We start from the raw sequence: 109,711 nt of genomic DNA, 5'->3' as shown, positions 1-109,711 counted from the left end.
TCAGGTGCATATGTCACCCAGTCGTTGTCCTTTGTTGCGCCTTTTGGTGCTTCACTTTAAATGCAAATCAGGAAAATACTATGTCAAAGCAGAATATGGCTACCGGAAGCCTGATTTTTTACACCGGGAAGAACTACGCTGGTACCGCTCAGCAAGTTGCTCATGGCGACAGCGGTGAGCTGGCCTTCCAGACCAATGCCTGGGACTATCAGTCCGTTGCCATGTCCGGCATGCAGACTCTGGTGTTCAGCCGCGTAAATCCCGCCGATTCTACTCAGAATTACCTCGGTCATAGTGAGAACGTAGTGACGGTTCAGCAAGATGACCTGACTCTGCTATACCCTTCATCCACTCAGTTCCCGCTAGAATATCTGGGGCTGGACCCCGCAATTGCGGCAATAGTCTGGCTGCAGATTGACCCCGCTCAGGCCGCTCCGGATGCCGTGGCATCAACTGCTCAGGTGGGCGGCAGTACCACCAACATTTCGACATTGAGCCTGCCAGGAAGAAACGGAGTGCTCGGAATTGTCGCCAGGACAGAGGGAAGCTCGGTCGTTGCAAGCTGTCCTTACGGCGACTATAACACGGCGGATGGCACCGTGAACTGGACCGGAACGGGTAGCGTCGTACTGGAGTACAGCGGTGGGCAAGTCATCGTCGTCGCCACCACCAATTTTCCGGAAGGCTGGACGTTAAGTGAACCTCTGCTTCAGCCAGATGGTTCCTGGATCATCAAACTGGACAGCGGAGAACCCTCATCAAATACCATTAGCCATATTGATGCTAACCCTGACACGATTGCCGATGATGGCTTAAGCAGTTCGATTATTACCGCGACGGTGATTAACGGTAATGCTCAACCGGTCGAGGGGGTAATGGTAGAGTGGGTAACTACCCTTGGCTCGCTAACCTCGCAATCGTCCGTGACCAACGCGAAAGGCGAAGCGGTCACAGCCCTGACGTGCAATGGTTCAACTGGCACAGCAGTGGTTAGCGCTTCCATTCCTGGAAGCGCTGAAGCCGTCAATGTCACCATCACGGCTGAAAACGACCTTTTCATCGCCAACCTGACCAGCGATAAAGATTCGATCTTAAATAACGGTTCGGATGCAGCAACACTCACAGCAACTGTGTGCCATGCCTCGGGTGGTTTAGCTGAGGGGGTCGCCGTCTACTGGACAACCTCTCGCGGAGATATAAACCACAACGAGCAGGACAGCGACGCAGCGGGTGAATCGAATGCTAAATTAACCGACAACGGTGATACCGGCATTGCCGTTGTAACCGCATCACTGGAGAACGGCAACAGCCTTGCTTATAGCGTTGAGCTCACCAGCGATGAGTCTGCGTTTATCGTGCGGGGAAGTCGTAGCAACTATAAAGCTTCGGGACAACTATCCCACGGTCGCCTTGTAGCTTTAGATGCGGTAACGCTGCAACCGGTTAATGTGAACTGGCAGTATGAAAATGGAATAGCAGGGGGGGTTGGAAGCGACTTCCTCGACACACAGCCTCAGGAAACGCTAATCGTCACCCTTCCTGGCAATATTTCCCTGTCCCTTAATCCCGCCAATATTTTGGGTAATGGCGAATGGACTGATATCTCCACCTCTGCGGGGGCGTTTGTCGCAAGGCTCAATGATGAAACCTGCGTCGGATGGGGCGTCAGTAGCTATGGCGGCATGACGCCTGATTTAACATTGAATTTTAATATTGCCTCCTTCTCCGCCACTTTTTATGCATTTACTGCGCTCAGAAAAAATCAATCAATCTTCGCATGGGGACTCCCTACTGAAGGTGGCGAAATCCCAAGTGGCCTGCTTAGCCTGAGCAATGTTAATGAAGTGAGGGGAAGTCGGGGTACCTTTGCATTGCGGTGCTCTTCGTATCCCTACATTCAATCCTGGGGATGGGGTACCGAAGGAGGAGATGAAATAAACATGTCTGTTCCTTCATATATTGCGGCGATGAACAATATCAACAAAATTATCGCCAACGATAATGCTTTTGTGGTTATCAATACTTCAGGTCAGGTTTATGCCTGGGGTGATGCCGACGCAGGCGGTGAAACCAGTCCCACCGTCAGTACGCTATATTCTGTTACAGACTGCTGCGCATCACGTCTGGCATTTTCTGTGATCAGTAATGGCAAAATTTATTCATGGGGTGATGCCGATTACGGCGGGTTGGACGGCACCGTTTCAGGTATTAATGATGCATTGAGAATGGTCTCAACCGAATCAGCATTTGTGGCAATGCGCGCTAATGGCGGTATCGTCTGCTGGGGTAATGAAGAATACGGCAATAGTTTGCCCGCACAATATTTGTCCAGAACTGACATTGTGGATGTGAAAGCCTCCTATGGCGCATTCTGTGCGTTGTGCCGAGATGGATCTGTATTCAGTTGGGGCAACAGTAACTATGGGGGGGACAGCAGTTCGGTCTCCTCACAGTTGAAAAATATCGTTGCATTAAGCGCCACATCCGGGAGTTTCGCAGCCCTGACCGACCGGGGAAATGTGGTTGTCTGGGGCGATGCTTCAACAGGTGGCAATAATACGGCTGTCAGTTCCGAACTCTACGATATATGTGCAATCTACTCCAATAGCCATGCTTTTACTGCATTAAGAGAGGATAACCACGTTGTTTCGTGGGGGGACCCTAACTCAGGCCCCGGAAATATACCATCTATTTTGCAAGGGAATATTTCCTATTTAAAAAAATAAAATTCTGTAGCCCTTAGTAACTCTGCATAATCAGATGTCACCCTGATATTAAATTAATGTTTCAGGGTGATTCTGTGAGCATTATGAAAGGAAGTTACTCGTTCATAGATATTGAGGTTAATTATGAAATTGTTTAAATACGTTATCTTGTTATTTATTTTTTCTGTGCCTGTTTTAGCGTCAGCTCATGACTATTCAATAAATAAACTTTCCTATTTCAAAACTCACACTTCACGGGGTGAAAAAAGGCTCAGTGGCACTCAAACCGCTGCATATTTGAATGAAGATTACAGTAACATACAGGTGGACTGCGGGGAATCGACAACGCCTGCGTTTTTATGTACTGGCGTACTGCTAAGGGGAACAGACAGCTATTCTTCCACTTATCATTCATGGGACCCCAGTCCTTCTTCAGTGACCAGCGGCGGGGTCTCCTTCTCCTATCTGCGGGCAGATTCAAAATACAACAAACTTTCCTATAGTTACAATAACGGTTTTATTTTCTTTCCCTACTTTTATGCTCCAGATGGCGAAGGTATTGATACTAATATAGATATTATGTGTTCATTCCCTATTGATGCAGCCACTGAAAACAGAGATAACAAGGGCTGTGGTGCATCTAATAGCTACCCAACCCAGAGCGTACCCTGTCAGCAGCAAAATATAACAACGGCCAGCGAGTGGTATAATCATTATATTGAGGGTAAAATGGATCACCGCTATCAATGTGGTTTTCTCACCAACGACAACAGTTCTTATAATACTGCGGATGCCTTTTACCAGAGCATTCTTAGTATGAGTACCATCAGTTCTGAATCGTTTAATGAGCAAAACGAACTCCGCCTTGCAACCTGGGCGCAGGGTAAACAGGACTCTCTGCCTATAGAAGCCTTCTTTTATATTGCTGGCAGCAATCAGGGGCTCAATAGCGCTCGTAGCACTCAGCAGGATTTTTATAACTCAACGGTGAATAAAATATGGGTTCCGGTGATTGAACTGATACTGCCGACAACACCAGAACAAAACGCAACCTTCGAATTCAACACCGCAGATCAACTCATCCCTGAACCCGCAACATTGCAAAACTAAAATAGGAAACTGGCTTTATTACTGCTTAAAGCCAGTACATTCCTAACATAAAATATCACTATAAGCTCTTTATGTGCCAGAATATTAAGGAATAGAGATGAATCATTTATTTTTAAGAGTAGTCCTGTTCATTGCATCTTGTCTATTTTATAGCATGGCCTCCCACATGGCTCAGGCTAGCTGTACAAACACAGGATATGATACAATTAAAAAAGAAATCAGTTTTGGCTCTGTTAGTGTCTCATCATCAATGCCTGTCGGACAGGTCTTAGCAGAAATTAAAACTGAAAATACGGGAAAGCAATATGGCCGATGTGATTCGGGTGGAGGAATAATATCTTATGCTATGGATTACAGTCAGGCGACTTCAGGCAATCATATTTATAATACTAATCTGCCAGGTATTGGTATTGACATCCAGGATAACGGCACATTTGGTGGCTACTTTGAATTTCCTGCAATCAATCAACATGCGTCTGCAGGTAATTATTACGATAGTCAACAAACAGTACGGTTAATTAAAACCGCAGATTCTGTAAGCACAGGTACGCTGACATCTGGTAAGATCGCGCATATAGCTATTGGTGAAGGAGATTCTGTCGCTGAAGGTGTACAAATCTCGCTGAATAATTCGTCCATCATTGATTCCGGCGACAGTACTGGTGCGAAAATAGCTCAGGCGCTGACGGCGAATTACAACGAAAAATTGTCTGACTGTGGCTCAACAACAGCTCCTGCTTTTCTCTGTTCGGGTGTACTACTAAGGGGAACAACCGCTGATACAAGTTATCATTCATGGGATCCCAGCCCATCCAATATATCAAGCGGAGGCACTTCTTTTTCGTATCTCCGGGCTGATGCTAAATTCGATCGCCTGGCGATTGGCACGACCAATGGACTTATCTTTTATCCTGTTTATGACCAGCCAGCGGGAACTTATAATGTCCAGATCTTGTGCTCATTTCCTATTGACGGCGATACATGGCAAAGAAGTGCTTCCCGGTGTGGCCCAAATAACATTTACCCAACGGACAGCGATGTTTGCCAGAAGCAATCTATAACGACTGCTGACGCCTGGATGGTGCATTTTAATAAGAATCCAGACGATTATGATTTTCAGTGTGGCTTTGATGTCAGCGATAACAGCCAATATGGCAACACCTCTGCAGCGTTTACTGCGACGTTGCAGGCAATGAACTTGTTGAAAAGCGATCCGAATATTTATCACTATAACGAAGTGGTCGTCGCGACATGGCCTACAGGGATCCCTGCCCAGCTGCCTATTCAGGCTTTCTTCTATATTAAGTTAAATGAGGCAAACACTCCGATTACGGGGGGGCTCCCCTCAGCACAGCACGATCAACAGGATTATTTCGACCAAACGGGCCGTTATGTTCCCATAATTCAGTTGGTGCTACCGGCAAGCGACAATACCGATGCCCAATTCAACTTCATAGCCAGCGATCAAGTCATATCAGAATAAGCTCATGTAATCCTCTTGCTCGCGAATGCGTCTCTGCAGCTCTTATTTAGAGGTGCAGTTGAATGTTTGAAAATAGCGGTAGTCATAATTTTTTTCGTTGGGGTAATAAGACTTGCAAAAAATGTAGCACCAGAGCAGTACAATCGGGAATGGCGTTAGGAACGGCTTGGATTTCGGTGGTGATGGAGGTCGGGCATGAAACGATACACGACCCCAGATCCGAGGATTCCTTACAGAAGTAAGACCCAGCGGCTACGGGGCGCAGTACCGGTTCAGCCTCGATGCGGACGGTCTGGTACGGACATCACATTACCGGACGGGCAGCACCTCATCCATCTTTACTACGGCAGCGGGCACCAGCTTCAGACTCACAACATTGTTATCGCAGTGTGAACTCATCGGCATCCTGCCAGGCGGGAAACTTTTCCCGGTACTCTTTCAGTGTGCTCATTGACAGCTCCGCATCAATGCGTGTGGCCTGATGGGCTTCCGCTGTCGCGATCACTTCGCCCTGAGGATTGATGACCCGGCTGTCACCGCGATAGTGATGCCCGTTCCCATCGGTTCCGACGCGATTACACCCGGCAACCCATACCTGATTTTCAATTGCGCGTGCAGCCAGAAGGGTCTGCCAGTGCAGCGAACGCGGAGCCGGCCAGTTGGCGACGTACAGCGCCAGATCGTAGTCATTCAGGTTACGTGACCACACCGGAAAACGCAGGTCGTAGCACACCAGCGGCAGAATGCGCCAGCCGCGCCATGCCACCACCACGCGATGGTTACCCGCCGCGAAATGCTGATGTTCATCAGCCATACGGAACAGGTGGCGCTTATCATAAAAGTGAACCGTCCCGTTTGGTTCAACCAGAAAAAAGCGGTTCACCGCACCGCGCTCACTTTGAATGGCGGCGCTTCCGGCAATCAGCGCATCGGTCTGGATGGCTTTGCTATGCATCCAGTCGATATGCTCGTCCTGAGAAAGCGAGTGGGTAGCCGCCTCCATCGCAAAGCCCGTCGTGAACATCTCCGGTAATACGATAAGGTCACGTCCGGTAATCTTTTCCAGTTGACGATCAAAATGGCGCAAATTAGCGGGACCATCCATCCAGACCAACGGTTGTTGCAGCAGCGTAATTTTCAAACCTGGCACGGTAGGTTCTCCTCGTCGAACAGCATTCAGACACTGTAGCACGAGCTTTCAGCAAGAGGGGGCAATAAAAAGCCCCGCCGAAGCGGGGCTGACAGGTGGGATACAGATATTATGCGGCTTCCACTTTACGCACTTTCTCTGGCAGCTTTACCGGCTTCGTGGCGAGCTCCTCAGGGTCAAAATCATCCACATTGATGCTGCGCAGACGGCTTTCTTCCGCTTTGATCAGAATGGCCGCTTCATCATTGTCGATTAACCCTTTTGCCAGCGCGTTTTGCGCCAGTTCATCCAGACGGGTAAACGGCAGGTTCTTACCGATTTCTTTGCAAATCCGCTGATGGATTGGGTCTGCCGCCATCACGTCCAGCAGCGCTTCTTCCAGCAAACCAACCGGATTATGCTCGCTCGGCGTCAGGTACTGACCACGTCCGATACGATCGCGTGTCGCGCTGGGCACCTGCAAAATCTTCGCCACTTTATGATCCAGCTTGTCTGACGGTGCCAGATAGTGACGACCTGTCGGGAAGATGACGACATTCAGCAGACCCGCAACCAGGCGGTTCGGGAAGTTTTGCAGCAGATCGTCAATGGCCTGTTCTGCTTTATAAAGCGCATCCTGAACGCCCCAGTGAACCAGCGGCAGGTCAGCTTCATGGCGGCCTTCGTCGTCATAACGTTTCAGGACAGCAGAAGCCAGATAGAGCTGGCTCAACACATCCCCCAGACGGGCGGAGATGCGCTCGCGACGTTTCAGGCTTCCGCCCAGTACTGCCATTGACACATCAGAGAGCAGCGCCAGGTTTGCGCTCAAGCGGTTAAGATGTTGATAGTAACGCCTGGTGGCGTCACTGGTTGGCGACTGGCTGGTTAAGCCGCGTGTCAGACCCAGCCAGAAGCTACGCACCTTGTTGCTACCCACGTGACCAATGTGTTTGAACAACAATTTATCAAACGCATTGACATCGTTATTCTGTGCAGCGGTCATCTCTTCCAGAACATACGGATGGCAACGAATCGCCCCCTGACCGAAGATCATCATGCTGCGGGTCAGGATGTTCGCACCCTCAACGGTGATGGCGATCGGCGCACCCTGGTAAGCACGCGCCAGGAAGTTACCTTCGCCCAGCATAATGCCTTTACCGCCGGTAATATCCATTGCGTCAATGATCGACTGCTGTCCGCGATGCGTGCAGTGATATTTCACAATGGCTGACAGCACCGCCGGTTTTTCACCCAGCATAATCCCGTAGGTGATCAGCGACGCTGCGGCATCCATCACGTAGGCGTTACCGGCAATACGCGCCAGCGGCTCTTCAATCCCTTCCATTTTACCGATAGAGATTTTGAACTGACGACGAATATGCGCATAGGCGCCAGTCGCCATTGCCACAGATTTGACGCCGCCGGTAGAGTTTGACGGCAGGGTAATTCCGCGGCCTACCGACAGACATTCCACCAGCATACGCCAGCCCTGACCGGCCATTTTCGGGCCGCCAATGATGTAATCGATCGGCACAAACACATTGTTACCGCGAGTCGGACCGTTCTGGAACGGGACGTTTAGCGGGAAGTGGCGACGTCCAATTTCAACACCCGGCGTGGATGTCGGAATTAACGCGCAGGTAATCCCCAGATCTTCTTCACCGCCCAGCAGCTTATCCGGGTCAGAGAGTTTAAACGCCAGGCCCAGCACCGTGGCGATGGGTGCGAGGGTGATATAGCGCTTGTTCCAGGTCAAACGCATTCCCAGTACCTGCTGGCCCTGCCACTCGCCCATACAGACGATACCGGTATCCGGAATAGCACCTGCATCGGAGCCCGCTTCCGGACTGGTCAGCGCAAAGCAAGGGATTTCCTGACCACGCGCGAGGCGAGGCAGGTAATGGTCTTTTTGTTCTTGCGTACCGTAATGTTGCAACAGTTCGCCTGGGCCTAAGGAGTTCGGCACGCCCACGGTGATCGCCAGGATCCCGGAAACGCCAGACAGTTTTTGCAGGACGCGAGACTGCGCATACGCCGAAAACTCCAGCCCGCCGTATTCTTTCTTGATGATCATCGCGAAGAAGCGATGTTCTTTCAGGAATGCCCACAGCTCCGGAGGAAGATCCGCCAGCTCGTGGGTGATCTGAAAGTCGTTCGCCATCCGGCATGCTTCTTCTACCGGACCGTCGAGAAAGGCCTGCTCTTCAGCAGTCAGGTGCGGCTGCGGATAGTTGTGCAGTTTTTTCCAGTCTGGTTTGCCCTGGAACAGATCGCCTTCCCACCAGGTTGTACCGGCATCAATGGCTTCCTTCTCGGTGCGTGACATCGGTGGCATAACCTTACGGAAGCCACGGAATACCGGCGCGGAGATCATCGACTTACGCATTGGCGTGACGTTGAACGGCACAAGGAGAATGGCCAGCGGAAGGAGCAGCCAGATATTCCACAATCCGGCCATGCCAAGCGCAGCCGTCCAGGCGAGCAAAATCAGGCTGCTGAGAAATAAGCTCACGCGGTGATAGAACAGAGCGCCGAGCAAAACGATCGTAGCGAGAATACTCAAAATCATCATAACGAAAAGCTCCCTTGCTTGTAGGAGGTCTGACCACTTGTGATGATATGGTTGTAGTGGATGTGAATTCTTTTAGCAATGTGTTTACAAAATAATTACAACAAAGCTCACATTGTTGCCGTTTTCAGCGGCACGAAAAATCAAAAAGGGGGTGGCATTGGCGTGGCTTATGCTTCTCGCTGCCAGTGCTATCCGGTACACTGCTCCTGTCATTTACATTCATGCTGAAGGATATCCTCATGTACCAGGATCTTATTCGTAACGAACTGAACGAAGCGGCGGAAACGCTGGCTAATTTTTTAAAAGATGATGCCAATATTCACGCCATTCAGCGCGCGGCGGTCCTGCTGGCAGACAGTTTTAAAGCGGGGGGTAAGGTGCTTTCCTGCGGTAACGGCGGTTCGCATTGCGACGCCATGCATTTTGCAGAAGAGCTGACAGGACGCTATCGCGAAAACCGTCCGGGCTATCCCGCTATTGCCATCTCTGATGTCAGCCATATCTCCTGCGTCAGCAATGATTTCGGCTACGACTACGTCTTTTCTCGTTACGTTGAAGCAGTAGGTCGCGAAGGTGATGTGCTGTTAGGCATTTCGACCTCCGGCAATTCGGCTAATGTCATCAAAGCTATTGCGGCAGCCCGTGAAAAGGGGATGAAAGTCATCACCCTGACCGGTAAAGACGGCGGCAAAATGGCCGGTAGCGCCGATATTGAAATCCGGGTACCGCATTTCGGCTATGCTGACCGTATTCAGGAAATTCATATTAAAGTGATTCATATCCTGATTCAGCTGATCGAAAAGGAAATGGTTAAGTAAGTCTTCGCCGGGGGCTTGTGCCCCCGCAGTTGTGGAGGTGATGTATGTGCGAACTGCTCGGGATGAGCGCCAATGTGCCTACCGATATCTGCTTTAGTTTCACCGGGCTGGTGCAGCGCGGTGGAGGAACCGGGCCGCATAAAGACGGCTGGGGTATTACCTTCTATGAGGGAAAAGGATGTCGCACGTTCAAAGATCCACAACCCAGCTTTAATTCTCCTATCGCCAAACTGGTGCAGGACTATCCCATCAAATCCTGCTCGGTGATCGCTCATATTCGTCAGGCGAATCGGGGGGAGGTGGCGCTGGAAAATACCCATCCCTTCACGCGTGAACTGTGGGGGCGCAACTGGACCTATGCGCACAATGGCCAGCTTTCAGGATACAAATCGCTGGAAACCGGTAATTTTCGCCCGGTCGGTGAAACCGACAGTGAAAAGGCGTTTTGCTGGTTGCTCCATAAACTCACCCAGCGTTATCCGCGCACGCCAGGCAATATGACGGCGGTATTCAGATATATAGCGACGCTGGCTGGTGTATTGCGTGAGAAAGGGGTCTTTAACATGCTGTTGTCGGATGGACGTTATGTGATGGCGTTCTGCTCGACGAATTTGTTCTGGATCACCCGCCGCGCGCCGTTTGGTGTGGCGACGCTGCTTGATCAGGATGTAGAAATCGACTTCAGCGCAGAGACCACACCCAACGATGTGGTCACCGTCATTGCGACACAACCGCTGACAGGAAATGAAACCTGGCAAAAGATTATGCCAGGCGAGTGGGCGTTATTTTGTCTCGGGGAGCGCGTAGTTTGACGCCAGTTGCGGTTGCGCCACTTCATGGCTCAACGGCTTGCTGACGACATAGCGGCCATCGACAACAGATACCGTCGGTGGCTTGCGGGTCTGCTCAAAGTAATCGTATCCCGGTTTTAACTGTGACCAGAATTCTTTGTAATACGAGTACTTGTGGCGCTGCATATTGGCATCCGTCATACGGAACGGATAGATGCTGACCTGCACGCTCTGTTGCCCAAAGACCAGCGCGCCGGTGACGAACTGGAAAATCTCATCAATACCGCTGTCGGTCATGGCATAACAGCCAACGGAGACGCAGGCACCGTGAATCATCAGGTATTTCCCTTCGTAACCGTGAGCGCGGTCATAGGCGTTCGGGAAACCAATGTTAATGGCTTTATAAAAACGGCTGTCGGGTTTGAGCTGGCTACGCTGGACGTTATAAAAGCCTTCCGGACTTTTAAAATCACCCTGGCGCTGTTTCGGTCCTAAACCGCCTGAATAATTACAAATCTTGTAGCTGTCCAGAAGCTGATATTGCTCGCCCATCTTGACGTAAAGATCAAGCGCGCGCTCTTCTTTGAAGATCTGAATATAGACAGGCGAGCCCATCAATTGCTGCTTATACTCTTTGCTGACAGGGGTTGTAGCGCTGTTGCTACTCAGCAAACCGGCGAATGACACGCACGGGATCAAAAGCATCGCAATAAACAATGCGATTTTACGCATACTGCTTTTTCCTTGATAAAACGATTACCCACGCCAGAACGGCTAAACCAGGACCCAAAATCGGATAAATCTGGGTTAAGAGCGCTCACATTAACACCACGACAGTTTTTCGCAAGTCTCTCGTCGTGAGTTTACACAGCAGACGAAAACGAATTCGGATGATTCTTTTGTTGCCATTCGCCGAATTTTACTTTAATGCGGGTTTACCGACTTCTCATTGCCAAAAAATACTGTATACTTAAACAGTGTTGCGAGGGGTGAGTGATGCGTAAAATCATACATGTGGATATGGACTGCTTTTTTGCCGCGGTTGAGATGCGCGACAACCCGGCGCTGCGCGATATCCCCATTGCCATTGGCGGTAGCCGTGAGCGCAGAGGGGTCATCAGTACCGCGAACTATCCCGCTCGCAAGTTTGGCGTTCGCAGCGCCATGCCAACCGGAATGGCGCTAAAGCTGTGCCCTCATCTCACGTTGTTACCCGGTCGTTACGACGCCTATAAAGAGGCATCCCGCCAGATTCAGGAAATCTTTTCACGCTACACGTCACTGATTGAACCGCTCTCCCTGGACGAAGCCTATCTGGACGTGACTGACAGTACGCACTGTCATGGCTCCGCGACGCTTATCGCGCAGGAGATCCGCCAGACTATCTATAACGAAGTGCAACTTACCGCGTCGGCAGGAGTGGCGCCAGTGAAGTTTTTGGCCAAAATAGCCTCCGATCTGAATAAACCCAACGGGCAATATGTCATTACGCCTGAAGAAGTACCTGCGTTCCTTAAGGCATTGCCGCTGGGCAAAATTCCCGGCGTCGGTAAAGTCTCAGCGGCAAAACTGGAAAGTATGGGGCTGCAAACCTGCGGTGACGTACAGCAGTTCGATTTGGCAACCTTACTTAAGCGCTTTGGCAAATTTGGTCGCGTGTTATGGGAGCGTTGTCAGGGGATTGACGAGCGGGAGGTGAATAACGAACGCCTGCGCAAATCGGTCGGTGTGGAACGCACGATGGCAGAGGATTTACATCAATGGTCGGAATGTGAGGCGGTTATTGAGCAGTTATATCCTGAGCTTGAGCGACGTCTGGCGAAAGTGAAACCCGACTTACTGATTGCCCGTCAGGGAGTGAAGCTTAAATTTAATGATTTTCAGCAAACCACTCAGGAACACGTCTGGCCGAGGCTCAATAAAGACGATCTGATTTCTACTGCGCGTAAAACATGGGATGAGCGGCGGGGGGGACGAGGCGTGCGGCTGGTGGGCCTGCACGTTACGTTACTCGACCCGCAACTGGAACGGCAGTTATTACTGGGGTTATTTTAGTGATATGCCGGATGGCGGCGTGAGCGCCTTATCCGGCCTACAATGACTTTCCTCTGTAGGCCGGATAAGCGCAGCGCCATCCGGCAATGTACGACATGCTTTACTTCGCCGGAATCGCTTTCAGCAGTTCGGTCAGTAACGTCCAGTAATGGCCGACGCTTTCGATATGAACCTGCTCATCCGGGGAGTGTGGACCGGTAATGGTTGGCCCAATAGAAACCATGTCCATCTCCGGGTACGGTTTCTTAAACAGACCGCACTCCAGACCCGCATGGATAATCTGGATATTCGGCGTTTTGTTGAACAGACGCTGATAGGTTTCACGTACCAGATGCATCACCGGGGAATTCGCATCCGGCTGCCAGCCAGGATAACCGCCTTTCGCTTCGGTTTTCGCCCCCGCCAGTTTACCCAGCGAATCCAGCATGCTGACAACATAGTCTTTACCCGTGTCAATCAGCGAGCGGATCAGACAATGAATTTCGACGTTGTCATCGGTCATGGTGACGACACCCACGTTCAGTGAGGTTTCAACCACGCCTTTTGCCACGTCGGAATTGCGAATCACCCCGTTTGGCGTGGCGTTCAGCAGACGGATAAAGCTGTTGCGAGACTGCGCGGTCAGTGCCGCTTTATCGTTCGCTGCGGACTCCAGCAGAACCACCAGATTCTTCTCTTTTTCCGCCAGTTCATTTTTCAGGATGGCCTGATAGGTGTTCACCAGTCCTTTCAGCATCTCGACTTTGTCCGCCGCGACAGCAACGGTTGCAAAGGCTTCACGTGGAATGGCGTTACGCAAGGTGCCGCCGTTGAAATCGATCAGACGCAGATCCAGTTCATCGGCATGACCGGCCAGAAAACGGACCAGTAATTTGTTGGCGTTGCCGAGGCCGACGTGGATTTCACCACCGGAGTGACCGCCTTTCAGCCCTTTCAGCGTCAGCTTAAAGGTCTGAAAACCCGCCGGAACGGTTTCGCGCGTCAATGGCAGGTTCGACGTGAAGTCGATACCACCAGCGCAACCCATGTAGATCTCACCTTCTTCTTCGGAGTCGGTGTTGATCAAAATATCTGCCTGCAGCCAGTTTGCCTGCAAACCAAAGGCACCATCCATGCCCGCTTCTTCGGTCATGGTAAGCAGAACTTCCAGCGGGCCGTGAACGACGTTGTCGTCCGCCAGAACCGCCAGCGCGGAAGCCATCCCGATGCCGTTATCCGCCCCCAGCGTTGTGCCACGCGCTTTAACCCATTCGCCGTCAATATAAGGTTGAATGGGATCTTTAGTGAAGTCGTGGACGGTGTCGTTATTTTTCTGCGGCACCATGTCCAGGTGCGCCTGCAGGACAACCGGTTTACGGTTTTCCATCCCGGCAGTGGCGGGTTTACGAATCAGGATGTTACCGACCTGGTCGCGCTCGACGTGGAAACCTTTCTCTTTAGCCCAGCCGACGATGTGTTCCGCGAGTTGTTCTTCATGATAGGACGGATGAGGAATAGAACAGATTTTTGCAAAGATATCCCACAGCGGTTGCGGCGAGAGTTGAGACAGTTCTGACACGATAAGTCTCCTTTAAATGCACTGCAAACAAGCTTGCAGGTCACAGGGTTAGCAGGTTAGTTATTACCACAAGTCTGGCTTGCGAGATGCGGTTGAGAATACCACTTTCTTTGCCAGGTGCGAGTATAAAGCATGGAAAAAGAGGGGGGATGCCGTGAAACACTGGTTTTTGGTGCCTCAGATCTCTATAATCTCGCGCAATCTGGTTCACCCTCAATTTTTAATAAGCCGTAGATACACAGGCTGGGACACTTCACATGAGCGAAAAATACGTCGTCACCTGGGACATGTTGCAGATTCACGCACGCAAACTGGCAAATCGCCTGATGCCTTCAGAACAGTGGAAAGGCATTATTGCCGTTAGCCGTGGTGGTCTGGTGCCGGGCGCATTACTGGCACGTGAGCTGGGCATTCGTCATGTCGATACCGTGTGCATTTCCAGCTACGATCACGACAACCAGCGTGAGCTGAAAATTCTCAAGCGCGCAGAAGGCGACGGTGAAGGTTTTATCGTCATTGACGATCTGGTGGATACCGGCGGTACTGCCGTGGCTATTCGTGATATGTATCCAAAGGCGCACTTTGTCACTATTTTCGCGAAACCGGCGGGCCGCCCGTTAGTCGATGATTATGTGATTGATATCCCACAGGATACCTGGATTGAGCAGCCGTGGGACATGGGCGTGACCTTCGTTCCGCCGATTTCCGGTCGCTAACCTCTGTACTTTTCAACGCCTGGCACTGCCGGGCGTTGTTTTATTTAGCTTGTGACAGGTTACAATACGCCTCAGTAAGTATTTTTGGAGGCTGCAAGAATGACACAGGCTAACCTCAGCGAAATCCTGTTCAAACCGCGTTTTAAACACCCCGAAACGTCCACGCTTGTCCGCCGTTTTAATGCCGGGACGCAGCCGCCTGTGCAGTCAACGTTGGATGGCAAGACTATCCCTCACTGGTATCGCATGATTAATCGCCTGATGTGGATCTGGCGCGGAGTCGATCCGCGTGAAATCCTTGAGGTTCAGGCACGTATTGTCATGAGTGATGCCGAGCGCACCGACGCGGAATTATACGATACGGTGATTGGCTATCGCGGTGGCAACTGGATCTTTGAATGGTCAAAACAGGCGATGGAATGGCAACAAAAAGCCTGTCAGGAAGCGGATCCTGAGCGCAGTGGTCGCCACTGGCTTCATGCTTCCACGCTATATAACATTGCCGCTTATCCGCATCTCAAAGGCGACGATCTCGCGGAACAGGCGCAGGCGCTGGCCAACCGCGCTTATGAAGAGGCCGCTCAGCGATTGCCGGGTTCGTTGCGCGAAATGGAGTTCACTGTGCCCGGCGGTTCTCCTGTCACTGGTTTTTTACATATGCCGAAAGGTGACGGTCCGTTCCCGACGGTGCTGATGTGTGGCGGTCTGGATGCCATGCAAACTGACTATTACACCCTGTTTGAACGTTATTTTGCGCCACGTGGTATGGCGATGCTCACGCTGGATATGCCTTCGGTCGGTTTTTCTTCAAAGTGGAAACTCACTCAGGATTCCAGCCTGCTGCACCAGCATGTGCTGAAAGCACTGCCAGATGTGCCGTGGGTGGATCATACCCGCGTAGCGGCGTTCGGTTTCCGTTTTGGCGCAAACGTGGCGGTACGCCTGGCCTATCTGGAATCGCCACGACTGAAAGCGGTGGCCTGTCTGGGGCCGGTTGTGCATGCGTTGCTGAACGATCCTTTGCGTCAGGGGGCGGTACCGGAAATGTATCTTGACGTTCTGGCGAGCCGGCTGGGGATGCACGATGCGTCCGATGAAGCCCTACGCGTCGAGCTGAATCGCTATTCGCTGAAGGTGCAGGGGCTGTTAGGCCGACGTTGCCCAACGCCAATGCTTTCGGGCTTCTGGAAGAATGATCCTTTTAGCCCGGAAGAAGAGTCCCGCTTAATCACGTCATCCTCTTCTGACGGCAAACTGCTGGAGATCCCGTTCAACCCGGTGTATCGCAATTTTGACAACGCGTTACAGGAAATCACCCGCTGGATTGAAAAGAGATTGTGTTAATGATTTGATAAATTCTACTGTTTTGGTAAAACAGTTGCTTCACAACAGGAGATCGCAATGACGTTACCGAGTGGACACCCGAAGAGCAGATTGATCAAAAAATTTACCGCGCTAGGCCCCTATATCCGGGAAGGGAAGTGCGAAGATAATCGATTCTTTTTCGATTGCCTGGCAGTTTGCGTCAATGTGAAGCCTGCGCCTGAACTGCGTGAATTCTGGGGCTGGTGGATGGAACTGGAAGCGCAGGAAAAGCGTTTTACCTATAGCTATAAATTTGGTCTGTTCGACAAAGCGGGAGACTGGAAAGAGGTTCCGATCAAAGAAGCTGAAGTGGTTGAGCGGCTGGAATATACCCTGCGAGAGTTTCATGAGAAGCTGCGTGAGTTGTTAAATACGCTGCATTTATCACTGGAACCCGCGGACGATTTCCGGGATGAGCCGGTGAAATTATCGGCGTAATCAAAAATGCCGGATTCATCATCCGGCCTGGAAAGATGGTATAACGTATTGATTCTTTTGTAGGCCGGATAAGGTGTCAGCCGCTATCCGGCATTTTTGTTTTATCAGCTTCAGACAGGCTATGGCGCCAGAGTGTGCTCTCCGGCACATAAACCGCATCAGAACTGATAGGTCATACCCAGCGCGACGATGTCATCGCTGCTGACGCCCAGTTTGTTGTTGTCATCAATCTGGTTGATTTTATAATCCACAAACGCTGACATGTTTTTGTTGAAATAATACGTCGCGCCGACATCGATATATTTCACGATATCTTCGTCACCGATACCTTCAATATCTTTGCCTTTAGACTGTACATAACCAATGGACGGACGCAGCCCAAAATCAAACTGGTATTGCGCGACGGCTTCGAAGTTTTGTGCTTTATTGGCAAAACCACCGGAAATTGGCGCCATGTTGCGCGTTTCAGAATAGATGGTCGCCAGATAGATATCGTTACCGTCATATTTCAGACCGGTTCCCCAGCCTTCCGCATTCTGGCCGTGACCGCGCACCAGCAGGTTCTGATCGTTGGTACGATCAGAGTTAGCGTAGGCGCCGATGATGGCGAAGTCGCTCCCGCCAAAGTCATAGCTCAGTGACGTCCCGAAACCGTCGCCATTCTGTTTCTTCACGTCACGGTTTTCATTTTTGCCCTGATATTGCAGGGTCATGTTCAGGCCATCAATCATCCCGAAGAAGTCGGTGTTGCGATAGGTCGCCAGGCCGCTGGCGCGTTTGGTCATAAAGTTGTCCGTCTGCGCCAGACCGTCACCGCCGAATTCCGGGAACATATCTGTCCAGGCGGCAACGTCATACAGTGCGCCCAGGTTACGACCGTAATCGAAAGAACCAATATCTTTCAGCTTGATACCGGCAAAGGCCAGACGTGTTTTTTGACCGCTTTCGCTCTCGGTTTTGTTGCCTGCAAATTCCGCTTCCCAACGACCATAACCAGTCAGTTGATCATTGATTTGCGTCTCGCCTTTAAAACCAAAACGGACATAAGTCTGGTCGCCATCTTTTGCATCATCATCACTGAAATAGTGCATTGCTTTCACTTTGCCATACACATCCAGTTTATTGCCGTTCTTGTTAAACACTTCCGCTGCCTGCACGGATGCCGATGCCATAATACCCATCACCACTAATGCCAGAGTGCTCTTTTTCATTTTCAGTCCTGATTTAACGTACGCGCTACTATTTATTGGGTGTGATCCCCGTTAAAAGACAGGAGGGTTTTATCGTTCTGTGGTGAAAGTTTTATGACAAAGTAAGAATAATTTTAAAAAGATATGTTTTTTTATTGCGGTAATCAAAACGTCAAAAATTGCCGCTACGCTTGCTGATCCAGCACAATAAAATTCCATGCTTTGTGCGCTGCTTGTTGGCAACCGCGGCCAGTCCTGTTAAAACGTTCGTTTACTATCATTTTCCCTATTTTGAACGGCAGAGAATCATGAGTGACAGCCAGACGCTGGTGGTAAAACTCGGCACCAGCGTGCTAACGGGCGGATCGCGCCGCCTGAACCGTGCCCATATTGTAGAACTCGTTCGTCAGTGCGCGCAGCTTCATGCCGCTGGACATCGTATTGTGATCGTCACTTCCGGCGCGATTGCCGCCGGTCGCGAGCACCTGGGATATCCGGAGCTGCCGGCAACCATCGCCACCAAACAACTGTTAGCGGCGGTAGGGCAAAGCCGACTGATTCAATTGTGGGAACAACTGTTTTCGATTTACGGTATCCACATTGGACAGATGCTGCTAACGCGTGCGGATATGGAAGACAGAGAACGCTTCCTGAATGCGCGCGATACGCTGCGCGCGCTGCTGGACAACAATATCGTGCCAGTAATCAACGAGAATGACGCGGTGGCCACAGCGGAAATTAAAGTGGGGGATAACGACAATCTCTCTGCGCTGGCGGCGATCCTTGCCGGTGCTGACAAACTGCTGCTGCTGACCGATCAGCAAGGGTTGTTTACTGCCGATCCGCGAACCGATCCACAGGCTGAGCTGATTAAAGATGTCTATGGCATTGATGACGCGCTGCGTTCTATTGCCGGTGATAGCGTGTCTGGTCTGGGAACTGGGGGAATGGGCACCAAGCTACAGGCTGCTGACGTCGCCTGTCGCGCTGGTATCGACACCATCATTGCCGCAGGCAGCAAGTCTGGCGTGATTGGCGATGTGATGGAAGGCATTTCCGTTGGCACACGTTTCCACGCTCAGGCCTCTCCGCTTGAAAACCGTAAACGCTGGATCTTCGGCGCGCCGCCTGCCGGAGAGATCACCGTGGATGAAGGGGCGACGGCCGCTATTCTGGAACGCGGTAGCTCGTTGCTTCCGAAAGGGATTAAAAGCGTGACAGGCAACTTCTCTCGTGGTGAAGTTATCCGTATCTGTAATCTGGAAGGGCGCGATATCGCCCACGGAGTGAGCCGCTACAACAGTGATGCGCTGCGCCGAATCGCCGGACACCACTCTCAGCAGATTGACGCTATCCTGGGCTATGAATATGGCCCGGTCGCCGTTCATCGTGATGACATGATTACCCGTTAAGGAGCAGATAAATGCTGGAACAAATGGGCATTGCTGCCAAAGCGGCGTCGTACAAACTGGCGCTGCTCTCTAGTCGCGAAAAAAATCGCGTACTGGAAAAAATAGCTGATGAACTGGAAGCGCAAACGGAAACTATCCTGAGCGCGAATGCGCAGGACGTGACCGAAGCGCGCGCGAATGGTCTGAGTGAGGCGATGCTTGACCGTCTGGCGCTCACCCCTGTGCGTTTGAAAGCGATTGCCGATGACGTCCGCCAGGTGTGTAACCTGGCCGATCCGGTCGGTCAGGTGATAGACGGCGGTCTGCTGGACAGCGGTCTTCGGCTGGAACGCCGTCGTGTGCCGCTGGGCGTGATTGGCGTGATTTATGAGGCGCGGCCAAACGTCACCGTAGATGTCGCCTCGCTATGTCTGAAAACCGGCAATGCAGCGATTCTGCGTGGCGGTAAAGAGACGTATCGCACCAATGCTGCCACCGTACGCGTGATCCAGCAGGCGCTTACCGCCTGCGGTTTACCTGAAGCCGCCGTTCAGGCGATTGAAAGCCCGGACCGTGCGCTGGTCAACGAGATGCTGCGCATGGATAAATACATCGACATGTTGATCCCACGCGGTGGTGCGGGCTTGCATAAGCTGTGCCGCGAGCAGTCCACCATTCCGGTGATCACTGGTGGAATTGGTGTTTGCCATATTTTTGTCGATGACAGTGCAGAAATCGCGCCAGCACTGAAGATTATCGTCAATGCGAAAACCCAGCGCCCGAGCACCTGCAACACGGTTGAAACGCTGTTGGTACATCAGGGCATTGCCGGACGTTTTCTGCCTGCGCTGAGTCAGCAGATGGCGCAGAGCGGTGTGACGTTGCATGCGGATGAGAAAGCGCTTGCCATGTTGAGTTCCGGTCCGGCGAAGGCGGTAGCGGTTAAGGCGGAAGAATTTGACGATGAATTCCTGTCGCTGGATTTGAACGTCAAACTCGTTGCTGACCTGGATGACGCCATCGCGCATATTCGCGAACATGGCACCCAACACTCTGACGCTATCCTGACGCGCACAATGCACAACGCAAACCGTTTTGTGAACGAAGTGGATTCTTCCGCGGTGTACGTCAACGCCTCTACCCGCTTTACAGATGGGGGGCAGTTTGGTCTCGGAGCGGAAGTGGCGGTCAGCACGCAGAAGTTACATGCGCGCGGTCCGATGGGGCTGGAAGCGCTGACCACCTACAAGTGGATCGGCTTTGGCGATGACACCATTCGTGCCTAATTGAATCCGGGTGATGCAAAATCAGCCATTTGATTCGCAAGGCTATTGACGCATCACTCGGTTAGTTTTAACCTTCTACCCCGTGTTCGCACCCGTGAACATGTCCTTTTCAGGGCCGATATAGCTCAGTTGGTAGAGCAGCGCATTCGTAATGCGAAGGTCGTAGGTTCGACTCCTATTATCGGCACCATTTCAATCAATAAATTTCAGAAGCCTCTCTTATAGAATTTTTCTGTTTTTCCTCTCGCGCATTCACTGGCGTACTTGTTTAGCATGGTATAGCTCTCAGTGAGACGTCAGCCCGTTTTGATTCCAGGATGATTGGTCATCGTTGTGAAGGTGAAATGTGTTCAGTTAATGAACAGCGGTTTATGCAGATGGGAGCTTATAACAGCCCTCTTGGTTGACAAACTGTCGCAATGTGGTGATTAGCAATACGTTGCCTTGCCCGCTGAAGTTTCCTCAGCGGGCTTATCAGTGTTAAGAAGCCAGGCCATCAACAAAACGCTGACAGTATTCTCCTGGGAATCTCTGCGCAGGATTGCTGCTGGTGGTCAGGTCCACATAGGTGTAGGACGACGGGTTGTCACGGTTGAAAGACCAAATCGCCAGGAACGAGAGTGAGTGCTGACTGGCAAAGGTCGCAAGCGCGGTGGAATCCTGGAGCCTGAACATACTCAAATCGTCATTCATGCCAATCATTGGGGTAATGGCAACTTTGCTGTAGCCGCCAGGAATGGACAGGTTTTCAAGCTGCCTGCAAATGCTGGTCGCCGCATCGGTCGCCGCTTTGCCCATATTCGCTGACACCAGCGGGTCATAATAATCCATTGCCATGCCGTTAATGGTAAAGTTCAGACCCGCGTCACGAACCTTCTGCACGATGCCCAGACCGGTGGAGGTGAGTCCAGTCGGCATGGTTGGCAGAGTGAAAGAAAGCCGAACCTTCGGATTGTCTTTCTGAATGATTTTTAGAGCGTTGCAAATTTTGACTATGTCATAAAGACCGTTCTCAAGGTCAAAATCCAGACCAGCAGCGTGGTAGTCGGTAATCACTTGCTGATAGGTAGAAACAAGCTCTGCCACGCTAAACACACTGGAAATATCCGAATTGGCAGCGCCGCCAAATGAAACGATGACGTCGAGATTTGCGGCATTTAAATCATTTGCCAGCGGGAGCGCCCAGTTCAGCGGCATGGCATCCTGCGCGGCCCAACAGGCTTTGCGGGAAGCGGACAGCGTAACAAAGCCAAAGATCAGGCCACTAACATTCCAGTTAATGGCTTCCTGTGAATAAAGTGGATTAGGACGTCCATCGGGATAATTCTGCCAGTCGGACCACTCGGCATTAACAGTCACGTCGATAAACGGAGTAAATAATGTTTTCATTATTAGGACCCTTATTTATTATGAAGGGAGTGATTTCCCTTCAACGAAATTATTACGCTATTTAACGACAGGGATTGTGCATAATCAGGTTGAGATTTGCCTTATTTTTAGCTCCTCTGTTATGGTGCTAACTTAAAGGATGCACAGCTGGATGAATCGTTTTCTCTGTATCCTTACCCGATGGCAAAATAATTCATTATAATTTCCTGGAATTAATGCGGCTATAATAAAAACATCATGGCATAGACTCAATAGAGTCTGGTGCCATGACGTAATAGTAAGAATGTAAAAGAAAATATAAATGTTCCAGGTGGCATCTAAGTTGTTACAGAGGCCCCAAACAATACTCTCTTAATTAATATTAACGTCAATTGCCTGATAGAACGCGTTGCTGGTATCCGCTATGCTCCATACGCCTAGTATCACATGGTATCCTTTCCGGTCTGCAGGGATGGTACAACTGTGGGTGACTTTTGACGGCGGTGTAATATTGTTCCCGTCATAATGGCAGAATGGCACCAGTTCAAAGTCTTTTCTTGTCAGTGGGTTAGCATTATCCCAACCGGTCTTAGTGATGTAGTAATCCCAGCTTTCACTTTTATGTGATGCGGTTAATGTCCATTCAAATTTTATGTCTCCGGCGCTTTGTTTAACTTTTACCCAGCGATCTGGCGTTTGTACATCTAAAGGATGGAATTTCTCATTTTGCCCGCTGGCAATAAAGCCGTCTGCTGGTCCTCCTTCGGGAAATCCTTTTGGTCCCTCTACGGACTGCGGTTCATACATGCCTGAACCACAATCTGTATTACGACCAAGGTTGCATTCATAAATACGGCTGGGTGGGGAGGAAATATAGCCGTGGGCATAAACTCCGGTTGTAACACATCCGGAAACAGCAGCAATCAGACTCGCTAAAAGCGATATTTTATTGGCTAATGAAGATTTCATAATGCTAATCCTGTGTAGAATTGATATGGAAATAATGTGCAGCTTTGCCGGGCATGATTGGCAGACAATTCATGCAGCGTATTAAATACATTTTGAGTGGGTTGGTATATTTATTTGACCATTTTATTTCATTCCTCCATTTTTTAGGAATAAATGGATTGTATGCCATAGCTAATTTAACAATGGATAAAATGGAATATCCAAATGACCTTTTTAAGGAAATTGTTAATATTCAGGAAAAGATGTACTGCTGCGATGTTTTCCGGAGCGGAACAAAGGCTGACAACCGTGTGGCTGTCATTCAGTCTGGTAGCTGCCGTGAACCGTTCAGTGAGTCGGACATCAAGAGCATGGTGGCCTTTTCAATACCGAATCTTGCACCTCAAGACGGCGAACCTGTTTTTTTCCAGCTCACGGATACGTTGTGGTAGAACCGACATCCATCGCCTCACTGGCTTGTTGATATGAGTAGCCCTTATCAACAATCAACTATGCACATTCCAGCCTGAACTCAGGTGTGAAAGTACGTTTGGTTTTCTTGTTCATTAAGTCACCTGTTTTGTGGTGAGGTGAGAATATAACCTTTGATCAGGTGGCCAAATTTGCTGTGCCACTACACTGAAACTTCCACTGTCCCGGGTTTACTTTGTACGGCGCGATAGGTTGTTTGCTGGTTTGTCTGGATAAGTTGACCATGCGGAGTCACGTAACGACAGATTTTTTACGGGAGACCTATTCGTTGATTTGGTGAAAAGAAAAGCCTACTATGATTATAAATATATGCTTTTCCATATTCATTGTTTCTGTTCTTTAAGTAACACAATTTCAAGGCGTTGTTCAATTTAATGAAAATTATCGCATTACAGCTCTTCAAAAACCTCTCCGATGAAACCCGTCTGGGTATCGTATTGCTGCTCAGAGAGATGGGAGAGCTTTGCGTGTGCGATCTCTGTACGGCGCTGGATCAGTCTCAACCCAAGATCTCCCGTCATCTGGCGATGCTCCGGGAAAGTGGATTATTGCTGGATCGCAAGCAGGGGAAATGGGTTCATTACCGCTTATCCCCGCATATTCCGTCCTGGGCTGCTCAGGTAATTGAGCAAGCCTGGTTAAGCCAACAGGACGACGTAAAGGCCTTCGCCCGTAAGCTGGCATCAGCCAACTGCTCTGGTAGCGGTAAGGCTGTTTGCAGCTAAAAAATTTACCCGTATATATGATTTTCCAAATGTGAGATATTCAAAATGAAAACGTTAACGGTGTTTGACCCGGCAATGTGCTGCAGTACCGGCGTATGTGGTTCAGATGTCGATCAGGTTCTGGTTGATTTCTCTGCTGATGTGCAGTGGCTGAAAGGACGTGGCGTACAGGTTGAACGCTACAATCTGGCGCAGCAGCCCATGAGCTTCGTTCAGAACGAGAAAGCAAAAGCATTCCTGGATGCTTCTGGAGCAGAAGGGCTTCCGTTGCTGTTGCTGGACGGCGAAACGGTGATGGCTGGTCGATACCCAAAACGTGCTGAGCTGGCTCGCTGGTTCGGTATTCCGCTGGAGAAGGTGGGAGTGGCCCCGAAAAGCTGCTGTGGCGGGAATACTTCCTGTTGCTAAGTATGTCAGGAGGACATATGAAATTCTTACAGAATATCCCGCCTTATCTGTTTTTTACCGGTAAGGGCGGTGTGGGGAAAACGTCCATTTCCTGTGCAACGGCTATCCGCCTGGCAGAGCAGGGCAAGCGTATCCTGCTTGTCAGTACTGACCCGGCCTCTAATGTCGGTCAGGTATTCGATCAGTCTATCGGTAACACTATCCAGAGTGTGGCTGCTGTGCCTGGTCTTTCGGCGCTGGAAATCGATCCACAAGATGCCGCTCAGCAATACCGTGCCAGAATCGTTGACCCTGTTAGAGGTCTTTTGCCTGATGATGTTGTTAACGGTATCAATGAACAGCTTTCGGGGGCATGTACCACGGAGATTGCGGCGTTCGATGAGTTTACCAGTTTGTTGACTGACGCATCTCTGCTGACCCGCTTTGATCACATTATTTTTGATACTGCCCCAACGGGCCACACTATTCGCCTTCTCCAGCTTCCCGGCGCCTGGAGTAGCTTCATTGAGAGTAACCCGGACGGTGCTTCCTGTCTTGGCCCGATGGCTGGGCTTGAAAAGCAACGCGAGCAATATGCTCATGCGGTTGAGGCGTTATCCGATCCTGAACGTACCCGCCTGGTGCTGGTCGCGCGATTGCAAAAATCAACATTGCAGGAAGTCGCCCGCACTCATGACGAGTTATCTGCCATTGGCCTTAAAAATCAGTCTCTGGTCATTAACGGTGTCCTGCCGGCGAGCGAAGCAGAAGGTGATGCACTGGCCGCTGCAATAGGGCAACGAGAGCAAGAGGCGCTGGAAAATCTTCCTGCCGGTTTATCTGCGTTGCCGACAGATAGTTTATACCTTCAGCCGCTGAATATGGTTGGTGTATCCGCATTGAAAGGTTTGCTCAACGAACATTCTGAGTCAGTATCGCTTCCTGAACAGAGTATGCAGAACAAGTCAGAGAATACGTCGCTGTCTGCCATGGTTGATGAACTCGCTCGCAGTGAACACGGTTTAATCATGCTGATGGGCAAAGGTGGCGTAGGTAAAACCACGATGGCTGCGGCCATCGCCGTAAGGCTGGCGGATAAGGGTTTTGATGTCCATCTCACCACCTCAGATCCCGCCGCACATCTCAGTACCACGCTGAACGGTAGTCTGAATAACCTCCAGGTCAGCCGAATCAACCCTCTCGATGAAACCGAACGCTACCGCCAGCATGTCCTTGAAACGAAAGGCAGGGATCTGGATGAGGCCGGGAAACGTCTGCTGGAAGAGGATTTACGTTCTCCCTGTACTGAAGAAATCGCCGTGTTCCAGGCCTTTTCAAGGGTGATCCGTGAAGCGGGTAAGCGGTTTGTTGTCATGGATACCGCTCCTACAGGACACACGCTGTTGCTGCTGGATGCGACCGGAGCTTACCACCGGGAGATTGCCAAAAAAATGGGGAATAAAGGTCATTTTACTACCCCAATGATGCAACTCCAGGACCCGGAACGAACCAAAGTTCTGCTGGTTACGCTTCCTGAAACCACACCGGTGCTGGAAGCGGCAAATTTGCAGTCCGACCTGGAACGCGCAGGAATTCATCCGTGGGGCTGGATTATCAATAACAGCCTTTCCATTGCGGATACGCATTCGCCACTGCTTTGCCAGCGCGCCCTGCAGGAGCTACCTCAGATTGAGGCTGTTAAAAATCAGCACGCTAACCGTATAGCGCTCGTTCCGATACTGGCATCCGAGCCTACTGGTATTGAAAAACTCAGAGAGCTGGCGGTTTGATTTTTTGTATATACAGGGCGGCAAAGTCGCCCTGTCAGGAGGTTGTATGTTACTGGCAGGCGCTATTTTTGTCCTGACCATCGTCCTGGTTATCTGGCAGCCGAAGGGATTAGGGATCGGCTGGAGTGCAATGGTGGGCGCGGGGCTGGCGTTGATTTCTGGTGTTGTGCATGTGGATGATATCCCGGTGGTGTGGAATATCGTCTGGAATGCGACGGCGACCTTTATTGCGGTGATTATTATCAGCCTGCTGCTCGATGAATCCGGCTTTTTCGAATGGGCGGCGCTGCACGTTTCCCGTTGGGGTAATGGTCGTGGGCGTTTATTGTTTACCTGGATAGTCCTGCTCGGCGCAGCGGTGGCGGCACTGTTTGCCAACGATGGTGCGGCACTGATTCTGACGCCAATAGTCATCGCTATGCTACTGGCATTAGGGTTTAGCAAAGGGACAACGCTGGCATTTGTCATGGCCGCCGGGTTTATTGCCGATACAGCCAGCTTGCCGCTGATTGTGTCGAACCTGGTGAATATCGTCTCGGCGGACTTCTTCGGTCTGGGCTTTGCGGAATATGCGTCGATAATGGTTCCGGTTGATATTGCCGCGATTATCGCCACGCTGGTAATGCTGCATCTGTTCTTTCGCAAAGATATTCCGCCGACTTACGATTTGGCTCTCCTGAAAGTACCGGCAAAAGCGATTAACGATCCGGCTACGTTCCGTACCGGCTGGATAGTGTTGATTCTTTTGCTGCTTGGCTTTTTTATTCTTGAGCCGCTGGGCATTCCGGTTAGCGCAATTGCGGCAGTCGGGGCAATCATCCTGTTTGCGGTGGCGAAACGAGGCCATGCCATTAACACCGGTAAAGTGCTGCGTGGGGCACCCTGGCAAATAGTCATTTTCTCGCTGGGGATGTACCTGGTGGTCTACGGTCTGCGCAACGCCGGGCTAACCGAATATCTTTCAGGTGTACTGAATGTACTGGCGGATAAAGGGCTGTGGGTCGCGACGCTGGGTACGGGATTCCTGACCGCAATCCTCTCTTCCATCATGAACAATATGCCTACCGTGCTGGTTGGTGCGCTCTCGATCGATGGCAGTACTGCAACCGGCGTGATCAAAGAGGCGATGATTTACGCCAACGTGATTGGCTGCGATCTGGGGCCGAAAATTACACCAATTGGTAGCCTGGCAACGCTGCTCTGGCTGCATGTCCTTTCACAGAAGAATATGACTATCACCTGGGGATACTATTTTCGCACCGGGATCGTCATGACTCTGCCTGTGCTGTTTGTAACGCTGGCGGCGCTGGCGCTACGTCTCTCTTTCACTTGGTAATGAGATACTGAAATGAGCAATATCACCATTTATCACAACCCGGCCTGCGGCACGTCGCGTAATACGCTGGAGATGATCCGCAACAGCGGTACTGAGCCGACCATTATTCTTTACCTTGAGAACCCGCCTTCACGCGATGAGCTGGTTAAACTCATTGCAGATATGGGGATAACGGCCCGGGCGCTGTTACGTAAAAATGTCGAGCCGTATGAGGATCTGGGGCTTGCCGAAGATAAATTTACCGACGACCAGCTCATCGATTTTATGCTGCAACATCCGATTCTGATTAACCGTCCCATTGTGGTGACGTCATTAGGAACCAAACTGTGCCGTCCCTCTGAAGTCGTTCTGGATATTCTCCCGGATGCGCAGAAAGGGGCTTTCGCAAAGGAAGACGGCGAGAAAGTCGTTGATGATGCTGGTAAACGATTGAAATAAAGAAAAAAGGGGCGAATACCCTCTTGAGACTGCTGACAAACGATGAAATGCCCGATGACGCAGGCTTATCGGGCCTACAAGGTATTGCGATCTTATGCAGGCCGGATAAGGCGCCAGCCGTCATCCGGCAAGACCTGAAATGCCCGATGACGCAGGCTTATCGGGCCTACATGGTATTGCGAGCTTATGCAGGCCGGATAAGGCGCCAGCCGCCATCCGGCAAGACCTGAAATGCCCGATGACGCAGGCTTATCGGCCCTACAAGGTATTGCGATCTTATGCAGGCCGGATAAGGCGTCAGCCGCCATCCGGCAAGACCTGAAATGCCCGATGACGCAGGCTTATCGGGCCTACATGGTATTGCGAGCTTATGCAGGCCGGATAAGGCGTCAGCCGCCATCCGGCAAGACCTGAAATGCCCGATGACGCAGGCTTATCGGGCCTACAAGGTATTGCGATCTTATGCAGGCCGGATAAGGCGTCAGCCGTCATCCGGCAAGACCTGAAATGCCCGATGACGCAGGCTTATCGGGCCTACATGGTATTGCGAGCTTATGTAGGCCGGATAAGGCGCCAGCCGTCATCCGGCAAGACCTCCGCTGGGTTTTTCAATAATCTGAAGGGGCGAATGCCCCCTTATGTCTTACTTCACCATCTCTGCCAGCAGGTTAGCACTTGCTATGATGTCACCACGTTTTCGCTGGATGCAATTTTAAATAAGGACCTCTCTGTCGGTCCGTTTAGCGGATAACGAAGGCAAATGGGATGGTTATATGTTTTCCAGTAACTGGTCTACGCCTTTCTGGTATTTTGTGAACGGTATTTATCTGAACTATCAGGGATATGTTGACTGACAGTTTGCAGTCAACAAGATTGCGGACCAGACGATCCCCGTCAGAAAGACACAAATGTATGAAGCAGCGGTTAGTGATACTATGCATGGAAATACGCGTTCGAATTAGAACCGAATATCCCCAGGCGTATGCAGTACAACAAACTCTAAAGCTTGTCTGTAAATATCTTGCATCAGCACAGTTTCTTCAGATTCGAGTTTCAAAATTAAACCCAGAATTAAATCTTTATGAGTAACAATTATTTTATTTTGGCGAAAAGTGCTAAAAAGAGATTGAATAACCATTGGTTTTATAATGTAATATTTATATGCGTATGATATTTAATGGTTTTAATATTGAATGCAATACTCACCCTAAGATATGCTTCCGGTAACTTGTACAGTAAAATTGTACACTCAGATGCATTGGTGGGCGACATTGCTACCTGTTTTGAATGGGAGTTTTCGGAAAGCGGGCGAAAGCGTTGCGGCATTTACCTGATAGAAGAGAAGGCGAGGCTTCGTTTGACCTGTGACTCTTATGCCATTGCGACCTAAGAGTCATAATAGATCATTATTTTTGTATTTCGATAAGATGACGTGAAGACCAGGCGACAAAAGGCTTACCAGCCCGCATTTGTTCATCAAGTTTTTTAAGTTCAGTATGATATTTTGCCACTGAGAAATCAGGCACCCACCAGACGCATTTTCGCAAAATCCAGATGATTGCACCGACGTCGAAAAATTCCATTCGGCAGCGTACGGACTGAAGATCCACGATTTTTAACCCAGCCGCTTTGGCCTCTTCTGCTTCCACCTCAGGGTCGCGAAGGGTTCTTTCATAGGGCAAAGGCCCGAGAAAGTACTCAATCAGTTCAAATGCAGATGCGGGTCCAACATGTTGAGCGAAATAGTGTCCGCCGGGTTGCAGTAATCGATATATTTCAGCCCAGTCGACTTTAACAGGATGTCGTGAAGTGATGAGTTCGAAAGATTCATCGCGAAAGGGCAGCGTGGACATATCAGAGGTATTAATAATTTTAACACCACGCGGCGATAATAATGCTTCCGCCTTTTTCACATTAGGCAGCCAGGCTTCTGTCGCAAACATTTTGGGTGGAAATTGCGGTGCTTCATTCAACACCTCGCCGCCCCCCGTGTCCAGGTCTAATGCAGAGTTAACTTTAGCCAGGCGCTGCGCCAGTTGTTTTGCATAACCCCACGGTGGTCTTTCTTCAGTTGCTCTTCCCTCCAGCCAGCTAAATCCCCATCCCTGGACGTCAGCATCTTCTGCTTCTTTAATTAATTCATTAAATCCTTTCATATATTATCTTCTTAGGGTATCGCTAATTTAATATTCAGAAGAGATATTATTATATCTTCACCAATAAAAGAATATATCGATGCCGGATGGAGAAGGGGCGCGTAGGTTCAATGCGTGGCCGCGTTCTGGAAACGCTAATCAATCTCCGGCGTACGCCGCCCTTATTTAAGCAAGAAGAATACGTTGACAGCTCGACCTGTAACGTTACACTAAACCGTTGTAGTTCGTTGTTTCTGATCAGATGGCGATGCCAGGTATGAGTGTTTTCCTCCATTCATCGCTTGCCGCAAAGGAGATGTATGGCGAATATTCGTGATGTTGCAAAGCATGCTGGCGTATCCGTTAGCACCGTATCCAATGTGCTCAACGGTCGTACCGATCAAATGCGCGCAGAAACGCTGGCGCGTATCCAGCAGAGCATGCAAACGCTGAATTACTTTCCCAACCGGGTAGCGCAACAGCTCAAGACCGGGCAGGCTAAAATGATTGGTCTGCTGGTGCCGTCTATCGTCAATCCCAGCTTTGCGGCCCTGGCCCGTGAGGTTGATCTGGCCGCCAAAAAACGCCAGTTTCGGGTGCTGATAGGCAATACTTACCGGCAAATTGAAGAAGAAGAAGCCTTCCTCGACGATATGTTTTCTCATGGCGTCCGGGGAATAATCGTTGCCGCCTGTGATATTGAAAAAGCCCATTTTGCCCGCGCGGCAGAGCAGGGCATGGTGATGGTGAACTATGATGGCCGTATGCCGGCGCGTATGCAGTCTGACCCTTTCTCGCCGGACAGCGTGTCGATGGATAACATTGAGGCCGGAAAAATGGCGGCAGAACACCTGATCGCCCGGGGATGCCATCGCCTGGCGTTTGCGACGGTGGAAGGGATGACGCCGAGCCGGGCGCACAAAATTGAGGGTTTTCTCCGGGCAGCGCAAGACCATGCGCTTTATCGTGAAGGGATGATTATTGAAGGTCAGGCTATGGCCGCCTATGGCGATACGGAAATGACGGAGCTAGGGCGGGCGCTGGCGTTAAGGATCAGCCAGCAGCCGACGTTACCAGATGGGATCGTGGCGATCAATGATGCCTTAGGTATCGGACTCATGGCGGGGTTGCATCAGGCAGGGATCCTGGTGCCGCAACAAATTTCTATTGTGGGGATCGACAATATCCCGCTCTCCGGACTGGTATTTCCCGGACTGACCTCCATCATGCCCCCGCTTCGGGAGATGGCAGAGGTGATGGTTGAACGGTTGATTGACAGAACGGAAAATCCGGCCATTGCGCCAGAGGAGTTTCTCTTCCCTCCGTCGCTGGTCTCCCGGCAATCCGTCCGTTAACGGTATGGCTGGAGAAGCACGGCGCGTTCTTCTCGTTTTGTCATACCAGCGTAGGGGCAACGGTCAGCAGAATATTGGCGAAGCGACGCGTTTCACCGGAGGCGATGACCAGAATGGTGTCGGACGATTTAGCCAGTGAATAAAAGGCGTTGCGTTCAACATGTTCAACGTCAATTGCTTCGGAAAGTCTGTCCCGATATTCACGCTCAATCGTATTATCAAATTCTGGCGGGCTTGCCATTAATGTGGCTTTTTCCACATTAATATACCCGAGAATTTTCTCCAGAATAACGACGCTGCTGATGAGCCCCGGGGTAAAATTTAGCCAGATAATCCGGGCTTGCGCAGAGGTATTGGTAAGAAAAGAGTAATTGGCGTCGGTAATTAAGATATTCGCTTTGTGCCCGCACTGTGCCAGTGCCTGTAATAAATCAGGATGAATAATATCTGACTTGATCATATGCCATTCCTTTTGAAAACCGGCGGGCATTATCACCCGCCACGTTTTTATGCCCGGTAAATACCACCGTTGATGTCGATTGTCGCGCCGGAAATGAAACCATCGTATTCAGAGGCGAGGAAGCAGATAGCTCTTGCCACATCTTCCGGCGTGCCCGCTCTTCCCAGCGGAATGGCCTGAATTGTCTGATCGGCAGAGGCTTGCGTCGTGTGCTGATTATGAAAACGTGTTCCCAGAATCAGCCCTGGCGCAACGGCGTTCACGCGGATACCGTGCTCACCGAGTTCTGCGGCGAGCGAGCGTGTCCAGGTCAGTACCGCACCTTTAGTGGTGGAGTACACCAGAGAGCCCGCATGGCCGCCAGAACGGCCGGCAAGCGAGGCCAGATTAACGATGCTTGCGCCATCTGGCGCGCCTTTCAGCCAGGGCAGTGCCTGCTGAGTGACGTTCAGCATTGTCGTCATATTGACATCAATCACCGTGCGCCAGAAGTGAGGCTCAATTTCCCCCAGCCATTTACGGGCGATGATGCCGCCGACGTTATTGATAAGAATATCAATACCTCCGAGGAATTCTGCCGCGTCAGCCACGCAGCGGGCCGCGTCTTCCTCATGAGTTAAATCGGCGAAGCCACAGGCGGCCCGGGTACCTCGTTGTTCGGCAAGGGCCATTAATTCGCGCGGACCTTCTTCACCACTGAAATAATGAATATAAATATCACAACCGGCCTCAATTAATTTTCTCGCGCTCTCTTTACCAATGCCTTGTTCTGCTCCGGTAATAAAGACTTTTTTACCCGTTAATAATCCCATTTCATACTCCTGTTATTCATATTTAAACGGCATCAGGCAATGATATAACTGCATTTTGTCGTTTTTTGTGTGTGGATATCCCTGCCACCTGAATATGGCAAGCAGAGAATTTACTAATTAGTAGCCGGCCAGTCCTGGCAGCCAGGTCGTTAACGGTGGTGCCATTGCGACAATAATGATGCCGACAAAAATCACCGCCAGATATTTCGCCATTGGTCTGATGACGTGTTTCATTTCTACGCCGCAAATGGCGCAGGTGGTGTATAAACCCAGACCTATCGGTGGTGAAAACAGGCCAAAGCCCATCGCCATAATCATCACAATGCCAAAGTGCAGCGGGTTAAAGCCAAGCTGAATTGCTATTGGCACCAGAATTGGGGCGAAGATAATCAATGCAGGCGCACCTTCAAGAACCGCACCGAAGATGATCAGAATGACGATGGTTAACATCAGGAACAGCCAGGCGCCTTGCTCCATGCCAATTCCGACCAGCAGTTCCGCAATCTGCTGCGGGATCATCTGAATAGTCAGGGCATAAGAGAGGCTGGTTGCACAGGCCACGATGAACAGCAGAACGCCAGACATTGCCGCGATATCAACGAACATTTTAACCGTGGCTTTCAGCGTCAGTTCGCCAAACGCCAGACGACCGACCACAATCGCGTAAATAACGGCGAACGCGGAAATCTCCGTAGAGGTGGCGATACCCATCATAACCCCGCGGCCAATCATGAAAATCATGACCAGGCCAACAGCGGCTCCCAGATAAAGCTGGGTACGCGGGCGTAACACCGGGTAGGCTTCGCTGACGTTAATTTTGCCGCCGAAACGGTTGGCGGCAACCATTAGCAGCACTAACAGACAGGCCGCAGGCACCAGACCGGCGATGAACAATGCTCCGATGGAAATGTTGGCGACAAAGCCCATGACGATGAGGTTTACGCAGGGCGGAATGGTCTCCGCCATCACTGCAGAGGCGGCAAACACCCCGGCGGCTTCTTCGCTGTCCTGCTTCGCGCGGCGTACCGCAGGCATTAACACACCGCCAACGGCGGCCACATCCGCCAGTTTGGACCCGGAGATGCCGGAGAAAAAGGCCATTGACAACACGGTTGTCATATTGAGGCCACCACGAAACCGTCCCATGCCGCGCACGATAAGTTCAACCAGTCGTGTGGACATACCATTGATTTCCATCGCAGCACCCGCAAGCAAAAAGAAAGGGATGGCCAGCAGAACAAAGTGGTCAACACCGGCCGCAACCTGCTGAGAGAAAAAGACAAACGGCAGGGAAGGGTCGCAGATGAAAAAGACCATGGCTGACATGCCAAGCGTAAAAGCAATCGGTACGCCAGCCAGAATGCCGAGGACAAAACAGATGAGCATCAGGCTCGCCGCGGCGCTGGCAGGATCGGCCATCAACGACAGTTTCAGATAGCCTAACGCAGCCAGCGCCAGGATCCCGGCACCGCTGAGTAATACCACTCTGGCGCGTTCATGCAGGGCATGTTCGAGCGCGGCTACCATCATCACCACCGAGCCGATTAACACCGGAATGACGTAGATGGTCTGGGGCAGGCCCGTTTCCGTGGTCTGTAAGCGCGCGGCCTGTACCAGGTCATAACTGGAAACGACCAGTCCGACGGAGACCAGAAACAGGATCCAGCGACTGGCATGGACAACGTAAGGGCGGACGTTTTCCGGCAGGAAGCGCAGAAACAGATCAACGCCAATATGTCCGCCTCTGCCTGTTGAGGTGGCTACACCAAAAAAGACCAGTGCAATCATCAATGCACGAGCGACTTCCTCCGCCCAGTGGATTGGCGAATGCAGAGCGTAACGCCAGATCACCGAAGCGAATACCACCAGTACGTTGATAAACAGCACCAGTGCGCCGGCCCAGGACGTTAAGGTTGTCAAGCTTCGACTCAGCCGCCCCAGCAGCATCAACAACGTGTTTTCATCCTTTGCTTTCATTGAGATATCTGCCATGGAGAACTCCTTTCATGGTTTATGTGGGCAACATCGCCGTCCCACAGAATTTCGCAGGCCGACGATGCACGGCTTATGGCTTATCACTTGGTGCCGTCGCGCTGATTTCGTCCACCATCGGTTTCAGATCGGGGTATTTATCCAGAAAGGCTTTCCAGACGGGCTGTACGGCCTGTGCGAAGAACGCGCGATCGGTTTCCCTGAAGGTGACACCTTTGGCCTCCAGCTTTTTAATCGCTTCCTGTTCTTTCTGGCTGGCCTGCTGGCGTTCATATTCCGTGGCCTCTTTCGCGGCGGCTAACACGTCGGCGCGTAACGACTCCGGAATCTGCTCAAAGCTCTTCTTGTTCATGGCAATCATCAGCGGGTTATAGCTATGGCGGGTCAGGGTGCCGTTTTTGATGATTTCATAATATTTGCTGGCATAAATGGTAGGAGCATCATGCTCGACACCATCGATAACGCCCATTTGCAGGCTGGAATACACTTCTCCGCCCGGCATAGGAATAGCTACCGCCCCCATGTGATTCAGCGTGGCGATAAAGTTTGGCACCGGCAGGACGCGGATTTTCAGATTCTTTAAATCCTCCGGTTTCTCAATCGCCTTTTTGGTGTACACGTTGCGGGCGCCAAGGTTATAGCCATACCCCAGCACCATCACGTTCGCCTTGTCCATCATCAGTTTTGAAAGCTGCTCACCGGCTTTACCGTCCAGCGCTTTCCCGACCTGGTCATAATCTTTAAACAGGTAACCCAGATCCAGAACCCCCACTTCCGGGACCAGCGTGGCCCAGATTGAGGTGCCAGAAATCATCATGTTAATGGCGCCGATACGTACCTGCTGTGTGGCATCGGCTTCTTTTCCCAGCATCGCGTTGGCGAAATAATTGAGCTTAATCTGTCCTTTTAACTTCTCGTTTTTATTCAGATTTTCCTGGAAGCGGTTGAACCAGATGTAGTGCGCAGAAGACTCATCACCTGGCAGAGACGAGTAAACACGAAAGTTGATTGCTGCCTGTGCTGATGCGCTCAGTACAGTGCCTGCAATCAGGGCGCTACTAAGGCAAGCGAGTGCCAGAAAACGTCTGGCGGAACGAAACGGTGTTGTTTTCATCATAATTATCCTTTCTCACAATGTAGAGGTCGCGATAATGCCTTCTGGCGCGGCTGACTCGGCCAGTGGGTGTAACGAAAAAAGTGGCTGCTTTTATTGACTGTAACGTTTTAGTGTAACGTTACAGACGCTATCTGACTCACTGTGCAAATGCAATATGCTTCTATTCATCAACGAGAGTGATATGTGATTTTTGTGGCGGATATCGCTTATTTATGGATGAGTGCAACAAATCAGAAACGGGGTGTTTGCTGTTTAGTCACTGTTTAGCTGGGCAAAGGGAGGTTAATCATCAGTATGAGTCCGCTGGCGTCCAGCCAGAACCCACAGAAAGCGTTGTAAATCATTCCAATGTGAAACAGTGATAACTTTTACGCATAGCTGCTAAGAAAACGGCATTTTTTACCTATGCATCAGGGTGATAGTGTCATTCGATATAGCAACGAAAGAACGGTGTAGTAATGAAACATACCATTGGGATTCTGGGCGGCATGGGGCCTGCCGCAACGGCGGACATGCTGGAGAAATTTGTTGAACTGCGTAGCGCCAGTTGCGATCAGCAACATATTCCACTGATCGTAAGCTCAATTCCTGACATTCCCGATCGTACCGCTTGTTTGCTCTCCGGTGGCCCTTCTCCTTATCACTTTCTGGAGCGTTATTTGCACATGCTGGAAGACGCCGGAGCGGAGTGCATCGTTATACCCTGTAACACGGCGCACTACTGGTTTGATGATTTACGCGCAGTGGCAAAGGCCGAAATGATCAGTATTCTTGATGCCACGCTCAATGAGATCCCATCCGGGGTGAACCGCGTCGGCCTGCTGGCAACCAATGCCACGCTTGCCACGGGTCTGTATCAGAAAAAAGCGATAGCGCGGGGACTCTCTCTTGTTCAGCCAGAACCGGGCGGTCAGACGCAGGTGATGGAGGCCATTTACGCCCTGAAACGCGGAGACAAATCCACCGCGCAAAGCCTGTTGTTTCCGCAAATCAGACATCTGCATTCCCGTGGCGCACAGGTGATTATTATGGGCTGCACCGAAATTCCGTTAATGGTGGCCGGGCATGAGAATGAATTAGGCGGGCGGTTTATTGATTCAACGGCGTCTCTGGTCCATGCCGCGATTCGCTGGTATGAGTCATGGCCGGACACGCAACGCGTTGAACCTGCGAAACCGGCTCTTTGTATGTGAGCGCGAAATCAGGGGAAGGTATGCAGGTGATGTAATTCTTTCCAGAATTGCTCCGCCAGGGGATTCATCCGCGTGTCCATTCGATAAGCATAAGCCTGGATGGGAATAATCAGCGTGTCCTGATCCAGCACAATGAGCTGCCCGCTACGAATCTCCTGACGTATTGCATATTCCGGAAGCCAGGCGATTCCGCATCCGTCCAGCGCCACCTGTTTCAGTAATTCACTCATCGAAGAGACAAAAAAAGTGCTGAAGCTCAGTTCGGTATGGCGGGTCAACGTGCGGTTGATAAGCCTTCCCATATAGGAGTTCTTGCTGTAGTTGAGCAAAGGAAAACTGGGCTGGTCGAGCGTGTAACGCGGTTTTCCGTGTTCATCACTGGCACAGACAGGAAACAGTTGTGACTCAAACAAGCGAATATTGGCAAACGGCGGCTGAAGAAAATTTTCGTCGTAATAGGAGAAAACGAAATCGCTTTGTCCTTCCCGCAACATGTCTACCGCCTGATCGACATCGATCGCTTCAACCGACCAGGTAAACTGGGTTGGCATCTGGCTGACAATACCCGGTAATAACCCAAGTGAGAGCGAGTGTGCGGCGGCAATTTTAATTTTGCGCAGCGTGAAATCACTGCCGCCACGCAGTTCAGTCAGGTTACTTTCCAGTTGTTGCAGCAAGTGACGGACCTGAGAGTGAAAGATTTTTCCCTGCTCGGAGAGCTGTAACGGTGAGACCTGACGATTGAACAATTCAACGCCCACCGCGTTTTCCAGCGCGCGGATGCGACGACTGAAAGCTGGCTGCGAGACATTACGAATCACCGCAGCCTGAGAGAAATTTCGACACTTTTCCAGCGTCAGAAAATCATAAAGCCATTTTGTTTCGATGTTATGCAAACCTGCACCGCTCTCATCCATTGCCCATCACCTGTCAGCCGTCCGATTGCGCCATTGTACGGGCATTCACACGGCTGACAACCGATCGCGCTTACTCGAAAGTGCCCTTCACGCAGGCTTTACCTTCAACAACCATTCGTTTACCGCGGGCATAAACCTGATCAATTCTCAGCTCCGGAGTCATGACCAGAAGGTCAGCATCTTTACCCGGGGCAATTTCACCTTTCGCGGAGAGGTTAAGGAAGGCCGCCACGCTGGTGGTGAGCGGGCGCAGCGCGTCCGTCAGGGTAAATCCGTAATCGTTTACCAGAGATTGAACGGTTTCAAGCAGGCTTTCGAAGCCCGCCACGCCAATACCGGTGAGCTTTCCGGCATCATCGAACAGCGGCTGGCTACCATTACCATCGGAACTGACCGTTATCCGGTCGAGCGCTACACCAGATTTTACTGCGCGCGCCACGCCTTCTGCCGGTGCAACCGGATCGGGTATCCCGCTGGTGATATCGATCGTGCCGCCCTTGAGCGCAAAAGCCACCGCTTCGTCAAACAGTTTTTCATTGCGATTAACATGGGTAGGCAGCAGTTTGCTCATGGGCACATCGCTATTTTCCAGAATGTCGTACAGGGGTTTGAGTCCCTTTTTGCTGTCGCCCATATGGAACACGCTGACGCCCGGTTTGCCTCCCAGCAGGCCACCCACGCGTGATTCTGCCGCCATGTTTGCCAGTTGATAATCACCGGGTGCTGCCGAGCGGTGGTCAGATACTGCGCATTTCACGCCGATGACGCGGTCGATCAGCGCGACATCTTTTTCCACAGAACCAGTGATGGTCGGGGAAGGTACGTGGTAAGCCCCGGTCAACATCCAGGCGGTGATCCCTTCTTCATTTAGCGCCCGGGTTTTCGCCAGCAGCGATTCCGGATGACGAGTCACAGAGTCAGTGCCGAGCAAACCAATAACGGTGGTGACCCCGGCTTCGGTCAGTTTGCTGAGTCGGACTTCCGGCGTGCGGGTGGTGGGACCGGCTTCGCCACCGCCGCCAATCAGGTGTACATGCTGGTCAATGAAGCCAGGGCAGAGAATCTGTCCGCTGAGATTGATAACGTTACAATCCGGCACAATGTGAGGAGGAATATCGCGTTCTACAGCAATAATTTTGCCGTTCGCAAGCAGTACGTCGCAAATCCCCTGGTCTTCTGGCGCATAAAGGCGCGCCCCTTGCAGCAGGGTAAAATCAGCGGCGGATAAATCAGGCATAATGACTCCTTACTAAACAATAAGCTGCATAACCCAGATCGACAGCAATGCGTTGATGGCGCACACAGCAATGATATGGGGATAGTATTTGGCGTTCACTTCAGCAGTACCGAGGCAGCGTCCGACGTTCTGTACAGGGTTGCCCATCAGGTAGATTGCCGGAAGCAGAACCGTGACGTCGTGACCATTTAATGCCCCCGCAGTGAGCAGACTGGCGGAAACGCCAACCGCACCGCCCATACTCATGAGCGACGCTAATAGCACTGTCGCAGCCTCACCAGGAAGCCCCCAGAATGCCATAATGGGCTGGCAAATGTGCCCCACCCAGTCAAGTAAACCGGTTATTTTCAACGCCTGAATAATCACGAACGCCATGACCACGTTTGGCAACAGGTTGGTGGTGGCGATGGTAAAGCCGCGACGGGCACCATCGATAAACATGTCCATGACATTTTTGCGAACTTGTGTGGTCATGCCTGCGCTCCTTGCGTTGGGTTACGGCGTTCTTCGACGTTGATCCAGATTCGTAGCAGATTGGCGCCGACAAATTTAAACACCAGAATGACGGCCAGCGGGACAATTACGGATGTTCCCAGAAAGGCGAAGACGGCAACGCCAGAGGAAAAATAGTTGGTGATGATCGCGCTACCGCTGGTCTGGTACGCCGCAAAAATGACTTTGTCGCGCTCGGTGATTTCGCCTTCCTGCGCCAGTTCTTTCGTCATACCCGCTGCCGCATCGGTGTTTTGTAAGTTAGCGATAAGCGCCAGCGAGCAAATACCCGGAATACCAAGCAGCGGTTTTAAAATTGGCGTCATCAGTTGTTGTGCGGCACGTAACCCGCCAAGTCCGTCGGTGATAGCGATAATGCCCAGCGACAAAATAACGGAAGGAGCGAGTTCCAGCGCGAAGAGAAAACCATCTTTCGCCCCCGTACCGCCAGCGCCCCGGAAGGTGACGGACGTTTGCCCGGCACCATTCGCGATTTGACCAAATGAACCATTCAACACAGTAAAATCAAAAACGCGCCACCAGCCCTCCGTTCCGGAAAAGATGCCGGAGAAGAAAATGATGGTCAGAAAGAATGCCAGATACCCTTTAATGCCGACTTTTTCTGTTGCAAGCGGCATTGCCGCCTGTTCCCCTTGTTGCGCCATAGCGAACCCCGTTATTTTTTTGATGGTGTGTGTTTGTTGCGACAGGCCATCAATGGCCCGAAACATAATGACCTTATCAGTCATAGGGGAATGGGGAAAATGCAAGAATGTATCGAACTATGCGTTTCTTGCATAGTGCAAAGGACATAGCGGTAAGTTGAATTTATCTTTCTGCACAGACAGACTACGCATAATGACTTCTGTTACTGTTCAGGCGCAGAATCTTCCTTCGATCCAGTTATGTAATGTCAGTTGTGCTCCCGTGTATATAGTCTGCAAAGGAGAGTGAAAGTGACAGCCGAATTCTTCAGCGATGTACGTTGTTGTTAAGAGCCGACGTTTTGAAGAAAATTTTCAGTGTTATGTTGATTAAATGACATTCTCATGTAACATTTTCATTTTTGATATCTGAAGTAGTACAGATGTATCTGAGAGCGGATGCATCATATACGTTTTAAGGATACTTATCTAAAATATTGCATTTAAGGATGGCGTTATGCAATAGATAATAAAATATAAATTCAACTTTTATGGCTGGCCCGTTTTTTGCCTGTTTGTATTTGAGATTGCCAATTAGAGAAACGGTGCTCTTAAGTTTTAAATTCTGAGTCTTTGTTATCAAGAACATGCTCAAACCAACGGATTGATATAATGAAAAAATTGATATTCATAATTGCTTTTTTTCTCTCTTTGCATGTGTCTTATGCAAAAACAAATGAAGAAGCACAGGTTGCAAGAAGCGAATTTTCAGAATCAATGATCCAGCAAGGGCATATAAATAAAACACTGGGTGATTCAATAAGAGATTTAGATTCAAAAGTTGATAAATTTGGTGATTCGCTGACAACTCTGAAAGATAATGTATCCAGAATAGATGCTTATTCTGGCAGTGTGATGGTCAATTACAATTTTTTATCCTGGTTCATTCCATCAATTATTGTGATACTTTCATTGTTCTCTGTTCCTTTTTTTTGGAATCGGACAAAGCTGATCCATAAAGAGGCCATTGATAAGTGGATAAAAGAAAATGAAGGCTTTTTAATGGATGAAACGAAAAAACAGTTTTTGAAGCAAATTAATGACAAATTTGAAAAACTGGTCGACGAAATGACCATTGAGAAAAGCGCTCAAGTTAATGGTGGTAATCAAGTAGATAAAATGACTGATGAAAACCCTCAAGGGAAAGCGACAAGGGAAGGGGGCTCTGAGAATAATAGTGAAAAAGATAGTAATGGATTAAAGGATGGGGGAGTGGGGAGCACAACATCGCCAGAAGAAAATAGCATCATAAATAATGAATTAGTCAGTGATGTTACTGATGTGTCAGAGTTTGTTACCGATGACGAACTGAACGTCAATATTGAAAAGGCGACGAATAATAAAGCAGCAAATGTGACAACCGGAATAAGTAGCACAAAAATTCATGGTGATGCTAAAACAGAAGAACCGGTCGTCCCTGAAAGTAATATTAGTCAGGATTCGACACTGGACTTTAGCGATTTGAAGTTAGAAGACAAAAGTAAAAATACTTGCGATGATATCGCGTTAAATTACTGTGACCTCAATAAACCTGAAGAAGAGATCGCAGCTTACCAAAATATTATTGACAGGTTAGGTGATTCTGAAGACCCAGAGGCACAACTGGAAGTCGCTAAAGCCTACCTTTATTTGGGAATCACATTCGGTGAGCTTGCTAACACAAAAGAAAAAATGGCTGCTTACCAAACCCTGATTCAACGTTTTAGGGAATCAAAGATTGCGGAAGTTCAAGTGCCGGTCGCAGTGGCTATGCGCGGAATTGGGGTGACATTCGGTGAAATGAATAATCACGAAGAGGCAATCAAGGCTTATCGTGATTTGCTGTCTCAATTTGAACATTCAGCTATTCCTGAAGTTCAGGAGCAGGTAGCAATGGCCCTTCGCGGATGTGGCGTATCCTATAGCAGAATGGATAAGCCAGAGGATGAGATCGCCTCGTATCGTGAACTGATTGAAAAATTCGGCGATTCAGATGATCAGAATTTACAAACAGAGGTTGCTATTGCCTACCGATATATGGGAATTACCTATGGTCAGTTGAATAAACCGGGAGAAGAAATTGCCGCCTACCGTAATATGATTGACCAGTTTAAAAATGCAACGACTCCCGAAATTCAAGCAGAAGTGGTCAAAGCTTGTCGCAATCTGGGAATCGCTTACAGACAACTGAATAAGCAGGAAGAGGCAATCATTGTTTATCGTACCATTATGGATCTTTACGCGAACTCAACGGATCCTGAAGTGCAGATACAGGTTGCAAAAGCCATGCGTAGTACAGGGGTTATGTACAGTCAGGTGAATAAGCCGGAGGAGGAAGTGACCATCTATCGTGAATTGATTGAGCGATTCAGAGATTCCGATAATCCTAAATTACTTGTGGAGGTTGCTACTGCTTACCGCTATTTAGGAATTACCTATGGTGAGCTGAATAAACCAGATGAAGAAGTCACCACCTATCGCCAGATGATTGATAAATTTGCAGATTCAGATATTCCGAACGTACAAAAAGAAGTGGTCAAAGCCTGGCGCAATATGGGGGTTACTTACGGACAGCTTAATCAGCCAGAACAGAAGATTGCGGTATATCGCAATCTCATTGATAAATTTGAGCACTCGCCTGTTCCGGCGATACAAGCGCAAGTGGCGATGGCTATGCGTGGCACAGGGATGACCTATAGAGAGTTGAATCAACCGGAAGAAGAAATCACAGCCTATCGGAATCTGATTGATAAATTCAAGGGTTCACCGCATCCGGAAATACAAATGGAGGTCGCCAAAACCTTCCGTAATATGGGAATCGCCTACGGGTTGATGAAAAGGCCTGAAGAGAAAATTGCCACCTACCAGGCCCTGATTGAGCAGTTCGGTGAGTCAGAACAACCACAGATACAGGCGCAAGTGGCAATGGCAATGCGTGGTGTGGGGGTAACCTACGGCGAGCTGAAGAAACCTGAAGAGAAAATCGCTGCTTACCGGGCATTGATTGATAGGTTTGGTGAATCAGAACTACCAGAGATACAAGAGCAAGTGGCAATGGCGATGCGGGGGACTGGTGTTACCTATGGCGAACTCAAGAAACCGGAAGAGAAAATAACCAATTATCGGGCGTTGATTGATCGGTTTGGTGAGTCAACGCAACCAGAGATACAGGTGCTGGTGGCAATGGCGATGCGGGGTATGGGGGTCACCTATGGTGAGCTCAGGAAGCTGGAAGAGGCAATCGCCGTGAATGATGTACTGATTGATAATTTCGGTCACTCGACAGTTCCGAATATACAAGTGCAGGTTGCGATGGCAATGCGTAGTAATGGTGTGATTTACGGTGAACTGAATAAACCTGAAGAGGAAATTGCTGCATATCGCAAACTTATTGACCGATTCGGAGATTCGGAGAACCCAGATATACAAACGGAGGTTGCAATAGCCTGCCGGTATATGGGGATAACTTACGGGGGGCTGAACAAACCTGAAGATGAAATCGCCGCTTACCGTAATCTGATTGACAGGTATGGTGATTCGGAACACCCGGCAATACAGAACCTGGTAGCCATGTCCTGTCATAGCATCGGTTTAGTATATGTAAAACTGAACAAACTTGAACAAGCATTATCAGTGTTTCAAAGTCTGATCGATCAGTTTGGTCATTCAAATGCCGAAAATATACAGAAACAGGTTCTGATCGCCTGTCGCAGTATAGCAAAAATATATGAACAGCAAGACCAAATGGAAATGGCACTTGAACAGTATCAAAAGGTGATAAGCGGATTTAAAAGGTCAAATTATCCTGCGGTACAGCTCCAGGTAGCTAAAGCATATCACGATATGGGGATGCTATATGGCAAAATGAATAAACCAGAGGAGGCGTTTGCTGTTAATTTAATGATTGTTGAACGCTTCAAAAATTGTAAAGGTTTTGCTATTAAAGCTGAGGTCGCTAAGGCTGATTATAATATGGGGCTGTTTTATGAAAATGCTGGCCGAAATTATGAGGCCGAAGATGTTTATCGGAAAATAATTAATCAATACGAGTCGGTTGATGATGTTAACGTACAGTTAGTCGTGTACAGAGCAGTTCTGTCATTAAGTGCATTAATTTATGAGGCGGGAAGTAAACTGGAAATGACAACGTTATTACTCAGGTTTGTAAATAAAGAGAAATATGTAAAAGATGACAGAATTAAGCCGTTAGCGATTAAAATGAAAGCAAGGGTTGAACTGTTGAATAATCAATGAGTTCATTTGTTGAAATGGCGCATTATATTCTTTAGAAGTGTAATGATGTCATATGTTTATAACGTAATGGCCTGTATTTTTTCAGGCCATTATGGGAGACTCTCATTTTTAAAAATTATTTTGTTAAATTATTATTATTTCAAATGATGTCCGCAAAAGTTGTATTGCCATTATGGAGTAATTGACTGGCATAACTCTACTGTACATAAGTTCACTCATTTGTTATTTCCACATATTGCCCTGCTCATAATCCTGTTAATAATTGTTTTTTTGTTGTTTTATTAATATTTTATGCATTAAATATAAAATATGTTAGATTTGATTATTTGTTTTTAAAACCCTCTAAAAACAATTACTATTCGCTTGTCCCGGCATGCTACCGCTAAGCTTCACTGATGTTACCGAATCTAAATGCTTATACATTGAAAAGGTGACATGATGTTTAATGTTTACGTAGTGAATTACTCTTCACTGAGTGATGGGAAAGCGGAAGATTTTTTTATGTTACGCAAGAATGTTTTTAAAGATCGTCTACAGTGGGCTGTAACCTGTACAGATGAAAAAGAGTTTGATGAGTTTGATAATGAAAAAACGGATTATATATTTGGCGTGAAAAATGGAATGATAATATGCAGTACAAGGATTATCGATATGAAATATCATAATATGCTGAATGACACGTTTTCCGAATTCTTCAGCGATGTGGAAATCCCTGAGGGGAATTTCATTGAGTCCACGCGTTTTTTTGTTGATAAAGAGAGAGTTAACACGCTGTTAGGTAACAGATACCCTGTTACGCAAATGCTGTTTCTGTCTTTAATAAATTATGCCCAGCGCCATCATTATGATGGCATTCTTGCTGTGGCAAGTCATCCCATGATGCACATTATCAGGAGGTCTGGCTGGAATATTACTGTACTCAAACAAGGTGTTTCAGAAAAGAATGAACCCGTCTATCTACTTTTAGGTCATACGGATAAGGAAAGCCAAAAAAAGCTGGAAACCAGGATCGTCACTCAGTGTGATATTCAGGAAAATGGCGTTCTGAATGACTGGCCGCACTTAGTAGAGAGTCGTTTATAATTATTCCACCGGTTTAATCAGCTGAAGCTCCATACCTAGCCGCACTGCATGCCGGGCGTTAGCGACGCCCATTTTTTTTACAATATTGGACATGTGAAATTTTACGGTGCGAACTTTTATTCCCAGGATCATGCCCGTTTCCTGATAGGTTTTACCCAGGCTTGTCCAGTACAGAATTTCGTTTTCACGCTGTGTAAACTGGCTTTGTTTATCAGGATGGGGTGTTCCCTGATCGGACAGTGACGTGAGAGTGAGGTATGTTTCATGAACGGATGCCAGCAATAAAGAAATATCACCTTTGTTCTGAATAAGTAATTCCATTATCTCCGTTCTTTTCGACGCAGGGACAATAAATGATAACGTGACCAGATTATTCTGGTAATCATGCAGAACAAAGGTATACCCATTAATGATGCCAAACTGGCTGGCCTGGTCGAACAATTTTTCAAAGTTAAAATCGGATCGCACCAGCAGCTTCTCATCCCAGGAGAAGGGCGTTAATCTATTGAGCGCGGTAATGACCACCGGGTCGGTGTACTGAAGCCCTTTCTCTTTGTACTGCGTTACCCATTCATCGGGGTAGTTCGTGACCCCAAAGATACATGACATATCCTTTTTGGATAATACGACGTAGGCCCAGGTGAGCTCTCCCAGCGCATTCAGGGTATCTTCAAGCTGATTCTTTATAATGACATCTACATTTTCTTCGTATTCCTTTAGCATTGGGTCCTCCCTGCCTGCCCGGATGGCGTGAAACCTAAATATAACACATGTTAGAGAAGTCACTCCCTATTGACTTTCACCGCTGTTAACCTCGGTACAGGTGAAAGGTACCGGGGCGGTTCTGTACTAAAGGTCAGGTTACCTTTTTTCAAAATTGGTTTTACTATCATCCAGTAAGAAGCACTTCACTATAAAAAAACCGAACTTCCGTTAAGAGAACGCTCGGATGGCCAAAGGCCGAACACCAGGGAATATTGCTGTTCTAATAAACATTCTAACTTGCAGGTGGCACAACCCGTGTTGTGCCTTTTTCCTGTTTCAGTTTCTCCGAAACCCTCTCACCCGAGTCGTCCTGACTCCCCACAGCGGCTTTTTCTCGCCGTATCTCACCTGTTGCTCAGTGACAACAGCTGGAACGAAGAGATGCAAATCAGTCCCACGACTTTTTGGGCGGTAAAAAGCGATGATAGCGTCGCACGTTTCACCAGCCAGACGCGTGCCTGGCATGACGATGACTATCAGGAATGTTTTCAGCAATCCGGTTTTCATTGTGTGTTACGCATTGCTGACGAGGAGTGGCCCGTAAGAGATACCTTCGCTGGTAAGCTGTTTGCTCTGATCGCCAGCCGGTGAGTGCTTGCGATTTATCTGAAAGAAGAAAATAAAATTTGAGTGCTTAGTGTGGTTATTATGACTAAGAGCATTAATTATCTCTAATTGTCTTAGGCTTTTTTATTAATATCATATGAGAATTTTCACCATTACGAGGATATATTCATATTTGATGAATGGAAATATAACTTTAGCATTGCCAGCGTGGTGTTTAATGCTGATGGTGGCGGTGTTTTTCTGTGTTTAATTTTGGTGATTTTTATTTTAATGGAGTTTTGTTGTGTTCCCTGTGTAGAATGCAGATATTGAGATTGTTTGTCTAATTATCTTATATACTCAGCCTGAATCCTCCGCTGTTCTACTGTTGCCTCCATTCCTTAATTTATTTATTATCCTTTTATTTGCGAGCTAATGAATATCTCCCGCCAGATAATTTAATTAGAACTGATTCGGATTTTTATAAAAATAAACATGCAGATGTAATTATGTTTATTGATTAAGAACATGTGACACAACAAGGATTGTAGTATATGAGTATGGCTTTCAAACCTAAAAAAATAGCACTGTTTATCAGCGCAATTATTTCCTCTGCCGCATTTGCCGCTTCCGCTGCGCCTGCGAGCGTTATCGTGAATAGCTCGACGTCATCATCCGACCGTACTGTCAGTCTGCCGACTGGCAGCGATGTCTCGTATATCAGCGTCAGTGTTGACGATGGTCTGGTCACGATGGGGGACAGTACCACAATAACCAGTGGCGGTGATTATCCTGACGATTCCCTTGCGTTTAACCCTGGCTATTTTGTTAAAGCAACGGCGGGAAAAGTTGATCTGGGTAATAACTTCACCCTGAATTACGATTTTGACTATACCGTGAATGACAATTACCGTGGCACGGCAGTTTATCTGTACGGCTCAAGTGTACTAAAAGCCGAGAATCTGACGATTAACTCGCAAAATAGTAATGTCGATACGGCGGATCTGGTTAATGCGTTTCTGATTAGTGGGAATTCTCAGGTAGATTTAAAAGGCACCACCACTCTTATTACCGGAAATATAGAAACCAGTCAGGACAGCATCTTAAATGTTGAAAACCTGAATATTACCTATAACGATCCGGATCCTGATTCAAGACGTGGTCACCATGCCGCCCTGGATTTAGCCGGCAAAGAATCAAATTTCACGGGTAACGTAAATATCAATATGTTCGAAGGATCGGCGGGTTCTCTCGAAGGGATTGATATTATGGGCAACGATGCAACATTTGCCGGGAGAACCGCGGTTGATCTCGATATTATCAGCGGTAATGTATCAGGGGTTGAAGTCTCAGATACGATTTACCGGTTGAATGGCGGTAACAAAATACCGGTATATATGACCAATAACGTCACCTTTAGTGACCTGGCAATCAAAGGCATAAGTCGCGGCGATGCCGCGGCAGGTGGAACCGTTGTGGGTTTTAACAGCATTAGCCAGAGTGGAACGACGGACATCGCTATCGATAAAATCACTGTGGATTTGACCGGTAATAATACCGTTGATGGTATTCGTTTGCGCGATCTTGACGCGTTGGGGTCGACGAAGTACCGCATCAATGACGCCAGGGTGAGCGTGTCGGGTGGCGATGCTGCGATCTTAACCGGTTACTACAGCGATAACGTTGCTGGTGCGACGACGGATACGATAATCAATAACATCAACATTCAGTCTCAGGGCGGGAATAACGTCTATTTACTGGAACAGCGGGGTTCGAACGATCGCTTTACCGGCAATGTAACATTAGGCAGCCAGGCGTCTTATGATTCTGCTGCGGGGACGGTTTACGCCATTTATGGTTACAGCACCAGCACGGCTGGCTCAACAAATATCTCGAATAACAATAGGTTAGTCGCATGGGGGAAAATGTACGCAGGCGGCATACATAACATTAATATCGCCACCGGCGACAACTCTTACATTTATGGCGATACGCAGACTAACGCAAGCGGTACCCTCAATCTAGCGCTCAACGGCAGCAACAGCCGCTGGGATATGGTAGCCGATTCAAATCTCACCCATCTGACCCTGAACGGCTCCACGCTGAATTATGTCGCGCCGGGTGCCGGTAGCCGTAGCATGACGCGTGACGCCACCACCTTCAAAACGCTGACGGTGGACGGAGATTACCGTGGCACTGGCGGTAACATTGTGATGAACACTCAACTGGGTGACGACGCCTCGCCGACCGATCGCCTTATCGTTGCCGGGAATACCTACGGCACCACCAATGTGAAAGTGCTGAACGCAGGTGGTGCTGGCGGCCTGACCACGGAGGGTATTGAGCTGATTACCGTGGGTGGCGACTCTGATGGTGAGTTCAGACAGGCCGGACGTATCGTGGCTGGAGCATATGATTACACTCTGCAGCGCGGCGAAGGGACAAATGACAAGAACTGGTATTTGAGCAGCGCATTATCGCCGGATCCACTGCCGTCACAGCCAGACCCGAACCCGATTGATCCCATCACGCCGCCAGACCCACAGATACCTGCGCCGACGCCGCGTGAGCACGCTGTGCGTCCAGAAGCGGGTCTGTATGGCATGAACCTCCAGGCGGCGAACACGATGTTTAACACTCGTCTGCACGATCGTCTGGGGGAAACTCACTATGTGGACGCGCTGACCGGAGAAAAAGCGGTGACCAGCCTCTGGCTGCGTAACGTCGGCGGCCATACCCGTCAGAAAGACAACAGCGGACAACTGCAAATGCAAGCCAACCGCTATGTGATGCAACTGGGCGGTGATATCGCGCAATGGTCCTCTGATAGCACCGATCGTTATCATCTCGGTCTGATGGCGGGTTACGCCAACAAGAAAGCCCGCGCGGAAAACCAGCGTAACGGTAACCGGGCGGACAGCCGTATCAGCGGTTACAGTGTCGGTCTGTATGGTACCTGGTTGCAGGATAATGACACCCATGAAGGAGCATATGTTGACACCTGGGCGCAATATAGCTGGTTCGATAACACGGTTTCCGGCCGTGGCGTGGAGTCAGAAGATTACGATTCCAAAGGTGTCACCGCGTCAGTGGAATCCGGTTACACCTGGAAACTGGCGGATCTGAGTACCCGTAACGCGCTGTACCTCCAGCCGAAAGTCCAGATCACCTGGATGGGTGTGAAGGCAGATGACCATAAAGAGGTCAACGGTACCCGTGTGGAAGGCAATGGCGACGGCAACGTCCAGACGCGGGTGGGGGGGCGTCTGTTTGGCAAGGGGCACAACAAACGGGATGACGGCAAAGACCGCACTTTCCAGCCATTTATCGAAGCCAACTGGATCCACAACACCAAAGACTTTGGCGCTTCGCTAAACGGTGAAAACGTGACGCTGGACGGTACGCGTAATATCGGTGAAGTGAAAGCCGGTGTTGAAGGTCAGTTAACGAAGAATGTTGCCCTGTGGGGGAACGTCGCTCAGCAGATGGGTGACGCTGGTTACAGCGATACCGCGGCGATGATTGGAATTAAAGCGTCGTTCTGATGTGGCTTGCCCGGTACTGTATACGCGTACCGGGCCTGTTTGTGAGCGTATTTAGTAGGCCGGATAAGGCATCGCCGCCATCCGGCAACAACAATTTGAAACCTGCCGCCAGCCGTCAAAGTCAATCATTATCCTTCCCGACCAAACATAAAATCTACAAAACTAGACATCTATCGAATTTTCATCTTAAAGTCCCAGGGATAGCATCAGACAAAACTGTCTTGCGGTTATCATATGGTTAAATAATATTTCGCTGAATGTAAATGATCGGCCAGATATATAAATGGCTGACGGGGAATTCAGTGGCGATAAGCACCACGACACACCATTTCGGGAGAAATTATGCATTCCTCTGTTCAAAAAAATGAAAGCCGAACGTTCTTCGGCCATCCTTATCCGCTGGGTTCACTGTTCTTCACCGAGATGTGGGAACGTTTTTCGTTTTACGGTATTCGTCCGTTACTGATCCTGTTCATGGCGGCGACGGTCTATGATGGCGGTATGGGGCTGGCGCGAGAAAACGCCTCTGCGATTGTCGGTATTTTTGCGGGCAGTATGTATCTGGCGGCGCTGCCAGGCGGCTGGCTGGCGGATAACTGGCTCGGGCAGCAACGCGCTGTGTGGTACGGTTCTATCCTGATAGCGCTCGGTCATCTGTCAATCGCCTTGTCCGCATGGATGGGGGACAATCTGTTCTTCATCGGCCTGATGTTTATCGTGCTGGGTTCCGGCCTGTTTAAAACCTGTATTTCGGTCATGGTGGGCACACTCTATAAGAAAGGTGATGCACGTCGCGATGGCGGATTCTCATTGTTTTACATGGGGATTAACATAGGGTCGTTCATTGCCCCGTTGATCTCAGGCTGGTTGATCAAGTCTCACGGCTGGCACTGGGGTTTTGGTATCGGTGGTATTGGGATGCTGGTGGCGCTGGTGATTTTCCGCGTGTTCGCCGTGCCTGCCATGAAGCGCTATGACAGCGAAGTCGGTCTGGATTCTACCTGGAACAGTCCGGTTGTGAAGAAAAACGGCGTTGGTGGCTGGCTGTTGGCGCTGGCAGTGGGGGTCGCCATTATCGTGACGCTGATTGCGCAGGGTGTGATTGTCATTAATCCGGTTGCGGTTGCCAGTATGCTGGTTTATGTCATTGCTGCGTCTGTCGCGCTCTACTTTATCTACCTGTTTGTGTTTGCCGGACTGACGCGCAAAGAGCGCGCCAGGCTGTTGGTTTGCTTTATTTTGCTGGTGTCTGCGGCCTTTTTCTGGTCAGCCTTTGAACAGAAACCGACGTCGTTCAACCTTTTTGCTAACGACTATACCAACCGCATGATAGGCGATTTCGAAATTCCCGCCGTCTGGTTCCAGTCGATTAACGCGCTGTTCATTATTTTACTGGCTCCGGTCTTCAGTTGGGCCTGGCCAGCGCTGGCACGCAGAAACGTGCGTCCAGGCAGTATTACCAAGTTTGTTATCGGTATTCTGTGTGCGGCTGCGGGTTTTGGCCTGATGATGATGGCGGCGCAAAACGTACTGAACAATGGTGGCGCAGGTGTATCTCCGTTCTGGCTGGTGGGCAGTATTCTGATGCTGACGCTGGGTGAGCTTTGCCTGAGTCCAATTGGTCTGGCGACCATGACGCTGTTAGCGCCAGAGAGAATGCGAGGCCAGATGATGGGCTTATGGTTCTGCGCCAGCGCGCTGGGTAACCTGGCGGCGGGTCTGATTGGTGGACACGTCAAAGCCGACCAACTCGACATGCTGCCGGATCTCTTCGCCCGCTGTTCTGTTGCCCTGTTGATTTGTGCTGCGGTGCTGATCGTGCTGATTATTCCGGTGCGTCGGATGCTGGAAAACGCGCAGGTTACATCAGAGCAGAAATCGGCAACGAATGCCTGATTGGTAGCACTGACACATGGCTAAAACGGGCGTTTAATGCGCTGATGTTTGTTAGTTGAGCACCGCAGGTTGTTTTATTCACCTTTTGACCTGTCGTTTCACATCCCGTGGCCCGTTCAGACGAAGAAGAAGCCGGACATTCCGTCCCATCCGCTTCTTCTTTGCCTGAACAGGATAAACCTTAGCGGTGCGTCATCCCTTCATAAATTAACCGTAAGGCGAACAGGCCAATAATCGCCCCAATAATCCGGCTGGCGATGCGTTGTATTCTGCCGTATGCCCGGCGAACGGCGGGCAACGAAAATGCCTGGCTCAGAAAGACGCGCCAGATAATCGAAGAAAATACGATCCCGGCCCAGGCCAACATTCTGGCCCACGTTGGCGTGTCGGCACTCAGCGTGACGGAAAAGATACTGATAAAAAACAGTACGGTTTGCGGATTTGACAGATCGGTTAACAATCCCCGGCGAAAAAACGTCATCCACGGTGCGGAAACGGGCTGTTGCAGCGCAGGCATTTGCGGTGTCGCCTGGTGACGAACGCTATTCCAGGCGAACCACAGTAAATAGGCGCCTCCGCCAATTTTAATCACCGAAAACAGGGCTTCGCATTGGGTAATCAGTGTCGCCATACCAAACAGGCCCAGTCCGGAGTAAATCGCATCACCTGACGCCACGCCAAGACCGGTCAACACGCCTGCTCGTCGCCCGGACGCCAGGCTGGTTTGCACAACCACAAACAGATTCGCGCCGGGATTAAAAAAGGTCAGAACGAACAGGCTGACAGTAAGGAAAACCGCATGCAGAGGTTCCATAAACCACATATCCCTGGAATGAATAAATTAGCCTCATCATATTTGTCGCAAAACAGGGTTGATGCGAATGGGATCACAAAGGGCGTGACCGGAGAGGAAAACCACCCGTGTTATCACGGGTGGTTGCGGGATCAGAAGCTGTATTTCATTCCTAACATTCCCTGGGTATCGCTGTAGCCGTTGTTGCCAATCTGCTGAGCGACATTGCCCCACAGTTGCAGACGTGAACTCAGTTGTCCTTCAACACCCATTTTTAGCTCACCGATATTACGCGTGCCGTCTGAACTCTCGCCCACTCTGAGACTTTTAAAGTTATTCCACCCGTCCCCGGTATTTTCCGTCGCGGACAAGGTGATGTTTTCCCCATTATTAATGGTCACAATGTCATCCACGCCTGTGGGCGGTGAAATAGAGAACGCATTGATATTATTGGCTACGGCGGTGGAGGTTAATGCTATTGAAATGGCAATGGATAAAAGAGAAGCTGAAAAACAGGGGTTATTTATTTTCATAAATGGACTCTTCCTTAAGCAATAAATATTATGTCGAGCCATGAGCAAGAAAGACCATTCCTGAATATAAGTCCATTCACGGTTATGCTCATGTAAAAAGGTATGTTTGCAGGATTTAATATAGTAAGTAATAAGGAATATCCCCTGCAGCAGACTGACACCGCAAAAGTAACATAACCCTGAAATGACTCTGGATCTTTCCCGGAAGCTGAACTAGTTATTAATCATCCTTGAATAGCGGTAAGCATTCAGGGGCGATGATAGCGTCATAACATAACCTGGAGTTTAACGATGAAAACTGGATATAAAGTTTTGATTGGTGCGTTGGCTTTTGTTGTGAGTAATGCGTTTGCAGCGGAGATGATGACTAAAGCCGAGTTTGAGAAGGTAGAGTCGCAATACACGAAGATCGGTAACATTAATACCAGCAACGAAACCTCGACGCAGGATGCCAGAGAAGATCTGCTGAAAAAAGCCGAGGAAAAAGGGGCTGATGTGGTGGTGCTGACCTCAGGTCAAACCGATAACAAAATCCACGGTACGGCAGATATCTACAAGAAAAAATAATGCGTGATGTTGCCGGATGGCGACGTAAACCGGTCTACGGAGTGATAAACCTGTGTAGGCCGGATAAGCGTAGTGTCATCCGGCAATTCAGGTTTTCATTCTGCGCCAGAACGTGGTTCTGCTGATCCCAAGAAAGCGTGCCGCAGCCGCTTTATCACCGTTAAAATGCGCCAGAACCTGCTGTGGCGTCGCGAAAGGCGTAAGGGATGCGGGGGCGGCGCTCTCCGTGATCTCCGGCAAGATCTGCTGTAACAACGGCTCGTCAAGGGGCGGCATCGGTTCCACGCTTAAAAAAAGCGCCAGTCGTTCCATCATATTGCGTAACTCGCGAATATTCCCCGGCCAGGCGTAGTGCAGCAAGCTACCAGCACTCTGTGCCAGTCCGGCCCGAAGGGACTCGCTAAAGGGAACAGCAAGCGTAGCCAGTGATTGTTTTAAAAATCCTTCCGCCAGGGCAACAATATCGCCGGGCCGGTCCCGTAACGCAGGCAGCGACAGGCGCAAAATACTCAGGCGATAAAACAGATCCCGGCGAAACTGACCCTGTTTCATCTCGTCTTCCAGATTACAGTGGGTGGCGCTAATCACCCGCACTTCCACCGCAATGGGGTGATGCCCTCCCACACGCGTGACCACTTTCTCTTCCAGCACGCGCAGCAGGCGAGTTTGTAGCGGCAGCGGCATTTCACCGATTTCATCAAGAAACAGCGTCCCGCCGTGGGCGATTTCAAACAGTCCGGCCCGACCACCCCGTCGCGATCCGGTGAAAGCGCCTTCTTCATAACCAAATAACTCTGCTTCAAGCAATGATTCGGCGATAGCCCCACAGTTTACCGCCACGAAGGGAGGCGAAGATTTATCGCTTCGCTTACCCTGGTGGGTACAAAATTCCCGGTGAATGGCCTGCGCCGCCAGCTCTTTTCCCGTTCCGGTTTCACCCTGAATCAATACGGCTGCACGCGAACGGGCATACAACATGATGGTGTGGCGCACCTGTTCCATTTGCGCTGACTGCCCGCGGATATCCGCCAGTTCATAACGCGTGCGCAGCGCCTGCCCGGAGGTATAGGGGCCGCGATGACGCTGGGTGAGGCGGGTCATGTCCAGCGCGTCGCTGAAGGCCTGCCGCACCGTGGCGGCGGAATAGATAAAAATACCGGTCATACCGGCCTCTTCTGCAAGGTCGGTAATCAATCCCGCGCCGACCACTGCCTCAATGCCGCTGGCTTTCAGTTCGTTGATTTGTCCCCGCGCGTCTTCTTCGGTGACGTAGCTGCGCTGTTCCAGGCGCAGGTTAAAGGTTTTCTGGAAGGCTATCAGCGCGGGCAGCGTTTCCTGGTAGGTCACCACGCCAATGGAGGCGGTCAGTTTCCCTGCTTTTGCCAGCGCCTGCAGGACGTCAAAACCGCTTGGTTTTATCAGGATCACCGGAATCGACAGACGGCTTTTGAGATATGCGCCGTTGGAGCCGGCGGCAATGATCGCGTCACAGCGTTCAGTCGCCAGTTTTTTTCGGATATAGGTGACCGCTTTTTCAAAGCCGAGCTGGATCGGGGTGATGGTCGCCTGGTTATCGAACTCCAGACTGATATCGCGAAACAGATCGAACAGCCGCGTTACCGAGACCGTCCAGATAACCGGCTTATCGTCATTCACCCGTGGGGGAAGAGGTGTCGTTGCCATAGCCAACCCAGCCATAAAAAAAGGACAGAATAGTGGGTGTAGTCTTGTTTCAACATTGTTGCAATGAAACAGGCAGAGGCGTTTCATGAAACGTTAGCTGACACGCTTTTTTCCGCACTTCATTTACTCGTTCACTTTATCTTATTGTTATCTCTGTAGTTATAGAAATTATCCTGTCGTAAACCGTCTTTGGCATAGCCCTTGCTTTATGTGAATCAACAAAAAGAAACAAGTTGATAACATGAGGACGGATTATGTCTCAGGATTCTCCGGGTCAGGCATTTCGCGCTGCACTCACCAAAGAAAACCCCTTACAAATCGTTGGCACCATTAATGCAAACCATGCTCTGTTGGCGCAGCGTGCCGGGTATCAGGCGATTTATCTCTCCGGCGGCGGTGTGGCGGCCGGTTCTCTGGGACTGCCCGATTTGGGGATCTCTACGCTGGACGATGTGCTGACCGACATTCGTCGCATCACCGATGTCTGCCCGCTGCCGCTGCTGGTGGACGCCGATATTGGTTTTGGTGCGTCGGCGTTTAACGTCGCGCGTACCGTGAAATCGATGATCAAAGCGGGAGCCGCCGCGTTACACATTGAAGATCAGATTGGCGCCAAACGCTGCGGACATCGCCCGAATAAAGCGATCGTCTCAAAAGAAGAGATGGTCGATCGTATTCGCGCTGCGGTAGATGCCCGTACCGATCCTCACTTTGTGATCATGGCGCGGACTGATGCTCTGGCGGTGGAAGGATTAGACGCGGCTGTCGATCGTGCGCAGGCCTATGTGGAAGCGGGGGCCGACATGCTGTTTCCGGAAGCGATCACGGAGCTGGCGATGTATCGCCAGTTTGCCGACGCGGTCCAGGTTCCCATTCTTGCCAATATTACCGAGTTTGGCGCCACGCCGCTGTTCACCACGGACGAACTGCGCAGTGCCGGGGTTGGCATGGCGCTCTATCCGCTGTCGGCGTTTCGCGCCATGAACCGGGCCGCAGAAAAGGTCTACCACGTGCTGCGTCAGGAAGGAACGCAAAAGAGCGTGATTGACATCATGCAGACCCGCAACGAGCTGTACGAAAGCATTAATTATTACCAATACGAAGAGAAGCTTGATGCCCTGAACCTGAAACCGCAGGCCGGATAAACGCAGTGCCATCCGGCAGTGCCTGATGGCGGCTGCGCCTTATCAGGCCTACACAACTGCGTTTATCCGGTCTGGACGAAGACCCTCAGCACCCTACAGATGATAATAATGACGAGGACAACATGAGCGACACAACGATCCTGCAAAATAACACCCATGTCATTAAGCCTAAAAAATCGGTTGCGCTGTCCGGCGTACCGGCGGGAAATACCGCGCTGTGTACCGTCGGTAAAAGCGGTAACGATCTCCATTATCGCGGTTACGATATTCTCGACCTCGCGCAGCATTGTGAATTTGAAGAGGTGGCGCATTTATTGATCCACGGCAAGCTGCCCACCCGCGATGAACTCACCGCGTACAAAAATAAACTCAAAGCGTTGCGCGGATTACCGGCCAACGTCCGGACCGTGCTGGAAGCGCTGCCGGCGGCGTCGCATCCGATGGACGTCATGCGCACCGGCGTATCGGCGCTGGGATGCACCTTACCGGAAAAAGAGGGGCACACGGTTTCCGGCGCGCGCGATATTGCCGACAAACTGCTGGCATCACTCGGCTCGATTCTTCTCTACTGGTATCACTACAGCCACAACGGCGAACGCATTCAACCAGAAACCGATGATGACTCTGTTGGCGGCCATTTCCTGCACCTGCTGCATGGCGAAAAACCGTCACAAAGCTGGGAAAAAGCCATGCACATCTCGCTGGTGCTGTATGCCGAACACGAATTCAATGCCTCCACCTTTACCAGCCGCGTGATCGCCGGCACCGGTTCGGATGTTTACTCGGCGATTATTGGGGCTATTGGCGCCCTGCGCGGTCCGAAACACGGCGGGGCGAATGAAGTATCGCTTGAGATCCAACAGCGTTACGAAACGCCGGATGAAGCCGAGGCGGACATTCGTAAGCGCGTGGAAAACAAAGAGGTGGTGATTGGCTTTGGGCATCCGGTTTACACCCTTGCCGACCCACGTCATCAGGTGATCAAGCGCGTGGCGAAACAGCTCTCCGAAGAGGGCGGCTCGCTGAAGATGTACAACATTGCCGATCGTCTGGAAGGGGTGATGTGGGAAACGAAGAAGATGTTCCCCAATCTCGACTGGTTCTCGGCGGTTTCTTACAACATGATGGGCGTTCCCACCGAAATGTTTACGCCGCTGTTTGTCATCGCCCGTGTCACCGGTTGGGCGACACACATCATTGAACAACGTCAGGACAACAAAATCATCCGTCCTTCCGCCAATTACACCGGCCCGGAAGACCGCCCCTTTGTCGCGCTCGATCAGCGCCAGTAAACCTCTGCATATAACAAAAAGGAAAACACTGAATGTCTGCTCAAATGAATAATGCCCGCCCGGAATTCGACCGTGAAATCGTTGATATCGTGGATTACGTCATCAATTACGACATTACCTCAAAGGTGGCCTATGACACCGCGCACTACTGTCTGCTCGATACGCTGGGCTGTGGGCTGGAAGCGCTGGAATACCCGGCCTGTAAAAAACTGCTGGGACCGATTGTGCCGGGAACCGTGGTGCCCAACGGCGTGCGCGTACCGGGGACGCAGTTTCAGCTCGACCCGGTACAGGCCGCGTTTAACATTGGCGCGATGATCCGCTGGCTGGACTTTAACGACACCTGGCTGGCGGCAGAGTGGGGGCATCCTTCCGATAACCTCGGCGGGATCCTGGCGACGGCGGACTGGCTGTCGCGCAATGCGGTCGCGGCGGGGAAAGCGCCGCTGACGATGAAGCAGGTGCTGACCGGGATGATCAAGGCCCACGAAATTCAGGGCTGTATCGCGCTGGAAAACGCGTTTAACCGCGTGGGACTCGATCACGTTCTGCTGGTGAAAGTCGCTTCCACCGCCGTGGTTGCTGAACTGCTGGGACTGACGCGTGATGAGATCCTCAACGCGGTCTCGCTGGCGTGGGTCGACGGGCAGTCGCTGCGCACCTATCGCCATGCGCCGAATACCGGTACGCGTAAATCCTGGGCGGCAGGCGATGCGACCTCGCGCGCGGTGCGTCTGGCGCTGATGGCGAAAACCGGTGAAATGGGCTATCCGTCGGCGCTGACGGCGAAAACCTGGGGCTTTTATGACGTCTCGTTCAACGGCGAGTCGTTCCACTTCCAGCGTCCGTACGGTTCTTACGTGATGGAAAATGTGTTGTTCAAAATCTCTTTCCCGGCGGAGTTCCACTCCCAGACGGCGGTTGAAGCGGCAATGACCTTGTATGCGCAGATACTGGCGGCGGGTAAAAGCGCAGCCGATATCGAAAAAGTGACCATTCGCACCCACGAAGCCTGCATTCGCATCATCGATAAGCAGGGACCGCTGAATAACCCGGCCGATCGCGATCACTGTATTCAGTATATGGTGGCGATCCCGCTGCTGTTTGGACGCTTAACGGCGGCGGATTATGAGGACGGTGTGGCGCAGGACAAGCGGATTGATTCCCTGCGCGAGAAGATCCGCTGCGTTGAGGATCCCGCTTTTACCGCGGACTACCATGACCCGGAAAAACGCGCGATTGCCAATGCCATTACCCTGGAATTTACCGACGGCACGCAGTTTGACGAGGTGGTGGTGGAATACCCGATTGGTCACGCACGTCGCCGTACTGACGGGATCCCGAAACTTATCGAAAAATTCAAAATCAACCTGGCGCGCCAGTTCCCGGCCCGCCAGCAGCAGCGCATCCTGGATGTCTCCCTGGACAGAACGCGCCTGGAGCAGATGCCGGTCAATGAGTACCTCGACTTATACGTCATCTGAGCCAGCAAGCAGTAAGGCGTAAGTTCAACAGGAGAGCATTATGTCTTTTAACGAATTTTATCAGCGTTCTATTAACCAGCCGGAGGCATTCTGGGCTGAACAGGCGAAGCGAATCGACTGGCAAACGCCGTTTACCCGGACGCTGGATCACAGCCATCCGCCTTTTGCCCGGTGGTTCTGTGGCGGAACCACCAATCTGTGCCATAACGCGATTGATCGCTGGCTGGAGAAACAGCCGGAGGCGCTGGCGCTGATCGCCGTCTCATCAGAGACCGACGAGGAGCGAACGTTCACCTTCAGCCAGTTGTATGACGAAGTCAACGTAGTGGCGGCGATGCTGCAATCGCTTGGCGTGCAGCGCGGCGATCGGGTGTTGGTTTATATGCCAATGATTGCGGAAGCCCACATTACGCTGCTGGCCTGCGCGCGCATTGGCGCGATTCATTCCGTGGTATTCGGCGGTTTTGCTTCGCACAGCGTGGCGGCGCGAATTGATGATGCGAAGCCGGTGTTAATTGTCTCAGCGGATGCGGGCGCGCGCGGTGGCAAAGTGTTGCCCTATAAAAAGCTACTCGATGACGCCATCGCGCAGGCGCAGCATCCGCCAAAACAGGTGCTGCTGGTGGATCGCGGACTGGCGAAAATGACGCGTGTCGCCGGGCGCGATCTCGATTTCGCCACGCTGCGCCAGCAGCATCTCGGCGCACGCGTGCCGGTCACCTGGCTGGAATCCAGTGAAACCTCGTGCATTCTCTATACTTCCGGCACGACTGGCAAACCGAAAGGGGTACAGCGTGATGTCGGCGGTTATGCGGTGGCGCTGGCGACCTCGATGGACACCATTTTTGGCGGTAAAGCGGGCGGCGTGTTTTTCTGCGCCTCGGATATCGGCTGGGTCGTCGGACACTCCTATATCGTCTATGCGCCGCTGCTGGCGGGGATGGCAACGATTGTGTATGAAGGATTGCCGACCTATCCTGACTGTGGCGTGTGGTGGAAGATTGTCGAGAAATATCAGGTGAGCCGGATGTTCTCAGCACCGACCGCCATTCGCGTGCTGAAGAAATTTCCGACCGCGCAGATCCGCAATCACGATCTCTCCTCGCTGGAGGTGCTCTATCTGGCCGGTGAACCGCTGGATGAACCGACCGCGAGCTGGGTGACGCAAACGCTGAACGTACCGGTAATCGATAACTACTGGCAGACGGAATCCGGCTGGCCGATCATGGCGATTGCCCGGGTGCTGGACGATCGCCCTACGCGCCTCGGTAGCCCCGGCGTGCCCATGTACGGCTATAACGTGCAGTTGCTCAATGAAGTGACCGGCGAACCTTGCGGCACCAATGAGAAGGGGATGGTGGTTATCGAAGGGCCGCTGCCGCCGGGGTGCATTCAGACCATCTGGGGCGACGATGAACGGTTTGTGAAGACCTACTGGTCGCTGTTCAACCGTCAGGTGTATGCCACGTTCGACTGGGGCATCCGTGACGCCGACGGCTACTACTTTATCCTCGGTCGAACGGATGACGTGATTAACGTTGCCGGGCACCGGCTGGGCACGCGGGAAATTGAGGAGAGTATTTCCAGTTACCCGAACGTGGCCGAAGTGGCGGTCGTCGGGGTGAAAGATGCGCTCAAAGGGCAGGTGGCGGTGGCGTTTGTCATTCCCAAACAGAGCGACAGCCTGGAGGACAGCGACGTGGCGCACTCGGAAGAGAAGGCGATCATGGCGCTGGTGGACAACCAGATTGGCAACTTCGGCCGTCCCGCCCACGTCTGGTTTGTCTCGCAACTGCCAAAAACCCGCTCCGGTAAAATGCTTCGCCGCACGATCCAGGCGATTTGCGAAGGCCGTGATCCTGGCGATCTGACAACCATTGACGATCCGGCGTCGTTAGAACAAATCCGCCAGGCGATAGGGGAGTAATGGTTTAACCGTCCAGGAGTTGCCCGGAGGCGCTGCGTTATCGGCGCCATCCGCTCTCTTGTTGTCGGTCTGAATATGGTCTATATTTGAACCGATAACTGACGAGGATAAACTGACGATGAAAGTCGAAACCATTAGCTACATTAAAAAAAATGCGGCGACGCTCGATCTCTCTGAACCCATCTTAGTGACACAGAATGGCGTGCCGGCTTATGTTATCGAATCTTACGAACAGCAGCAGGAACGTGAGAATGCCATTGCGTTGTTAAAACTGCTTACCCTGTCGGAAAAAGACAAGGCTGAAGGGCGCGTGTTCAGCAAAGAACAGTTGCTGGATGAACTTGCTGAATGACAAAACGCCGAAGGGATGAAGGATCTTAAATGGAACCTAAGATAACTTTTACGTATACGCTGACGGTCAGGCACTGCATCAACGATATTGCGACTCACCTCCGCCGGGCAGGATTAGAGCCACGCCCCATGATTGCTGAAATCCTCGCACAGTTTGAAAAAATCGTGGGGCAGTTTCCCCAGGGAAGCCAGATCTGTCCTGAACTGATGAAAATTGGCTGCGCGAAATACCGTGAATTTAACCACGCTGACGGTTATCGCATTCTCTATTCCGTTGAAGGAAAGGTCGTCACTGCCCATGCGATTCTGGCGCATCGGCAGGACGTGCAACAACTTCTGTTCAAGCGATTGATTATGGTGTAATTCCGGGTTATTTCCATCTCACCTGGTAGTGATAACGTCCGGCGCTCAACTGAAATTCCGGTGACACCGAAGGACTCCATGAATCGTCACCGCCAACGCCCATATGGAAACCATCAATGTTCAGCCAGGTCCCGGCCTCCGGCTGTAACAGATGGCGATGGCTGGTCTCCATCAGTTGCTTCTGGCTGAAACGGCTGATGTTGAACAGGAAGTCGCCACGCCAGACGTGCGCACCGTATCTCAGTTCACGCGTACCACAGCGCAGGCCGTTCTCACTTGGGAACACATACGGCGTATACATCTCATCGAGTGACAATTCCCAGCGGTCAAAACAGGCAGAAGACAGGCGGTCCGGATAGTTTTCATGCGGACCGAGCCCCAGCCAGTCCACGCGTTCCGCCACACCTGCAAGCTGACAGGTCAGGCCGATACGCGCCGGATGCGGTGTTCCACGGGCGACATCGACATCCACGGTAATCACCATGTCGCCGTGGCCGTCGATACGCCAGGTTTTACGGCTGATAAATAAGGTTTCTTCCTGATACTGCCAGCCGTGAGCGGTGTCGATCTGTACGGCATCAGCCAGAGGGGTGGCATTGCATTGCAGCAGTCGCGGCTGCATTTGATAATGTCCGGCGGCTTTCCAGCGCTCAACCCAGGCATTGGGATCGATGCGGGTCGCCTCGCTGACGCCAATATCGTTATCCAGCGGCGCACGGGTGAACTGGTCGTGCAGGGGGGACAGTAACTGGGCTTCATCACCAATCCAGTATTGCGTTAACGTTCCCTGCTGACGGCAGAATTCCCAGCGTTTATTGCCAAGTAGCACATTAAAGGCGGTGTCGCTGACGCTAAGTTGCGGCGCTGAGTTTACGGGGACGGGACGTGTTGCGTTCAGTTTTTCCTCCAGCGGCCACTGTTGCCAGGCGCTGATGTGACCGGCTGGCGACCACGCGGTTGGCTGCGGTTGTTCGACCCGTACCGTCAGCCAGAGCTGACCGGACGCGTCGGGCTGTACCACATCAGGAAGCGTGATGACCTGTCGACCCTGCGGCGCGATATCAAGCGCGACGTCACCTGCGGCAATCGGCTTGCCATCCAGTGCAATCGACCAGTGCAAAATCTCGTTGTCGCTATGGCGGAACAGATATTCGCTGGTGACGTCAATCTGACGTTCCGCACCAGGCAGCAGTGTGAACTGGAAAAACTGCTGTGCGTGCTTCGCTTCATAAAGCGACGGATGCGGTGTGCGATCGGCAAACAGCAGTCCGTTCATACAAAACTGGCGGTCGTTAGGGGTGTCGCCAAAATCGCCGCCGTAGGCAGACCACGGTTTGCCTTCGTCATCGTATTTAATCAGCGACTGGTCGACCCAGTCCCAGACAAAACCGCCCTGGAGCCGTGGATACTGGCGGAATGCCTGCCAGTATTTTGCGAAACCGCCGAAGCTGTTACCCATCGCGTGGGCATATTCACAAAGGATCAGCGGACGCTGTTCTCCGGGCAGCGACAGCCATTTTTTAATCGACCATTTTGGCACCGCCGGGAAGGGCTGATCCTGATCGACGCGCGCATACATCGGGCAGATGATATCGGTTGCCGCCGTGTCCGCGCCGCCGCCTTCATACTGCACCGGACGTGACGGATCGTCTGATTTCAGCCAGCGATAGAGCGCGTCATGGTTGGTGCCGTGACCCGATTCATTCCCCAGCGACCAGATGATAATGCTCGGATGGTTGCGATCGCGTTGCACCATGCGGGTTACGCGTTGACTCATGGCGGGCAGCCAGTCGGGATCGTCTGTCAGACGGTTCATGGGCACCATACCGTGGGTTTCGATATTGGCCTCATCCACCACGTACAGACCATAGCGATCGCAGAGCGTATACCACCGTGGATGGTTCGGATAGTGAGAGCAGCGCACGGCGTTGAAGTTGTTCTGCTTCATCAGGATGATGTCCTGCACCATCGTCTCTTCATCCATCACCTGACCCTTTTCAGGATGATGTTCATGGCGGTTGGTACCCCGAATCAGCAGCGGCTTACCGTTCAACAGCAGCAGGCCGTTTTCGATGCAGACCTTACGGAAGCCGACATCGCAGGCCTCGGCTTCAACCAGTGCTCCGTCAGCCGTATGCAACAGTACCACCGCACGATAAAGATGCGGGGTTTCGGCACTCCACAGCACGGGATTGTCGACATTCAGACACACGGTTGTGCGATCTTTATACGCACCGCGCTCATCAATAATTTCGCTGCCTAAAGGGGCGGTGCGCTCGCCAATTAAGGTTTCGCCGTCCCACAGTTGTACACTGACGCGCAGATTGTCACGTATTTCGCCGCTCACTCGCACATCGGCAGCAAATTCGGCGCGGCTGAAGTCGTCGTTGAAGCGCGTGGCGATGCGCAGATCGCCGATGTGTGTGGTGGGTTTGGTTAGCAGGGAGACATCGCGGAAGATGCCGCTCATTCGCCACATATCCTGATCTTCCAGATAGCTGCCGTCGCTCCAGCGCAGCACCATCACCGCCAGATGGTTTTCGCCACTGACCAGAAACGCGCTGAGATCGAATTCAGAAGGCAGGCGGCTGTCCTGACCGTAGCCCACCCAGCGACCGTTACACCACAGATGAAAAGCGGAGTTCACGCCGTCGAAAATGATCCGGGTCTGTCCTTCGTGCCGTTCCGCGTCGCTGATAGTAAATGTGAGCGAGTAACAACCTGTCGGGTTATCCTTCGGCACATACGGTGGATTCACCGGGATCGGATAGGTCACGTTGGTATAAATGGGCGCGTCATAACCGTCCATCTGCCAGTTCGACGGCACCGTGACGGTGTCCGCATCGTCCAGATCGCGCAGTCGCCAGCTCTCCGGCACCGCTTCTGGCGAGGAAAACCAGTTGAATTTCCACGTGCCGTTCAGACTGCGAACAGAGGATGAGGGGGTATTGGAACGTGCATCAGCCGCGTTGCGCCAACTGGAAAAAGGAGGATGCGCCTCCAGACGGTTAAGCTGCGTGACGCCGGGATTTTCCCAGTCGCGTCGGGCCAGTACGGCCGCGAGTGAATCCGTAGTGCATGTCATGGCTCTGTCCTGTTGATAATTGTTATTCGCTCACAATTTTAATCAACATAAGAGGAAAGCCAGAAAGCTGTAAAGCCTGTGGAGGCTAATGAGTGAGCTGACTCACATTATTCCGAACGATCCAGCAATGCCACCTGACGCGCCAGTTGAATCAGCGAGTCCGCCAGCGCCTGGGGCGAGGCGTGCTGTTTTTCGGCAGGCAGGACGGTTTTTCGCTTTACCAGCGTGACCGGCAGCAGTTGATTCCCGGCGGCGGATTCGCCGCGGGAAAGTTGCAGCAGGCGATCAACGCTGGCCTGGCCGAGTAGGGCAAAATCCTGCCTGATGGTGGTGAGTGGCGGGATGTAGCAGGCGCTGTCCTCGGTATCGTCATAGCCTATGACCGAAATATCCCGTCCCGGACGAAGACCAAATTCGCTAATGGCCCGCATTGCCCCCAGCGCCATTTGATCGTTTGCCACCAGCATTGCGCCGGGGAGGATGCCTTCGCTGAGCATGTGCTGTGTCTGCAAAAAACCGGACATCGCACTCCAGTCACCTTCCTGTTCAGCGACTGGTTGCAACTGATGGCGGGCGAGGTATTTATGCCAGCCCGCCAGGCGCAGGCGAGCCGAAACGGAAGAACGAGGACCGGCTAACAGGGCAATGCGCTGATGACCGTTCTGAACCAGATGTTCAACGCCCAGGCGTGCGCCATCATCATGGGAGAAAATAATACTGTTGACTGGGGAAAGATCGGAAACGTCGAGGAACAAAACGGGAACTGTACCGCAGCTAGCGGCGATGGCGATGGCGTCGTCTTCATCAAGGGGATAATTGATAATCAGCCCCGTCACCCGCTGCGCCAGCAGGTTATGTATCGCCGCTTTACAGGCGTCTGCGCCGTGGCGCTCAACCATCGCAATCACGACACTGGCGCCAGACTGGTCGGCACGGGATTTAATCGATGCAACAATCTGTGAAGGGGCATGTAGCGCCAGATTAGACGTCGCCACACCGATAAGGGGCGTTTGTTTTCCAGCCAGTTGTTGGGCGACGCGGTTCGGGATGTAATTCAGCTCCGCCATGGCGGCTTCAACTTTCTGTCGGGTTTTCGCGGAAACGTGGCTCGCCTGATTCACCACACGGGAGACCGTCTGATACGAGACGCCAGCATGGTCTGCAACATCGTAAAGCGTTACCGGTTTCACAATCCTTACCCCTGAATTCATCACTATCTGTGCATTATGATGCCATATCCTGAAAGGTTTTTCGCCATTCAGCCGGGCTGACGCCAAAGCGGGATTTAAAATGCTGACGCCAGGTCACAGGCGACAAAAAACTGACCTGTTCTGCGATGCGCTCAATGGGTAAGTGACTGGATTTCAGCAATGCCTGACTGGGATGAAGGCGTTCATTGATGCTTTTTCACTGAAAATAATGCACGGCACAGAGAAATGAAACGGGCTGAAATCCTCAACGGCAACGATCGCGACGGTGATGGGGCGCATAGGATTCCTTTGTAGAAATTAAAACGTCAGAGTTTCCCCATCTTCCGCGACATGCACACAATCTGCAATCTGGTTATCGCGGACATAGTCCCGCAGTGCCGCACGTGTCAGTAAACAGTGGTTGATGGCCTCCATAGGGGTTGCCACGATTTGTGCATCGGGCAGCGTAAAATGGGTTTTCAACACATCCTCTTCACCCATAATGATTCGGCCAAAGGTATACGTCGCTATCTGGCACCTGGCGCTGGCAAGATTCATCTCATTTCGCAGAAGGGGACTGGATGCAATGAAGATATATTCTCTGTCAATATTACCTTTTGTTACATTCATTCCATAACTGTGTCTGATTGATTGCCAGCGCAGCGGAAGCCTGGCCTGCGTTACTGCGTGACGACGTCAACGTCGCGGTGATGGATATTGCCATGCCGGATGAAAACGGGCTGAGCCTGTTGAAACGCCTGCGGGCGCAGAAACCGCAGTTTCGCGCCATTATTCTGAGCATTTATGACACGCCGGCGTTTGTACAAAGTGCGCTGGATGCTGGCGCCAGCGGTTATCTGACCAAACGCTGCGGCCCGGAAGAGTTAGTGCAGGCTGTCCGTTCGGTCGGTATGGGCGGACATTATCTTTGCGCCGATGCGCTGCGGGCGCTGCGCGGCGGTGAACAATCGCCTCAGGTACTGGAGAGCCTTACCCCTCGTGAGCGGGAGGTGTTTGACTTGCTGATCAACGGTGACAGCGTGAAAGAGATCGCTTTCAAACTCGATCTCAGCCATAAAACGGTGCATGTCCATCGCGCCAATATTTTAGGCAAACTGAACTGTCACAGTACCATCGAGCTGGTCCATTTCGCTCTCGACCACCAGTTGCTGGCGGGTCATTGATGTCGCGCAGCCTGCGTCACGCCGTCATTTCGCTGTTTATTGTGCTGGCCTGGGGAAGCGGCTGGCTCATGCTCTGGACGCTCGGCTTTTACCTTACGCACAACGGTCAGCAGGCGGCGTTATTCCTGCCGCATGGCGTTTACCTGGCGCTGCTGATCCTGCTTTCGCGCCGCTACTGGCCCGCGCTGATCGTGCCGCCGATACTGATGTTGCTCTGGTTGTACAGCGAACAGTTACTTAACGGGTTTGTTTTGCTGGTTACCCCACTGATAAGCCTGATCCCCGCCAGTTTTGCGCAGGCTTTCTGGCACCGCTTTCCCCTTTACTGGCAGCGCCTGACGCTGCTGTTAGCCACCGTCACTGCCGCGTCACTGCTCAACACCGCTCTGCTTTCCCCGTTTGTCAAAAGCCCGGCGATGTTACTCGGTCTGGCATCGTTTACCGGCGGCGTGTTGTTGACGCCGTTTGTCTACCTGATCTTCGAGTTTCTGCGCCAACAGCACCGCTATCATCTGCTGGGGCTGGACACCAATAACCCGCCGCTGCGCACGTCGTTAATCATCTGGTGTAGCCTGTTTTTTATCATCGGAATTGGCACCCAGATGGTTCTCTCCCCGGAAATTGAACGCCTGCTGCTGATAGTCGTTTTCCTGCCTAATGTGGTGATGGCATGGAAATTCGGCTGGCAGGGCGGCGTGCTTTCAGGGTTGCTGGGCAGCATGATGATCACTATCGCCCGCCAGGTGGGGGTGGGTTTCAGCAATCTTATTGAACTGGAAATTTTCCTCGCCACGCAGGCGCTGCTGGGCATTGGTCTGGGGATTGCCATCAGTCGTCAGCAGCATCTGGCGCAAAACCTGCACCATTATCGCCAGCGCCTGGAAGCGGAACTGGCAGCACGACGCGTGCTGGCGGAAAAGCTGGTGCATACCGAAGAGGACACGCGTAAAAGCCTGGCGCGTGAGCTGCATGACGAGATTGGGCAGAACATCACCGCCATTCAGATCCAGTCACAGCTGGTGAAACGGGCGCGCGATCCGGCGCAAACCCAGGCCGCTGCCAGCCAGATCAACGAGCTTGCCCGGCGTATCCATCACTCCACCCGCCAGTTGCTGCGCCAGCTTCGCCCTCCTGCCCTGGATGAGCTGTCGTTTGAGGACGCATTGCGCCATCTGCTCAATGAGTTCGCCTTTGCCGAGCGCGGCATTCACTGCCAGTTTGATTATCGGTTGCCCCTCACGCCGGAGAGCGAAACGGTACGCTTCACCCTCTACCGGTTGCTACAGGAGCTACTTAATAACGTCTGTAAACACGCCAGCGCCAGCGAGGTCGCGATTGTCCTGCATCAGCAAGGAGAGATGCTGCATCTGGAGGTCGCCGATAACGGCGTGGGAATGAGCGCAGGCAAAATGGCTGGTTTCGGTATTCAGGGGATGCGCGAACGAGTGAGCGCGCTGGGCGGTGAATTGTCGCTGGAATCCCGGCACGGTATGCGGGTAATTGTTAACTTGCCCACAAATTTGCAACAAATCACCTTCTGACCAGGAAAAAGTCTTAGTCACTCCGGACTTTCTCTCATCCCCTTTCGGTTTCACTTTCATATAGTCAGCAAAACGGAGACGGCTATGCACGCAGGCGCAGCACCAGAAATCAATCAACGTTACCGGACGCTGCGTCCTCGATTGCTGATGTACATGGTTATCGGTTACGCCGCGTTTTATCTGACGCGCAAAAGCGTGAATTACGTGTTGCCCGCGCTGCAAACCGATCTCGGGCTGGATAAGAGCGACATTGGTCTGCTGGGCTCTCTGTTTTATCTGACCTACGGCCTGTCGAAATTTACTGCCGGGTTGTGGCATGACAGCCACGGACAGCGTGGGTTTATGGGGGCTGGTCTGTTCGCCACCGGGTTGCTGAATGTGGCGTTTGCCTTTGGCGAGTCGCTGCCATTGTTGTTAGCAGTCTGGACGTTGAATGGATTTTTTCAGGGCTGGGGATGGCCCCCCTGCGCCCGGCTGCTGACCCACTGGTATTCGCGCAACGAGCGCGGTTTCTGGTGGGGGTGCTGGAATATGTCGATCAACATTGGCGGGGCGATTATCCCGCTGATTAGCGCCTTTGCCGCCCATTGGTGGGGCTGGCAGGCAGCGATGCTGATGCCGGGGATTATCAGCATGGCGCTGGGGGTAGGGTTGATCCTGAAGCTAAAAGGCACGCCTCAGGAAGAGGGGTTGCCCTCCGTCGGCACCTGGCGCAGCGATCCGCTGGAATTGCGCCAGGAACAGCAAAGCCCGCCGATGGGGTTCTGGCAAATGTTGCGCGCCACGATGCTGAAAAACCCGATGATCTGGCTGCTGGGCGTTTCGTATGTACTGGTCTATTTGATCCGCATCGCGCTCAACGACTGGGGCAACATCTGGTTGACGGAAAGCCACGGCGTGAACCTGTTAAGCGCCAATGCCACGGTGATGTTGTTTGAAGTCGGCGGACTCCTCGGCGCGCTGTTTGCCGGTTGGGGCTCGGATCTGCTGTTTAGCGGCCAGCGGGCGCCGATGATTTTGCTGTTTACGCTGGGGCTGATGGTCTCCGTCGCCGCGTTATGGCTGGCGCCGGTTCACCATTACGCCCTGCTGGAAGTCTGTTTCTTTACGGTGGGCTTTTTTGTCTTTGGCCCGCAAATGTTGATTGGCCTGGCGGCGGTGGAGTGCGGACACAAAGCGGCGGCGGGTTCAATTACTGGTTTTCTCGGCCTGTTCGCCTATCTGGGGGCAGCGCTGGCGGGCTGGCCTCTGTCGCTGGTCATTGAACGCTACGGCTGGTCGGGGATGTTCAGTTTGCTCTCGGTCGCCGCGGTACTTATGGGTTTACTGCTGATGCCACTGCTGATGGCGGGCATCACCACCACTCTCAGTCAAAGGATAAAACAATGAAAATGACCCTTACCTCTACTCTGATCGCCTCCGCCGTGGCACTGGCGACCCTGTCAGGCGCGGCGCACGCGAAAGGCCGTCTGGTGGTCTATTGCAGCGCCACCAACGAAATGTGTGAAGTGGAAACCAAAGCCTTTGGCGACAAATATGATGTGAAAACGTCGTTTATTCGCAACGGCTCCGGCAGTACGCTGGCGAAGGTGGATGCCGAGAAGAAAAACCCGCAGGCTGACGTCTGGTACGGCGGTACGCTGGATCCGCAATCCCAGGCCGGTGAAATGGGGCTGTTACAGCCGTACAAATCCCCGAACCTTGAACAGGTGATGGCGAAATTCCGCGACCCGGCCAAAGTCAAAGGCAACCTCTCTTCCGCGGTCTACGTGGGGATCCTCGGTTTTGGCGTCAACACGCAGCGCCTGAAAGAAAAAAATCTGCCGGTACCGAAGTGCTGGAAAGATCTGACCAAACCGGAATACAAAGGCGAAATTCAGATTGCCGACCCGCAAAGTTCCGGCACGGCATACACCGCGCTGGCGACCTTCGCCCAGCTCTGGGGCGAAGATCAGGCCTTTGATTACCTGAAACAACTGAACGCCAACGTTTCGCAGTACACCAAATCCGGTATTGCCCCGGCACGTAACGCCGCCCGCGGCGAAACGGCCATTGGCATCGGCTTCCTGCACGACTATTCGCTGGAAAAAGAACAGGGCGCACCGCTGGAGCTGATTTCACCGTGCGAAGGGACTGGCTATGAAATCGGCGGCGTCAGTATCCTGAAAGGGGCGCGTAACCTTGATAACGCCAAACTGTTCGTCGACTGGGTGCTATCGAAAGAGGCGCAGGAACTGGCCTGGAAGAAAGGCAAATCCTATCAAATCCTGACCAACACCACCGCCGAAACCTCGCCGAACTCGCTCAAGCTCGACGACCTGAAGCTTATCAACTACGACATGGACAAGTACGGCTCAACGGACGTGCGTAAAGCGTTGATCAACAAATGGGTCAGTGAAGTGAAGATGGGTAAATAAACCACGATGACCTTCTCCAGTTAAGGTGACCCAGGCCGGATAAAGCAGCGCCGCATCCGGCCATGATTGTCACCCTGAATGCCGGATGGCGCTTACGCTTATCCGGCCTACGTCGGGATTGAACACCGGGACGCTTATGTCACACACACTTGCATTCCATCCTGTGAAAAAGCGGGATGCGATATTCCTTTGGGTTTTGCTGGGCTGGCTGGCGTTTGCCCTGCTGCCAGGCTGGAGCCTGGATTACGGCCTGCTGGAGTCTACAAGCGATGAGATCCTTGAGGCCTACGGCTGGTCAGGGTTCAATATTAGCTGGCTGTGGTATCTACTGCCGGGTCTGCTGCTGATACGCCCGTTCCATGAAGCCAGACGCGAACAGCGGGCCCGTCACTACGTTGATGCGGGCTGGGCGCTGTTGTGCATGGCCTTTATCGTTATCAGCGCGACCGTAGAAGGGCGCGGCTTAGGTTACGCCACGATCGTATTATTTGTGGCGCTGGGCGCTATCATGACGCTGGCGCTGGGCGCTATCATGACGCTGGCGCTGACGCGCCTCGAATGGCTGGGCGGCGACCGTTTTGTAATCGGTTCGCTGGTTGCCATTGTCGCGTTAATCGGCATCTTTATCGTCTGGCCAAGCATCGCCATTTTCATTCCGATGTTCACCAACGACGCGGGGGAATTCGCGCCGCTGGCGTTTATGGCGGTGCTGTCGCAGGCCCATATCATTCAGGTGATCCTCAACTCTATCGCGCTGTCGATTGCGGTGGGCGTCGGCTGTACCTTTTTCGGTCTGGTACTGGCGATTTACACCACCCGTATCGCTAAACGCAGCGCCATTATCGGGCGCATCTTCTCGATTCTGCCTATCGTCACGCCGCCGTTCGTCGTGGGGTTAGGCGTGACGCTGATGATGGGGCGCTCCGGTTATATCACCGAATTTATGGTGGAGTGGTTTGGGCTGACCAACACCAACTGGCTGTACGGGTTTACCGGCATCTGGCTGGCGCAGGTGCTGGCGTTTACGCCGATGGCTTTTATGATCCTCGACGGGGCAATCAAAACCATTCATCCGTCGCTGGAAGAGGCGTCCTATACCCTGCGCGCCAGCCGCTGGCAGACGTTCAACGGCGTGTTTGTCCCGCTGCTGAAACCGGCGCTGGCGAATGCGTTTTTAATCGTCATCGTGCAGTCGCTCGCCGACTTCAGTAACCCGCTGGTGCTCGGCGGCAACTTCGACGTCCTGGCGACACAAATCTACTTCTATATCACCGGGTCACAGCTTGATTACCAGGCCGCCAGTACGCTCGGCGCGTTCCTGCTCTTGTTCTCGTTACTGGTGTTCTGCGTGCAGTACATGTGGATTGGTAAACGCTCTTACGTCACCGTTTCCGGGAAATCGTACCGGGGCGACGTTCAGCCGCTGCCGGTGACGCTGGTCTGGAGCGTGGTGGCGATTCTGGCGATATGGATTGCCTTTAACGCGCTGCTCTATGGCAGCATTTTCTACGGCAGTTTCACCGTGAACTGGGGGGTGGATTACACCCTGACGCTGGATAACTTTATTAAGTTATTTGGCCAGGGAATGAGCGACGGGGCATGGCCTTCGCTGCTCGACACGCTGCTCTATGCCGGGATTGCCGCGCCGATCACCGCCGCGTTTGGCCTGCTGATTGCCTGGATAGTGGTACGCCAGCAGTTCAAAGGCAAAAAGACCATCGAGTTCACCACCATGTTGTGCTTTGCCGTTCCGGGCACCGTGGCGGGCGTCTCATATATTCTCGCCTTTAACAGCGCGCCGGTATACCTCACCGGTACGGCGGCGATTGTCATTATCTCAATGGTGATGCGTAATGTCCCGGTCGGGATCCGTGCCGGGATCGCCGGACTCGGTCAGATCGATAAATCGCTGGATGAAGCCTCGCTGAGTCTGCGTGCCGGAAGCTTACGCACCATCACGAACATTCTGCTGCCGTTGTTGCGCCCGGCGATCCTCTCGGCGCTGATCTACAGCTTCGTGCGCGCCATCACTACCGTCAGCGCCATTGTCTTCCTCGTCACACCGGATACACGTGTAGCAACGGCGTACATTCTGAACCGCGTAGAAGATGGCGAGTACGGCGTGGCAATTGCCTACGGCTCGATTCTGATCGTGGTGATGCTGGCGATTATTTTCATCTTTGACTGGCTGATCGGGGAAGCGCGTATCTCCCGTTCTAAAGCCAAAAACCAGGCGTAATGGAGCGCACTATGAGTCAGAAAAATTTTGTTGAACTGCGCAACGTCACCAAACGATTCGGCAGCAACACGGTCATCGATAATATCAATCTCACTATCCCGCAAGGACAGATGGTAACGCTGCTGGGTCCCTCCGGCTGCGGTAAAACCACCATTCTGCGCCTGGTAGCGGGTCTGGAAAAGCCCAGCGAAGGACAGATTTTCATTGACGGTGAAGACGTCACGGATCGCTCTATTCAGCAGCGTGATATCTGCATGGTGTTCCAGTCCTATGCCCTGTTCCCGCACATGTCGCTGGGGGAAAACGTCGGTTATGGCCTGAAGATGCTGGGCGTGTCGCGCGCTGACGTAAAAACCCGCGTTAAAGAGGCGCTGGCGATGGTCGATCTGGAAGGGTTTGAGGACCGTTATGTCGATCAGATCTCCGGTGGCCAGCAGCAGCGCGTGGCGCTGGCGCGCGCCTTGATCCTTAAACCGAAGGTGCTGTTGTTTGATGAACCGCTGAGCAACCTCGACGCCAACCTGCGCCGCAGCATGCGGGACAAGATCCGCGAATTGCAAAAGCAGTTTAATATCACTTCTCTGTATGTGACTCACGATCAGAGCGAAGCCTTCGCCGTATCTGACACCGTGCTGGTGATGAATAAGGGGCATATCATGCAGATGGGGTCGCCGCAGGATCTTTATCGCCAGCCCGCGTCACGCTTTATGGCGAGTTTTATGGGCGATGCCAACCTGTTCCCGGCGACGTTCAGCGAGGCGTTTGTTGATATCTTCGGCTACCGTCTGTCGCGTCCGGCGCATTTTGTGGCGCAGGGCTCGGGCACGGTAGGCGTGCGTCCGGAAGCGATCACCTTAAGCGATCGCGGTGAAGAGAGTCAGCGGTGCGTGATCCGTCATGTGGCTTACATGGGGCCGCAGTATGAGGTTACGGTGGAATGGCACGGGCAGGAAATTCTCTTACAGGTGAACGCCACCCGCCTGCAACCGGATATCGGCGAGCAGTATTACCTCGAAATCCACCCATATGGCATGTTTGTACTGGCGGACGCCGCGTAGGTTTCGTTGTTTTATAAGCCGGATGAGGCGGTGATTGCCGTCATCCGGCGATGAATGTTGCCTGATGACGCTGCGCTTATCAGGCCTACGGGATGTACTTTGTAGGCCGGATAAAGGCGTTTACGCCGTCATCCGGCGATGTGGCGGATACTTAACGCAGGATCTTTTTCTCTGCCAGATCCAGTGCGAAATAGCTGAAGATCAGATCCGCGCCCGCGCGTTTGATCGCGCCTAAACTTTCCAGCACCACTTTTTCTTCATCAATCGCCCCCGCCATTGCGGCAAATTTGATCATCGCGTATTCGCCGCTGACCTGGTACGCACCGAGCGGTAGCTCTGTACGTTCGCGGATATCACGCAACACATCCAGGTAGGCGCCGGCTGGTTTTACCATCAGGCAATCTGCGCCCTGCGCCTCGTCGAGCAGCGATTCGCGAATGGCTTCACGTCGGTTCATCGGGTTCATCTGATAGGTTTTACGATCGCCTTTCAACGCTGTACCTGCCGCTTCGCGGAACGGACCGTAGAAAGAAGAAGCAAACTTCGTGGAGTAAGACATGATGGCTGTATCGGTAAAGCCAGCGGCATCCAGCGCCTGGCGAATCGCCTGCACCTGGCCATCCATCGCGGCGGACGGCGCGATAAAATCCGCGCCTGCTGCCGCAGCGACAACGGCTTGCTTACCGAGGTTTGCCAGCGTTGCGTCGTTATCCACGCCGTGTTCGCACAGCACGCCACAGTGCCCGTGGGAGGTATACTCGCAGAAACAGGTGTCTGACATCACGATCATTTCAGGCACGGTTTGCTTGCTGATGCGAGACATTCGCGCCACCAGACCGTCTTCTTTCCAGGCATCGCTGCCGGTGTCGTCGGTGTGGTGAGAGATACCAAACGTCATGATGGAACGGATACCGGCATTTGCAATACGTTCAATCTCGCGGGCCAGGTGTTTTTCCGGGATACGCATGACGCCGGGCATAGCCTCAATGGGCTTATAGTCATCGAGTTCTTCTTCAACAAAGATCGGCAACACCAGGTCGTTTAAGCTGAGTGTTGTCTCTTCAAACATGGCGCGCAGCGCAGCTGATTTGCGCAGGCGGCGAGGGCGTTGGATTAAGTCTGTCATGGGATGCCTGATGTTTGTGGAATTGAAGCGCCTAGTATACCTGAAGCTGCGTGTGATTGTTTTACGAAAATGGGCCTTATCTTTTTGTTTTATTAATTAAATAAAAGAATGTTTGAGCAATATTTTGTTATAAATAGCCAAATATTCATATTGATATCAAAGATTAAATCTTTATATGCATTTAAAATATCTATTGTTTTCTACTGTGAAGTTATTTTATTAAGCGTGTATTAATTTATCCGTTATTTTTATTTTCGAAGTTATAAATATTTATAAGTTGTATGTTTTGTTTTTTGATTAATTTTCAATACGTTGATTTTAAATTGATTTTTTTCTTTGCATTGAATTTTTTCTGGTTTTTTGTTATTGTCTGAATCCGGACTGCGAAGAAAGAATAATTGAACCTTTCATTGCGGACAACGCATAATCCTCCTCGCAAAATAGAATGTTTTCTATGCATTAATAATTGATGGATCGATACTATTATGTCCCTGAGGAGGGATAACAAATGCACTCCTGGAAAAAGAAACTTGTAGTCTCACAAATAGCATTAGCCTGCACATTGGCAATCACTTCTCAGGCGAATGCTTCAACGGATATTTCTGGTACAACTTACACCACATTTAATCACTATAACGATGCCACCAGGGCTGACGGCGTGTATTACGAGGGGTATGTTGGCTGGAACAACTATGCTGCTGACAGCGTTTATAACGGGAATATCTACCCGGTTATTAATAACGCCACGGTTAACGGTGTCATTTCAACGTATTATCTGGATGATGGTCTTGCCAGCAACACGAACAGCAACAGCCTGACAATCAAAAACAGCACCATCCATGGGATGGTGACGTCCTCCTGCATGTCTGGCGACTGCACTGGTCGTGATGCGACAGGCTATGTGTATGATCGTCTTGCAATGACCGTTGATAACTCAACCATTGACGACAACTACGAACATTATACCTACAACGGCACCAATGCCGACGGTACTGCGGATACGCACGTTGTTGATGTTTATAACCTGGGTACGGCGATCACGCTGGATCAGGAAGTTGACCTGGCTATCACTAACAATTCCCATGTCGCAGGTATCACCCTGACTCAGGGTTACCAGTGGAACGATATTGACGACAATACCGTAAGCACAGGCGTCGACAGCGCTGAAGTGTTTAACAATACTATCACGGTAACCGATTCTACCGTCACGTCTGGCTCATGGTCTGACGAAGGCACGTCTGGTTGGTTTGGTAACAATAATAACGCCAGCGATTATAGCGGTACGTCAACCGCTGACGACATTGCTTTAGCGGTGACTGCTGATCCGAATGCTGATAACGCGATGCAGACGACAGCTAATTTCAGCAATTCAACGCTGATGGGCGATGTTGTGTTCTCCAGCAATTTCGACCATAACTTCTTCCCGAATGGCGCAGACAGCTATCGTGATGCTGACACGGCTGTTGATACTAACGGTTGGGACGGAACCGATCGTCTGGATCTGACGCTGGACAATGGCAGTAAGTGGGTTGGTGCGGCAATGTCCGTCCACCAGGTTGATACCGATGGTGACGGTGTCTATGACAATGTTGCGGCGGGCACTGACGCCACCTCAACGCTGATTGATATCGCGGCGAATAGCCTGTGGCCGAATTCAACCTTTGGTGCTGATAATGGCAACACGGCTTATGATGAAAATGGTCATGTAACCGGTAAAGAAGTTTATCAGAGCGGCCTGTTCAACGTTACGCTGAACAATGGTTCACAGTGGGATACCACCAAATCTTCTCTGATTGATACTCTGAGCATCAACAGTGGTTCTGTGGTTAATGTTGCTGATTCCTCACTGGTTTCAGACACCATCGCTCTGACCAGTGGTGCTGCACTGAACATCAAAGAAGATGGTCATGTCGCAACGGACACCCTGTCGATTGATAACAGTATTGTCACCCTTGCTGATGATGTCGCTGCTGGCTGGAACGCTAGTGATGCAGCACTGTATGCTAATACCATCAACGTGACCAATGACGGTGTACTGGATGTGAGCAACAACGCTGACTATGCGTTGCAGACTGATACTCTGAATCTGACCAGCACCAGAGATGCTAACGGCAACGTACATGCTGGTGTGTTTGACATTAACAGCAACAACTACGTGCTGAATGCCGATCTGGTCAACGATCGTACCGCAGACACCTCCAGCGCCAACTATGGTTACGGTGTTATTGCCATGAATTCTGATGGTCATCTGACCATTAATGGCAATGGCGATGCCTACACCGGCGATCAATCTGAAGTCGATAATGCTGGCGACGGCGTACCTGCCGCTACCGGTAACTACAAAGTGCGTATCGACAATGCGACGGGTAAAGGGTCTGAAGCGGATTACAAAGGTAAAGAGCTGATCTATGTGAACGATAAGAACAGCACTGCGACCTTCTCAGCAGCGAACAGAGCCGATCTGGGCGCGTACACTTATCAGGCCCAGCAGCAGGGTAACACTGTTGTTATGCAGCAGAAGGGACTGACTGATTACGCTAACATGGCGCTGAGTATTCCGTCCGCAAACACCAATATCTGGAACCTGGAACAGGATACCGTTGGTACACGTTTGACCAACTCTCGTCATGGTCTGGCGGATAACGGTGGCGCATGGGTGAGTTACTTTGGCGGCAGCTTTAGCGGTGATAATAACACTATCAACTACGATCAGGATGTTAACGGCGTCATGGTGGGTGTTGATACCAAAGTGGACGGTAACTACGCGAAGTGGATTGTGGGTGCGGCAGCCGGTTTTGCTAAAGGCGATATGAATCAGCACTCCGGTCAGGTGGATCAGGACAGCCAGTCTGCCTACCTCTACTCTTCAGCACACTTTGCCAACAACGTCTTTGTTGACAGTAACCTGAGCTATACCCACTTCAAAAACGATTTGTCTGCCAACATGAGCGACGGTGAGTATGTTGATGGCAATAGCTCTACAGATTCATGGGGTTTCGGTCTGAAACTGGGCTACGACTGGAAAGTGGGTGATGCAGGTTATGTTACGCCGTACGGTAGCGTATCTGGCTTGTTCCAGTCTAATGACGACATGAAGCTGAGCAATGAAATGCGTGAAGATGGTCAGTCTTACGACAGCATGCGTTATGAACTGGGTGTTGATACGGGTTATACCTTCACGTATAGCCAGGATCAGGCGTTGACACCTTACTTCAAACTGGCCTACGTCTATGACGATGCTAATAACGATGCTGATGTAAACGGTGACTCTATCGACAACGGTACTGAAGGTTCAGCGGTTCGCGTTGGGCTGGGAACCCAGTTCAGCTTTACCAAGAACTTTAGCGCTTATACCGATGCTAATTACCTCGGTGGTGGCGATGTGGATCAAGACTGGGCTGCAAATGCCGGTGTTAAATATACCTGGTAACCATTCTCTAACGGAAAGCTATAACGCGTAGTTAATCTAAAAAATGCCCGTCAAGGATCTGACGGGCATTAATGTAAGGAATACACTCATGTTATCTCTGTCTAAACCGTTGAAAGAATTTTGTCAGCTTGATAAATGCCTGTCTCAATATGGCACACGCTTCGACTTTATCAATGAAAAAGAAATCATTTATTCCAGTAATATAAACTCCGACACGACGTTCGTCATCCTTGATGGCATCATCTCGTTAAGAAGAACAGAACAGGTTCTTGTAGGTATTGCGAAGGCTCCATTCATCATGGGGTTAACCAATAGCGTAATGAAAAAAGATGTTCAGTATGATCTGATGAGCGAAGGGAGATGTTCGGGATATTATCTCCCCTCCTCACAGGCCATCTCTGCGATCGAGGAGTGTCAATTGTGGCGCGAAGCTTTTTATTGGTTAACATGGCTCAATCGTATTCTGGAACAACGCGATCAGCAGCTCATTGGTAATAACTCTTACGAACAGATCCGTTCAACGCTGATTTCTATGAATGAATGGGAAGAGGGGTTACGTTCTCGCGTTGGGGTAATGAATTATATTCACCAACGAACGCGTATTTCCCGTTCCGTAGTGGCTGAAGTGCTTGCGGCATTACGTAAAGGTGGCTATATCGAAATGAGCAAAGGCAAACTGATGAGTATCAACCGTTTGCCTTCTGAATATTGATCAGGACGCGGGAACGACCTGCGGTTTGTTTTCACTCAGTTCAACCACCAGATCGTTAATACCGTCGCTCATGCTGGTAAAACGCGTTAGTGGTGAACGGGTCACGACGACAAATGCACCGACATTTTTCTGCGGAATCATTGCCATATAGGTAATAAAACCACCGCCGCCACCGGTTTTTTGAATAATTCCCGGGCGTCCATTCTTCGGCGCCATATAGACCCAGCCTAAGCCCAGCGCATCGGCTTTACCCGGAACATCCATGCCCGTCACCCGTGTTAGCTGTGTGCGCTGATAAATCAGCGTTTGCATCCTGTCGGCCTGGTTACTGCGCTGATAGAAGTCAGAAGAGAGGTATTGCTGCATCCAGCGCATCATGTCTCCAGGCGTTGAATAAACACCGCCACTGCCAATGGCCGCCAGCGTATTATTGCACGGACTTGCCCCTTTTTCGGCCACCATCAGACGCTTACACTGATCGGGCGAAGGGGTATAAGTCGTATCCTTCATCCCCAGCGGACGCGTGATCTTCTCTTCAAAAAGTTGGGTGTAAGGCTTACCGGAGGCGTTAGCCAGGGCATCCGCCAGCAAGTCGAACGCCAGGTTGGAGTATGACGCCTGCGAACCCGGGGCCGCTTTCAACGTCGCCGTGGAGAGGTAGCGCCAACGCTGTTCACGCGTTGGCCAGACAAACACCGGTCGCTTTGCCGCGCCGCCAGGTTGTTCACGCGGTAGCGCGCTGGTATGCGTTGCCAGATTGACCAGCGTGATGGGTTGCCCCTGATAGGACGGTACGTGTGCGCCAGGCGGCGCATATTTACTCAACGGATCGTTCAGTTTAACGGTGCCCTGATCGAGCAGTTTCACCAGCATCTCACTGGTCATCAGCTTCGTGAGTGACGCAATGCGAACCACAGAATCCAGTTGCGGACGAACGTTATTGCCCGGTCGGGTTTCACCGAAACTGCGAAACACGCGCTGGTTGCCGTCAATGACGACAAGCGCCATCCCGGTCGCACCGCTGCCATAGAAAATATGATCGGCATAGCGTTCGACGATATCCGACGCGAAAACCGGTGCGGCGATTGGCTGAGCCGCCTGGACTGAGGTCAATGACGCCGCACACAGCGCGGCAGAAAAAAGCAGACTACGTTTCAACGGGGTGTGTCCATCAATAAGAGTAAAAAACTATGCGTATTTATACTACGGCGTGGCTTATTTCAAAGCGCTAATTACAGCACAGATAGTCTTAAAAGCGTAACGACGAGTAAAGGCGATATTTTGGGCGTGAAAGAAAGTCCGCTTTTGTGATCCTGAGCGTGTAATAATCTGTCATTACCACGCTTAACGGGGGATGACGATGTCTGAAAAACGGGTTGTGATGGTTATCGATATGCAAAATGGTCTGTTTGCCACGCCAGGTATCTCGTGCACTACAATGATGTCTGGCGGGATCTTATCGTGCCGGATAACCCCGTCCTCGTGAAACCCATCGAAACAATTCTCAGGGAATGGAAAGCGAACTAAGCGCAGCCCTGTTTGTCACAATGGGCGGTTTCGCCTGTTGTGACATTTTAATTTTGGCCGCACAGCGGCAAAAGCACAGCAGTTGTCATAACGATAAGAAGTTAGCAGGAGAGCATCATGTTTAAGTCTTTTTTCCCAAAGCCGGGACCTTTTTTTCTCTCGGCCTTTATTTGGGCGCTTGTTGCCGTCATTTTCTGGCAAGCCGGTGGTGGGGACTGGGTTGCGCATCTGACGGGCGCGACGGGAAATATTCCCATTAGCGCCGCACGTTTCTGGTCTCTGGATTACCTGATTTTTTATGCCTACTACGTGCTTTGCGTTGGGGCGTTTGCCCTGTTCTGGTTTGTCTATAGTCCCCATCGCTGGCAATACTGGTCAATACTTGGCACATCGCTGATTATCTTCGTCACCTGGTTTCTGGTTGAAGTCGGGGTGGCCGTCAACGCCTGGTATGCGCCTTTTTACGATCTGATCCAGACCGCGCTGAGTTCGCCGCATAAAGTCACCATGAGCCAGTTTTATAACGAACTCGGGGTTTTCCTCGGCATCGCGCTCATTGCCGTGGTGATCAGTGTGCTGAATAACTTTTTTGTCAGCCACTATGTGTTCCGCTGGCGTACCGCGATGAACGAATATTACATGGCGCAGTGGCAGCATTTGCGCCATATAGAAGGGGCCGCACAGCGTGTGCAGGAAGATACGATGCGTTTTGCTTCCACGCTGGAAAGCATGGGGGTGAGTTTTATCAATGCCATCATGACGTTGATCGCTTTTCTGCCCGTCCTGATTGCGCTTTCTCCGCACGTGCCTGAATTGCCAATAGTCGGCCACGTCCCTTACGGGCTGGTAATTGCGGCGATCGTCTGGTCATTGATGGGAACCGGATTACTGGCGGTGGTCGGGATCAAACTTCCTGGGCTGGAGTTTAAAAATCAGCGCGTAGAGGCCGCTTATCGTAAAGAGCTGGTTTACGGGGAAGATGATGCCAACCGCGCCACGCCGCCGACGGTGCGTGAGTTGTTCAGTGCGGTTCGCCAGAACTATTTCCGTCTCTATTTTCACTACATGTATTTTAATATCGCGCGGATCCTCTATTTGCAGGTGGACAACGTTTTCGGCTTGTTCCTGCTGTTTCCGTCGATTGTTGCCGGTACGATCACCCTGGGGCTGATGACGCAAATCACCAATGTCTTTAGCCAGGTACGTGGTGCGTTTCAGTACCTGATAAACTCCTGGACGACGCTGGTGGAACTGATGTCCATTTATAAACGTCTGCGCAGCTTTGAACGCGAGCTGGACGATCGGGACATTCAGGCCGTCACCAACACATTGGGTTAACAAAAGGAAACGTTATGTCGGCGGTATCTCGTCTTTACCCTTGGTCATTGCTGGCTGGACTGGTGCTTGCCGGCTGTAGCAGTCAGCCTTCGCAGCCTCTGAAAAAAGGCGAGAAACCGATTGATGTTGCGAGCGTGGTACGGCAGAAAATGCCTGCCAGCGTGAAAGACCGGGACGACTGGGCGCGTGATATCGCCAAAACCTTTGAAAGCCAGAAGCTGGCGCCCACCGTGGAAAATGTCTGTTCGGTGCTGGCGGTTGCGCAACAGGAGTCTAACTATCAGGCCGATCCCGCCGTACCCGGGTTGAATAAAATCGCCTGGCAGGAAATTGACCGCCGCGCTGAACGTATGCATATCCCGGTTTTCCTGGTGCATACCGCGCTGAAAATCACTTCCCCCAACGGGAAGAGTTACAGCGAACGTCTGGACGCTGTGAAAACGGAAAAACAACTGAGCGCAATTTTCGATGATTTTATCAACATGGTGCCGATGGGACAGACGCTGTTTGGCTCACTGAACCCGGTGCATACCGGGGGTCCAATGCAGGTCAGCATTGCGTTTGCTGAGCAGCACGCCAAAGGGTATCCGTGGAAAATGGACGGCACGGTGCGCCAGGAAGTGTTCAGTCGCCGGGGAGGGCTGTGGTTCGGGACGTACCATCTGCTTAACTATCCGGCCAACTACAGCGCGCCAATTTTTCGTTTTGCCGACTTTAACGCCGGATGGTATGCCAGCCGTAATGCCGCGTTTCAGAATGCCGTCAGTAAAGCGAGTGGCGTGAAGCTGGCGCTGGATGGTGATTTGATTGCTTACGGCAGCAAAGAGGCGGGTAACACAGAGCTGGCGGTACGTAAACTGGCGAGCAAACTGGATCTCAGCGAGAGCGCTATACGGCGTCAACTGGAGAAAGGCGACAGCCTTGATTTTGAAAAGACGACGCTTTATGAAAAAGTGTTTGCGCTGGCAGAAACGAAGACCGGGAAGACGTTACCGCGTGAAATGCTGCCGGGCATTCAACTGGAAAGCCCGAAAATCACCCGCAATCTTACCACGGCCTGGTTTGCAAAACGTGTAGACGATCGTCGGGCGAAGTGTATGGCGCAGTAATCTGTTGCCGGAGGCGCTGGGCTTCACTGGCAACCTGGGATTATTGGCGGCGGTAGCGCCATCGCAGGATCGCGGCAATCACGCCGAAAATCACACTGCCAACCAGAAACGGCACCAGACCAAAGATGGTTCCAACACCCAGACCAATCTCCACGCGAGGGCGTCCCGTTTCCTGTACCTGCATCAGATGTTCATAGACGCCAGGCGCATGAACCAACAGGTTCAGAATTTGCGCGCCAGCCCAAAAACAGAACAGCACAAACACGGCGTAAGCGATGTTGCCAGGCGTCGAGGCGGTTTCTCGGTGTTTCCCGTTAAACAGGGATTTTGAGAGAGTGAAATCAGCCATAAATGACCTCCGCGGGTAATTCAGCTTCTCTGACACCATGCCAGTTACTTACTGTGAGTCTGACAGGTCATTGCGTTTGTCAATATCAGAATGATGGTAATTTCAGCCTGGGATGAATCCTGGATTGCGGATTTATGCCGAATGTCACAAATTGATCACCTTAAATTAAATTTTGCAACATTTAAGAAATTGCGCATACGGCACAGACCGGTTTCCCGTATTATGCGACGATGCATTTTTTCTCCTGGGAGTTGTCATGAACCTGCCTGTAAAAATCCGCCGTGACTGGCACTACTATGCCTTTGCTATTGGCCTGATTTTCATTCTGAACGGGGTTGTCGGGTTGTTAGGCTTTGAGGCCAAAGGCTGGCAAACCTATGCCGTGGGGCTGGTGACCTGGGTTGTGAGTTTCTGGCTGGCAGGACTGATTATTCGTCGTCGCGTGGATGATGAACCCGCGTAAGCCTGACCGCGAGAGAAGCGTCAGGCTTACAGGGGATTGATTACATCGTTGTTTTCAGCGCGTTATCCGCCGCATGTCTTTCCAGCGCCAGTTCAATCAAACGGGTGATCAAATCGGTGTAGCCTAACCCACTGGCTTGCCAGAGTTTTGGGTACATGCTGATGTTGGTAAAGCCTGGTAACGTATTGATCTCATTGATCACCACGTCATTGTCAGCGGTTAAGAAAACATCGACGCGCGCCATGCCGGCGCAGCCCAGCGTCTGGTACGCCTTAATGGCAATTTCGCGAATCTTGTCATTGGTTTGCGCATCGATTGCCGCCGGGACCACCACTTTCGCGCCATTGTCATCAATATATTTGGTGTCGTAGGCGTAAAAGTCACTGTTGAGGACGATCTCGCCGCAGGTGCTGGCCTCGGGATGATCGTTCCCCAGCACTGCACACTCGATCTCGCGGCCTTTGATCCCTTGCTCCACCACGACTTTATGATCGAATTCGAAGGCCAGTGCGACAGCCTCTTCGTATTGCGCTTCGCTGGTGACCTTACTGACACCGACCGACGATCCCTGATTGGCTGGTTTTACAAACAGCGGCAGACCGAGCTGCGCGTTCACCTCCGCAAAGCTTACGGTTTTGCGGTTTGCCCGGGTGAGCGTTACAAACGGGGCAATGTTCAGTCCGGCATCACGTAGCAGGCGCTTGGTCACATCTTTATCCATGCACGCCGCAGAACCCAGTACATCGGAACCGACGAACGGCAGATTGGCGACACGCAGCATTCCCTGCAACGATCCATCTTCGCCCAGCGTGCCGTGAACGATAGGGAAAATCACATCTACAGTCGGCAGCGGCTGGCCGTTCTGAGCATCAATAAGCTGATGTTCATGTCTTCCGGGAACCTGTGCGAGGCTGGTCGCGGAAGGACGCAGCGCAATATGCGCAGGATCGTGCGCATTGAGCAGGTAATTTTCGCCATCGCTGACGTGCCACTGCCCTTGTTTATCAATGCCTAACAACACAACGTCAAAGCGGGTCTTGTCGATGGCATCGACAATATTTTTTGCCGATTGCAATGACACTTCATGTTCCGCTGATTTTCCACCAAATACGATTCCTACCCGCAACTTTGCCATCTTTAACCCATTCCATCGAACGCAAAGCGTATACATTACCACGACAAAACGAGGGATTCGCGGGCTTCTGCCATAATGTTAGCGAGAAATACACGGAGGGGATGTGACAGGAAAAGGCTGGCTGACGATTCTGATTCTGGGCGTAGCGTGTGGTGTGGGCTACCGTTATCTGCCGTCTTACTACAATCCATTCACCCCACTTGAGCTTTCTGATCCACCGAACAGACTCACCCATTTCAAGCTCCAGCGGCTGACGCCGGAACGCTGTCAGACACTGCTGGCCCAGGCAAATCAACAGAAGCTGATTTCGTCACAGCCTGTGGCCGACAGCGCGGGGGAATGCCCTTTAACGGGTGTCGTGCGTGTGCGGGATTTCGGGAGCGTGAAGCTGAGCAGCAGTTTCCTTGCCAGTTGCCCGTTAGCCCTCAGTTCCGCTTTGTTTGTCAAACAGCAGGCTCGCCCATTAACCGAGCAATTTATGGCAAGCCGTTTAATCCGCATTGATCACCTGGGCAGTTTCGCCTGTCGTAATATTTACCATCTTCCCCATGCCCGCCGAAGTGAGCACGCCAGCGCCCAGGCGCTGGATATCAGCGGATTTCGTCTTGCCGATGGGCGTAATATTACGGTTTTGCGCGGCTGGAAAGAGGACAAAAGCGCGCCGTGGCTAAGCGCGCTGCTCAGCGTTAGCTGCCAGTACTATGGCAACGGGCTTGGGCCAGAGTATAACGCCGCCCATGCGAATCATTTCCACCTGGGCATGCGTGGTTATGGGCAGTGTCGCTAAGCATAAGCCAGGGCCGGCAGCGGAAATATAATATGATGCACTTCACAACAACAATGAACTATGACGCTTTTATGTCGACGGTTCTTCCCCTTTTAAGGAGAAGCCTGGTTGCCACTGTTATTATTGTGATGGTTAACCTTTTTTAGTTAACGTCTGTTTTTCCTGTCCAGCTACTCTGCGTATATGTTCGGGTAAGCAAAAAGTGACTTAAGTGAAACGCGCTATTTTTTATCATAACTTTTTATTATGAACAGGGGTGATTATTTTATTTCTGCGCTTTTGTATTTCGCGCTTCGTTTTATGCGAGAAACGTTTCGCTCACGATGTTTTGTGATTATTTACGCAAAGTCTTTCTTTTATCATAAAAATACTACTTCCAGACTCTAGGCAGCATGGATTCATAGTGATACCGTCGATCTTCTTTAAATAAGGAAATGCGGTCATGAAAAATCTAATAGCTGAGTTGTTGCTTAAGCTTGCCCAGAAAGAGGAAGAGTCGAAAGAACTGGTTGCTCAGGTAGAAGCATTAGAGATTATCGTTACAGCGATGCTGCGCAATATGGCTCAGAATGAGCAGCAGTTGCTGATTAATCAGGTTGAAGGGGCGCTTGAAGGTGTAAAGCCCGATGCCAGCGTTCCTGATAACGATACGGAACTGCTGCGCCAGTATGTACAAAAGTTATTAAAGCATCCTCGTTACTAGTCATATTTAGATTGCGGACTGTCATAAACTTGTCACGTCAGAGACTTATAGTCGCTTTGTTTTTATTTTAAATGTATTGAATACATGGAGAAAATAAAGTGAAACAAAGCGCTATTGCACTTGCATTACTACCTCTGTTTTTTGTCCCTTTCACTCATGCTGAAACCACATCATTCCCGGTTCTGGAAAATCGCGCGGCACAAGGTGATATTACCTCCCCAGGAGGTGCGCGCCGATTAACGGGCGATCAGACGCAGGCATTGCGTGAATCGCTGAACAATAAACCAGCGAAAAATATCATTCTGCTCATTGGCGATGGTATGGGAGATTCAGAAATTACCGCCGCGCGTAATTATGCGCAAGGTGCTGGCGGTTTTTTTAAAGGCATTGATGCATTACCCCTCACCGGGCAATACACCCACTATGCGCTGAACAAAAAAACCGGTAAACCGGATTACGTGACAGATTCTGCTGCGTCGGCCACGGCATGGGCGACCGGCGTGAAGACCTATAACGGCGCGCTGGGCGTCGATATCCACGAAAAAGATCACACTACGCTGCTTGAAATGGCGAAGGCGGCGGGACTGGCGACAGGGAACGTCTCAACTGCCGAGTTGCAGGATGCTACCCCGGCCGCGCTGGTGGCGCACGTCACTTCCCGAAAATGTTATGGTCCGGGTGTGACGAGTGAAAAATGCCCGACAAACGCCCTGGAAAAAGGCGGGAAAGGCTCAATCACGGAACAACTGCTGAATGCCCGCGCGGATGTGACGCTGGGTGGCGGGGCGAAAACGTTTGCAGAAACCGCGACGGCGGGTGAGTGGCAGGGCAAAACCCTGCGCGAACAGGCACTGGCCCGTGGCTATCAGATGGTAGGCGATGCGGCTTCGCTTGCTGCGATTACTGAAGCCAATCAGGACAAACCCTTGCTGGGACTTTTCTCCGACGGCAACATGCCCGTACGCTGGGAAGGTCCAAAAGCCTCTTACCACGGCAATATTGATAAGCCTGCCGTGACGTGTACGCCGAATCCAAATCGCGACAGCACCGTTCCGACGTTGGCGCAAATGACCGACAAGGCCATCGAGTTGCTCAGTAAAAATGAGAAGGGATTCTTCCTGCAGGTAGAGGGGGCCTCTATCGATAAGCAGGATCACGCTGCGAACCCGTGCGGACAGATTGGCGAGACGGTGGATCTGGATGAGGCGGTGCAGCGCGCGCTGGCCTTCGCGAAGAAAGACGGCAACACGCTGGTGATTGTTACAGCCGATCACGCTCATGCCAGCCAGATCGTCGCGCCGGACACAAAAGCGCCAGGACTGACCCAGGCCCTGAACACCAAAGATGGTGCGGTCATGGTAATCAGTTACGGTAACTCCGAAGAGGAATCTCAGGAGCACACCGGTAGCCAGTTGCGCATCGCAGCCTATGGTCCACACGCGGCAAACGTCGTGGGACTGACCGATCAAACCGATCTGTTTTACACCATGAAAGCGGCGTTAGGCCTGAAATAATCCAACCCCCGGCAGGAATACTTTTGCTGTCGGGTGGTTTTTTTATCGTAAGCAGCCAGACTTAGCTTAATGTTACCCCCCATTTGAATACTGGGGGCATTGAGATTGCTACTCATAAAAGGATGGTGCTATGAAAATTACATTCCTGATAACCCTGGTGTTTGGCTTACTTTTTTTAACGGCCGTCGGCGCTGCCGAGAAAACATTAACTCCCCAACAGCAACGAATGACGACCTGTAATCAACAGGCGACGGCCAAAGCGCTGAAAGGGGATGCCCGTAAGACGTACATGAGTGATTGCCTTAAAAACAGCAAATCGGCTCCGGGTGAAAAAAGTCTGACGCCGCAGCAGCAGAAAATGCGCGAATGCAACGTCCAGGCGACGGAGCAATCGCTGAAAGGTGACGATCGCAGTAAGTTTATGAGTGGTTGTTTAAAGAAAGCCGCGTAGGACAGACGCGCAGAGCCAACTCTACATAGTGCTAACGGGTGAGCGCAGAAAATCGCTCACCCGAAATTTCATACTTTCCCCGCCAGCCCTCTCTCTATAATTTGGGAAAATTGTTTCAGAATGTTCCCAAAAAAGTATGAATGACGAAAACTTTTACAAAAACGCGGTCGCCCAGGAGGAAGAGCCTCCTCCATCACGGGAAAATGACAACCAACGATCCGGATTGCGGTTTGCCCGGCGCATCAGAGTGCCCCGTTCGGTAGCGCTGGGAGGTATGTTCTTCCCGGTTGCCGCCGCGCTCGTCGGCAGTCCTGTCGGCGGTGGCTGGTGGTTGCTACTGTTGGGATGGGCATTCGTCTGGCCGCATCTGGCCTGGCAAATTGCCAGCAGAGCCGTTGATCCGCTGAATCGGGAATTCACCCATTTAAAAGTAGACGCCATCTTCGCCGGGATGTGGGTTGCCCTGATGGGGGCAAACGTGCTGCCCTCTATCGCGCTACTAATGATTATCGGTATGAATCTGATGGGGGCTGGCGGTATCCGGCTGTGTGTGGTCGGCACGTCCCTTATGGTGGTTTCTTGTCTGGTGACGCTGCAACTGACGGGCGTCTCACTTACCCTGACAAGTGCGCCGTTGGAAGTCTGGCTGACGCTACCGATGATCGTCATTTACCCGCTGTTATTTTCCTGGGTAAGTTATCAGACCGCGACGAAACTGGCGGAGCATAAACGGCGGTTGCAGGTGATGAGCACATGCGATGGCATGACGGGGGTCTATAACCGACGGCATTGGGAAATATTACTGCGCAAAGAGTTTGAGCATTGTCGTCGGTATCATCGCGCTGCCACGCTGCTTATCATCGATATCGATCACTTCAAGAGTATTAACGACACCTGGGGTCACGACGTGGGGGATGAAGCGATTCTGGCGCTAACCCGGCAACTGAGAATGACCCTGCGTGGCAGCGATGTTATTGGCCGATTTGGGGGGGATGAATTTGCCGTGATCATGTGCGGCACGGCAGCCGAGAGCGCCATTGCGGCGATGTCTCGGGTTCATGAAGGACTGCGCGTTTTACGTCTGGTCTGTGCACCGCAGGTCATCCTGCACATTAGTGTTGGCGTTGCGCCGTTAACCCCGCAGTTTTCCCACTACCGCGAATGGCTGAAGTCAGCCGATCTGGCGCTGTATAAAGCAAAGAACGCCGGACGCAACCGCACTGAAGTCGCGGCCTGACGTCCGGTGAGTCACTCAGGATTTGCTTAGTTTCTCTGACTTCTCCATACACTTCGCCATCGCTTCAATTACCGACGCCCGGAATCCTCGCTCTTCCAGTACGCGTACCGCTTCAATGGTTGTACCGCCTGGTGAACAGACCATATCTTTTAGTGCTCCGGGATGCTCACCCGTTTCCAGTACCATTTTCGCCGAGCCCATGACCGCCTGAGCAGCAAACTTGTAGGCCTGGGCGCGCGGCATTCCGCCGAGCACGGCAGCATCCGCCATGGCTTCGATAAACATAAACACATACGCCGGGGCGGAACCGCTTACCCCGACAACCGGGTGGATCATCGCTTCGGCAATCACTTCGGCTTCGCCAAAGCAGCGGAAGATATTCAGAACGTCAGCGGTGTCCTCGGGGGTAACCAGCGCATTAGGGGTGACCGAGGTCATTCCGGCGTTGACCAGTGACGGGGTATTTGGCATTGCGCGAACGATTTTGCGGTCGTGTCCCAGCGCTCGGGCGAGCTGATCAAGGGTGACGCCCGCGGCGATGGAAACCACCAGCGAGTCTTTGTTCAGACTGGAGGTAATTTCACTGAGGACTTTAATCATGATGCCCGGTTTCACCGCGCCAAAAACAATATCCGCCACCTGCGCGACTTCCTGAGCGGACTGTGCGGCGTTGATACCATACTTATCGTGCAGCGCAGCAACCTTATCAGGGGAGGGGGTATAGACCCAGATTTGGCCGGGAAGAACCTGACCGCTGGCAATCAGGCCGCCGAGGATTGCTTTACCCATATTACCGCAGCCGATAAAACCGATTTTCTTCTCCATTTCGTCACTCCCTATGCGTGATATTTGTTGTTTTGATTGATAAAGCCTAGCTTAGCGCGGATTGAATGAGGCATGAAGAATAAAGAGCACTTTGCCGTAAGGCAAAAGCACGAGACAATAGCGGATTGCACAAAAGTCAGGAGAGAGTATGACCATTTGGGTGGATGCGGATGCGTGTCCGAACGTGATTAAAGAGATCCTTTACCGCGCTGCCGGGCGTATGCAGGTCCCGCTGATTCTGGTGGCAAACCAGAACCTGCGCGTGCCGCCGTCGCCCTATATCCGTACGCTACGCGTTCCAGCCGGATTCGACGTAGCAGACAACGAAATTGTACGTCAGTGCGCGGCGGGCGATCTGGTTATCACTGCCGATATTCCGCTGGCTTCTGAGGTGCTGGAAAAAGGCGCGTCGGCGCTCAATCCCCGTGGCGAACGTTATACCGAATCGACGATCCGTGAACGTCTGACAATGCGTGATTTTATGGATACTCTGCGCGCCAGCGGCATTCAGACAGGGGGACCGGATAGCCTCTCAGCACGTGACCGTCAACATTTTGCGGCAGAACTGGAAAAGTGGTGGCGAGAAGCACAGCGCGGCTAAAACTCACTGTAATTTATATTTTACACTTCTATTGTGACCATTTACTGATATAGTAAGGCTTAATCGATAGTTAAGCTTTAAATGGAATTAAATCTTTACACTTAGTGTTGTACTAGTTTGGTGGTATGATTAATATTCTTCTGACATCTGATCCCGCAGCTTTGCGGCTTTCTGGGGAACGCCCACTATGACGCAACCGCTTTATCTTGTTGGTCCACGCGGCTGTGGTAAGACAACGGTTGGCATGGCATTGGCAACGGCCATTGAGTGCCGGTTTGTCGATACCGATCAATGGCTGCAATTGCAGGTTCAAATGACCGTCGCGGAGATTGTTGAGCGTGAAGGCTGGCCGGGATTTCGGGCCAGAGAAACCGCGGCACTGGAGGCAGTTACAGCCCCTTCAACGGTGATCGCCACCGGAGGTGGAATCATCCTCACGGAGTACAATCGCCATTTTATGCGCGACAACGGCATTGTTATTTATCTGTGCGCGCCGGTATCGACGCTGGTTAACCGGCTTGAGGCATCGCCTGAAGAGGAACTCCGTCCGACCCTGACCGGCAAACCCCTGAGTGAAGAGGTGCAGGAGGTACTTGAGCAGCGGGATATTCTGTACCGCGAAACGGCACATTTCATCATTGATGCAGCGAACAAACCCAGCCAGGTGATTTCTGAAATCCGTTGCATACTGGCGCAGACTGCGCTGCGTAAACAAGGCGGTGTCTATACTTAACGTTCATTCGCCAAAAAGGAAGAACTATGCCAACCAGACCGCCTTACCCACGCGAAGCGTATATTGTCACCATCGAAAAAGGTACGCCAGGTCAGACAGTGACCTGGTATCAGCTTCGCGCCGATCATCCAAAACCCAATTCCTTAATCAGTGAGCATCCTGACGCGCAGGAGGCAATGGATGCGAAAATGCGTTACGAAGATCCGGATAAAAGCTGACGGCCTGTTAACTCAGAAGGGAATCTGAGTTGTCGCTAAATTACTGCCTGCGTCACATTTTTCAAAGATGATTCGTTGTACAGAAAAAAGAAGATTAAGCAATAACAAGCTATTACTGGAATGATTTGGATTCTTTACACAGCGATATGCTTATCTCCTGCTACGCTTTTTGGCATTTGAAAAAGGCAAGTCTCGGTAGTGGTAGATAGCATTTGCCCGGGAATAAACGACGAAGTAAAAAAGAAGGTGAAAAAATGAGTGCGTCGTTGGCAATTCTTACGATCGGTGTTGTCCCCATGAAAGAAGTCTTACCGCTTCTGACTGAGTACATACACGAGCAGCATATTTCCCATCACAGTCTGCTGGGAGACATGCCGCGTGACGATGTTCTGGCGGAGTACGCAATCGATTCCGGTGACGAACCGCTGCTTACCCTCCTGAACGATCATCAACTGGCGCACGTCTCGCGTCAAAAAGTCGAGCGCGATCTGCAAAGCGTCATTGAAGTGCTGGATAACCAGGGCTATGACGTTATTTTGCTGATGAGTACGTCATCCATTAAGAGCATGACGGCGCGCAACAGTATCCTGCTGGAACCGTTGCGCATCATTCCGCCGCTGGTGGCTTCGATTGTCGATGGACATCAGGTAGGGGTTATTGTGCCGGTGGAAGAGCTGATGGCCGCGCAGGAGGAAAAATGGCAGGTATTGCAGCAGTCACCCGTCTATTCACTGGCAAACCCGATACATGGCACCTCCCAGCAATTGATTGACGCAGGCAAGGATCTGCTTGAGCAAGGTGCGGATGTCATCATGCTGGATTGTCTTGGATTTAATCAACGTCACCGCGATTTGCTGCAAAAAACGCTGGATGTTCCGGTTCTGCTCTCAAATGTTCTGATTGCGCGGTTAGCTTCGGAACTACTGATTTAATTTCTCGTGACAGGCTCAAGGACTGCCCCCTATATTGGTTACCAATTTAACCATGAGACAGGGCCCGTTTATGCTTCAAAGTAACGAATACTTTTCCGGCAAAGTGAAATCCATTGGTTTTACCAGCAGCAGTACTGGCCGTGCCAGTGTGGGCGTGATGCTTGAAGGGGAATATACCTTCGGCACCGCAGAGCCTGAAGAAATGACGGTAGTGAGCGGCGCACTGAATGTGTTATTGCCGGGGGCGACCGAATGGAAAGAGTATGGTGCGGGAGAGGTGTTTAACGTTCCGGGTCATAGCGAGTTTCATTTACAGGTCGCTGAGCCGACCTCTTATCTCTGCCGCTATCTGTAATGATTTTCCCTCTCCGCGAGGAGAGGGAATCGTCGTTTAGCGCTGGGCTTCGCCGCCCAAACCTTCCACCAGATTCTGAATCAACGCTGCCAGCTCTCCGGTCATCAGGATAAAGTCCGCGTCGAAACGCTGGGCGAAATCGTCCCGATCGATATCCTGGTTTTGATCGCGCAATTCATCGCTGAATTTAAGGCGTTTGATCGAACCGTCATCGCAGATCATAAACTGAATGCGCTGTTGCCAGTCGAGCGCGAGCTTAGTCACCACTTTACCCGCTTCAATGTGAACCGCGATTTCGTCGCTGACCAGATCCTGTTTTTTCGCGCGGATCACGCCACCGTCTTCGAGCATCGCTTTCAGTTCTGCTTCGTCCAGAAGCTGGAAGCCCTGGGCAACCGTACCGGAACGCACCCATTCCGTGAGCGTCAACTCAATCGGGTTTTCCAGCGCCAGCGGTACGACCGGCAGAGAACCGAGACATTTTCGCAGCAGCGCCAGCGTATCTTCCGCTTTTTTCGCGCTTGCGCAGTCCACCATGATCAACCCGTTGACGGTGTCGATCCACATCATGGTCTGGCTAAAGCGGCTGAAGGCGCGTGGCAGCAGCGAGTGCAGCACCTCATCTTTCAGCGAGTCTTTTTCTGTTTTCTTCAGTTTGCGCGCCTGCTCTGCTTCCAGTTTGGCGATTTTTGCTTCCAGCGCCTGTTTGATCACCGGAGAAGGCAGGATCTTCTCTTCTTTGCGCGCGCAAATAATAATCTGGCCGTTGTGGGTATGCGTCAATGCATCGCTGTGCGATCCCATCGGCGGCACCCAGCCCATTTTTGCCATATCCTGGCTACCGCAAGGGGTAAACGTCATCGACGCCAGCTGTTTTTCCATCTCCTCAGCACGCAATGAAATATCGCGGCTAAGACGGTAAACCATTAAATTTTTGAACCACAGCATGATAATTTCCACGGCCTTGTCGTTAAATCCAGCGCGTATAGTAACGAATTGTCAGCGGCCTTGCATTGCCATTCCCGGGGCCTCGCTCTACTCTGTTGATATTCCCTAAAAAATGAGGAAAGTTGTGTGCGTATAGGAATTGATTTAGGCGGCACGAAAACGGAAGTCATTGCGCTTAGCGAAGCAGGGGAACAACGGTTTCGCCATCGCCTGCCGACGCCGAGAAATGACTATCAACAAACAATTGAGACCATCGCCACGCTGGTGGAAATGGCGGAAAAGTCTACCGGACAAACCGGATCGGTGGGGATAGGGATCCCCGGTTCCATTTCGCCCTACACCGGCGTGGTGAAAAATGCCAACTCAACGTGGTTAAACGGTCAGCCGTTTGATAAAGACCTGAGCATACGTCTGCAACGCGAGGTTCGCATGGCGAATGACGCTAACTGTCTGGCGGTTTCTGAAGCGGTTGATGGCGCTGCCGCCGGTGCGCAGACGGTTTTTGCCGTGATTATCGGAACCGGCTGTGGCGCGGGCGTTGCGCTCAACGGACGAGCGCACATTGGCGGGAACGGGACGGCGGGCGAATGGGGACATAATCCGTTGCCGTGGATGGATGACGATGAGCTTCGCTACCGTGCAGAAGTGCCGTGCTACTGCGGAAAACAGGGATGCATTGAGACTTTTATTTCCGGCACTGGCTTCGCCACGGATTACCAGCGTCTGAGTGGCAACCCGCTTAAAGGTAATGAAATTATCCGTCTGGTTGAAGAAGGAGACGCCATCGCCGAACTGGCGCTCAGTCGCTACGAGCTGCGGCTGGCAAAATCGCTGGCGCATGTCGTGAATATTCTTGACCCGGATGTGATCGTATTAGGCGGTGGGATGAGCAACATTGACCGCTTGTACAAAACCGTGCCGCCGCTGATTAAACAGTTTGTCTTTGGCGGTGAATGCGAGACGCCGGTACGAAAAGCGCTGCATGGTGATTCCAGCGGCGTCCGGGGTGCCGCGTGGCTGTGGCCGCAGGCGTAATCTCTTCGCCCTGTCTCCGACAGGGCTGTTTTAGTTTGCGGTTACGGTTGATGATTATGCGGCATGCGAAATTTCGCCCACGACGCGTTACTCCACGGCGAACATCCTGTCGAGTTTGCTGTAACCCAGCCCGTTAATTTTCTTCACTTTGATCTGCACCGGGATCCGTTCTTTCATCGCTTCAACATGGCTTATCACGCCAATGGTTTTCCCGCTGGCATTAAGGGCGTCCAGCGCATCAAGGGCGGTATCCAGCGTTTCACTGTCGAGCGTGCCGAAACCTTCGTCGAGGAATAACGAGTCAATGCGCGTTTTGTGGCTGACCAGATCAGAGAGCGCCAGCGCCAGCGCAAGGCTGACCAGGAAGCTCTCACCACCGGAAAGGGTACGGGTATCGCGTACGGCATCGGCCTGCCAGGTGTCGACCACTTCCAGCTCCAGCGCTTCGCTGGCTTTACGTTGCAATAAATAGCGACCATGCAGACGGGTGAGCTGGTTGTTCGCCAGCCAGACCAGATTATCCAACGTCAGTCCCTGGGCGAATTTGCGGAACTTATCGCCCTCTTTAGAGCCGATCAGGGCATTCAGATAACCCCAGTCTTCGACCTGCTGCATGGCGCGGTCGATTTCCAGCATCAATGTCTGCTGCTGCTGGCGGTGGTCGGCATCCTGTTTAAGCTGTTGGCGGATCTCGCCCTGGCGAGTGGCAATGTCGCGCAACTGTCCGTTGAGCTGTGCCACGGCGTGTTGAATGTGTTCGACCGTCTGTGTGACGTCCAGCCCGTCGGGTTGTTGTTGCTGGTGGGTGAGCAGAGACTGGGCTGATTGCGCGGCGAGCGTTTGCGCCTGCTGAAGCTGGTTTTCCAGCGATTGTTTAAGTTGTTCGAGACGGGCAATCGCGTCGTCATCGCGTAATGCGGCGAGAAACGCCGTCTGATCGGCAAACACGCTGGAATCAAGGGCGGCGGTGAACTGCGCCTGAGCGTCTGCCGCGCGCCGGGATTCCTGTTTTTCTTGTTGTTGCAACGTCTGCAACTGACTGTGCAAAGAAAGGCACTCGTCATGCACCTGTCGCCAGTTTTCCAGCGATACGTTCATTTCGTCTTCGGGGACGGCGTCGGTTACGGGCAACGTCTCCAGAAGCGGGGCAAGCTGCGCGATGCGTGCCTGTAACGCCGTCAGTTCCGTTTGCTGTTGCTGCCAGGTGTGCGCCTCCGCCGCCCGCGCGCTGAGCCAGTCCTCTTCCGCACCGTCTTCCGGCAGTGATAACGCGTAATGAAGCAAGTGTGCCGACAGCGACGCCTGGCGCTGGCTGATGTGCTGGCGTAATTGATCTACCTGCTGCTCATGTGCTGCAATTTGTGTCTGTAAATCATGGCGTTGACTAAGCTGGTAGAGGGTTTTTTCGTGCTCTTCCTGTGCCGTCAGCCAGGGCTGGATATCCTCCTGCGGCTGGAGCGTGACGTTCAGTTCACCCGTTATTTTTTGCCACTGTTGAGTGAGCGCTTGCTCCTCTTTAGACAACGCCAGCGCTTCGTTCTCATCACGCTGCAACTGCTGGCTTAGCGCTTCAGATTGCCCGCGCAGGGTAGCGCCTTCGTCTGCCAGCGCTTTCACCTCTTTTTCCAGCGCATCGCGTCGCGCCTGATTAACGCCGGGTTCAAGCGCCTGATATGCCGCCACCGCGGGATGTGTCGTCGAACCGCATAGCGGGCAAGGCTGACCGGACTGCAATAACGCCCGTTGGCTTTCCAGATCTTTTATCCGCGCTTCCATCTCGCAGAGCGCTTTCACGTCCAGATACTGTTGGTTCTTTTCTTTATACTGCTGGCGTTTTGCCTCCAGCAGGTTATTGCGCTGCGCCAGTTCCTGTTTGCTGTGGGCAATCGCCGCCTGAAGCTGGCCCAGGCGTGCCAGCCTGGGGGCTATCTGACCATGAAGGGCGAGAAGACGCTGACGCAGAGGGCGCAGTTGCTCGTGCTTTGCCAGCGCGTTAGCAACCTCATCCGCCGTCAGGGTCAGCGTTACCGGCGGCAGCGCCTCCAGCTTACGGACATCGTTTTCTCGTTGCTGCTGCCATTTGGCGAGCTGCGCCTTGTCACTGACCTGCTGGGCAAACAATGCACGCCATCCTCCCAGCTCGTTGCTCCATAAGCGAAAGCGGTCATGCTCGCTCAGCCACTGCGTTAATGTTTGTTGCGAGGCGAACAGGGCTGTTGACTGCTGCTCTGCCTGGCGGCGAATACGGCTTCGCAGGATGAAGCTGCTTTGTAAGCGAGTATTCACTTCCTCAATCTGCTGGCGTGTACGGGTGACGGTGGCGGATTGCTCCTGAATACGCTCCCACAGCGGACGTAATGCGCGTGCAGGTTGCGCCAGACTCAGGGTTGCCAGCTCCGGCTGCGCGTGTTCCAGCGCTTGCAGCGCAAGCTGTTGCGACTGCTGTCGCTGGCTGACTTCCGTTTGCAGGTCATGTTGCCGCGTCAGCCAGTTCAGATGGTGTTGGATCGTCTGCTGTTGAGCCGCAATCCGCTTCTCTTCATCAGTGAGCGCCTGCAAACTGTCTGTCAGCGTTTGCAGCGCATCAGGCGTCAACAGCACCACGCCGCTCGCCTGCGCCTGCAATTTTTCCAGTTCGGTACGTGCAAGTTTGTGTTGTTCAAAGACGCTTGCTGAGATTTGCCCGTAGATTTCCGTCCCGGTCAACTCCTCCAGAAGCTCAGCGCGTTCTTTCGGTTTGGCGTTAAGGAAGGCGGCAAACTGTCCTTGCGAAAGCAGCATTGAACGGGTGAAACGGCCGTAATCCAGACCGGTCAGTTCCGCGGTTATTTCCAGCTTATCTTTGACTTTATCAGCCAGGATTTTCCCGTCTGCACAGCGCGCCAGCTCTACGCGTGGCACCTGTAAATTGCCATCGGGCTGGTTGCGCGCGCGGTTCTGGCTCCAGAACGCGCGATAGGCTTCACCTTTGACTTCAAACTCCACTTCCGCCAGGCACTCCGCCGTATCACGGGTCATCAGATCGTTTTGCGATTGCGACACGGTATTCAGGCGGGGCGTCTCGTGATACAGCGCCAGACAGATGGCGTCGAGCAGGGTGGTTTTGCCCGCTCCCGTTGGACCCGTTATGGCGAAAAGGCCGTTACTGGCGAAGGGCTCCGCCGTAAAATCGACTTTCCATTCCCCTTTCAGCGAGTTGAGGTTTTTCAGCCGCAGACTGAGAATCTTCATGCCTCATGCTCCCCGGACAATGTCTGTAATGTGGTGTGAAAAAGTGACGTCAGGCGTTCGCGCTGTGGCGGCGCAAGTTCTTCCTGCGCGAGCCGACGCTCAAACACCTCGTCCACGCTGAGTTCGCTGAGCGTTTCCCGGCGTTCGTTGCTTAACATGCGCTCGCGTTGTTCCCGGCTACGACGTACCAGCAGGACTTCAACGGGCAGGGTTTCGGTGAGCGCCTGGATTTTACGCTGCATATCATGCAGGTATTCATCGGTGGTGATTTCTATATCCAGCCAGACTGGTGGTTCCTGCGCGCTGTCGCGCCAGGCCTCCAGTTGAGCGGTAATCGCGGTGAGATCGCCTTTCAGTACCGCCAGCGGTTGCGTTACCGGAACGGTGAGATCCTCGACGTGGTGTAATTTACCCTCCCGGAAATCCACCAGATGGACGCATTTGCTTTTGCCACATTCATCAAAACTCAGCGCGATGGGGGAACCGCAATAGCGGATATGTTCCGTACCGCCAATCCGTTGCGCCCGGTGAATATGACCCAGTGCGATATAATCCGCTGGCGGAAAATTTTGCGCCGGGAAGGCGTCCAGCGTGCCAATATAAATGTCACGCACCGCGTCACTTTTACTGGCGCCAACCGTGGTCAGGTGCCCGGTGGCGATCACCGGCAGGGGGAGATCGCCGCGCAGCGCGCAGGCGGCGTCGTATTGCTGCTGGTAATAGTCGGTTATCGCCCCTGACAAATGCTGCTGTTTTTCCACACCGGAAAGCCCCGCCTGGCTGGTGATAATGTCGCGCGGGCGTAAAAACGGAACGGGGCAAAGAACTGCCCCCGGTGTGCCGTCGCGATGATTGAGGATCTGCGGCGCATGACCCGCGCTGGCAATGACCGTCGTATTGAGAAAAGCCAGTATGTCGCGGGATTCATTCAGCGTAGCGACGGAGTCATGGTTTCCGGCTAACACCACCAGATGACAGCCCGTTTGCTGCAAATTGACCACAAAACGGTTATATAACTCGCGGGCGTAACTCGGCGGAGAGCCGGTATCAAAAATATCGCCCGCAACGATAATCGCATCCACCTGCTTCCCGATTGCTATCTCCAGCAGCCAGTCGAGAAAGGCCTGATGTTCAGCGGCGCGGCTTTTACTGTAAAAATTTTGACCCAAATGCCAGTCTGAGGTGTGAAGGATGCGCATAACGGTTCCATGGCAAAAAATGCATGAAGGGGATTATAACCCGTCGTGTGCGGTAATATCGCATTTCCTGGGTGTCATAAATCAACAACCTAACATTAACGTCGGCTATCATTTTCATAAATCTGTCATAAAACTGACGCATAATGACGCCGCATTAAGACAGATGATGATAAGCAACTTTGAGACAGGGCAAATCATGGCGAGACGTATTCTGGTCGTAGAGGATGAAGCTCCAATTCGCGAAATGGTCTGTTTCGTGCTTGAGCAAAATGGCTTTCAGCCTGTGGAAGCCGAAGATTATGACAGTGCGGTGAACCAGCTAAATGAACCCTGGCCGGATTTGATCCTGCTTGACTGGATGTTGCCCGGCGGTTCTGGTCTACAGTTTATTAAACACCTCAAGCGTGAAGCGCTGACCCGGGATATTCCGGTGATGATGTTGACCGCCAGAGGAGAAGAGGAAGATCGTGTGCGGGGGCTGGAAACCGGCGCGGACGATTACATAACCAAACCCTTTTCTCCGAAAGAGCTGGTTGCCCGCATCAAAGCGGTGATGCGCCGGATTTCGCCGATGGCGGTGGAAGAGGTCATCGAGATGCAGGGGCTGAGCCTCGATCCCACATCGCACCGGGTGATGACCGGTGAAAATCCCCTCGATATGGGGCCGACGGAATTCAAACTCCTGCATTTCTTTATGACACACCCGGAACGCGTCTATAGCCGTGAACAGTTGCTGAACCACGTCTGGGGCACCAATGTGTACGTTGAGGATCGCACGGTGGATGTGCATATTCGCCGTCTGCGCAAGGCGCTGGAAACCAGCGGTCACGATCGGATGGTGCAGACGGTTCGCGGGACAGGGTATCGTTTTTCGACCCGTTTTTGAAAGATAAGACCCAGAGCCTGGCTCTGAAGGGAGAGTGACCCGTGCTGGAACGGCTGTCATGGAAAAGGCTGGTGCTGGAACTGATACTTTGCTGTATCCCGGCCTTCATCCTTAGTGCATTTTTTGGTTACCTGCCGTGGTTTTTGCTGGCATCGGTAACAGGACTGCTCATCTGGCATTTCTGGAATTTATTACGCCTCTCATGGTGGTTGTGGGTCGACAGAAGTATGACGCCGCCGCCAGGACGCGGCAGTTGGGAACCGCTGTTGTACGGTTTACATCAGATGCAGTTACGCAATAAAAAGCGTCGACGCGAACTGGGCAATCTGATTAAACGTTTTCGCAGCGGGGCTGAGTCATTGCCCGATGCGGTCGTGCTAACAACGGAAGAGGGCGGGATCTTCTGGTGTAACGGTCTGGCGCAGCAGGTGCTGGGCTTACGCTGGCCGGACGATAGCGGACAAAACATTCTAAACTTGTTGCGCTACCCGGAGTTTACGCAGTATCTCAAACAACGGGATTTTAGCCGCCCATTAAATCTGGTGCTGAATACCGGGCGACATCTTGAAATCCGCGTTATGCCCTATACCGACAAGCAGTTGCTGATGGTGGCGCGTGATGTGACCCAGATGCACCAGCTTGAAGGCGCGAGACGCAACTTCTTCGCCAACGTGAGTCACGAACTGCGCACACCGCTGACGGTGTTGCAGGGCTATCTCGAAATGATGCACGAACAGCCGCTGGAAGGCGCAACGCGTGAGAAAGCACTGCTGACGATGCGGGAACAGACCTCGCGCATGGAAGGGCTGGTGAAGCAGTTACTGACGCTGTCGAGGATTGAAGCCGCGCCGACGCAACTGCTCAACGAGCAGGTCGATGTGCCGATGATGCTCCGCATGGTCGAGCGTGAAGCGCAGACGCTCAGCCAGCAAAAGCATACGTTCAGCTTTGAAGTGGATAACCACTTGAAGGTGCTGGGTAACGAAGAACAACTGCGCAGCGCTATTTCCAACCTGGTGTATAACGCGGTAAACCATACGCCTGCGGGAACGCATATCATTGTGCGCTGGCATAGCGTGCCACACGGCGCAGAGTTCAGTGTGGAGGATAACGGACCGGGGATTGCGCCGGAGCATATTCCGCGGTTAACCGAACGTTTTTATCGCGTGGACAAAGCGCGTTCGCGACAAACGGGCGGCAGTGGACTGGGGCTGGCGATCGTGAAACATGCGGTTAATCATCATGACAGCCGTCTGAATATCGACAGTCAACTGGGTAAAGGAACACGCTTTAGTTTTGTTCTGCCGGAACGTTTAATTGCCAAAAAAAGTGCTTAAAGTCCAATCGTACGGTTAACTTTCCATAAGCCAGCGGATGCTGGCTTATTTTCTTTGCAGTTAAGATAACTCTGCTGAATTTATCAACGTCTGATTGTTTTTTGTTCGAATGATAAACCATGACTTTTTCTTATGAATAGTGTTTTGTACTACCCTGTAATTTGATATCGCTATAATCTTCCGGTTTTTAGATCCCTCCTTGCTTTAAAACGTTATAAGCGTTTAAATTGCGCCCCAGATGCTGTCAGACTGACTGTATTCAGGCGGTAAATCGAAAAACAATTCTTTGCTTTCCAGGTTATGGGATATATCCCGCTGGAATGGCGTAAAAAAACCGCTGTTTCTTCCCGCAGGGAAAGACACTACGTTAATTTAATCAACACCACATCCACAGGCCGTAAGCTTTATGACCCATCAGTTAAAATCGCGCGATATTATTGCGCTGGGCTTTATGACTTTTGCGCTGTTCGTCGGCGCAGGGAACATCATCTTTCCTCCCATGGTGGGTTTGCAGGCAGGCGAGCACGTCTGGACTGCGGCTATCGGCTTTCTGATTACCGCCGTCGGCCTGCCGGTGCTGACCGTTGTCGCTCTGGCGAAAGTCGGTGGGGGGGTTGATAGCCTGAGCACGCCAATCGGTAAAGTTGCAGGTGTATTGCTGGCGACCGTCTGTTATCTGGCGGTTGGACCGCTGTTTGCCACGCCGCGTACCGCGACGGTCTCTTTTGAAGTGGGCATCGCACCGCTGACCGGGGATTCAGCCATGCCGCTGTTTATCTACAGCGTGGTCTATTTTGCGATTGTGATTCTGGTTTCGCTCTATCCGGGCAAACTGCTGGATACCGTGGGTAACTTCCTGGCGCCGCTGAAAATTCTGGCCTTAATTGTTCTCTCCGTCGCTGCCATTATCTGGCCTGCCGGTCCGATCAGCCATGCAATGGAAGCCTACCAGACCGCCGCGTTTTCCAATGGGTTTGTTAATGGCTATCTGACTATGGATACGCTGGGGGCGATGGTCTTTGGTATCGTTATTGTTAACGCGGCGCGCTCGCGCGGCGTGACCGAAGCGCGCCTGTTGACTCGTTACACTGTCTGGGCCGGGCTGATGGCGGGTGTTGGCCTGACACTGCTGTATCTTGCCTTGTTCCGTCTGGGTTCCGACAGCGCCACGCTGGTCGATCAGTCTGTGAATGGCGCGGCGATCCTGCATGCCTATGTTCAGCACACCTTTGGTGGCGCGGGCAGTTTGCTGCTGGCGGTGCTGATCTTCCTCGCCTGTCTGGTGACGGCTGTTGGCCTGACCTGCGCCTGTGCGGAGTTCTTCGCGCAGTATGTGCCGTTGTCTTATCGCGCGCTGGTGTTCATCCTGGGCGGTTTCTCCATGGTGGTTTCTAACCTCGGACTGAGCCATCTGATTCAGATCTCCATCCCGGTGCTGACGGCTATCTATCCACCGTGTATCGCACTGGTGGTGTTAAGTTTTACCCGCTCATGGTGGCATAATTCATCCCGTGTTATCGCACCGGCGATGTTTATCAGCCTGCTTTTTGGTATCCTTGACGGTATTAAAGCATCGGCAATCGGCGGCATATTGCCGGCCTGGACCCAGCGTTTACCGCTGGCGGAACAAGGTCTGGCATGGTTAATGCCCACCGTCGTAATGGTGGTCCTGGCGATAATCTGGGACCGCGCGGCAGGTCGACAGGTGACCTCCAGCGCACATTAAGATTGCTGAAAACATGTTTTAACCACGGGGCTATCACTGGCCCCGTGGTTTTTTATTGTGTTGATGGGTTAGGAATCGATGGAAAGTAATAACAAGCTGAAGCGTGGGTTAAGCACCCGCCATATTCGCTTTATGGCTCTTGGCTCAGCCATTGGCACCGGGCTGTTTTATGGTTCAGCAGATGCCATCAAAATGGCGGGGCCGAGCGTGCTGCTGGCCTACATTATTGGCGGGGTTGCGGCGTATATCATTATGCGCGCGCTGGGGGAAATGTCCGTTCACAATCCTTCCGCCAGCTCCTTTTCGCGCTATGCACAGGAAAACCTCGGTCCGCTCGCTGGTTACATTACCGGCTGGACCTACTGTTTTGAGATTCTGATTGTCGCCATTGCCGATGTCACCGCGTTTGGCATCTATATGGGCGTCTGGTTTCCGGCGGTGCCGCACTGGATCTGGGTGCTCAGCGTGGTGCTGATTATCTGCGCCATCAACCTGATGAGCGTGAAAGTGTTCGGTGAGCTGGAGTTCTGGTTCTCCTTCTTTAAAGTCGCCACCATTATCATCATGATCGTGGCGGGGTTCGGCATCATCATCTGGGGAATTGGCAACGGCGGGCAGCCAACGGGTATCCATAATCTCTGGAGCAACGGCGGATTTTTCAGCAACGGCTGGCTGGGAATGGTGATGTCGTTGCAGATGGTGATGTTCGCCTATGGCGGGATTGAGATCATCGGCATTACCGCCGGAGAAGCGAAAGAGCCGGAAAAATCCATTCCGCGCGCGATTAACTCCGTACCGATGCGTATTCTGGTGTTTTACGTGGGTACGCTGTTTGTCATCATGTCTATTTACCCGTGGAACCAGGTAGGAACCGATGGCAGCCCGTTTGTTCTGACCTTCCAGCATCTCGGCATTACCTTTGCCGCCAGCATCCTTAACTTTGTGGTGCTGACCGCGTCACTGTCGGCGATTAACTCTGACGTCTTTGGCGTGGGGCGTATGCTGCACGGGATGGCGGAGCAGGGCAGTGCGCCGAAAGTGTTTGCCAAAACCTCGCGTCGCGGTATTCCCTGGGTCACGGTGATGGTAATGACCATTGCGCTGCTGTTTGCGGCCTGGCTGAACTATATCATGCCGGAAAACGTCTTCCTGGTCATTGCGTCGCTGGCGACCTTCGCCACCGTATGGGTATGGATTATGATCCTGATTTCGCAGATCGCTTTCCGTCGCCGTTTATCGCCGGAAGAAGTGAAGGCGCTGAAATTTAAAGTACCCGGCGGAGTAACCACGACCGTTGTGGGCCTGATTTTCCTCGTCTTTATCATTGGGCTTATTGGCTATCACCCGGATACCCGCATCTCGCTGTATGTCGGTTTTGCGTGGATTCTCCTGCTGCTGATTGGCTGGGTGTTCAAGCGTCGCCACGATCGCCAGGTGGCGCAAGCACAGTAATTTGTCGCCGGATGGCCTGAAGGTCATCCGGTGATTTATCCTCCCCCGGACTCCTCCCCCAATAAACATCAGGATGATGAGTTATCCTGAACCATGCTATGGCAAGGTGACCTCATTTTCATCAAAGGGGATACGTGATGTTGAACGCCTGGCACCTTCCGGTTGCCCCATTTGTTAAGCAAAACAAAGACCAACTGACCATTACGCTCTGGTTGACGGGTGAGGATCTGCCGCAGCGGGTGACGCTGCGTGCGGAAAACGATAACGAAGAAACGGCGCTGGTGATGCATAAATTGCGCGCTCAGCCTTTTCCGGGCGTGACCGCATGGCGTGCCGCCATCGATCTGAACAGCGGGCAGCCTCGTCGGCGCTACAGCTTCAAGCTGCTCTGGCCCGATCGCCAGAAGTGGTTTACGCCACAGGGTTTCAGCCGTTTCCCGCCTGCGCGTCTGGAACAATTCGCGGTTGATGTGCCGGATAACGGGCCGCAGTGGGTTGCCGATCAGGTGTTCTACCAAATCTTTCCCGATCGCTTCGCTCGCAGCCAGACGCGAGAAGCACAGCAGGATAACGTCTATTATCATCACGCCGCGGGCCAGGATATCGTATTACGTGACTGGGACGATCCGTTAACCGCGCAGGCTGGCGGCTCCACTTTTTATGGCGGCGATCTGGACGGGATTACTGAAAAGCTGCCGTATCTGAAAAAGCTGGGCGTCACCGCGCTGTACCTTAATCCGGTGTTTACCGCCCCGAGCGTGCATAAATATGATACTGAAGATTACCGCCATGTTGATCCACAGTTTGGCGGCGATCAGGCGCTGATGCGTCTGCGTATGAAAACGCAGCAGCAGGGCGTGCGGCTGGTGCTGGACGGCGTATTCAATCACACCGGCGATTCACACGCGTGGTTCGATCGCCATAACCGTGGAACCGGCGGCGCCTGCCATACACCGGATTCCCCCTGGCGCGACTGGTACAGTTTTTCCCGAGAAGGCGTGGCGCTGGACTGGCTGGGCTATGCCAGCCTGCCGAAGCTGGATTATCAGTCTGAAAGTCTGGTGAATGAAATTTATCGCGGCGAAGACAGTATCGTGCGTCACTGGCTGAAAGCGCCGTGGCACATGGATGGCTGGCGGCTTGATGTGGTACATATGTTGGGCGAAGACGGCGGCGCGCGCAATAACCTTAAACATGTCGCCGGGATCACGCAGGCGGCAAAGGAAACCCAACCGGAAGCCTACGTGCTGGGGGAACATTTTGGTGATGCCCGTCAGTGGTTGCAGGCGGATGTGGAAGACGCCGCCATGAACTATCGGGGGTTCACGTTTCCGCTGTGGGGCTTCCTTGCCAATACCGATATTTCTTACGATCCGCAGCAGATAGATGCACAAACCTGTATGGCGTGGATGGATAACTACCGGGCAGGGCTTTCCCATCAACAGCAACTGCGGATGTTTAATCAGCTCGATAGTCACGACACCGCCCGTTTCAAATCGCTGTTGGGTAAAGATATCGCCCGTCTGCCGCTGGCTGTCGTCTGGCTGTTTACCTGGCCCGGCGTACCGTGTATCTATTACGGCGATGAAGTGGGGCTGGATGGCAATAACGATCCCTTTTGCCGTAAAACCTTTCCCTGGCAGGAGGAGAAACAGGATACCGTACTGCTGGCCCTGTATCAGCGGCTGGCAAAGCTAAGGCACCACAGCCAGGCTTTGCGACGCGGCGGGTGTCAGGTGATGTATGCCGAAGACAATGTCGTAGTGTTTTTGCGTGTTTACCAGCAGCAACGTGTGCTGGTGGCGATTAACCGCGGCGAGGCTTGCGAAGTGGTCCTTCCGTCATCACCGTTGTTAAACGTGGCTGCGTGGCACAGTAAGGAAGGAAAAGGGCAGATTGTCGACGATACTCTGACGCTGCCAGCGATTTCTGCCAGCGTCTGGTTGGGTCACTGATAAAGCCGTACAATCTCCGGGCTGGTGAGTAGCGCTTTGCGCCACCAGTGCTGTGCCAGCCCGTTATTTCCTTCACGCCAGGCCATATAAGCGACATCTTTTTCGCGAAAAGAGATCACGCTTTTCTCCACCAGTTCACCCGAGGCAAGCCACGGGCGGGCGATATGGCGCGGGAGAAAACCGCAGCCCATTCCGGCACGCAGCAACGTGACCTTACTGTGAAAATCATCGACATGGATCTGGGCTTGTTCATCCATCAGGTTCGTCTGTAACGGATGGCAAAAGCGCGCGCTGTCACTGATGACAATTGCGCGATGCAGACAGAGTTGTTCATTCGTCAGGCTTTCAGAAGCCGCAGCGAGCGGATGCCCTGGCGCTACCACAAAAACATTATCCAGCGTCCCCAGCATTTTATAGGACCACGCCGCTGAGGTTGGCGGTTCGTTGATCGCGCCAAGAATGATATCCGCGCCGTTGTGCGTTAACTCTTCCCACGAACCGGCCAGCGTGTGGTGAGAAAATTTAAGCCGCGTTTGTTTATTGAGCGCATTGAAGGCATCAATGACGGGAAGCAGCGTTTCAAAGGGAAAGGAGTCATCCAGCGCGATAACCAGCTCTTTTTCCCATCCGGCGCTCAGTTGCAGCGCTTGTTTTTCCAGATCTTTTGCCGCGCTCAGTAGTAAACGCCCTTTCTCCAGCATCATCAGTCCGGTATCGGTAAATTTTGCCCGATGTCCGGAACGGTCAAGCAGTTCAATATCCAGGTCTTTTTCCAGTTTTTGAATCATATAGCTGAGCGCTGCGGGCGTTTTAAACAGCGATTCGGCGGCGGCGGCAAACGTCCCGTGCTTATCGATAGCGTCAAGGATGAGCAAAACGTCCAGATTAATGCGCATGAGTTGAGGAGATCCTTAAATTTAAACCTCACTGTTGTACCGAATGACGAGCGACAAAACCAGTGAAGAAATT

87 protein-coding genes, 1 tRNA gene and 7 pseudogenes are annotated in these 109,711 nt (G+C 51.9%); 59 read left to right on the top strand and 36 right to left on the bottom strand.

Translation table 11 applies throughout. The features are described 5' to 3' along the window. Nucleotides 1-80: 80 nt before the first annotated feature. From WB371_RS16430 to WB371_RS23865, 4 genes and pseudogenes are all read left to right on the top strand, one after another. Nucleotides 81-2,726, top strand: coding sequence for an Ig-like domain-containing protein (locus WB371_RS16430; protein WP_336221108.1), 2,646 nt, complete (start codon nt 81-83; stop codon nt 2,724-2,726). A gap of 123 nt (nt 2,727-2,849) precedes the next feature. Further along, nucleotides 2,850-3,815 carry an HvnC protein gene (locus WB371_RS16425; protein WP_336221107.1) on the top strand — a complete coding sequence of 322 codons (966 nt, stop codon included), beginning with the start codon at nt 2,850-2,852 and terminating at the stop codon, nt 3,813-3,815. Nucleotides 3,816-3,912: 97 nt separating this feature from the next. Beyond that, nucleotides 3,913-5,298, top strand: coding sequence for a hypothetical protein (locus WB371_RS16420; protein ID WP_336221106.1), 1,386 nt, complete (start codon nt 3,913-3,915; stop codon nt 5,296-5,298). Nucleotides 5,299-5,595: 297 nt separating this feature from the next. Continuing rightward, nucleotides 5,596-5,667 (top strand): annotated as a pseudogene (locus WB371_RS23865) (hypothetical protein); the annotation flags it as partial. 10 nt (nt 5,668-5,677) lie between these two features. Here the strand turns inward: WB371_RS23865 and WB371_RS16415 are convergent. Together WB371_RS16415 and fadE are read right to left on the bottom strand one after the other, a co-directional pair. Next, entirely contained in the window at nt 5,678-6,448 is a 771-nt protein-coding gene (locus WB371_RS16415; protein WP_336221105.1) for an amidohydrolase, read from the bottom strand. A 109-nt stretch (nt 6,449-6,557) separates the two neighbouring features. Further along, nucleotides 6,558-9,002, bottom strand: a complete 2,445-nt coding sequence (gene fadE, locus WB371_RS16410) for an acyl-CoA dehydrogenase FadE (RefSeq protein ID WP_336221104.1) — start codon at nt 9,000-9,002, stop codon at nt 6,558-6,560. A 239-nt stretch (nt 9,003-9,241) separates the two neighbouring features. Between fadE and lpcA the strand changes: the two genes are divergently transcribed. Together lpcA and WB371_RS16400 are read left to right on the top strand one after the other, a co-directional pair. After that, nucleotides 9,242-9,820 carry a D-sedoheptulose 7-phosphate isomerase gene (gene lpcA / locus WB371_RS16405; RefSeq protein ID WP_336221103.1) on the top strand — a complete coding sequence of 193 codons (579 nt, stop codon included), beginning with the start codon at nt 9,242-9,244 and terminating at the stop codon, nt 9,818-9,820. A gap of 44 nt (nt 9,821-9,864) precedes the next feature. After that, a complete protein-coding gene (locus WB371_RS16400) occupies nt 9,865-10,632 on the top strand; it encodes a class II glutamine amidotransferase (RefSeq protein WP_336221102.1) in 768 nt (255 codons plus the stop codon). On the opposite strand, the gene dpaA is transcribed toward WB371_RS16400, so the two are convergent. Further along, a complete protein-coding gene (gene dpaA / locus WB371_RS16395; RefSeq protein WP_336221101.1) occupies nt 10,603-11,343 on the bottom strand; it encodes a peptidoglycan meso-diaminopimelic acid protein amidase in 741 nt (246 codons plus the stop codon). The genes WB371_RS16400 and dpaA overlap by 30 nt on opposite strands. Nucleotides 11,344-11,607: 264 nt before the next feature. On the opposite strand from dpaA, the gene dinB reads away from it, so the two are divergent. Further along, the gene (gene dinB, locus WB371_RS16390) at nt 11,608-12,666 is read left to right on the top strand and encodes a DNA polymerase IV (RefSeq protein ID WP_336221100.1); all 1,059 of its coding nucleotides are present in this window, start codon (nt 11,608-11,610) and stop codon (nt 12,664-12,666) included. 6 nt (nt 12,667-12,672) lie between these two features. On the opposite strand, the pseudogene WB371_RS23860 reads toward dinB, so the two are convergent. Both WB371_RS23860 and pepD read right to left on the bottom strand, forming a co-directional pair. After that, a pseudogene (locus WB371_RS23860) lies at nt 12,673-12,759 on the bottom strand (hypothetical protein); the annotation flags it as partial. 7 nt (nt 12,760-12,766) lie between these two features. Next, the gene (pepD, locus tag WB371_RS16385) at nt 12,767-14,224 is read right to left on the bottom strand and encodes a cytosol nonspecific dipeptidase (RefSeq protein WP_336221099.1); all 1,458 of its coding nucleotides are present in this window, start codon (nt 14,222-14,224) and stop codon (nt 12,767-12,769) included. A 257-nt stretch (nt 14,225-14,481) separates the two neighbouring features. On the opposite strand from pepD, the gene gpt reads away from it, so the two are divergent. From gpt to crl, 3 genes are all read left to right on the top strand, one after another. Further along, complete coding sequence (gene gpt, locus WB371_RS16380; protein ID WP_061076518.1) at nt 14,482-14,940, top strand: xanthine phosphoribosyltransferase; 459 nt, start codon at nt 14,482-14,484, stop codon at nt 14,938-14,940. A 99-nt stretch (nt 14,941-15,039) separates the two neighbouring features. After that, nucleotides 15,040-16,284, top strand: a complete 1,245-nt coding sequence (frsA, locus tag WB371_RS16375; RefSeq protein WP_336221098.1) for an esterase FrsA — start codon at nt 15,040-15,042, stop codon at nt 16,282-16,284. A 57-nt stretch (nt 16,285-16,341) separates the two neighbouring features. Continuing rightward, nucleotides 16,342-16,743 carry a sigma factor-binding protein Crl gene (gene crl / locus WB371_RS16370; RefSeq protein WP_336221097.1) on the top strand — a complete coding sequence of 134 codons (402 nt, stop codon included), beginning with the start codon at nt 16,342-16,344 and terminating at the stop codon, nt 16,741-16,743. Nucleotides 16,744-16,901: 158 nt separating this feature from the next. Here the strand turns inward: crl and phoE are convergent, their stop codons facing one another. Continuing rightward, complete coding sequence (gene phoE / locus WB371_RS16365) at nt 16,902-17,954, bottom strand: phosphoporin PhoE (protein ID WP_336221096.1); 1,053 nt, start codon at nt 17,952-17,954, stop codon at nt 16,902-16,904. 287 nt (nt 17,955-18,241) lie between these two features. Between phoE and proB the strand changes: the two genes are divergently transcribed. The 3 genes from proB to WB371_RS16350 all read left to right on the top strand — a co-directional run bounded on the left by proB (nt 18,242) and on the right by WB371_RS16350 (nt 20,800). Then, a complete protein-coding gene (gene proB / locus WB371_RS16360) occupies nt 18,242-19,345 on the top strand; it encodes a glutamate 5-kinase (RefSeq protein WP_336221095.1) in 1,104 nt (367 codons plus the stop codon). 11 nt (nt 19,346-19,356) lie between these two features. Beyond that, nucleotides 19,357-20,610 carry a glutamate-5-semialdehyde dehydrogenase gene (gene proA / locus WB371_RS16355; protein ID WP_336221094.1) on the top strand — a complete coding sequence of 418 codons (1,254 nt, stop codon included), beginning with the start codon at nt 19,357-19,359 and terminating at the stop codon, nt 20,608-20,610. A 114-nt stretch (nt 20,611-20,724) separates the two neighbouring features. After that, a tRNA-Thr gene (locus WB371_RS16350) sits at nt 20,725-20,800 on the top strand. Nucleotides 20,801-21,090: 290 nt separating this feature from the next. Here the strand turns inward: WB371_RS16350 and WB371_RS16345 are convergent. From WB371_RS16345 to WB371_RS16335, 3 genes and pseudogenes are all read right to left on the bottom strand, one after another. Then, entirely contained in the window at nt 21,091-21,999 is a 909-nt protein-coding gene (locus WB371_RS16345) for a glycosyl hydrolase family 18 protein (protein ID WP_336221093.1), read from the bottom strand. Nucleotides 22,000-22,350: 351 nt separating this feature from the next. Further along, entirely contained in the window at nt 22,351-22,947 is a 597-nt protein-coding gene (locus tag WB371_RS16340; RefSeq protein WP_336221091.1) for a lytic polysaccharide monooxygenase, read from the bottom strand. A 260-nt stretch (nt 22,948-23,207) separates the two neighbouring features. Then, nucleotides 23,208-23,493, bottom strand: a pseudogene (locus WB371_RS16335) (transposase); the annotation flags it as partial. A 299-nt stretch (nt 23,494-23,792) separates the two neighbouring features. On the opposite strand from WB371_RS16335, the gene arsR reads away from it, so the two are divergent. From arsR to arsC, 5 genes are read left to right on the top strand one after another with little or no spacing between them, the layout of a single operon-like run. After that, complete coding sequence (arsR, locus tag WB371_RS16330; RefSeq protein WP_336221090.1) at nt 23,793-24,143, top strand: As(III)-sensing metalloregulatory transcriptional repressor ArsR; 351 nt, start codon at nt 23,793-23,795, stop codon at nt 24,141-24,143. A gap of 45 nt (nt 24,144-24,188) precedes the next feature. After that, nucleotides 24,189-24,551, top strand: coding sequence for an arsenite efflux transporter metallochaperone ArsD (gene arsD / locus WB371_RS16325; protein ID WP_336221089.1), 363 nt, complete (start codon nt 24,189-24,191; stop codon nt 24,549-24,551). A gap of 17 nt (nt 24,552-24,568) precedes the next feature. Further along, the gene (gene arsA / locus WB371_RS16320) at nt 24,569-26,320 is read left to right on the top strand and encodes an arsenical pump-driving ATPase (protein WP_336221088.1); all 1,752 of its coding nucleotides are present in this window, start codon (nt 24,569-24,571) and stop codon (nt 26,318-26,320) included. 46 nt (nt 26,321-26,366) lie between these two features. Next, nucleotides 26,367-27,656, top strand: coding sequence for an arsenite efflux transporter membrane subunit ArsB (gene arsB / locus WB371_RS16315; RefSeq protein ID WP_336221087.1), 1,290 nt, complete (start codon nt 26,367-26,369; stop codon nt 27,654-27,656). A 12-nt stretch (nt 27,657-27,668) separates the two neighbouring features. Then, nucleotides 27,669-28,094, top strand: a complete 426-nt coding sequence (gene arsC / locus WB371_RS16310; protein WP_336221086.1) for a glutaredoxin-dependent arsenate reductase — start codon at nt 27,669-27,671, stop codon at nt 28,092-28,094. A 958-nt stretch (nt 28,095-29,052) separates the two neighbouring features. On the opposite strand, the gene WB371_RS16305 is transcribed toward arsC, so the two are convergent. Continuing rightward, on the bottom strand, nt 29,053-29,232 hold the full coding sequence (locus WB371_RS16305) for a biofilm development regulator YmgB/AriR family protein (protein WP_336221085.1): 180 nt from the start codon (nt 29,230-29,232) through the stop codon (nt 29,053-29,055). 268 nt (nt 29,233-29,500) lie between these two features. Then, the gene (locus WB371_RS16300; RefSeq protein WP_336221084.1) at nt 29,501-30,250 is read right to left on the bottom strand and encodes a class I SAM-dependent methyltransferase; all 750 of its coding nucleotides are present in this window, start codon (nt 30,248-30,250) and stop codon (nt 29,501-29,503) included. 299 nt (nt 30,251-30,549) lie between these two features. Between WB371_RS16300 and WB371_RS16295 the strand changes: the two genes are divergently transcribed. Beyond that, on the top strand, nt 30,550-31,584 hold the full coding sequence (locus WB371_RS16295) for a LacI family DNA-binding transcriptional regulator (protein ID WP_336221083.1): 1,035 nt from the start codon (nt 30,550-30,552) through the stop codon (nt 31,582-31,584). A 40-nt stretch (nt 31,585-31,624) separates the two neighbouring features. Here the strand turns inward: WB371_RS16295 and WB371_RS16290 are convergent, their stop codons facing one another. The 4 genes from WB371_RS16290 to WB371_RS16275 all read right to left on the bottom strand — a co-directional run bounded on the left by WB371_RS16290 (nt 31,625) and on the right by WB371_RS16275 (nt 35,965). Continuing rightward, nucleotides 31,625-32,044, bottom strand: a complete 420-nt coding sequence (locus WB371_RS16290) for an RbsD/FucU family protein (protein WP_336221082.1) — start codon at nt 32,042-32,044, stop codon at nt 31,625-31,627. Between the two features lie 47 nt (nt 32,045-32,091). After that, a complete protein-coding gene (locus tag WB371_RS16285) occupies nt 32,092-32,856 on the bottom strand; it encodes an SDR family NAD(P)-dependent oxidoreductase (protein WP_336221081.1) in 765 nt (254 codons plus the stop codon). Between the two features lie 117 nt (nt 32,857-32,973). After that, a complete protein-coding gene (locus WB371_RS16280) occupies nt 32,974-34,848 on the bottom strand; it encodes a TRAP transporter large permease subunit (protein ID WP_336221080.1) in 1,875 nt (624 codons plus the stop codon). A 73-nt stretch (nt 34,849-34,921) separates the two neighbouring features. Further along, nucleotides 34,922-35,965 carry a TRAP transporter substrate-binding protein gene (locus WB371_RS16275; protein WP_336221079.1) on the bottom strand — a complete coding sequence of 348 codons (1,044 nt, stop codon included), beginning with the start codon at nt 35,963-35,965 and terminating at the stop codon, nt 34,922-34,924. Nucleotides 35,966-36,423: 458 nt separating this feature from the next. On the opposite strand from WB371_RS16275, the gene WB371_RS16270 reads away from it, so the two are divergent. Continuing rightward, the gene (locus tag WB371_RS16270) at nt 36,424-37,158 is read left to right on the top strand and encodes an aspartate/glutamate racemase family protein (protein ID WP_336221078.1); all 735 of its coding nucleotides are present in this window, start codon (nt 36,424-36,426) and stop codon (nt 37,156-37,158) included. Nucleotides 37,159-37,166: 8 nt separating this feature from the next. On the opposite strand, the gene hypT is transcribed toward WB371_RS16270, so the two are convergent. From hypT to WB371_RS16250, 4 genes are all read right to left on the bottom strand, one after another. Then, on the bottom strand, nt 37,167-38,075 hold the full coding sequence (gene hypT / locus WB371_RS16265; RefSeq protein WP_336221077.1) for a hypochlorite stress DNA-binding transcriptional regulator HypT: 909 nt from the start codon (nt 38,073-38,075) through the stop codon (nt 37,167-37,169). 70 nt (nt 38,076-38,145) lie between these two features. Beyond that, nucleotides 38,146-39,312 (bottom strand): beta-aspartyl-peptidase, encoded by a 1,167-nt coding sequence (gene iadA, locus WB371_RS16260; RefSeq protein WP_336221076.1) that lies wholly within the window; start codon nt 39,310-39,312, stop codon nt 38,146-38,148. Between the two features lie 12 nt (nt 39,313-39,324). Further along, on the bottom strand, nt 39,325-39,786 hold the full coding sequence (locus WB371_RS16255; RefSeq protein ID WP_336221075.1) for a YjiG family protein: 462 nt from the start codon (nt 39,784-39,786) through the stop codon (nt 39,325-39,327). Then, nucleotides 39,783-40,469, bottom strand: coding sequence for a nucleoside recognition domain-containing protein (locus WB371_RS16250; protein WP_336221074.1), 687 nt, complete (start codon nt 40,467-40,469; stop codon nt 39,783-39,785). Before WB371_RS16250 ends, WB371_RS16255 begins: the two co-directional genes overlap by 4 nt. A 651-nt stretch (nt 40,470-41,120) precedes the next feature. Here WB371_RS16250 and WB371_RS16245 point away from each other — a divergent pair. Further along, the gene (locus WB371_RS16245) at nt 41,121-44,741 is read left to right on the top strand and encodes a tetratricopeptide repeat protein (protein ID WP_336221073.1); all 3,621 of its coding nucleotides are present in this window, start codon (nt 41,121-41,123) and stop codon (nt 44,739-44,741) included. 438 nt (nt 44,742-45,179) lie between these two features. After that, complete coding sequence (locus WB371_RS16240) at nt 45,180-45,824, top strand: acyl-homoserine-lactone synthase (protein WP_420704057.1); 645 nt, start codon at nt 45,180-45,182, stop codon at nt 45,822-45,824. On the opposite strand, the gene WB371_RS16235 is transcribed toward WB371_RS16240, so the two are convergent. Continuing rightward, a complete protein-coding gene (locus tag WB371_RS16235; protein ID WP_336221071.1) occupies nt 45,825-46,547 on the bottom strand; it encodes a LuxR family transcriptional regulator in 723 nt (240 codons plus the stop codon). Between the two features lie 423 nt (nt 46,548-46,970). Here WB371_RS16235 and WB371_RS16230 point away from each other — a divergent pair, with 423 nt between their 5' ends. From WB371_RS16230 to WB371_RS16220, 3 genes are all read left to right on the top strand, one after another. Further along, nucleotides 46,971-47,180, top strand: a complete 210-nt coding sequence (locus WB371_RS16230; protein ID WP_336221070.1) for a hypothetical protein — start codon at nt 46,971-46,973, stop codon at nt 47,178-47,180. A 509-nt stretch (nt 47,181-47,689) separates the two neighbouring features. Continuing rightward, the gene (locus WB371_RS16225; RefSeq protein ID WP_336221069.1) at nt 47,690-50,680 is read left to right on the top strand and encodes an autotransporter outer membrane beta-barrel domain-containing protein; all 2,991 of its coding nucleotides are present in this window, start codon (nt 47,690-47,692) and stop codon (nt 50,678-50,680) included. Between the two features lie 342 nt (nt 50,681-51,022). Beyond that, complete coding sequence (locus WB371_RS16220; RefSeq protein WP_336221068.1) at nt 51,023-52,576, top strand: peptide MFS transporter; 1,554 nt, start codon at nt 51,023-51,025, stop codon at nt 52,574-52,576. Between the two features lie 181 nt (nt 52,577-52,757). Here WB371_RS16220 and WB371_RS16215 read toward each other — a convergent pair whose 3' ends face one another. After that, on the bottom strand, nt 52,758-53,390 hold the full coding sequence (locus WB371_RS16215; RefSeq protein ID WP_336221067.1) for a LysE family transporter: 633 nt from the start codon (nt 53,388-53,390) through the stop codon (nt 52,758-52,760). 131 nt (nt 53,391-53,521) lie between these two features. Then, a pseudogene (locus WB371_RS23855) lies at nt 53,522-53,767 on the bottom strand (autotransporter outer membrane beta-barrel domain-containing protein); the annotation flags it as partial. A gap of 426 nt (nt 53,768-54,193) precedes the next feature. Here WB371_RS23855 and yahO point away from each other — a divergent pair. Then, nucleotides 54,194-54,469, top strand: a complete 276-nt coding sequence (gene yahO, locus WB371_RS16205; RefSeq protein ID WP_336221065.1) for a DUF1471 family periplasmic protein YahO — start codon at nt 54,194-54,196, stop codon at nt 54,467-54,469. Nucleotides 54,470-54,556: 87 nt separating this feature from the next. On the opposite strand, the gene prpR is transcribed toward yahO, so the two are convergent. Next, entirely contained in the window at nt 54,557-56,152 is a 1,596-nt protein-coding gene (gene prpR, locus WB371_RS16200) for a propionate catabolism operon regulatory protein PrpR (RefSeq protein ID WP_336221064.1), read from the bottom strand. A 254-nt stretch (nt 56,153-56,406) separates the two neighbouring features. Here prpR and prpB point away from each other — a divergent pair, with 254 nt between their 5' ends. The 6 genes from prpB to WB371_RS16170 all read left to right on the top strand — a co-directional run bounded on the left by prpB (nt 56,407) and on the right by WB371_RS16170 (nt 62,714). Further along, nucleotides 56,407-57,297 carry a methylisocitrate lyase gene (gene prpB / locus WB371_RS16195; RefSeq protein WP_336221063.1) on the top strand — a complete coding sequence of 297 codons (891 nt, stop codon included), beginning with the start codon at nt 56,407-56,409 and terminating at the stop codon, nt 57,295-57,297. 122 nt (nt 57,298-57,419) lie between these two features. Further along, the gene (gene prpC / locus WB371_RS16190; protein WP_336221062.1) at nt 57,420-58,589 is read left to right on the top strand and encodes a bifunctional 2-methylcitrate synthase/citrate synthase; all 1,170 of its coding nucleotides are present in this window, start codon (nt 57,420-57,422) and stop codon (nt 58,587-58,589) included. 32 nt (nt 58,590-58,621) lie between these two features. After that, nucleotides 58,622-60,073: a bifunctional 2-methylcitrate dehydratase/aconitate hydratase gene (locus WB371_RS16185; protein ID WP_336221061.1), complete on the top strand. Its 1,452-nt coding sequence runs from the start codon at nt 58,622-58,624 to the stop codon at nt 60,071-60,073. A 40-nt stretch (nt 60,074-60,113) separates the two neighbouring features. Then, entirely contained in the window at nt 60,114-62,000 is a 1,887-nt protein-coding gene (prpE, locus tag WB371_RS16180) for a propionate--CoA ligase (protein WP_336221060.1), read from the top strand. 118 nt (nt 62,001-62,118) lie between these two features. Continuing rightward, nucleotides 62,119-62,352 carry a type II toxin-antitoxin system Phd/YefM family antitoxin gene (locus WB371_RS16175; RefSeq protein ID WP_336221059.1) on the top strand — a complete coding sequence of 78 codons (234 nt, stop codon included), beginning with the start codon at nt 62,119-62,121 and terminating at the stop codon, nt 62,350-62,352. A 29-nt stretch (nt 62,353-62,381) separates the two neighbouring features. Continuing rightward, the gene (locus WB371_RS16170; RefSeq protein ID WP_336221058.1) at nt 62,382-62,714 is read left to right on the top strand and encodes a type II toxin-antitoxin system RelE/ParE family toxin; all 333 of its coding nucleotides are present in this window, start codon (nt 62,382-62,384) and stop codon (nt 62,712-62,714) included. 7 nt (nt 62,715-62,721) lie between these two features. Here WB371_RS16170 and WB371_RS16165 read toward each other — a convergent pair whose 3' ends face one another. From WB371_RS16165 to WB371_RS16150, 4 genes and pseudogenes are all read right to left on the bottom strand, one after another. Beyond that, entirely contained in the window at nt 62,722-65,799 is a 3,078-nt protein-coding gene (locus WB371_RS16165; protein WP_336221057.1) for a beta-galactosidase, read from the bottom strand. A 107-nt stretch (nt 65,800-65,906) separates the two neighbouring features. Further along, nucleotides 65,907-67,010 (bottom strand): LacI family DNA-binding transcriptional regulator, encoded by a 1,104-nt coding sequence (locus WB371_RS16160; protein ID WP_336221110.1) that lies wholly within the window; start codon nt 67,008-67,010, stop codon nt 65,907-65,909. Nucleotides 67,011-67,023: 13 nt separating this feature from the next. Beyond that, a pseudogene (locus WB371_RS16155) lies at nt 67,024-67,200 on the bottom strand (AraC family transcriptional regulator); the annotation flags it as partial. 107 nt (nt 67,201-67,307) lie between these two features. Then, a pseudogene (locus WB371_RS16150) lies at nt 67,308-67,502 on the bottom strand (MBL fold metallo-hydrolase); the annotation flags it as partial. A 140-nt stretch (nt 67,503-67,642) separates the two neighbouring features. Between WB371_RS16150 and WB371_RS16145 the strand changes: the two are divergent. The 6 genes and pseudogenes from WB371_RS16145 to fbpC all read left to right on the top strand — a co-directional run. Continuing rightward, a pseudogene (locus WB371_RS16145) lies at nt 67,643-68,173 on the top strand (LuxR C-terminal-related transcriptional regulator); the annotation flags it as partial. Continuing rightward, nucleotides 68,173-69,714 carry an MASE1 domain-containing sensor histidine kinase gene (locus WB371_RS16140; protein WP_336221056.1) on the top strand — a complete coding sequence of 514 codons (1,542 nt, stop codon included), beginning with the start codon at nt 68,173-68,175 and terminating at the stop codon, nt 69,712-69,714. The pseudogene WB371_RS16145 and the gene WB371_RS16140, both read left to right, overlap by 1 nt. 60 nt (nt 69,715-69,774) lie before the next feature. After that, nucleotides 69,775-71,103: an MFS transporter family glucose-6-phosphate receptor UhpC gene (uhpC, locus tag WB371_RS16135; protein WP_336221109.1), complete on the top strand. Its 1,329-nt coding sequence runs from the start codon at nt 69,775-69,777 to the stop codon at nt 71,101-71,103. Continuing rightward, nucleotides 71,100-72,131, top strand: coding sequence for an ABC transporter substrate-binding protein (locus tag WB371_RS16130; RefSeq protein WP_336221055.1), 1,032 nt, complete (start codon nt 71,100-71,102; stop codon nt 72,129-72,131). The genes uhpC and WB371_RS16130 overlap by 4 nt, the downstream gene beginning before the upstream one ends. Nucleotides 72,132-72,267: 136 nt before the next feature. Continuing rightward, a complete protein-coding gene (locus tag WB371_RS16125) occupies nt 72,268-74,370 on the top strand; it encodes an iron ABC transporter permease (RefSeq protein ID WP_336221054.1) in 2,103 nt (700 codons plus the stop codon). A gap of 11 nt (nt 74,371-74,381) precedes the next feature. Then, a complete protein-coding gene (gene fbpC, locus WB371_RS16120) occupies nt 74,382-75,428 on the top strand; it encodes a ferric ABC transporter ATP-binding protein (protein ID WP_336221053.1) in 1,047 nt (348 codons plus the stop codon). 151 nt (nt 75,429-75,579) lie between these two features. Here fbpC and hemB read toward each other — a convergent pair whose 3' ends face one another. Beyond that, on the bottom strand, nt 75,580-76,554 hold the full coding sequence (gene hemB, locus WB371_RS16115; protein ID WP_336221052.1) for a porphobilinogen synthase: 975 nt from the start codon (nt 76,552-76,554) through the stop codon (nt 75,580-75,582). 508 nt (nt 76,555-77,062) lie between these two features. Here hemB and ehaB point away from each other — a divergent pair. Both ehaB and iprA read left to right on the top strand, forming a co-directional pair. Further along, on the top strand, nt 77,063-79,984 hold the full coding sequence (gene ehaB, locus WB371_RS16110) for an autotransporter adhesin EhaB (RefSeq protein WP_336221051.1): 2,922 nt from the start codon (nt 77,063-77,065) through the stop codon (nt 79,982-79,984). A gap of 88 nt (nt 79,985-80,072) precedes the next feature. Then, nucleotides 80,073-80,696 carry a hydrogen peroxide resistance inhibitor IprA gene (iprA, locus tag WB371_RS16105; protein WP_336221050.1) on the top strand — a complete coding sequence of 208 codons (624 nt, stop codon included), beginning with the start codon at nt 80,073-80,075 and terminating at the stop codon, nt 80,694-80,696. Here the strand turns inward: iprA and ampH are convergent, their stop codons facing one another. Next, nucleotides 80,697-81,854, bottom strand: a complete 1,158-nt coding sequence (gene ampH, locus WB371_RS16100; protein WP_336221049.1) for a D-alanyl-D-alanine-carboxypeptidase/endopeptidase AmpH — start codon at nt 81,852-81,854, stop codon at nt 80,697-80,699. Between the two features lie 486 nt (nt 81,855-82,340). On the opposite strand from ampH, the gene sbmA reads away from it, so the two are divergent. Both sbmA and WB371_RS16085 read left to right on the top strand, forming a co-directional pair. Beyond that, nucleotides 82,341-83,561 carry a peptide antibiotic transporter SbmA gene (gene sbmA, locus WB371_RS16090; RefSeq protein WP_336221048.1) on the top strand — a complete coding sequence of 407 codons (1,221 nt, stop codon included), beginning with the start codon at nt 82,341-82,343 and terminating at the stop codon, nt 83,559-83,561. Between the two features lie 14 nt (nt 83,562-83,575). Continuing rightward, nucleotides 83,576-84,670 carry a DUF1615 domain-containing protein gene (locus tag WB371_RS16085; protein ID WP_336221047.1) on the top strand — a complete coding sequence of 365 codons (1,095 nt, stop codon included), beginning with the start codon at nt 83,576-83,578 and terminating at the stop codon, nt 84,668-84,670. 40 nt (nt 84,671-84,710) lie between these two features. On the opposite strand, the gene WB371_RS16080 is transcribed toward WB371_RS16085, so the two are convergent. Continuing rightward, nucleotides 84,711-85,019, bottom strand: a complete 309-nt coding sequence (locus WB371_RS16080) for a YaiY family protein (RefSeq protein ID WP_336221046.1) — start codon at nt 85,017-85,019, stop codon at nt 84,711-84,713. A 256-nt stretch (nt 85,020-85,275) separates the two neighbouring features. Here WB371_RS16080 and WB371_RS16075 point away from each other — a divergent pair, with 256 nt between their 5' ends. Beyond that, nucleotides 85,276-85,482 (top strand): DUF2754 family protein, encoded by a 207-nt coding sequence (locus tag WB371_RS16075; protein ID WP_336221045.1) that lies wholly within the window; start codon nt 85,276-85,278, stop codon nt 85,480-85,482. A 40-nt stretch (nt 85,483-85,522) separates the two neighbouring features. On the opposite strand, the gene ddlA is transcribed toward WB371_RS16075, so the two are convergent. Continuing rightward, nucleotides 85,523-86,617, bottom strand: coding sequence for a D-alanine--D-alanine ligase (gene ddlA, locus WB371_RS16070; RefSeq protein WP_336221044.1), 1,095 nt, complete (start codon nt 86,615-86,617; stop codon nt 85,523-85,525). 103 nt (nt 86,618-86,720) lie between these two features. Here ddlA and WB371_RS16065 point away from each other — a divergent pair, with 103 nt between their 5' ends. From WB371_RS16065 to adrA, 5 genes are all read left to right on the top strand, one after another. Then, nucleotides 86,721-87,404 carry an extensin family protein gene (locus WB371_RS16065; protein ID WP_336221043.1) on the top strand — a complete coding sequence of 228 codons (684 nt, stop codon included), beginning with the start codon at nt 86,721-86,723 and terminating at the stop codon, nt 87,402-87,404. A 442-nt stretch (nt 87,405-87,846) separates the two neighbouring features. Further along, nucleotides 87,847-88,107, top strand: a complete 261-nt coding sequence (gene iraP / locus WB371_RS16060) for an anti-adapter protein IraP (protein ID WP_336221042.1) — start codon at nt 87,847-87,849, stop codon at nt 88,105-88,107. Between the two features lie 98 nt (nt 88,108-88,205). Continuing rightward, nucleotides 88,206-89,621 (top strand): alkaline phosphatase, encoded by a 1,416-nt coding sequence (gene phoA, locus WB371_RS16055; RefSeq protein ID WP_336221041.1) that lies wholly within the window; start codon nt 88,206-88,208, stop codon nt 89,619-89,621. A gap of 130 nt (nt 89,622-89,751) precedes the next feature. Continuing rightward, nucleotides 89,752-90,072, top strand: a complete 321-nt coding sequence (psiF, locus tag WB371_RS16050) for a phosphate starvation-inducible protein PsiF (RefSeq protein ID WP_336221040.1) — start codon at nt 89,752-89,754, stop codon at nt 90,070-90,072. A gap of 136 nt (nt 90,073-90,208) precedes the next feature. Continuing rightward, complete coding sequence (gene adrA / locus WB371_RS16045) at nt 90,209-91,309, top strand: diguanylate cyclase AdrA (protein WP_336221039.1); 1,101 nt, start codon at nt 90,209-90,211, stop codon at nt 91,307-91,309. 15 nt (nt 91,310-91,324) lie between these two features. Here the strand turns inward: adrA and proC are convergent, their stop codons facing one another. Continuing rightward, on the bottom strand, nt 91,325-92,134 hold the full coding sequence (gene proC, locus WB371_RS16040) for a pyrroline-5-carboxylate reductase (RefSeq protein ID WP_336221038.1): 810 nt from the start codon (nt 92,132-92,134) through the stop codon (nt 91,325-91,327). A gap of 148 nt (nt 92,135-92,282) precedes the next feature. Between proC and WB371_RS16035 the strand changes: the two genes are divergently transcribed. The 5 genes from WB371_RS16035 (at nt 92,283) to ppnP (ending at nt 94,973) form a co-directional block, all read left to right on the top strand. After that, nucleotides 92,283-92,735 carry a YaiI/YqxD family protein gene (locus WB371_RS16035; RefSeq protein WP_336221037.1) on the top strand — a complete coding sequence of 151 codons (453 nt, stop codon included), beginning with the start codon at nt 92,283-92,285 and terminating at the stop codon, nt 92,733-92,735. 187 nt (nt 92,736-92,922) lie between these two features. Then, entirely contained in the window at nt 92,923-93,468 is a 546-nt protein-coding gene (aroL, locus tag WB371_RS16030; RefSeq protein WP_336221036.1) for a shikimate kinase AroL, read from the top strand. Nucleotides 93,469-93,494: 26 nt separating this feature from the next. Next, a complete protein-coding gene (yaiA, locus tag WB371_RS16025; protein ID WP_336221035.1) occupies nt 93,495-93,686 on the top strand; it encodes a protein YaiA in 192 nt (63 codons plus the stop codon). A 254-nt stretch (nt 93,687-93,940) separates the two neighbouring features. After that, the gene (locus WB371_RS16020) at nt 93,941-94,618 is read left to right on the top strand and encodes an AroM family protein (RefSeq protein WP_336221034.1); all 678 of its coding nucleotides are present in this window, start codon (nt 93,941-93,943) and stop codon (nt 94,616-94,618) included. Nucleotides 94,619-94,688: 70 nt separating this feature from the next. Next, nucleotides 94,689-94,973: a pyrimidine/purine nucleoside phosphorylase gene (gene ppnP, locus WB371_RS16015; RefSeq protein WP_336221033.1), complete on the top strand. Its 285-nt coding sequence runs from the start codon at nt 94,689-94,691 to the stop codon at nt 94,971-94,973. Nucleotides 94,974-95,009: 36 nt separating this feature from the next. On the opposite strand, the gene rdgC is transcribed toward ppnP, so the two are convergent. Next, nucleotides 95,010-95,921: a recombination-associated protein RdgC gene (gene rdgC, locus WB371_RS16010; RefSeq protein WP_336221032.1), complete on the bottom strand. Its 912-nt coding sequence runs from the start codon at nt 95,919-95,921 to the stop codon at nt 95,010-95,012. A gap of 126 nt (nt 95,922-96,047) precedes the next feature. Between rdgC and mak the strand changes: the two genes are divergently transcribed. Then, nucleotides 96,048-96,956 (top strand): fructokinase, encoded by a 909-nt coding sequence (gene mak, locus WB371_RS16005; RefSeq protein ID WP_336221031.1) that lies wholly within the window; start codon nt 96,048-96,050, stop codon nt 96,954-96,956. An 87-nt stretch (nt 96,957-97,043) separates the two neighbouring features. Here mak and sbcC read toward each other — a convergent pair whose 3' ends face one another. Both sbcC and sbcD read right to left on the bottom strand, forming a co-directional pair. Continuing rightward, a complete protein-coding gene (sbcC, locus tag WB371_RS16000; protein WP_336221030.1) occupies nt 97,044-100,187 on the bottom strand; it encodes an exonuclease subunit SbcC in 3,144 nt (1,047 codons plus the stop codon). Further along, nucleotides 100,184-101,386, bottom strand: coding sequence for an exonuclease subunit SbcD (sbcD, locus tag WB371_RS15995; RefSeq protein WP_336221029.1), 1,203 nt, complete (start codon nt 101,384-101,386; stop codon nt 100,184-100,186). Before sbcD ends, sbcC begins: the two co-directional genes overlap by 4 nt. 196 nt (nt 101,387-101,582) lie before the next feature. Here sbcD and phoB point away from each other — a divergent pair, with 196 nt between their 5' ends. The 5 genes from phoB to malZ all read left to right on the top strand — a co-directional run bounded on the left by phoB (nt 101,583) and on the right by malZ (nt 108,742). Beyond that, nucleotides 101,583-102,272, top strand: coding sequence for a phosphate response regulator transcription factor PhoB (gene phoB / locus WB371_RS15990; protein WP_103776655.1), 690 nt, complete (start codon nt 101,583-101,585; stop codon nt 102,270-102,272). Nucleotides 102,273-102,313: 41 nt separating this feature from the next. Then, nucleotides 102,314-103,609: a phosphate regulon sensor histidine kinase PhoR gene (phoR, locus tag WB371_RS15985; protein WP_336221027.1), complete on the top strand. Its 1,296-nt coding sequence runs from the start codon at nt 102,314-102,316 to the stop codon at nt 103,607-103,609. Nucleotides 103,610-104,015: 406 nt separating this feature from the next. Next, nucleotides 104,016-105,335, top strand: coding sequence for a branched-chain amino acid transporter carrier protein BrnQ (gene brnQ, locus WB371_RS15980; protein ID WP_336221026.1), 1,320 nt, complete (start codon nt 104,016-104,018; stop codon nt 105,333-105,335). Nucleotides 105,336-105,413: 78 nt separating this feature from the next. Then, on the top strand, nt 105,414-106,787 hold the full coding sequence (gene proY, locus WB371_RS15975; protein WP_336221025.1) for a proline-specific permease ProY: 1,374 nt from the start codon (nt 105,414-105,416) through the stop codon (nt 106,785-106,787). Between the two features lie 137 nt (nt 106,788-106,924). Further along, on the top strand, nt 106,925-108,742 hold the full coding sequence (gene malZ, locus WB371_RS15970) for a maltodextrin glucosidase (protein WP_336221024.1): 1,818 nt from the start codon (nt 106,925-106,927) through the stop codon (nt 108,740-108,742). On the opposite strand, the gene WB371_RS15965 is transcribed toward malZ, so the two are convergent. Continuing rightward, a complete protein-coding gene (locus WB371_RS15965) occupies nt 108,736-109,638 on the bottom strand; it encodes a LysR family transcriptional regulator (RefSeq protein ID WP_336221023.1) in 903 nt (300 codons plus the stop codon). The genes malZ and WB371_RS15965 overlap by 7 nt on opposite strands. Between the last annotated feature and the right edge of the window lie 73 nt (nt 109,639-109,711).

It is taken from the genome of Citrobacter amalonaticus, from assembly GCF_037053465.1.
In the GTDB taxonomy this organism is placed as follows: Bacteria; Pseudomonadota; Gammaproteobacteria; order Enterobacterales; family Enterobacteriaceae; genus Citrobacter_A; species Citrobacter_A amalonaticus_H.
This window is presented reverse-complemented; position numbering and strand designations above follow the sequence as displayed.

Bases quoted from the DNA above. Each gene is read 5' to 3' on its own strand.
- WB371_RS16130 (WP_336221055.1), top strand. From the start codon at position 71,100: ATGAAAATGACCCTTACCTCTACTCTGATCGCCTCCGCCGTGGCACTG.
- ehaB (WP_336221051.1), top strand. From the start codon at position 77,063: ATGCACTCCTGGAAAAAGAAACTTGTAGTCTCACAAATAGCATTAGCC.
- arsA (WP_336221088.1), top strand. From the start codon at position 24,569: ATGAAATTCTTACAGAATATCCCGCCTTATCTGTTTTTTACCGGTAAG.
- WB371_RS16125 (WP_336221054.1), top strand. From the start codon at position 72,268: ATGTCACACACACTTGCATTCCATCCTGTGAAAAAGCGGGATGCGATA.
- WB371_RS16295 (WP_336221083.1), top strand. From the start codon at position 30,550: ATGGCGAATATTCGTGATGTTGCAAAGCATGCTGGCGTATCCGTTAGC.
- ppnP (WP_336221033.1), top strand. From the start codon at position 94,689: ATGCTTCAAAGTAACGAATACTTTTCCGGCAAAGTGAAATCCATTGGT.
- WB371_RS16035 (WP_336221037.1), top strand. From the start codon at position 92,283: ATGACCATTTGGGTGGATGCGGATGCGTGTCCGAACGTGATTAAAGAG.
- WB371_RS16185 (WP_336221061.1), top strand. From the start codon at position 58,622: ATGTCTGCTCAAATGAATAATGCCCGCCCGGAATTCGACCGTGAAATC.
- phoE (WP_336221096.1), bottom strand. From the start codon at position 17,954: ATGAAAAAGAGCACTCTGGCATTAGTGGTGATGGGTATTATGGCATCG.
- dinB (WP_336221100.1), top strand. From the start codon at position 11,608: ATGCGTAAAATCATACATGTGGATATGGACTGCTTTTTTGCCGCGGTT.
- prpE (WP_336221060.1), top strand. From the start codon at position 60,114: ATGTCTTTTAACGAATTTTATCAGCGTTCTATTAACCAGCCGGAGGCA.
- WB371_RS16280 (WP_336221080.1), bottom strand. From the start codon at position 34,848: ATGGCAGATATCTCAATGAAAGCAAAGGATGAAAACACGTTGTTGATG.
- WB371_RS16170 (WP_336221058.1), top strand. From the start codon at position 62,382: ATGGAACCTAAGATAACTTTTACGTATACGCTGACGGTCAGGCACTGC.
- proB (WP_336221095.1), top strand. From the start codon at position 18,242: ATGAGTGACAGCCAGACGCTGGTGGTAAAACTCGGCACCAGCGTGCTA.
- WB371_RS16270 (WP_336221078.1), top strand. From the start codon at position 36,424: ATGAAACATACCATTGGGATTCTGGGCGGCATGGGGCCTGCCGCAACG.
- gpt (WP_061076518.1), top strand. From the start codon at position 14,482: ATGAGCGAAAAATACGTCGTCACCTGGGACATGTTGCAGATTCACGCA.
- frsA (WP_336221098.1), top strand. From the start codon at position 15,040: ATGACACAGGCTAACCTCAGCGAAATCCTGTTCAAACCGCGTTTTAAA.
- WB371_RS16275 (WP_336221079.1), bottom strand. From the start codon at position 35,965: ATGATGAAAACAACACCGTTTCGTTCCGCCAGACGTTTTCTGGCACTC.
- WB371_RS16160 (WP_336221110.1), bottom strand. From the start codon at position 67,010: ATGAATTCAGGGGTAAGGATTGTGAAACCGGTAACGCTTTACGATGTT.
- proY (WP_336221025.1), top strand. From the start codon at position 105,414: ATGGAAAGTAATAACAAGCTGAAGCGTGGGTTAAGCACCCGCCATATT.
- yaiA (WP_336221035.1), top strand. From the start codon at position 93,495: ATGCCAACCAGACCGCCTTACCCACGCGAAGCGTATATTGTCACCATC.
- WB371_RS16230 (WP_336221070.1), top strand. From the start codon at position 46,971: ATGCAAATCAGTCCCACGACTTTTTGGGCGGTAAAAAGCGATGATAGC.
- ddlA (WP_336221044.1), bottom strand. From the start codon at position 86,617: ATGGCAAAGTTGCGGGTAGGAATCGTATTTGGTGGAAAATCAGCGGAA.
- fbpC (WP_336221053.1), top strand. From the start codon at position 74,382: ATGAGTCAGAAAAATTTTGTTGAACTGCGCAACGTCACCAAACGATTC.
- WB371_RS16300 (WP_336221084.1), bottom strand. From the start codon at position 30,250: ATGAAAGGATTTAATGAATTAATTAAAGAAGCAGAAGATGCTGACGTC.
- WB371_RS16420 (WP_336221106.1), top strand. From the start codon at position 3,913: ATGAATCATTTATTTTTAAGAGTAGTCCTGTTCATTGCATCTTGTCTA.
- WB371_RS16345 (WP_336221093.1), bottom strand. From the start codon at position 21,999: ATGAAAACATTATTTACTCCGTTTATCGACGTGACTGTTAATGCCGAG.
- WB371_RS16430 (WP_336221108.1), top strand. From the start codon at position 81: ATGTCAAAGCAGAATATGGCTACCGGAAGCCTGATTTTTTACACCGGG.
- malZ (WP_336221024.1), top strand. From the start codon at position 106,925: ATGTTGAACGCCTGGCACCTTCCGGTTGCCCCATTTGTTAAGCAAAAC.
- dpaA (WP_336221101.1), bottom strand. From the start codon at position 11,343: ATGCGTAAAATCGCATTGTTTATTGCGATGCTTTTGATCCCGTGCGTG.
- WB371_RS16020 (WP_336221034.1), top strand. From the start codon at position 93,941: ATGAGTGCGTCGTTGGCAATTCTTACGATCGGTGTTGTCCCCATGAAA.
- prpB (WP_336221063.1), top strand. From the start codon at position 56,407: ATGTCTCAGGATTCTCCGGGTCAGGCATTTCGCGCTGCACTCACCAAA.
- iraP (WP_336221042.1), top strand. From the start codon at position 87,847: ATGAAAAATCTAATAGCTGAGTTGTTGCTTAAGCTTGCCCAGAAAGAG.
- WB371_RS15965 (WP_336221023.1), bottom strand. From the start codon at position 109,638: ATGCGCATTAATCTGGACGTTTTGCTCATCCTTGACGCTATCGATAAG.
- sbmA (WP_336221048.1), top strand. From the start codon at position 82,341: ATGTTTAAGTCTTTTTTCCCAAAGCCGGGACCTTTTTTTCTCTCGGCC.
- psiF (WP_336221040.1), top strand. From the start codon at position 89,752: ATGAAAATTACATTCCTGATAACCCTGGTGTTTGGCTTACTTTTTTTA.
- adrA (WP_336221039.1), top strand. From the start codon at position 90,209: ATGAATGACGAAAACTTTTACAAAAACGCGGTCGCCCAGGAGGAAGAG.
- hypT (WP_336221077.1), bottom strand. From the start codon at position 38,075: ATGGATGAGAGCGGTGCAGGTTTGCATAACATCGAAACAAAATGGCTT.
- brnQ (WP_336221026.1), top strand. From the start codon at position 104,016: ATGACCCATCAGTTAAAATCGCGCGATATTATTGCGCTGGGCTTTATG.
- proA (WP_336221094.1), top strand. From the start codon at position 19,357: ATGCTGGAACAAATGGGCATTGCTGCCAAAGCGGCGTCGTACAAACTG.
- WB371_RS16255 (WP_336221075.1), bottom strand. From the start codon at position 39,786: ATGACCACACAAGTTCGCAAAAATGTCATGGACATGTTTATCGATGGT.
- WB371_RS16165 (WP_336221057.1), bottom strand. From the start codon at position 65,799: ATGACATGCACTACGGATTCACTCGCGGCCGTACTGGCCCGACGCGAC.
- WB371_RS16175 (WP_336221059.1), top strand. From the start codon at position 62,119: ATGAAAGTCGAAACCATTAGCTACATTAAAAAAAATGCGGCGACGCTC.
- WB371_RS16340 (WP_336221091.1), bottom strand. From the start codon at position 22,947: ATGAAATCTTCATTAGCCAATAAAATATCGCTTTTAGCGAGTCTGATT.
- crl (WP_336221097.1), top strand. From the start codon at position 16,342: ATGACGTTACCGAGTGGACACCCGAAGAGCAGATTGATCAAAAAATTT.
- WB371_RS16400 (WP_336221102.1), top strand. From the start codon at position 9,865: ATGTGCGAACTGCTCGGGATGAGCGCCAATGTGCCTACCGATATCTGC.
- lpcA (WP_336221103.1), top strand. From the start codon at position 9,242: ATGTACCAGGATCTTATTCGTAACGAACTGAACGAAGCGGCGGAAACG.
- arsR (WP_336221090.1), top strand. From the start codon at position 23,793: ATGAAAATTATCGCATTACAGCTCTTCAAAAACCTCTCCGATGAAACC.
- WB371_RS16140 (WP_336221056.1), top strand. From the start codon at position 68,173: ATGTCGCGCAGCCTGCGTCACGCCGTCATTTCGCTGTTTATTGTGCTG.
- prpC (WP_336221062.1), top strand. From the start codon at position 57,420: ATGAGCGACACAACGATCCTGCAAAATAACACCCATGTCATTAAGCCT.
- arsD (WP_336221089.1), top strand. From the start codon at position 24,189: ATGAAAACGTTAACGGTGTTTGACCCGGCAATGTGCTGCAGTACCGGC.
- phoB (WP_103776655.1), top strand. From the start codon at position 101,583: ATGGCGAGACGTATTCTGGTCGTAGAGGATGAAGCTCCAATTCGCGAA.
- WB371_RS16080 (WP_336221046.1), bottom strand. From the start codon at position 85,019: ATGGCTGATTTCACTCTCTCAAAATCCCTGTTTAACGGGAAACACCGA.
- arsC (WP_336221086.1), top strand. From the start codon at position 27,669: ATGAGCAATATCACCATTTATCACAACCCGGCCTGCGGCACGTCGCGT.
- rdgC (WP_336221032.1), bottom strand. From the start codon at position 95,921: ATGCTGTGGTTCAAAAATTTAATGGTTTACCGTCTTAGCCGCGATATT.
- yahO (WP_336221065.1), top strand. From the start codon at position 54,194: ATGAAAACTGGATATAAAGTTTTGATTGGTGCGTTGGCTTTTGTTGTG.
- WB371_RS16225 (WP_336221069.1), top strand. From the start codon at position 47,690: ATGAGTATGGCTTTCAAACCTAAAAAAATAGCACTGTTTATCAGCGCA.
- aroL (WP_336221036.1), top strand. From the start codon at position 92,923: ATGACGCAACCGCTTTATCTTGTTGGTCCACGCGGCTGTGGTAAGACA.
- WB371_RS16425 (WP_336221107.1), top strand. From the start codon at position 2,850: ATGAAATTGTTTAAATACGTTATCTTGTTATTTATTTTTTCTGTGCCT.
- prpR (WP_336221064.1), bottom strand. From the start codon at position 56,152: ATGGCAACGACACCTCTTCCCCCACGGGTGAATGACGATAAGCCGGTT.
- iprA (WP_336221050.1), top strand. From the start codon at position 80,073: ATGTTATCTCTGTCTAAACCGTTGAAAGAATTTTGTCAGCTTGATAAA.
- WB371_RS16305 (WP_336221085.1), bottom strand. From the start codon at position 29,232: ATGGTTATTCAATCTCTTTTTAGCACTTTTCGCCAAAATAAAATAATT.
- WB371_RS16290 (WP_336221082.1), bottom strand. From the start codon at position 32,044: ATGATCAAGTCAGATATTATTCATCCTGATTTATTACAGGCACTGGCA.
- sbcC (WP_336221030.1), bottom strand. From the start codon at position 100,187: ATGAAGATTCTCAGTCTGCGGCTGAAAAACCTCAACTCGCTGAAAGGG.
- WB371_RS16240 (WP_420704057.1), top strand. From the start codon at position 45,180: ATGTTTAATGTTTACGTAGTGAATTACTCTTCACTGAGTGATGGGAAA.
- iadA (WP_336221076.1), bottom strand. From the start codon at position 39,312: ATGCCTGATTTATCCGCCGCTGATTTTACCCTGCTGCAAGGGGCGCGC.
- proC (WP_336221038.1), bottom strand. From the start codon at position 92,134: ATGGAGAAGAAAATCGGTTTTATCGGCTGCGGTAATATGGGTAAAGCA.
- fadE (WP_336221104.1), bottom strand. From the start codon at position 9,002: ATGATGATTTTGAGTATTCTCGCTACGATCGTTTTGCTCGGCGCTCTG.
- hemB (WP_336221052.1), bottom strand. From the start codon at position 76,554: ATGACAGACTTAATCCAACGCCCTCGCCGCCTGCGCAAATCAGCTGCG.
- WB371_RS16220 (WP_336221068.1), top strand. From the start codon at position 51,023: ATGCATTCCTCTGTTCAAAAAAATGAAAGCCGAACGTTCTTCGGCCAT.
- WB371_RS16075 (WP_336221045.1), top strand. From the start codon at position 85,276: ATGAACCTGCCTGTAAAAATCCGCCGTGACTGGCACTACTATGCCTTT.
- WB371_RS16285 (WP_336221081.1), bottom strand. From the start codon at position 32,856: ATGGGATTATTAACGGGTAAAAAAGTCTTTATTACCGGAGCAGAACAA.
- WB371_RS16085 (WP_336221047.1), top strand. From the start codon at position 83,576: ATGTCGGCGGTATCTCGTCTTTACCCTTGGTCATTGCTGGCTGGACTG.
- sbcD (WP_336221029.1), bottom strand. From the start codon at position 101,386: ATGCGCATCCTTCACACCTCAGACTGGCATTTGGGTCAAAATTTTTAC.
- WB371_RS16215 (WP_336221067.1), bottom strand. From the start codon at position 53,390: ATGGAACCTCTGCATGCGGTTTTCCTTACTGTCAGCCTGTTCGTTCTG.
- WB371_RS16250 (WP_336221074.1), bottom strand. From the start codon at position 40,469: ATGGCGCAACAAGGGGAACAGGCGGCAATGCCGCTTGCAACAGAAAAA.
- arsB (WP_336221087.1), top strand. From the start codon at position 26,367: ATGTTACTGGCAGGCGCTATTTTTGTCCTGACCATCGTCCTGGTTATC.
- WB371_RS16245 (WP_336221073.1), top strand. From the start codon at position 41,121: ATGAAAAAATTGATATTCATAATTGCTTTTTTTCTCTCTTTGCATGTG.
- WB371_RS16235 (WP_336221071.1), bottom strand. From the start codon at position 46,547: ATGCTAAAGGAATACGAAGAAAATGTAGATGTCATTATAAAGAATCAG.